General features: G+C 61.1%; 97 protein-coding genes (1 of these 97 running past the window's edge). 54 read left to right on the top strand and 43 right to left on the bottom strand.

Features of this window, described 5'->3' with window-relative positions:
* The 4 genes from WJU23_RS14990 to argC all read right to left on the bottom strand — a co-directional run.
* Positions 1-55 carry the 5' portion of a response regulator gene (locus tag WJU23_RS14990; protein ID WP_346333413.1) on the bottom strand. It extends 401 nt beyond the left edge of the window, so 55 of the gene's 456 nt are visible here — the first part of the coding sequence; its start codon is at positions 53-55; its stop codon lies off the left edge, out of view.
* Positions 52-2,397, bottom strand: a complete 2,346-nt coding sequence (locus WJU23_RS14985; RefSeq protein WP_346333412.1) for a PAS domain S-box protein — start codon at positions 2,395-2,397, stop codon at positions 52-54. The genes WJU23_RS14990 and WJU23_RS14985 overlap by 4 nt, the downstream gene beginning before the upstream one ends.
* 235 nt (positions 2,398-2,632) lie before the next feature.
* Entirely contained in the window at positions 2,633-3,922 is a 1,290-nt protein-coding gene (argJ, locus tag WJU23_RS14980) for a bifunctional glutamate N-acetyltransferase/amino-acid acetyltransferase ArgJ (protein ID WP_346333411.1), read from the bottom strand.
* Entirely contained in the window at positions 3,919-4,968 is a 1,050-nt protein-coding gene (gene argC, locus WJU23_RS14975; protein ID WP_346333410.1) for an N-acetyl-gamma-glutamyl-phosphate reductase, read from the bottom strand. Before argC ends, argJ begins: the two co-directional genes overlap by 4 nt.
* 431 nt (positions 4,969-5,399) lie before the next feature.
* On the opposite strand from argC, the gene WJU23_RS14970 reads away from it, so the two are divergent.
* Positions 5,400-5,792, top strand: coding sequence for a hypothetical protein (locus tag WJU23_RS14970; RefSeq protein ID WP_346333409.1), 393 nt, complete (start codon positions 5,400-5,402; stop codon positions 5,790-5,792).
* A gap of 9 nt (positions 5,793-5,801) precedes the next feature.
* Complete coding sequence (locus tag WJU23_RS14965; RefSeq protein ID WP_346333408.1) at positions 5,802-6,632, top strand: RNA methyltransferase; 831 nt, start codon at positions 5,802-5,804, stop codon at positions 6,630-6,632.
* Between the two features lie 11 nt (positions 6,633-6,643).
* On the opposite strand, the gene WJU23_RS14960 is transcribed toward WJU23_RS14965, so the two are convergent.
* From WJU23_RS14960 to tnpA, 8 genes are all read right to left on the bottom strand, one after another.
* Positions 6,644-7,063 carry a PIN domain-containing protein gene (locus WJU23_RS14960; protein WP_346333407.1) on the bottom strand — a complete coding sequence of 140 codons (420 nt, stop codon included), beginning with the start codon at positions 7,061-7,063 and terminating at the stop codon, positions 6,644-6,646.
* Positions 7,064-7,065: 2 nt separating this feature from the next.
* A complete protein-coding gene (locus tag WJU23_RS14955) occupies positions 7,066-7,335 on the bottom strand; it encodes an AbrB/MazE/SpoVT family DNA-binding domain-containing protein (protein ID WP_346333406.1) in 270 nt (89 codons plus the stop codon).
* A gap of 96 nt (positions 7,336-7,431) precedes the next feature.
* A complete protein-coding gene (locus WJU23_RS14950; protein WP_346333405.1) occupies positions 7,432-8,733 on the bottom strand; it encodes a DUF1501 domain-containing protein in 1,302 nt (433 codons plus the stop codon).
* A 43-nt stretch (positions 8,734-8,776) separates the two neighbouring features.
* Positions 8,777-9,130, bottom strand: a complete 354-nt coding sequence (locus WJU23_RS14945) for a four helix bundle protein (protein WP_346333404.1) — start codon at positions 9,128-9,130, stop codon at positions 8,777-8,779.
* Between the two features lie 90 nt (positions 9,131-9,220).
* Positions 9,221-11,380 (bottom strand): DUF1549 domain-containing protein, encoded by a 2,160-nt coding sequence (locus tag WJU23_RS14940; protein WP_346333403.1) that lies wholly within the window; start codon positions 11,378-11,380, stop codon positions 9,221-9,223.
* 263 nt (positions 11,381-11,643) lie between these two features.
* The gene (locus WJU23_RS14935; RefSeq protein ID WP_346333402.1) at positions 11,644-12,507 is read right to left on the bottom strand and encodes a LamG domain-containing protein; all 864 of its coding nucleotides are present in this window, start codon (positions 12,505-12,507) and stop codon (positions 11,644-11,646) included.
* Positions 12,508-12,569: 62 nt separating this feature from the next.
* Positions 12,570-12,758, bottom strand: coding sequence for a hypothetical protein (locus WJU23_RS14930; RefSeq protein WP_346333401.1), 189 nt, complete (start codon positions 12,756-12,758; stop codon positions 12,570-12,572).
* Between the two features lie 663 nt (positions 12,759-13,421).
* Positions 13,422-13,886 carry an IS200/IS605 family transposase gene (tnpA, locus tag WJU23_RS14925; protein ID WP_346333400.1) on the bottom strand — a complete coding sequence of 155 codons (465 nt, stop codon included), beginning with the start codon at positions 13,884-13,886 and terminating at the stop codon, positions 13,422-13,424.
* 1,096 nt (positions 13,887-14,982) lie between these two features.
* Between tnpA and WJU23_RS14920 the strand changes: the two genes are divergently transcribed.
* Positions 14,983-20,100: a DUF1549 domain-containing protein gene (locus WJU23_RS14920; RefSeq protein WP_346333399.1), complete on the top strand. Its 5,118-nt coding sequence runs from the start codon at positions 14,983-14,985 to the stop codon at positions 20,098-20,100.
* A 339-nt stretch (positions 20,101-20,439) separates the two neighbouring features.
* On the opposite strand, the gene WJU23_RS14915 is transcribed toward WJU23_RS14920, so the two are convergent.
* Together WJU23_RS14915 and pdxH are read right to left on the bottom strand one after the other, a co-directional pair.
* Positions 20,440-20,994 carry a hypothetical protein gene (locus WJU23_RS14915; protein ID WP_346333398.1) on the bottom strand — a complete coding sequence of 185 codons (555 nt, stop codon included), beginning with the start codon at positions 20,992-20,994 and terminating at the stop codon, positions 20,440-20,442.
* A 458-nt stretch (positions 20,995-21,452) separates the two neighbouring features.
* A complete protein-coding gene (pdxH, locus tag WJU23_RS14910) occupies positions 21,453-22,109 on the bottom strand; it encodes a pyridoxamine 5'-phosphate oxidase (protein WP_346333397.1) in 657 nt (218 codons plus the stop codon).
* Positions 22,110-22,200: 91 nt separating this feature from the next.
* Between pdxH and hpt the strand changes: the two genes are divergently transcribed.
* From hpt to WJU23_RS14895, 3 genes are read left to right on the top strand one after another with little or no spacing between them, the layout of a single operon-like run.
* Positions 22,201-22,743, top strand: coding sequence for a hypoxanthine phosphoribosyltransferase (gene hpt / locus WJU23_RS14905; protein WP_346333396.1), 543 nt, complete (start codon positions 22,201-22,203; stop codon positions 22,741-22,743).
* Positions 22,740-22,985, top strand: a complete 246-nt coding sequence (locus WJU23_RS14900; protein ID WP_346333395.1) for a MoaD/ThiS family protein — start codon at positions 22,740-22,742, stop codon at positions 22,983-22,985. The genes hpt and WJU23_RS14900 overlap by 4 nt, the downstream gene beginning before the upstream one ends.
* 49 nt (positions 22,986-23,034) lie before the next feature.
* Positions 23,035-23,859, top strand: a complete 825-nt coding sequence (locus tag WJU23_RS14895) for a class I SAM-dependent methyltransferase (RefSeq protein WP_346333394.1) — start codon at positions 23,035-23,037, stop codon at positions 23,857-23,859.
* Here the strand turns inward: WJU23_RS14895 and rsmA are convergent.
* Together rsmA and WJU23_RS14885 are read right to left on the bottom strand one after the other, a co-directional pair.
* Positions 23,838-25,193 (bottom strand): 16S rRNA (adenine(1518)-N(6)/adenine(1519)-N(6))-dimethyltransferase RsmA, encoded by a 1,356-nt coding sequence (rsmA, locus tag WJU23_RS14890; protein ID WP_346333393.1) that lies wholly within the window; start codon positions 25,191-25,193, stop codon positions 23,838-23,840. The two genes, WJU23_RS14895 and rsmA, sit on opposite strands and share 22 nt — an antisense overlap.
* Positions 25,194-25,566: 373 nt before the next feature.
* The gene (locus tag WJU23_RS14885) at positions 25,567-31,479 is read right to left on the bottom strand and encodes an alpha-2-macroglobulin family protein (RefSeq protein ID WP_346333392.1); all 5,913 of its coding nucleotides are present in this window, start codon (positions 31,477-31,479) and stop codon (positions 25,567-25,569) included.
* A 216-nt stretch (positions 31,480-31,695) separates the two neighbouring features.
* On the opposite strand from WJU23_RS14885, the gene WJU23_RS14880 reads away from it, so the two are divergent.
* Positions 31,696-31,911: an addiction module protein gene (locus tag WJU23_RS14880; RefSeq protein WP_346333391.1), complete on the top strand. Its 216-nt coding sequence runs from the start codon at positions 31,696-31,698 to the stop codon at positions 31,909-31,911.
* On the opposite strand, the gene WJU23_RS14875 is transcribed toward WJU23_RS14880, so the two are convergent.
* The 5 genes from WJU23_RS14875 to WJU23_RS14855 are packed head-to-tail and all read right to left on the bottom strand — an operon-like array spanning position 31,898 to position 36,818.
* Positions 31,898-32,218: a hypothetical protein gene (locus WJU23_RS14875; RefSeq protein WP_346333390.1), complete on the bottom strand. Its 321-nt coding sequence runs from the start codon at positions 32,216-32,218 to the stop codon at positions 31,898-31,900. The genes WJU23_RS14880 and WJU23_RS14875 overlap by 14 nt on opposite strands.
* 53 nt (positions 32,219-32,271) lie before the next feature.
* Entirely contained in the window at positions 32,272-32,439 is a 168-nt protein-coding gene (locus WJU23_RS14870) for a hypothetical protein (protein ID WP_346333389.1), read from the bottom strand.
* Positions 32,436-33,563 (bottom strand): PepSY-associated TM helix domain-containing protein, encoded by a 1,128-nt coding sequence (locus WJU23_RS14865; RefSeq protein ID WP_346333388.1) that lies wholly within the window; start codon positions 33,561-33,563, stop codon positions 32,436-32,438. Before WJU23_RS14865 ends, WJU23_RS14870 begins: the two co-directional genes overlap by 4 nt.
* Before the next feature lie 7 nt (positions 33,564-33,570).
* Positions 33,571-35,757 carry a TonB-dependent siderophore receptor gene (locus WJU23_RS14860; RefSeq protein ID WP_346333387.1) on the bottom strand — a complete coding sequence of 729 codons (2,187 nt, stop codon included), beginning with the start codon at positions 35,755-35,757 and terminating at the stop codon, positions 33,571-33,573.
* Positions 35,758-35,807: 50 nt separating this feature from the next.
* The gene (locus WJU23_RS14855) at positions 35,808-36,818 is read right to left on the bottom strand and encodes an AraC family transcriptional regulator (protein WP_346333386.1); all 1,011 of its coding nucleotides are present in this window, start codon (positions 36,816-36,818) and stop codon (positions 35,808-35,810) included.
* Between the two features lie 153 nt (positions 36,819-36,971).
* Here WJU23_RS14855 and WJU23_RS14850 point away from each other — a divergent pair, with 153 nt between their 5' ends.
* Both WJU23_RS14850 and WJU23_RS14845 read left to right on the top strand, forming a co-directional pair.
* Complete coding sequence (locus WJU23_RS14850; RefSeq protein WP_346333385.1) at positions 36,972-37,562, top strand: hypothetical protein; 591 nt, start codon at positions 36,972-36,974, stop codon at positions 37,560-37,562.
* A gap of 12 nt (positions 37,563-37,574) precedes the next feature.
* Positions 37,575-38,513, top strand: a complete 939-nt coding sequence (locus WJU23_RS14845) for a glycosyltransferase family 9 protein (protein ID WP_346333384.1) — start codon at positions 37,575-37,577, stop codon at positions 38,511-38,513.
* A 375-nt stretch (positions 38,514-38,888) separates the two neighbouring features.
* On the opposite strand, the gene WJU23_RS14840 is transcribed toward WJU23_RS14845, so the two are convergent.
* Positions 38,889-40,913, bottom strand: a complete 2,025-nt coding sequence (locus WJU23_RS14840) for an ATP-binding protein (protein ID WP_346333383.1) — start codon at positions 40,911-40,913, stop codon at positions 38,889-38,891.
* A gap of 312 nt (positions 40,914-41,225) precedes the next feature.
* Between WJU23_RS14840 and WJU23_RS14835 the strand changes: the two genes are divergently transcribed.
* The 7 genes from WJU23_RS14835 (at position 41,226) to WJU23_RS14805 (ending at position 47,151) form a co-directional block, all read left to right on the top strand.
* Positions 41,226-42,020 (top strand): DUF3450 family protein, encoded by a 795-nt coding sequence (locus WJU23_RS14835; protein ID WP_346333382.1) that lies wholly within the window; start codon positions 41,226-41,228, stop codon positions 42,018-42,020.
* Positions 42,021-42,036: 16 nt separating this feature from the next.
* Positions 42,037-43,560 carry a MotA/TolQ/ExbB proton channel family protein gene (locus WJU23_RS14830; RefSeq protein WP_346333381.1) on the top strand — a complete coding sequence of 508 codons (1,524 nt, stop codon included), beginning with the start codon at positions 42,037-42,039 and terminating at the stop codon, positions 43,558-43,560.
* A gap of 26 nt (positions 43,561-43,586) precedes the next feature.
* Entirely contained in the window at positions 43,587-44,294 is a 708-nt protein-coding gene (locus WJU23_RS14825; RefSeq protein WP_346333380.1) for a MotA/TolQ/ExbB proton channel family protein, read from the top strand.
* 10 nt (positions 44,295-44,304) lie between these two features.
* Positions 44,305-44,709 carry a biopolymer transporter ExbD gene (locus tag WJU23_RS14820; RefSeq protein ID WP_346333379.1) on the top strand — a complete coding sequence of 135 codons (405 nt, stop codon included), beginning with the start codon at positions 44,305-44,307 and terminating at the stop codon, positions 44,707-44,709.
* 7 nt (positions 44,710-44,716) lie between these two features.
* Positions 44,717-45,382 carry an energy transducer TonB gene (locus WJU23_RS14815; protein WP_346333378.1) on the top strand — a complete coding sequence of 222 codons (666 nt, stop codon included), beginning with the start codon at positions 44,717-44,719 and terminating at the stop codon, positions 45,380-45,382.
* 18 nt (positions 45,383-45,400) lie between these two features.
* Positions 45,401-46,741 carry a tetratricopeptide repeat protein gene (locus tag WJU23_RS14810; protein WP_346333377.1) on the top strand — a complete coding sequence of 447 codons (1,341 nt, stop codon included), beginning with the start codon at positions 45,401-45,403 and terminating at the stop codon, positions 46,739-46,741.
* Between the two features lie 206 nt (positions 46,742-46,947).
* Positions 46,948-47,151 (top strand): hypothetical protein, encoded by a 204-nt coding sequence (locus tag WJU23_RS14805; protein ID WP_346333376.1) that lies wholly within the window; start codon positions 46,948-46,950, stop codon positions 47,149-47,151.
* On the opposite strand, the gene WJU23_RS14800 is transcribed toward WJU23_RS14805, so the two are convergent.
* The 5 genes from WJU23_RS14800 to WJU23_RS14780 all read right to left on the bottom strand — a co-directional run bounded on the left by WJU23_RS14800 (position 47,137) and on the right by WJU23_RS14780 (position 50,983).
* The gene (locus WJU23_RS14800) at positions 47,137-47,697 is read right to left on the bottom strand and encodes a hypothetical protein (protein WP_346333375.1); all 561 of its coding nucleotides are present in this window, start codon (positions 47,695-47,697) and stop codon (positions 47,137-47,139) included. The two genes, WJU23_RS14805 and WJU23_RS14800, sit on opposite strands and share 15 nt — an antisense overlap.
* 45 nt (positions 47,698-47,742) lie before the next feature.
* Positions 47,743-48,909: a hypothetical protein gene (locus WJU23_RS14795; protein WP_346333374.1), complete on the bottom strand. Its 1,167-nt coding sequence runs from the start codon at positions 48,907-48,909 to the stop codon at positions 47,743-47,745.
* Between the two features lie 129 nt (positions 48,910-49,038).
* Entirely contained in the window at positions 49,039-49,749 is a 711-nt protein-coding gene (locus tag WJU23_RS14790; protein WP_346333373.1) for a hypothetical protein, read from the bottom strand.
* Between the two features lie 288 nt (positions 49,750-50,037).
* Entirely contained in the window at positions 50,038-50,403 is a 366-nt protein-coding gene (locus tag WJU23_RS14785) for a hypothetical protein (protein ID WP_346333372.1), read from the bottom strand.
* Positions 50,393-50,983: a hypothetical protein gene (locus WJU23_RS14780; protein WP_346333371.1), complete on the bottom strand. Its 591-nt coding sequence runs from the start codon at positions 50,981-50,983 to the stop codon at positions 50,393-50,395. Before WJU23_RS14780 ends, WJU23_RS14785 begins: the two co-directional genes overlap by 11 nt.
* Before the next feature lie 358 nt (positions 50,984-51,341).
* Between WJU23_RS14780 and WJU23_RS14775 the strand changes: the two genes are divergently transcribed.
* Positions 51,342-51,632, top strand: coding sequence for a type II toxin-antitoxin system prevent-host-death family antitoxin (locus WJU23_RS14775; RefSeq protein WP_346333370.1), 291 nt, complete (start codon positions 51,342-51,344; stop codon positions 51,630-51,632).
* Positions 51,629-52,006, top strand: coding sequence for a type II toxin-antitoxin system VapC family toxin (locus WJU23_RS14770; protein ID WP_346333369.1), 378 nt, complete (start codon positions 51,629-51,631; stop codon positions 52,004-52,006). Before WJU23_RS14775 ends, WJU23_RS14770 begins: the two co-directional genes overlap by 4 nt.
* Before the next feature lie 16 nt (positions 52,007-52,022).
* On the opposite strand, the gene WJU23_RS14765 is transcribed toward WJU23_RS14770, so the two are convergent.
* From WJU23_RS14765 to WJU23_RS14745, 5 genes are all read right to left on the bottom strand, one after another.
* Positions 52,023-52,514, bottom strand: coding sequence for a zinc-ribbon domain containing protein (locus tag WJU23_RS14765; protein WP_346333368.1), 492 nt, complete (start codon positions 52,512-52,514; stop codon positions 52,023-52,025).
* Between the two features lie 29 nt (positions 52,515-52,543).
* Positions 52,544-52,774 (bottom strand): hypothetical protein, encoded by a 231-nt coding sequence (locus WJU23_RS14760; protein WP_346333367.1) that lies wholly within the window; start codon positions 52,772-52,774, stop codon positions 52,544-52,546.
* Positions 52,775-52,790: 16 nt separating this feature from the next.
* On the bottom strand, positions 52,791-53,993 hold the full coding sequence (locus WJU23_RS14755; RefSeq protein WP_346333366.1) for a 3-dehydroquinate synthase: 1,203 nt from the start codon (positions 53,991-53,993) through the stop codon (positions 52,791-52,793).
* An 85-nt stretch (positions 53,994-54,078) separates the two neighbouring features.
* Positions 54,079-55,008: a UbiA family prenyltransferase gene (locus WJU23_RS14750; protein WP_346333365.1), complete on the bottom strand. Its 930-nt coding sequence runs from the start codon at positions 55,006-55,008 to the stop codon at positions 54,079-54,081.
* Positions 55,009-55,467: 459 nt separating this feature from the next.
* Positions 55,468-57,540, bottom strand: coding sequence for an FAD-dependent oxidoreductase (locus WJU23_RS14745; protein WP_346333364.1), 2,073 nt, complete (start codon positions 57,538-57,540; stop codon positions 55,468-55,470).
* A 329-nt stretch (positions 57,541-57,869) separates the two neighbouring features.
* Here WJU23_RS14745 and WJU23_RS14740 point away from each other — a divergent pair, with 329 nt between their 5' ends.
* The 10 genes from WJU23_RS14740 (at position 57,870) to WJU23_RS14695 (ending at position 69,842) form a co-directional block, all read left to right on the top strand.
* Positions 57,870-58,832, top strand: a complete 963-nt coding sequence (locus tag WJU23_RS14740; RefSeq protein WP_346333363.1) for a biotin/lipoyl-binding protein — start codon at positions 57,870-57,872, stop codon at positions 58,830-58,832.
* Entirely contained in the window at positions 58,829-59,389 is a 561-nt protein-coding gene (locus tag WJU23_RS14735; RefSeq protein WP_346333362.1) for a cupin domain-containing protein, read from the top strand. Before WJU23_RS14740 ends, WJU23_RS14735 begins: the two co-directional genes overlap by 4 nt.
* A 389-nt stretch (positions 59,390-59,778) precedes the next feature.
* Positions 59,779-61,110, top strand: a complete 1,332-nt coding sequence (locus WJU23_RS14730; RefSeq protein WP_346333361.1) for an alkaline phosphatase D family protein — start codon at positions 59,779-59,781, stop codon at positions 61,108-61,110.
* Between the two features lie 14 nt (positions 61,111-61,124).
* The gene (gene phnA / locus WJU23_RS14725) at positions 61,125-62,372 is read left to right on the top strand and encodes a phosphonoacetate hydrolase (protein WP_346333360.1); all 1,248 of its coding nucleotides are present in this window, start codon (positions 61,125-61,127) and stop codon (positions 62,370-62,372) included.
* Complete coding sequence (locus tag WJU23_RS14720) at positions 62,369-63,646, top strand: MFS transporter (RefSeq protein WP_346333359.1); 1,278 nt, start codon at positions 62,369-62,371, stop codon at positions 63,644-63,646. The genes phnA and WJU23_RS14720 overlap by 4 nt, the downstream gene beginning before the upstream one ends.
* Positions 63,643-64,692: a zinc-binding dehydrogenase gene (locus WJU23_RS14715; protein ID WP_346333358.1), complete on the top strand. Its 1,050-nt coding sequence runs from the start codon at positions 63,643-63,645 to the stop codon at positions 64,690-64,692. Before WJU23_RS14720 ends, WJU23_RS14715 begins: the two co-directional genes overlap by 4 nt.
* 13 nt (positions 64,693-64,705) lie before the next feature.
* Positions 64,706-66,124: an aldehyde dehydrogenase family protein gene (locus tag WJU23_RS14710; protein ID WP_346333357.1), complete on the top strand. Its 1,419-nt coding sequence runs from the start codon at positions 64,706-64,708 to the stop codon at positions 66,122-66,124.
* 63 nt (positions 66,125-66,187) lie between these two features.
* Positions 66,188-67,948, top strand: coding sequence for a phosphoenolpyruvate--protein phosphotransferase (gene ptsP / locus WJU23_RS14705; protein ID WP_346333356.1), 1,761 nt, complete (start codon positions 66,188-66,190; stop codon positions 67,946-67,948).
* A 192-nt stretch (positions 67,949-68,140) separates the two neighbouring features.
* Complete coding sequence (locus WJU23_RS14700; protein ID WP_346333355.1) at positions 68,141-69,193, top strand: Mrp/NBP35 family ATP-binding protein; 1,053 nt, start codon at positions 68,141-68,143, stop codon at positions 69,191-69,193.
* 232 nt (positions 69,194-69,425) lie between these two features.
* The gene (locus tag WJU23_RS14695; protein WP_346333354.1) at positions 69,426-69,842 is read left to right on the top strand and encodes a MauE/DoxX family redox-associated membrane protein; all 417 of its coding nucleotides are present in this window, start codon (positions 69,426-69,428) and stop codon (positions 69,840-69,842) included.
* Between the two features lie 48 nt (positions 69,843-69,890).
* Here the strand turns inward: WJU23_RS14695 and WJU23_RS14690 are convergent, their stop codons facing one another.
* From WJU23_RS14690 to WJU23_RS14670, 5 genes are all read right to left on the bottom strand, one after another.
* Positions 69,891-73,040, bottom strand: a complete 3,150-nt coding sequence (locus WJU23_RS14690; protein WP_346333353.1) for a glycosyltransferase — start codon at positions 73,038-73,040, stop codon at positions 69,891-69,893.
* Positions 73,041-73,171: 131 nt separating this feature from the next.
* Positions 73,172-74,371, bottom strand: a complete 1,200-nt coding sequence (locus WJU23_RS14685) for a serine hydrolase domain-containing protein (RefSeq protein ID WP_346333352.1) — start codon at positions 74,369-74,371, stop codon at positions 73,172-73,174.
* A gap of 46 nt (positions 74,372-74,417) precedes the next feature.
* Positions 74,418-75,236 carry a hypothetical protein gene (locus WJU23_RS14680; RefSeq protein ID WP_346333351.1) on the bottom strand — a complete coding sequence of 273 codons (819 nt, stop codon included), beginning with the start codon at positions 75,234-75,236 and terminating at the stop codon, positions 74,418-74,420.
* Positions 75,233-76,357, bottom strand: coding sequence for a hypothetical protein (locus WJU23_RS14675; protein WP_346333350.1), 1,125 nt, complete (start codon positions 76,355-76,357; stop codon positions 75,233-75,235). Before WJU23_RS14675 ends, WJU23_RS14680 begins: the two co-directional genes overlap by 4 nt.
* A gap of 37 nt (positions 76,358-76,394) precedes the next feature.
* On the bottom strand, positions 76,395-76,694 hold the full coding sequence (locus WJU23_RS14670; protein ID WP_346333349.1) for a hypothetical protein: 300 nt from the start codon (positions 76,692-76,694) through the stop codon (positions 76,395-76,397).
* A 35-nt stretch (positions 76,695-76,729) separates the two neighbouring features.
* On the opposite strand from WJU23_RS14670, the gene WJU23_RS14665 reads away from it, so the two are divergent.
* Positions 76,730-76,921: a hypothetical protein gene (locus WJU23_RS14665; protein ID WP_346333348.1), complete on the top strand. Its 192-nt coding sequence runs from the start codon at positions 76,730-76,732 to the stop codon at positions 76,919-76,921.
* A 347-nt stretch (positions 76,922-77,268) separates the two neighbouring features.
* On the opposite strand, the gene WJU23_RS14660 is transcribed toward WJU23_RS14665, so the two are convergent.
* From WJU23_RS14660 to WJU23_RS14650, 3 genes are all read right to left on the bottom strand, one after another.
* Positions 77,269-78,456: an aminotransferase class I/II-fold pyridoxal phosphate-dependent enzyme gene (locus tag WJU23_RS14660; protein ID WP_346333347.1), complete on the bottom strand. Its 1,188-nt coding sequence runs from the start codon at positions 78,454-78,456 to the stop codon at positions 77,269-77,271.
* Between the two features lie 24 nt (positions 78,457-78,480).
* Positions 78,481-78,960, bottom strand: coding sequence for an Lrp/AsnC family transcriptional regulator (locus tag WJU23_RS14655; protein ID WP_346333346.1), 480 nt, complete (start codon positions 78,958-78,960; stop codon positions 78,481-78,483).
* Positions 78,961-79,026: 66 nt separating this feature from the next.
* The gene (locus tag WJU23_RS14650) at positions 79,027-80,067 is read right to left on the bottom strand and encodes a hypothetical protein (protein ID WP_346333345.1); all 1,041 of its coding nucleotides are present in this window, start codon (positions 80,065-80,067) and stop codon (positions 79,027-79,029) included.
* 94 nt (positions 80,068-80,161) lie between these two features.
* Between WJU23_RS14650 and WJU23_RS14645 the strand changes: the two genes are divergently transcribed.
* The 5 genes from WJU23_RS14645 to WJU23_RS14625 all read left to right on the top strand — a co-directional run bounded on the left by WJU23_RS14645 (position 80,162) and on the right by WJU23_RS14625 (position 86,313).
* The gene (locus WJU23_RS14645) at positions 80,162-80,944 is read left to right on the top strand and encodes a glycosyltransferase family 2 protein (RefSeq protein WP_346333344.1); all 783 of its coding nucleotides are present in this window, start codon (positions 80,162-80,164) and stop codon (positions 80,942-80,944) included.
* A gap of 4 nt (positions 80,945-80,948) precedes the next feature.
* Positions 80,949-82,667 carry a hypothetical protein gene (locus tag WJU23_RS14640; RefSeq protein ID WP_346333343.1) on the top strand — a complete coding sequence of 573 codons (1,719 nt, stop codon included), beginning with the start codon at positions 80,949-80,951 and terminating at the stop codon, positions 82,665-82,667.
* Positions 82,668-82,767: 100 nt separating this feature from the next.
* Positions 82,768-83,133: a hypothetical protein gene (locus tag WJU23_RS14635; RefSeq protein ID WP_346333342.1), complete on the top strand. Its 366-nt coding sequence runs from the start codon at positions 82,768-82,770 to the stop codon at positions 83,131-83,133.
* A gap of 32 nt (positions 83,134-83,165) precedes the next feature.
* Positions 83,166-83,528: an arsenate reductase family protein gene (locus WJU23_RS14630; RefSeq protein WP_346333341.1), complete on the top strand. Its 363-nt coding sequence runs from the start codon at positions 83,166-83,168 to the stop codon at positions 83,526-83,528.
* 247 nt (positions 83,529-83,775) lie between these two features.
* Positions 83,776-86,313 carry a COR domain-containing protein gene (locus WJU23_RS14625; protein WP_346333340.1) on the top strand — a complete coding sequence of 846 codons (2,538 nt, stop codon included), beginning with the start codon at positions 83,776-83,778 and terminating at the stop codon, positions 86,311-86,313.
* Positions 86,314-86,431: 118 nt separating this feature from the next.
* On the opposite strand, the gene WJU23_RS14620 is transcribed toward WJU23_RS14625, so the two are convergent.
* Positions 86,432-87,493 carry an IS110 family transposase gene (locus WJU23_RS14620; RefSeq protein WP_346333339.1) on the bottom strand — a complete coding sequence of 354 codons (1,062 nt, stop codon included), beginning with the start codon at positions 87,491-87,493 and terminating at the stop codon, positions 86,432-86,434.
* 425 nt (positions 87,494-87,918) lie between these two features.
* The gene (locus WJU23_RS14615; protein WP_346333338.1) at positions 87,919-90,219 is read right to left on the bottom strand and encodes a P-loop NTPase fold protein; all 2,301 of its coding nucleotides are present in this window, start codon (positions 90,217-90,219) and stop codon (positions 87,919-87,921) included.
* 129 nt (positions 90,220-90,348) lie between these two features.
* Between WJU23_RS14615 and WJU23_RS14610 the strand changes: the two genes are divergently transcribed.
* From WJU23_RS14610 to WJU23_RS14530, 17 genes are all read left to right on the top strand, one after another.
* Positions 90,349-90,870, top strand: a complete 522-nt coding sequence (locus tag WJU23_RS14610; RefSeq protein ID WP_346333337.1) for an ImmA/IrrE family metallo-endopeptidase — start codon at positions 90,349-90,351, stop codon at positions 90,868-90,870.
* Entirely contained in the window at positions 90,867-91,994 is a 1,128-nt protein-coding gene (locus WJU23_RS14605) for a hypothetical protein (RefSeq protein WP_346333336.1), read from the top strand. Before WJU23_RS14610 ends, WJU23_RS14605 begins: the two co-directional genes overlap by 4 nt.
* A gap of 155 nt (positions 91,995-92,149) precedes the next feature.
* Positions 92,150-92,512, top strand: coding sequence for a hypothetical protein (locus tag WJU23_RS14600; protein ID WP_346333335.1), 363 nt, complete (start codon positions 92,150-92,152; stop codon positions 92,510-92,512).
* Positions 92,496-94,211, top strand: coding sequence for a portal protein (locus WJU23_RS14595; protein WP_346333334.1), 1,716 nt, complete (start codon positions 92,496-92,498; stop codon positions 94,209-94,211). The genes WJU23_RS14600 and WJU23_RS14595 overlap by 17 nt, the downstream gene beginning before the upstream one ends.
* A gap of 110 nt (positions 94,212-94,321) precedes the next feature.
* Positions 94,322-94,591 (top strand): hypothetical protein, encoded by a 270-nt coding sequence (locus WJU23_RS14590; protein WP_346333333.1) that lies wholly within the window; start codon positions 94,322-94,324, stop codon positions 94,589-94,591.
* Between the two features lie 43 nt (positions 94,592-94,634).
* Positions 94,635-94,934 carry a hypothetical protein gene (locus WJU23_RS14585; RefSeq protein WP_346333332.1) on the top strand — a complete coding sequence of 100 codons (300 nt, stop codon included), beginning with the start codon at positions 94,635-94,637 and terminating at the stop codon, positions 94,932-94,934.
* Between the two features lie 26 nt (positions 94,935-94,960).
* Positions 94,961-95,560: a hypothetical protein gene (locus tag WJU23_RS14580; RefSeq protein ID WP_346333331.1), complete on the top strand. Its 600-nt coding sequence runs from the start codon at positions 94,961-94,963 to the stop codon at positions 95,558-95,560.
* Between the two features lie 137 nt (positions 95,561-95,697).
* Complete coding sequence (locus WJU23_RS14575; protein WP_346333330.1) at positions 95,698-96,630, top strand: hypothetical protein; 933 nt, start codon at positions 95,698-95,700, stop codon at positions 96,628-96,630.
* A 402-nt stretch (positions 96,631-97,032) separates the two neighbouring features.
* A complete protein-coding gene (locus WJU23_RS14570) occupies positions 97,033-97,917 on the top strand; it encodes a phage capsid protein (protein WP_346333329.1) in 885 nt (294 codons plus the stop codon).
* A 119-nt stretch (positions 97,918-98,036) separates the two neighbouring features.
* The gene (locus WJU23_RS14565) at positions 98,037-98,510 is read left to right on the top strand and encodes a hypothetical protein (protein ID WP_346333328.1); all 474 of its coding nucleotides are present in this window, start codon (positions 98,037-98,039) and stop codon (positions 98,508-98,510) included.
* Positions 98,511-98,651: 141 nt separating this feature from the next.
* Positions 98,652-99,512, top strand: a complete 861-nt coding sequence (locus WJU23_RS14560; RefSeq protein WP_346333327.1) for a hypothetical protein — start codon at positions 98,652-98,654, stop codon at positions 99,510-99,512.
* 19 nt (positions 99,513-99,531) lie between these two features.
* Positions 99,532-102,882: a hypothetical protein gene (locus WJU23_RS14555; protein ID WP_346333326.1), complete on the top strand. Its 3,351-nt coding sequence runs from the start codon at positions 99,532-99,534 to the stop codon at positions 102,880-102,882.
* A gap of 32 nt (positions 102,883-102,914) precedes the next feature.
* The gene (locus WJU23_RS14550) at positions 102,915-103,325 is read left to right on the top strand and encodes a hypothetical protein (RefSeq protein ID WP_346333325.1); all 411 of its coding nucleotides are present in this window, start codon (positions 102,915-102,917) and stop codon (positions 103,323-103,325) included.
* Positions 103,315-103,920, top strand: a complete 606-nt coding sequence (locus WJU23_RS14545; protein ID WP_346333324.1) for a hypothetical protein — start codon at positions 103,315-103,317, stop codon at positions 103,918-103,920. Before WJU23_RS14550 ends, WJU23_RS14545 begins: the two co-directional genes overlap by 11 nt.
* A 109-nt stretch (positions 103,921-104,029) precedes the next feature.
* Positions 104,030-105,739 (top strand): hypothetical protein, encoded by a 1,710-nt coding sequence (locus tag WJU23_RS14540; RefSeq protein WP_346333323.1) that lies wholly within the window; start codon positions 104,030-104,032, stop codon positions 105,737-105,739.
* Positions 105,720-110,033 (top strand): hypothetical protein, encoded by a 4,314-nt coding sequence (locus tag WJU23_RS14535; protein WP_346333322.1) that lies wholly within the window; start codon positions 105,720-105,722, stop codon positions 110,031-110,033. The genes WJU23_RS14540 and WJU23_RS14535 overlap by 20 nt, the downstream gene beginning before the upstream one ends.
* A 15-nt stretch (positions 110,034-110,048) precedes the next feature.
* Positions 110,049-110,447, top strand: coding sequence for a hypothetical protein (locus tag WJU23_RS14530; RefSeq protein ID WP_346333321.1), 399 nt, complete (start codon positions 110,049-110,051; stop codon positions 110,445-110,447).
* A 784-nt stretch (positions 110,448-111,231) separates the two neighbouring features.
* Here the strand turns inward: WJU23_RS14530 and WJU23_RS14525 are convergent.
* Positions 111,232-111,900: a hypothetical protein gene (locus WJU23_RS14525; RefSeq protein ID WP_346333320.1), complete on the bottom strand. Its 669-nt coding sequence runs from the start codon at positions 111,898-111,900 to the stop codon at positions 111,232-111,234.
* Between WJU23_RS14525 and WJU23_RS14520 the strand changes: the two genes are divergently transcribed.
* From WJU23_RS14520 to WJU23_RS14510, 3 genes are all read left to right on the top strand, one after another.
* The gene (locus WJU23_RS14520; protein WP_346333319.1) at positions 111,887-112,660 is read left to right on the top strand and encodes a hypothetical protein; all 774 of its coding nucleotides are present in this window, start codon (positions 111,887-111,889) and stop codon (positions 112,658-112,660) included. The two genes, WJU23_RS14525 and WJU23_RS14520, sit on opposite strands and share 14 nt — an antisense overlap.
* Before the next feature lie 291 nt (positions 112,661-112,951).
* Complete coding sequence (locus WJU23_RS14515; protein ID WP_346333318.1) at positions 112,952-114,394, top strand: IS4 family transposase; 1,443 nt, start codon at positions 112,952-112,954, stop codon at positions 114,392-114,394.
* A 15-nt stretch (positions 114,395-114,409) separates the two neighbouring features.
* Positions 114,410-115,291, top strand: a complete 882-nt coding sequence (locus WJU23_RS14510) for a hypothetical protein (RefSeq protein WP_346333317.1) — start codon at positions 114,410-114,412, stop codon at positions 115,289-115,291.
* Positions 115,292-115,343: the final 52 nt, after the last annotated feature.

Genomic DNA, 115,343 nt, shown 5'->3' with positions numbered 1-115,343 from the left:
TGGCCAGATACGCATTTTGCTCATTGTCCTCGATCATCAAAATCGTGCGCTTCATGTCAGGCCTCCAGATTCAGGTTCAGGTTTCGATGGGGCATCCCTATCCAAAGGTAAAATCACTGTAAACGTGCTGCCCTTGCCCCACTCGCTCGCCGCAGAGATCTCTCCGCCCATGAGCCCGATGAGGCGGCGGCAGATGGCCAGGCCCAGGCCTGTGCCCTCATGCTGGCGGGACAGGCCGGTATCAATCTGCCGGAAGGGGAGGAACAGATTCCCCAGGTCCGCCGGCTTGATGCCCATGCCTGTATCCACCACCTGCAGCCGCACGGCCGGGCCCAGGCCTGCTGTGCCATCCGCAGGCTGATAATCCGCCAGGACATCCGCCTTTAACGTGACGCTTCCGGCCTCCGTAAACTTGATGCCATTGTTCACCAGGTTGATCAGCACCTGTTCCATCCGCCGGCGGTCTCCCCGCGCTTTCCCTGCCTCCTCCGTTCTCTCCACATCCAGCAGCAGGCCCTTCTTCTGCGCCATGGGCCGCAGGGTGCCTACCACCCGGTCCATCACCTCCCGCAGGTCAAAGGTTTCGTTCCTCACCTCCAGCTGTCCCGCCTCAATCTTGGACAGGTCCAGCACGTCGTTGATGAGCTCCAGCAGGTGCCGCGCGCTGCCCCGCACCATGCCCATCTGCTTGTGCTGCTCCTCATTCAGCGGCCCGGCCAGCCCTTGCAAAAGAATGCCCGTGAAGCCGATGATGGAGTTTAGCGGTGTGCGCAGCTCATGGGACATGGTGGCCAGGAAGGCGGACTTCAGCCGGTCCGCCGCCTCTGCCCGCACGAGCGCCTGCCGCAGCTCCTCGGTGCGCTCTGCCACCTTCAGCTCCAGGCTCTCGTTGAGTTCCACCAGCTTCTTTTCCGCCTCATGCCGCTCGGTGATGTCAATGGAAAGGACAAAGATCCCCTCCGGCACGGGCTGCACCCGCACGTCGAACCAGCCACTGGTTCCGTCCATGAAACGGAACTCGGTCTCCTCATGCAGGCCTATGCGTTCATCCTGGCAGCGCTTCAGCAGGGTAAAGACCGGTGCTGCCTCGATGCCTGGCCAGACCTCCAGCATCGTTTTTCCCAGCAGTTCCTCACGGGGGCGGCGGTTGTGGTCCGCCGCGGCCTGGTTCATGTAGAGATACGTCCAGTCCGGGGCCAGGATCTGGCAGCCTTCCAGGATGTTTTCCAGCGTGGTCCGGTAGCGCTGCTCACTCTTCGTCAGCGCCACCTCCGCCGCCTTCCGCTCAGAAATGTCAATGCCCACGCCGACGAGGCAGCGCATGCCGTCATAGTCCACGCGCCTGCCTGTAAAAAAGTACGGTGTCGTCTGCCCGTCCTTGGCCAGGAAGGGTGCCTCAATGTGGGATTCCCCCTGGGCAAACACCTCGGCAATCCGTTCTTCCAACGGCCTTTGATCCTCGCTGGCAAAGAAATCCAGCGGATGCATGCGGGCGATCTCCGCCCCGGTGTAGCCGGTGACGGTTTCAAAGTTCCGGTTCCAGCGCAGGAACTTGCCCTGCTCATTGTAAAAATACAGGATGCCGGGCATGCTCTCGATCATCGTCGCGGAGAAAACCATCTCCCGCTGTGCCACCGTCTCCGCCTGCCGCTTCTCTTCCTCCCCGGCCAGATTATCCAGTGCATAGGCGATGTCCGTGGCGGCCTCCGCGAGCAGATCACACTCCTGGTTTTGGAAAAACCCGGCTTCTTTGGCATACACATTCAGCGTGCCCCAAACCTCCCCCCGGAACAGGAGTGGGAATACGGCGGAGGCCATCCATCCGCGTCTGGATGCCTGCGCCCGCCATGGCTGTGCAGCCGGGTCATTGAGGAGATCATTGCAGACATACGGCTGCTTTTGCCGAAAGGCTGTACCGGAGGGTCCCTGTCCCTCCGGCCGGTCATCTGTATAAATCTGGATATCCTGCAAGTATCCGTTTTCATCCCCCGAAGCCGCCACCGGCAGCAGGCGGTGGGTGCCTTCATCATGCTGGCCGATCCATGCCATGTCGAATCCCCCATGCTGGGTGAGGCTCTGGCAGATCTTGGGCAGCAGTTCCTCCCGTGAGCGGGTCCAGACGATGGACTGGTTGATCTGGCTCAGCGCGGCATACAGGCGCTTTTGCCGCTCCAGCTCCTTCTCATGCGCCTTTAGCTCCTCGTAGCCTTTGCCGATGCGGCCAAAGGCCCTCCGCATCATCAGCAGGAGCATGACTGCCGTCACGGCGACGAAGGCCAGGCCTTTGTAAATGCTCCAGCGCACCAGCAGTTCAGGATCATTCAACAGCGCCAGCAGGGCGGCATCTGAGTAGTAGATCCATAGGGTGGCCACTGCGGCATAGATGCCGGCGATCATCCACGCGCGCCACATCAGGCTTATCTGGCCATAGCCTTTCCCCAGGCTGCCCACGGCAGCTTGGGTGACTGCTTGTCGCCCTGTTTTTCCTACGTCCACCCCTGCAAATAATCCTGTCTCCTAGCCTGTCAACCTTCATCCCCGCTATTACGGGGCTCAGACAGTCCTGCCTTTGTCTCAGGCAGACATGTGATGCGACACCCAGGAGACCGGCAAGCAGTCTGCTGCTCTGTTTTTAGGCGAGCCCTTTCTGACGTTTGGCATGCACGGCGGCGGAGTATTCGCTGCTGTTAAAGTCCACGTATTCTTCCGAAAGGTCGCTGGTATAGACGATGTGGTTGGCGCTGCCCTGGTTGAGGTCAATGGTCACGGAAAAGCGAGGCTCCTTCACCACCTTTTCCAGTTCTGACATTGGCGTGTTTGTGGTCAAGCCGCCTTTGCAGGCGATGAGGCCGCCGAAGTAAATGTCAATGAGCTCCTCACGGAGGCGTGCGCCGGAATAGCCGATGGCGTGGATCACGCGGCCCCAGTTCGGGTCGCTGCCATGCCAGGAGCATTTTACCAGCATTGACTTGGCCACGGCTTCCGCCGCTTTTTTTGCATCGGCATGGGTGCGGGCATTGCGGACGCGGATCTCGACAAATTTGGTGACGCGCTCGCCATCGCTGACGATCATTTTGGCGAGTTCCAGCATGACCTTGTGCAGAGCACAGCGGAAGATTTTGGCCTCCTCGCTGCCTTTCTTGATGGGCGGTGCCTCGGCCATGCCGTTGCTCATGACGATGACGGTGTCATTGGTGCTGGTATCGCCGTCAATGGTGATGCAGTTAAAGGACTGGTCCACCGCGCAGCGCATGGCGCGCTTCAGCTCATCGGGGGCGATCTTTGCATCCGTGGTGATGAAGCAGAGCATGGTGGCCATGTTGGGGCAGATCATGCCGGCGCCTTTGGCGATGCCGCCGACGCGGAAGCTGCCGCTGCCGCAGGGCACCTCAATGGCGAAGCTCTTGGGCTTGGTATCGCTGGTCATGATGGCGCGGGAGGCGTCATCGGAGCCTGCCGGAGAAAGGATGTCCGCCAGCTCCTTCACCCGTGGAGTGATGCGCTGGATGGGCATGTTCATGCCGATGATGCCGGTGGAGCAGACCTGCACCTGGCGCATGCGGATGCCGAGGGCCTCCGCCGTGGCCTTGCACATGGCTTTGGCATCCTGGATGCCCTGCGGGCCGGTGCAGGCATTGGCATTGCCGCTGTTGGCGATGATGGCGCGTACGTCGCTGTCCTTGATGTGCTGCTGGGAGACGCGCACACAGGCGGCACGGACCTTGTTCGTTGTGAACACTGCATCCGTCACGGTGGGCACGTCGGAGGTCAGCAGCATCAGGTCCAGCCGCTTCACATCCGGGTTTTTAATGCCGCAGGAGATGGCGCCCGCACGGAATCCGCGCGCGGCCGTCACACCGCCGTCAATGGTGGTAAAGGGCACCCGCGATTCGCGGAAGGGATCAAAAAAATCGTCGCTCATACACTCAGGAGTCCGGCAGCAGGATCAAAGCCGCAAACAAGGTTCATGTTCTGGATGGCCTGGCTGGAGGCCCCTTTGCCGATGTTGTCCTCGGCGCTCATCAAAATCAGACGTCCGGCGCGCTCATCCAGCGCCCAGCCGATGTCCACAAAGTTGGTGCCCATGACGTGTTTGGTGTCCGGGCTCTGGTTGCGCCCCAGCAGGCGGACGAAGGTCTGGTCCGCATAGGCTTCTTTCAGCGCCGCTTCCACCTGCTCCACGGTCACACCCGCCTTCGGCGTGGCAAACGTCGTGGTGCAGATGCCTGCATAGACTGGCACCAGGTGCGGCACAAAGGAAAGGCGCACCTCGCGGCCAGCGGCCAGGCTCAGCTCCTGGCCCACCTCGCTCAGATGCCGGTGCTGCGGCACGCTGTAGCTGCGCAGGCTGTTTTGCACCTCGCAGAAGAGCAGGGGAATGCTGGCATTCCGCCCCGCACCACTGGCGCCGCTCATGGCGGATACCGCCAGCGGATCTTCTGCCAGCAGACCCGCCTTCAGCAGCGGGATCAGCGGCAGCAGGATGCTCGTCGGATAGCAGCCGGGGCAGGCGATGAGGCGGGCCTTTTTGATCTCCTCCGCACGGATCTCCGGCAGCGCATAAACGGCCTCCGACAGCAGCTCGGGTGCCGGGTGTTCATGAGCATAAAATTCTTTGTAAACCGCCGCGCTGCGCAGGCGGAAGTCCGCGCTCAGGTCAATGACCTTGATGCCTGCCTCCAGCAGCGGCTTGGCGTACTCCACCGATACTCCATGCGGCAGTGCCAGGAAGGCGATCTCTGCGCCGCTGGCCTTCAGGGCTGCTACGTCCGGATTGGAAAACGTCAGCGTGTCCGCCACGCCCACTTTGCGGAAGCGCGGGAACTCGTCAGACAGGGTCTTGCCTGCCAGCGTGCGTGACGTCACCGCCACCAGCTCAGCATGCGGATGGCGCAGTAATAAACGCAGCAGTTCAATGCCGGAATATCCGCTCGCACCCAGGACAGCAACTTTGACTTTTTCAAACATCGGGAGGGCGAAGTATGCGCCCCCCGGCCTTTCCCGCAAGACCAGATTTGAGTGCGGGGATGGAAACTCTGGCAGGCGGGCGGCGTATGACCGACGCAACCCCGTTGGGGTTGCGTGTGAGGGTGGGCATCGTGGGGCGTGTGACCCAGGGTTGTGCCAACCCTGGGCTGATTGCCGTAAGCCCTTTGGGCTTGGGAGGGGGCATGCGTGGGCTGGGTGCCGCAAGCTCAAAGGGCTTCGGGTGGCGAGGTTTGGGTGCGGGCAGTGGCATCCTGGCTGTGGGCTTTAAACAGGCGGGACGGCTGTTCTCCATGCCTAGCTGCCATGCGGCCGGGTTATGCTCAGGCCAAACAGGCTGCATTGGAGAGGGTGGCGGCCGCCTGCGAGATAGGGAGTGTCAGTTCACACTGCCATTCACAAATCAAAACATCATGAAACTTGCCTCCAACATCGCCGGTGCCCTCCTTGGACTTCTGTTCCTCACCTTCGGGCTGAATTTTTTCTTTAACTTCATCCCCATGCCGGCGGATCCCTCTCCGGCGGATGCTCCGCACAAGCTCTTCATGGCCGCGCTCTTCCCCACGGGTTATCTGGCCTTTGTGAAAGTGCTGGAGATCACCGGCGGCCTGCTGGTGGCCGTGCCGAAGACGCGGAACGTCGGGCTTTTGCTCCTGGGTCCCATCGTCGTCAACATCCTGGCCTTTCACATCTTCCTGACCAAAGGTGCCGGCCTGTTTGAACCGCCGGTCCTGCTGATCACCGCCCTGTCCGCTTTCCTGCTGTGGTCCGGACGCCGCGCCTTTGCCGGGCTGGTGCAGCCCTGATCAAAGCTGGTGGACGGAGTGAACGGCGTGCGCTATGCGGACGCCATGCAGATCACCAGTGCCGCCAATGAAAAGGTCAAACACGCCCGCCGCGTCCGCGATGGCCGCGAAGACGGCCTGATCTTCATTGAGGGCCTGCGACTTGCCGAAGAGGCGGCTGCTTCCGGCCTAACCATTGAAGCATGTTTTTATCCGGCAGGCGGTCCAGGTGACGGGCGTGCGGAGGCTCTGCTGGAACGCCTTTCTGGCAAGGGTGCGCTGATGCTGGAAACCACGCCGGACATCCTCCGCAGTCTCAGCGATACCGTCCAGAGCCAGGGCCTCATCCTCATCGCCCGGCGGCCAGAGACGGCTGCCGGGCTGCTTTTGGAAACGCACGCTACTCTTTTGCTCGGCTGTGACCGCCTGCAGGATCCGGGCAATCTGGGCACGCTGATCCGCACGGCAGAAGCCGCCGGTGCTGGCGGCATCCTTTGCCTGAAAGGCAGCGCCGATGCCTTCTCCCCCAAAGCCCTGCGCAGCTCCATGGGCTCCGCCTTCCGCCTGCCCATTCATGCCGATGCCGACGCAGCCGATTTGCAGGCCCTGCAAACCGCCGGATGCCAAATCGTCGCCGCCGCCGGGGAAGGGGAGATGGACTATACGGACTACGACTGGAATCAGCGAACGCTTCTTTTGTTAGGCAACGAAGGCCGGGGTGTGGACCCGGACCTCATGCGCCAGTGCGACGTCCGCCTGCGCATCCCCATGCACCCCAGCGTGGAGTCTCTTAACGTCGCCGCCGCCGGGGCCGTTCTGCTCTTTGAGGCTGCGCGGCAGAGACGGCTGGCTGGGGGGTGAAAACTCGCTTCTTACGGATGGACAATTTCCGGATCTCCCGCCCGATGACAGGCACGGAAGTGAGCGACATTCAGCGTGTAAAACCGTGCCGCCTTGGCTTTGCGTGCGGCCACGAGATGCAGATAGTCAAAAATCCCTCCTCCCCTAACACCACGTGACTCCGCGTCCCGCATCGCCCGCAAGACCTCTGTGGGACTGAGGGCGGTGATGGTTAAAAACGGTATATAATCCGTTTCGATCACTTCAGCGACAATCTGGGCAGACATGCGAAATCCCTTCCGTCCACCTGTCAGTGTACTAAAAGTCTCTGCAATGCCGTGTGCATACATACCCAGGGCCGGACGTTCCAGCAGAGCATCACACTCACCATGAAAAGCCTCTGAGTCCACAGCGGCTGCCACCAAGACTGAGGTATCAATAAAGTCTGTCATCTCTATTTGTGAAAGGGAGCCTCAAGCCGCGCTACCTGGTCTTCCCGCATCTCGCGCACAGCCTTCGCTGCATCGAAACCAACCCAGCCAGTAATCACCCGGCGCTTGCCGCGCCTGACAAGCTTGACCGGAGCATCATCCTGTCTCATCTCCAGTTTGTCACCCACCATGTCCACTCTCAGCCGGGCACCGGCTTGCAGGTGCATCTTGTCCCGAAAGCATTTCGGCAGAACAAGGCGACCGGAGGAATCAAGAGTAAGGACAGCAGTCATTGCAGCATACTGCCATTAAATTTGCCATTTTCAATGGCATTCTGGCTGCCATTTAATTTGTAGGCACCAGGCCTTTTGTCCTCTGTGGCAATCCCCTCAACCAAACAGCGCCGTGATCGGCTGGCCTTTGTCAGCGATGGTGAAGGGGCGCTTGGTCGGTGAATAAAGGACCTGGTCCAGCGGCAGGCCGAGGGCGTAGGCGATGGTGGCGTTCAGGTCAGGCGGAGTGACTTTGTTCTCGGTCACTTCGATGCCTTTGTCGGTCTTGCCATAGGTCTGGCCGCCCTGGATGCCGCCACCCCAGAGGGCGGAGCTGAAGGCTTTCGGATAATGGTCGCGGCCGGCGTTCTGGTTGATGTCCGGGGTGCGGCCAAATTCGCTGGTGATGACGACGAGCGTTTCCTGCAGCAGGCCGCGCCTGTCCAGGTCGCCCAGCAGTGCGCCGAGGGCTTTGTCCAGCTCACTGATCTTTTCCGGCAGGCGGGCGTAGATGTCGTTATGCATGTCCCAGCCGCCGCTGGTGACTTCGATATACCGCACTCCATGCTCGATGAGGCGGCGTGCCAGCAGGCAGCCCTGGCCGAAGCTGCTCTCGCCGTATTCCTCGCGCAGTTCCTCAGGCTCTTTGTTGAGGTCAAAGGCCACCAGGTCCGCGCTTTTCATGACGTTCACGGCATCCTTGTAAACATCGCTATAAGCGCGCACGGCGCTGTGGGCATATTTTTGCTCAAAGCCGGCATTGAGGCGTGCGGAAAGGTTCAGCCGGTAGTCCAGATCGCTTTCGGCGAGACTGGCGGGGCGCTTGCTGTGTTGCAGGCCGGATTTGGGATCATTGATGAGCAGGGGCTGGAAGGAGGCTTCGAAAAATCCGCCACCCGGATGCTTGCTGTCGTTGGAGACGACCACTGTTCCCGGCAGGTCGGGATTGCCTTTGCCCTGGAATTTCTGCAACCATGCGCCCATCGTCGGATGGCGGGTGGCTCCGCGCATGGTGTAGCCGGTGTGCTGATAATAGTTCCCCTGCTCATGCGCGCCCTGGGTGCTGGAAAGGCTGTTGATGACGACGCCGTGGTGCATGTACTTGGCCACCGTGGGCAGCCCATGGCCCAGCATCACGCCATCTGCACTGGTGGGAATGCACTTGGTATCCCCCATCGTCTCGGCCCCAGGGCTCACGCCAAAGGTATCCAGATGTGTCATGCCGCCTGCCATGTAGAGATAAATGACATTCCGCGCCGTGGCCACCTGCCGCGCTTTGGAACTGCCCTCAAAAGCCACCGCCTGCGCCTGCCGCTGCATCAGCGGCTGCATGACCGAGACTCCAAGACAAGTCTTGGCGATGTTCATGACAAAGTCACGGCGGGTCGGCTCGTCGGCGCGGAGGAAAGATGAATTCATGGCGGGGGAATGGGGCTTGGGGCAAGGGGCAAGGGGCAGGGAGCTAAGGAAGCAGGGATTTGCGAAAGGATTCCATCATGCGGCAAAGGCTTTCGAGTTGAATCAGGAGTGGCTGGCCGATGGATGGACTAAGAAGCTTTTTACGCTCAAAAAAGATCAGCATATTGGCGGTCTCAAAGGCAGAGCGCTTGGCAATGTTAACGAAGTGGGCGAAGTCTTTTTTGGATGAGCTGCCAGACCCTTCGGCGATATTGTTGGAAATGCTCATCGCAGCGGATCTTAACTGCTCGGCCTGACGGAAGCGTTTTCTTGATTCCAGTTGATCTGACAGGTCATCCAGTTCGATTCCTATCTCCAGAGCTCGCTGCCACACGGTTAGTTCTTGAAATCGAAACATGCTCATAATAAATCAGGATTTTGGTTTCCAATTGGCGCCGCAGTTTGGTTTGGGTTTCACCCCATGCTCTTTGCCCCAAGCTCTTTGCCCTTATTGGATGAAGAGAAACTGCGAGCCCGTGAGCAGCGCGTGCGTGATGTCTTCCAGCGCATTGTCGCCGCGTTCCTGGATGACGCCGGTCAGCACGATGCGCTCGTCCTGGGTGGGGCGGCGGCTCAGCAGGGCTTCATAGAGCAGGCTGGCTTTCTGGTCCGGGCTGCCGGCTTGGGCGAGCTGCTGGCTGAGTTGGGAGCCTGGGTTGCTCAGGCTCTGAACCACAGGGCCGTTCAGCAAGGTCAGCGCCTGGGGCACGGAGGCGGCCTCGCTGGCATTATCTATCACCTCGCGGTCCGACTGGCCAAAGGTGCGCAGGAAGTGGCCGGGCTTGGCCGGGGAGGGCAGCTCAGAGGCGCGGGCGACCATGGTGCGGTCCACGCTGCTGCGGGCCATCTCTTTGCGCTGCTCCTTGGTCATGTTGCGCATCTCGCTGCGTTTCATCACCGGGCGGGCGGTTTTTTTGATCTGTTGGTTAGGTCTGTAGCCACGGATGAGCGCCTCGGCGCGCTCCTCGCCGATAAGGTTGGTCAGCAGGTCGTTACTGGCTTCGCGGCGGAGTTTGTTAGCGGCATTGGCCAGCGCTTTGGCGGAGGCGGGATCGGCGTTGCCACCTTTCTCAGCGGCCATTTTTTCCCGCATGAGGGTGAGCTGGCGGTCATTCTCCTGGCGGCGGGCGATGCCCTCTTTGGCCGCGGCGATGATGCCTTCCGGGCCCTTGTCCTTCATCGTGCCGATGAAGAGATTCAGGTCATCCAGATACTGGTGCAGGCGCTGGTTTTCCTCATCCACGGCGCTGTCAACATTGCCCTGGCTCAGGGTGATGAGGGAATCCCAGACCTGCTCGGCGCTCATGCGGCGCAGGGTGGGGCCGGTGAAGTGGTAGGTCTCCCCCAGGGCCACTTCCTGGGTGCTGGCCATGCGTTGGTAGGTGTCGGTGTTGTAAAGCACGCGCAGGAAGGATTTGATCGAGTATTTCTTCTCGATCATGAGCTGCGTGAGGTAATCCATGAGCGCGGGATTGCTGGCCACGGTGGAGTCCGTCATTTCATCCAGCGGCTCGATGAGACCCAGGCCGAAAACATGCTTCCACATGCGGTTGGCGATGACGGTGGTGAAGCGCGGATTTTCCGGGCTGGCCATCCAGTCGGCAAAGGCCTGCACCGTCGTCTGGCCCTCTTTGGGCTTGGCCTCATGGCCAAACATGGCGCGGGCCTCGATGGTCTGGCCGGGCTTGGCGTCATCATAAGCGTAGTCGGCAGGCAGCTTCGGCAGTTTGCCTTCCTGCCAGTTGATGGCGGTGTAGCGCAGCGGGCGCATGACATCGCCGAGCGCTTTTCTCACCTGGTTCATCTCCTCGTTGCTGACCTTGCCGGCGGCAGCGGCTTCCTTGCGCAGCCTGGCCACTTCTTCCGGGTGGTCTTTCATGTACTGGCGGCGTTCTTTGCCTGAGAGATTGGCCAGTTGCTCGGGTAGCTGCGGCTTGGTCATTGGGCGCTTCGACAGCTTGATGTTGGTCACATCGCCGCCACGGATGTCCATGCCATAGGTGAAGGCGGCCATGCCGTAGTAGTCCTTCTGGCTCCATTTGTCGAAGGGGTGGTTATGGCACTGGGCGCAGACGATGCTGGTGCCCAGAAAGACCTGCACGGTGTAGGCCAGGTGGTCCAGCTTGTTCTCATCCCGCTGGTAAAAGCCGATGCTGCCGCTGTCCCAGGCACCGCCATCGGTGGTCAGCAGTTTTTTGACAAACTGGTCATAGGGCGTGTTCGCCTTGAGCTCCTTTTTCAGCCATTCTTCATAGGCCTCCGCCGTGATGCGGCCCTTGGTGTTGTCCGTCAGGCGCAGCACATCTGCCCAAAAATTAAACAGGTGGCTGGTGTAGCCGTCGCTGGCCAGGAGCTTGTCAATCAGCCGCGCCCGCTTGTCCGGAGCCGGGCTGGCCAGGAACTCCCGCGTCTCCTCCACCGTGGGGATGCGCCCGGCGATGTCCAGGTAAAGGCGGCGCACGATGACCTCATCCGGTGCCGCCGGATTCGGCTGCAGATTCTGCTTCTGCCATCCGTCCGCCAGCAGGCTGTCAATTTTCGCAGCCTCCGGCAGGGCGGCACCGTGGCTGAGGCTGGCGGCCAGAAAGAGAAGGGCAAAGGTTTTCATGGGGGTCAAGGCGGGGAGCACAATTGGACGACGGCAGAAACGATAAGATTCGGATGATCTTGTTTTAATTCGCACCAAGTCCGAAAGTTGCGGTTCTTTTCGTTAGGTCCACGGTTCGGGCCAAATACACGTCCGCCTCCAGAACGATGTCTGGAGGCGGGCGCCTTGCATGTATCCCCAAGGCAACGGACCCACCTGGATTCAAATGGGTGGCCTTCACTCGAATTTCCGTCCTGACGGGCGGGCACCCGATTCACACCCGCTCAATCACGCTCCGGCAACGTCTTGCGGGCGAGAGCGGCGAGTTCATCCTCGGCCAGAGCACGATCAAAAACGGCCAATCCGGCGATCTTCCCGCCGAAAGGGTTGTTGTTCGCGACTTCCCTCACATGGTTTGCGCCCACGGTGAACTCGGAGCCTTTTTCACCGCCATCGAAGATGCCTTCATCATAGGGAAAAGGATTGAAGTGTTCCCAAGAGTCGAGTTGACCATCGAGATACAGGCGGATTTGTTTGGAGTCGTAAGTCATCGCGAGCATGTGCCAGCTGCCCAGCGGGACCTCGCTGGCTCCGCTAGCATATTGTTTCCAGACTTGATGTCCTGGTGTCTTGCTTCCAAGGGCGGAGATGTGGCCGTGAATCCGGTTTTTGCAGTCCACCCGATCCAGTGTTCTCGAATCCGTCGCGGCCCGCGCGTTGAGGAAGAGCATGTATTGGCGGCCCGAGTGGCTTTCGTTCCACACCCCGGCCACCGACTGCCAGTAGGTATCCGCCTCCCGCTTCACCCACGCGATCAAGGTCACTTGCGCTTCCGGCCCGTGGATGTCCAGCGGGCCCAGCTTCTCGCGTGGAATCCGCAGCCACTTTCCCTGCTGAACGGAGAGGGAAAATTCCCCAAAGAGTCCCTCGTTCGCTCGTGCGACGGGTTGATTATTCCCTTCCAGGAGGAGGGCCGGGAAGCTGCCCTCGGCGACCCGTGCGGTGCCGGGTTCTTCCTGGAACCGCCAGAAGCTCACGAGATCCTTGACCCCCAGCACCGCCGCTGCTGCCCCCTCGTCACGAGCTTCAAGAGGAGTGGAGAATAAAGCAAGGCCGAGTGAGAGGATGGAGAGGCTGTGGCGGATCATGTTTCTGAATCTTAGGATCAGACGCAGTCGCCGGGAAGTCCATTTTTTAGATTTACCATTGGTTACGCGATGTGCAGTGTAACAACCCTGAGCGAGGAAAGATTCCCACCACACCAGCGTGTGCCTTTCGGCCAGGACAACGTGGGAAAGTGGGCGCAGATCACCTCGTTGATCGGCGTTGGTTTGCTCACCCCCTTGATGACTCCAAGGTTCTCTCCGCTCATGTTCTTTCCGCCGATGCGCTGTTTCATTCTCACTCTTTGGACGACCTACTCCGCAGGAGTAGCGCCATCGGCCACGCGGGGTCTGGCGGGTTGTGGTATGATGGGGCAACCCTGGCGGGTTGATCTTCCGCATCGGTGCCTCTTTCGCCGAACCGGAGGTCCAGCTCGCCAAAGGCTCGCTGACGCTCCGGCTATTCACGGGTAGCCCTGCGGGCTGGGGGAACGGGATCCGAAGGCCGGTGCCGCACACTGCTCCACACTCCGTGACCCGCGACTGCGGCGATTTGAGTGAGGTTTCCGCCTCGAAGAACCCAGAAGATGAAGTTCTCGATGAAGAAAATGAGCCAGACCTTCCGGTATCTTCCAGCCCGCAGGGCTGCCCCATGAGTAGCCGGAGGTGAAGCGAGCCTCGGCGAGCTAACCTCCGGTCAAACGCCACGATAGGGCCGAACGACGACCTACTCCGCAGGAGTAGCCCTATCGGCCACGCGGGGTCTGTTCGTGCGGCGAGCTGATGGGGCAACCCTACGGGTTGATCTTCCGCATCGGTGCCTCTTTCGCCGAACCGGAGGTCTGGCTCGCCAAAGGCTCGCCGACGCTCCGGCTATTCATGGGGTTAGCCCTTCGGGCTACAATATAGGCGGTCACATGGCTGACTCAGTTACCAGCCTTGGTTACTTCACATCAGCTTTATCCTTCAGGGTCACGCCATTCTTTGTCGAGCTCATGGATGGCCAGACCTGCCTCGGAAAGCAGACGCTGGTATTCCTGCTGGAATGTTTCCTGGCGGTGGTGGACCTCCTGGTTCCGGATGTAATCAATCAGCGCGGGCTTCTGCTCCAATGAGCAGGTAAAGGCTCCATAACCTTCCTGCCAGTAGCTGAAGGCTGGGAACACATTCTGGCCTTTGATCCAGGCGGAGGAGGAGGTTTTGATTTCCTTCACAAGGTCGGCAAGGGCCACGCAAGGATGCAGCGTGACGAGCATGTGCAGATGATCTTCCACACCGCCGATCCGGTAGAGGTGGCATTGGCGGTTTTGCAGCACGCCCCAGATGAAGCGGAACAGGTCCTCCCGGTGGGCGGCATCAAGCACCCTTTCACGATGTTTTGTCGAGAAGACGATGTGATAAAGGATCTGGGTGTAAGTGGCCATGAACCGGAACGGTTTAGACTAATCCAACGAAGTCCATGAGACCATTCTTTGGAGCTTGTTCGTTCCAGGAGTTAAACCGGTTGGGTGCCTGAGTGCTCTGAGCTGAGCCCGCAGGGCTGCCCCATGAGTAGCCGGAGGTGAAGCGATCCCGCCCTGGCGGAAGAGCTAACCTCGGGTCAAAGGCCACGATAGGGCCCAGCGAAGACCTACTCCGCAGGAGTAGCCCCATCGGCCACGCGGGGTCTGTTCGGGCGGCGGCATGATGGGCCAACCCTGGCGGGTTGATCTTCCGCATCGGTGCCTCTTTCGCCGAACCGGAGGTCCAGCTCGCCAAAGGCTCGCCGACGCTCCGGCTACTCATGGGTTAGCCCTTCGGGCTAGGGGAATTCAGAGGATGAAGACAAGAAACAAGCTTTGGATGATGAGGGGAGCTTCGGGAATCTTCATCCCACAGCCCGCAGGGCTGCCTCATGAGTAGCCGGAGGTGAGGCGAGCCTCGGCGAGATAACCTCCGGACGCAGGCCACGAAACGACCGAACGACGATCTACTCCGCAGGAGTAGCCCTATCGGCCTCGCGGGGTCTATTCGTGCTGCGATAGGATGGGGCAACCCTGGCGGGTTGATCTTCCGCATCGGGGCGGCGTTTTCCCCAACCGGAGGTCCAGCTCGCCAAAGGCTCGCCGACGCTCCGGCTATTCACGGATAGCCCTGCGGGCTGGGGGAAGGGATCCGATGAACCCAGACGACGGAGGTCTGGCTCGCCAAGGGCTCGCCGACGCTCCGGCTATTCACGGGCAGCCCTGCGGGCTGGGGGGAGGGGATCCGAAGAGCCCAGAAGATGAAGGTCTTGAACAAGGTCTGGATGAAGAGAAAGGCCTTCTGAAATCTTGATCCTTGTCTTGTTCCAGACCTTCCTCTTGCCCCGTTCCGGGTTATGATATGCGGACGAGGGCGTCCGCGCTCCGTCAGCAACCCTGGCACTTCCCCCCACAGGCATGGATGATCCTGCCGGAGTGGGCGGGATAAAGCAAGAGACCCGTGACAGGAGGCGTTACGGTGCGTTACACTTTGTTAGAATCCCCCCTTCACCCATCCATGAAGACGTCCCTGCTTACTCTTTCCAGCCTGTTTTTCCTGACGCTGGCCGTTCATGCGGCTCCGCCGAAGAAGGAGGAGGGCATTGATCCGGACAAGCCGGTGTCCTTTTACAAACACATCCGGCCCATTTTGCAGGCGAATTGCACGGGCTGCCATCAGCCGGCGAAGGCGAAGGGTGACTATGTGATGACGGACTTTGCCAAGCTGCTCGCGGGCGGTGAGGAGGGCAATGCGATCGTGCCGGGCAAGCCGGAGGAATCCAACCTGCTGAAGGTGTCCACGCCGGATGCGGAAGGGAAGGTGGAGATGCCGCCGAAGGGCGATCCGCTGCATGAGACGCAGGTGGCGCTGATCAAGCGCTGGGTGAGCGAGGGGGCCAAGGATGATACGCCGGCCTCGGTGATGGCGCAGTATGACATGGACAATCCGCCGGTGTATGTGACGGCGCCTGCGGTGACCTTTTTGGAGTATTCGCCGGATGGCAGCATGATCGCGGTGGCGGGTTACCATGAGGTGCTCATTCACAAGGCGGACGGCAGCGGCATCGTGGCGCGGCTGGTGGGCCTGGCGGAGCGCATCCAGAAGCTGGCCTGGTCCCCGGATGGCAGCAAGATCCTGGTCACCGGCGGCAGCCCGGCGCGTGAGGGGGAGATCCAAATCTGGGACGTGGCGAAGAAGCGGCTGGAGCTGTCCAAGTCGCTGACGTTTGACACGTTGTATGGCGCGAGCTGGTCGCCGGACGGCAAGTACATCGCGGTGGGCTGTGGCGACAATGCGCTGCGCGCCTTTGAGGCGGCCACGGGCAAGGAAACGCTGTTCATGGGCGGCCACAGTGACTGGGTGCTGGACACGGCCTGGAGCACGGACGGCAAGTTCATCGCCTCCTGCGGCCGCGACATGAGTGTGAAGCTGACGGAGGTGGAGACGCAGCGGTTTGTGGACAACATCACGTCCATCACGCCCGGCGCGCTGAAGGGCGGCGTGCACGTCATCTCCCGGCATCCGACGCGGAATGAGATCCTCATCGGCGGCACGGACGGCATGCCGGCCATCTACCGCATGGAACGCATCACGAAGCGCGTCATCGGTGACAATGCGAATTTGATCCGCAAATTTCCCCTGATGCAGGGGCGCATCTTCGGCGTGGACTTTGCGCCGGATGGCAAGCGCATCGCCGCCGGGGCCTCGCACGAGGGCACGGGCCAGATCAATATTTATGCGTCGGATTATGACAGCACCATGCCGGAAGCGGTGAAGACCATCGTCGAAACACGCAGCGGTGCGGGCCAGGCGCTGGAAGACTGGATCACCAAGGATGTGAAGCTGATCGCCAGTGTGCCGGTGCCGACGGGCGGTGTGTTTACCGTGAGCTTCAGCCCGGACGGCCAGACGGTGGCGGCTTCCGGCCAGGACGGTCGCATCCGGCTCATCGAAGCGGCGACGGGCAAGGTGGCCAAGGAATTTCCGAGCGTGCCGCTGGTGAAGGACAAGGCGCTGGCGGCGAGCGAGGTCATCGCCGATGACAGCGTGCGCGCCACGGCGGTGAAGGATGAAAAGATCGAGACGCTGGTGCCTGGTCTGACGGTGGCGTCCATCGAGGTGCAGCCGACGACGGTGAAAATCGCCAAGGCGAATGAGTATGCGCAACTTTTGGTTACCGCCAAAATGAGCGACGGCAGCAAGGCGGACATCACCCGCATGGCCAGGCTGACTTTCAATGGTGGCGATGCGGCCAGCGTGAACGAGCGCGGCATGGTGCGCCCGAGCAAGAACGGCCAGGGCGAGGTCAAAATCGCCTTCATGGGCAAGAGCGCGACGGTGCCGGTGAGCGTGAGCGGCATGAACCTGGCGCTGAAGCCGGACTATGTGCGGGATGTGATGCCCATCACCTCCAAGCTGGGCTGCAACATGGGCACCTGCCACGGGGCCAAGGACGGCAAGGCGGGCTTCAAGCTGAGCCTGCGCGGTTACGATCCGATCTATGACGTGCTGGCTTTCACGGATGAACTGGCCAGCCGCCGCGCCAATGTGGCCTCGCCAGACCACTCGCTGATGCTGCTGAAGGCCAGCGGCTCCGTGCCGCATGAGGGCGGCCAGCTCACGGTGCCCGGAGAGCTGTATTATGAAACGCTGAAAGCCTGGATCAGCCAGGGTGCGAAGCTGGACCTGAAGACACCAAAGGTGACGAGCATCGAGGTGTTCCCGAAGAACCCGGTGCTGGAGCGCATCGGCCATCGCCAGCAGATGCGCGTCATCGCCCGCTATGCCGACGGCTACGTGCGCGACGTGACGGCGGAAGCCTTCATGGAAAGCGGCAATGGCGATGTCATCGAGGCGGACAGCAGCGGTCTCATGACCAGCCTGCGCCGTGGCGAGGCCGCCATCCTGGCCCGTTTTGAAGGATCTTACGCCGCGACGACGATCACCGTCATGGGCGACCGCACGGGCTTTGCCTGGAAGGAGCCGGAGAAGTGGAGCAAGATTGACGAGCTGGTGGCGAACAAATGGCAGCGCATGAAGATCGAGCCGAGCGGTGTGTGCAGTGATGAGGAATTCCTGCGCCGCCTGCACCTGGACCTGACCGGCCTGCCGCCGAAGCCGGAGGAAGTGCGCTCCTTTGTGGCCGACAAGCGCGACACCCAGACGAAGCGCAACGAGGTCATCGACCGCCTCATCGGCAACCCGGATTTCGTGGACCACTGGTCTAACAAATGGGCTGACATGCTGCAGGTGAACAGCAAGTTTCTCGGCGCGGAAGGCGTGAAGATTCTTCGCGACTGGATCAAGCAGCAGGTGGCGGATAACACGCCCTATGACCGCATGGCTTACCGCATCATCACGGCCACCGGCTCCACCAAGGACAATCCGGCCGCCGCGTATTTCAAGACGGTGCGCACGCCGGAGGAGCTGGTGGAAAACACCACGCACCTGTTCCTGGCCACGCGCTTTAACTGCAACAAGTGCCACGACCATCCTTTTGAAAAGTGGACCTGGGACCAGTATTATGAGACCGCCGCTTTCTTCGCCCAGGTGGACTTGAAGACGGACCCGGCCAGCGCCGGCAAGACCATCGGCGGCTCTGCGGTGGAAGGTGCCAAGCCGCTGTATGAGATCATCGGCGACAAGACCGAAGGTGAGATGAACCACCTGCGCACCAATGCGCCCGTGGCCCCGAAGGTGCCCTATGACATGGAGCTGGTCAGCAAGACCGCCAGCAGCCGCCGCGAGCAGTTTGCCACCTGGATGACCAGCCCGGACAATGATTACTTTGCCATGAGCTATGCCAACCGCATCTGGGGCTACCTGACCGGCACGGGCGTGATCGAGCCGCTGGATGACATCCGCGCGGGCAATCCGCCGAGCAATCCGGAGCTGCTGCAGCACCTGACCAATGAGTTTATCCAGAGCGGCTTCAACGTGCGCCACCTGATGAAGATCATCACCCAGAGCCGCACCTACCAGCTCAGCCTGGCCACCAACAAATGGAACGAAGATGACAAGGTGAACTACAGCCATGCCAAGGCCCGCCGCCTGCCGGCCGAGGTGCTGTTTGACTCCGTCTTCGCCGTCACCGGCTCCATGCCGAACATCCCCGGCGTGCCGAAGGGCACCCGCGCTGCGCAGCTCATTGACGGCCAGACGCAGCTGCCTGACGGGTTCCTAACCAACTTTGGTAAACCCGCCCGTGAAGGCGTGTGCGAGTGCGAGCGCAGCAACGAGATGAACCTCGGCCCCGTCATGGCCCTGATGTCCGGCCCGACCGTGGGCGATGCCATCAGCGACCCGAACAACGCCATCGCCAAACTGACCCAGGAGGTGCAGGACGATGCGAAGCTGGTGGAGGAAATCTTCATCCGCATCATCAACCGCAAGCCCACCGGCAAGGAGATCAATGCCGCGCTGGCCAGCATGGCGGGCATGGATGTGGAGCACAAAAAACTGGCCGCCGCGCACCAGGCCAAGGAGGCCGAGCAGAAGCCCATCATCGAGAAGGCCGAGGCGGAACGTGTGGCGCTCATCGCCGCCACGAAGGCGGAGCTGGAGGCCTACAAAGTCAAGATGGCCCCGGTGAACAAGAAGAAGGAGGAGGCCCGCCTGGCCGCCATCCAGAAGGCGGAGGAAGCCGTGAAAAAAGCCGCTGAAACCGCCGCCACGCAGCAGGCCCGCTGGGAGCAGTATGTGGACATGACCACCGAGTGGGTGCCGCTGGACCTCACCGTGAGCAAGGCCACCGGCGTGGAAAAACTGGAGGTGCAGCCCGACGGCTCCCTTTTCGCCACCGCCTTTTCCGATGGCCGCATGGCCGCCGGCAACTACCAGCTCAACGGCAAGACCACCCTGGAAAACATCACCGCCATCAAGCTGGAAGTGCTGCCGGATGACCGCCTGCCCAGCAATGGACCTGGCATCGCCAGAGATGGTAACTTTGTCCTCAGCGAGCTGAACGTCAGCGCCACGGCCCTGACAGCGGCGGGCGGCAAGCGCGTCAAAGGCGGCGTGCCGCAGGTGCTGCGCAATCCGATGGCCGACTTTGAGCAGGCTGGCTTCTCCGTGACGGAGGCCCTGAAAAAGGGCAACCGCGACAAAGGCTGGGCGGTCTCCCCGGAAGGCGGCTACCGCCATGAGGCCACCTTTGAATTCACCAAGCCCGTCAGCTTCAAAGGCGGCGCGCAGTTGGTCATCCAGATGCTGCAGCCCTTCCGCAACGGCCAGTATAATCTGGGGCGCTTCCGCTTCTGGGTGACCAGCAGCCCGGTCGTCCGCTTTGGCACCGCCCAGGAAGTGGCCGCCGCCATCAAGACTCCTGCCGCCAAGCGGACGAAGGAGCAGAAGGCCGCCCTGTCCGCCCATTACCTGGCCCAGTCCCGCGACTACCAGAGCAGCAAAAAAGCCCTGGCCAACGCCAAGACGCCCCTGCCCGTGGACCAGGACCTCGTCGCCCTGGAGGCGAAGCATCTCGCCGCGCAAAACCCCATCGTGCTGGATCCGAAACTCGTCCAGCTCCGCCGCGACACCGCCCTGAGCGCCCAGCAGCTCGGCAACAAGCGCCTGACAGCCGCGCAGGACCTGGCGTGGGCTTTGATTAACTCACCCGCGTTTTTGTTTAATTACTAGGGAGGCGGGAGGCGTCAAGGCTCGTCAAGGAGCGGGACTTGCAAAGTCCCGGCTTGGACGCTCCCATTCGCAGAGCGTCCTGGAATGCGGCGGAGAGAGGCAAGACGCAAGTCGCTTGCCTCGGCAGCGCCGCTTGCGCCGGAGCGCGGGAGGTGGTGTGACCGGCAATCGTGCCTGGAGGGCCGTGGCCGGGCGAGGTCATTTGGACGCACAACCCGTTAGGCTGTGAAGTGCCGCCAAAGAAAGAGCGGTGATGCGCTCTGCGCTTTCACCGCACTCCAGGACGCTGCCGCGCCTCAAGCAGGGCGGTACAGCAGCGGGTGTGTTTCAAGATCACGGTCACCATTCCGGGGAGGGGTCAAATTCATCGGCGATCTTCTCCGTCTTGAACCGGTAGATGCTTTTCACCAGCGGTCTTCCGGTGTTCTCCTCAAACCAGGAGGCTGAACACCATGGATAGTCGACGGCCACGGGCACCAGGCCATGCCTTTGGGCATTGCGATGCGTGTAGTTCAGTCGTGCAAAGTAGGAGGGCTGGTCTGTGAGCAAGGTTTCCCAATAGTTGAACCACACCTTGCGGCCGGGGGCCGCATCCAGGCGGTTCACCCACTGGGAGGTTTTCAGATGCAGCTCTGTCAGCATCCTGGGCAGGCTTTCTGCGCTTCCCGGAGATTCCGCCACGAAGTGATAATGGTTGGAAAATACGGCCCAGGCCTCCAGCCGCCAGCCATGGCGGAGGCATTGTTTCAGCAGCCCGCGCTGCAGCACCTCCAGCCTCGGTGCGCCACGGAAATGATGCTCCTTCTGGTAAGTGCCGGCGGTCACGAAGTAGTGCCCGTTTTCCGTCAGCCGGTGGGCCGGTGCATGGGGCCATGGAAACGCATCCTCGGTCATGCCGGAAGATTAACCCGATCCGCCGACATCCACGCAAGCCCGAAGTTCACGTCGTCGCGGAGCGTCCTGGAGTGCGGCGGAGAGAGGCAAGACGCAAGTCGCTTGCCTCGGCAGCGCCGCTTGCGCCGGAGCGCGGGAGGTGGTGTGACCGGCAATCGTGCCTGGAGGGTCCTGGCCGGGCGAGGCCGTTTGGACACACAATCTGTTAGGCCGTGAAGTGCCTTCAAAGAAGAGCGGTGATGCGCTCTGCGCTTTCACCGCACTCCAGGACGCTATCGCGCCTCAAGCAGGGCGGTACAGCAGCGGGTGTGTTTCAGGATCACGGTCACCATTCCGGGTCGGGGTCAAATTCATCGGCGATCTTCTCCGTCTTGAACCGGTAGATGCTTTGTTCACGGGGATGAGGACCTTTTGAAAACCGGGACTTGGCGAGGCTGGCTCCTTGAATGTGACGGGGGTCAGGGGCTGAGGCGTTCCATTTTCCAGGTGCTGTCTTCCTGGCGGGTGTAGCGGAGGCGGTCGTGGAGGCGGCTGACGCGGCCCTGCCAGAACTCGATCTCGGAGGCCAGCAGGGTGTAGCCGCCCCAGTTGGGAGGGCAGGGGATGGGGCCGCCGGCGAAGCGGGCGGTGACTTCGGCTTCGCGGGCTTCCAGCCATTCGCGCCCGGGAATGACGGTGCTCTGGTCGGAGACCCATGCGCCGATTTGATGGCCGGCAGGGCGGCTGGCGAAGTAGGTCTCGGCGTCTTCGCGGGGCAGTTTGGAGATGTGGCCGCGAATGGAGACCTGGTGATGCCTTTGCGCCCAGAGAAAGGTGAGGGCGGCCTGCGGATGGGCGGCAAGGTCGCGGCCTTTGCGGCTGTCGTAGTTGGTGAAGAAGTGGAAGCCGCGCAGGTCCAGGCCTTTGAGGAGGACGGTGCGGCTGTTGGGGCCGCCGTCACTGCCGAGGGTGGAGAGGGTCATGGCATTGGGCTCCGGGAGCTGGTGGGCCAGGGCATCGGCGAGCCAGAGGTTGAAGAGCTCATGCGGATCAGCGGGTGCGGTGTCTTCCGTGAGGCTGTCGAGGTCGTAGCTGACGCGGAGGTCACGCAGGCTGGTGGGAGATGGGTCGGGCATGGTGGTTGGAGAAAGAAACGTGCGGGAGGCCGTTGCGGCAATCCCATGTTTGCGCCTTGATGCAGTATTCTTGTCATTGCCCTGCCTCATCATGCCTGCCCCCTCTGGAGTTTTAAGCGATCTCGACCGTGTCCTGCTGGATGCGGAATCCATCCGTAACCGTGTCACTGAGATGGCGCGGCAGATTGAGACGGACTATGCGGGCAAGGTCATCACCGTCGTCGTGCTCATGGATGGTGCGCTGTTTTTTGTGGCGGACCTGCTGCGGCAGATCAACCTGCCGATGCGTATCGTGACGCTGGGTGCCAGCAGCTACCACGGCGGCACGGAATCCACCGGGGAGGTGAAGCTGAACTGGCCTGCCGGGGTGGAATTCACCGGGCTGGATGTGCTGCTGCTGGATGACATCCTGGACACGGGGCTGACGCTGCATGCGCTGCAGGAACGGCTGCTGTTTGAAAAGCCTGCTTCATTAAAAACGGGAGTGCTTTTGGACAAAAAGCGGCCCCGGGAGCATGCGGTGCCGCTGGAGTATTGCGGCTTCGAAATTGGCGATGATTTCGTCGTCGGTTATGGCATGGACTACCAGGGCCGTTTCCGCAACCTGCCCTGCATCGGCATCCTGAAGCTATGACCATCCGCCTGCTGTTTTTTTCCGTCCTGCAGGACATCACCGGCACCGGGGAGACGACCTGGAGCCTCCCCGCCGGTGCCACCGTGGCAGATTTGTTGCAGAGCCTTTATACCCAATGGCCCGCCCTGGGTGAATGGGACAGCAGCCTGCTGACTGCCGTGGACCAGACCTATGTCAAAAGAAGCGAGATTTTGCACGAAAACTGCGAGGTCGCCATCATGCCGCCGGTGCAAGGAGGTTAAGACACATTGACCCTGCACATGAATCGTGCGAAACACCGATCACCACGCAATGAAAGACATCGTTGACAACCGCCGCCACATTTCTCTCGGAAAAAAACTGAGCCTCGCCGGACTCATTGTGAAGGAAAACGGCATCGTCTGGTGCGCTGCCTTTGCTTCCTATTATGCGGCCAGTGCGGTGGGCTCCCGTGCCTTCAAGCTGATGGACCACATCCGCCGTCGCGACGGCGTGCCGGGGATGAACAGCCGGGCGCTGAACAAGGCCATCTGGGAGGCCTGGGACTGGCAGGCAGGCGGTGAGGAATGGACGCCGAGCGAGGCCTGGAAGACCGCCATCATCGAGCATGTGCTGCGCGGCTACCTGCCGCAGGGCGGGCAGTTTTTGGAGATCGGCCCGGGCGGCGGCCGCTGGACCGGGGAGCTCATCCAGCGGGCGGACGGGCTGCTGGGCGTGGACATCTCCGCCTCCTGCGTGGAGGTCTGTACGGAGAAATTTGCCAGCACGGGCAAGGCGAAGTTCATCGTCGGCTCCGGCAACGATCTGTCCGGCGTGCCGGACCGGAGCGTAGATGCGCTGTGGAGCTTTGACGTCTTCGTCCACATCAACCAGGCGGAAGTGGAGCGGTATGCGGATGAATTTCGCCGGGTCTTCAAACCGGGTGCCGTGGGCATCATCCATCACGGCAGCGTCGGCGGCGGCCTGGGCGGCTGGCGCAGCAACCTGACCCACGAAGCCATGCTGGAGCTGCTGAAGAAGCGCGGCTTTGAGATTGTGGCTTCCTTCAAGGAGTTTACCCACGATGGCGTGACGCATCAGACCGGGCTTTATGAAGACGTGGTCACCGTCTTCCGTCAGCCCGCTGCCGCCGTATAGGCCTTCCAGCAGGAGACAAACCCTTTGGCGAAGTCCTGCGGGCGGGCCGCCACCCAGGTGGTGATCTGCGCGGGAGTGAACCACTCCCCATAGGGCACCTCCTCCGGCAGGCAGCGCATGGGGCCGTTGTGACGGGCGATGTGGAGCTCCACAAACTCATGATCCGTATGCGTGCCGGCAGGCAGTTGCGCGGCCAGCTCGGTGGTGGTGATCTCCAGGCCCACTTCCTCCCGCACCTCGCGGATGGCGCAGGCGGCGTAGCTTTCCCCAACGTCGAGGTGCCCGGCGGCGCTGCTGTCCCATTTTAAAGGGGAGACATCCTTCAGGTGGGAGCGCATCTGCAGGAAGATGTCGCCCCGGGCATTGATGACAAAGACGTGGACGGCACGGTGGAGCAGGCCCTGGGCGTGCACCTCACCCCGGGTCTTCTGACCGATGACTTCATTGCGGTCATTGACGACGTCAAAGACCTCGCTGGCCTTCTGGCCGGCATCGGCGGTTTTGCGTTCTTCATACCAGCGGGAAAGGTTCACCCATTGCAGGACGGAGAGCTCCTCGGCCCGCATGGTGACGGGCATCTGGAGAGATTCCGCCAGGGCCTCCCAGCCGCCAGGGGCAGGCAGCAGGAGGTTCTTCATCTGCTTGCGGCGCTGACTGAAGCCCATGCGCACCAGCTTTTCAAACAGGCGGCGGTCATAGACCGGCAGGGTGGCGGGATCACGAGGCGTGAAGCGGACGATGGCGCTGTCCACCTTCGGTTTGGGGGAAAAGGCCTCTGGCGGAATGATGCGCAGGAGCTCCACATCCCAGTCGCGCTGCACGAGCACGGAGAGCGCGCCGTAACCGTCCTCCCCATGGCGGGCGGCCAGGCGCTGGCAGACCTCCTTTTGCAGCATGAAGACCGCACTCTTCACCGGCGTAGGTGGGGTGAGCATGTGCTTCATGATCTCACCGCCGACGGAGTAAGGCAGGTTGCCGATGACGCGGACATCGCCGTGCTGGTACCAGTCGCGTTTGTCCACCTGGGTGGCATCGCCATGCTGCACCTCCACGCCCTGGTGGCCGTAACGGGTCTGCAACTGCGGGGCAAGCTGGTTGTCTTTTTCGATGAGCAGCAGCTTCCGCGGGCGGCCCACCAGATACTGCGTCATCGCACCGAGACCCGGGCCAGGCTCAATGACAAAGGCGTCGTCATCCGGCAGGATCTGGTCGGCGATCCAGCGGGCCACTTCTTCATCCACCAGGAAGTTTTGCCCCATGCTTTTGCGCGGAGTGACTTCCTGGCCCCCGATGGTGCGGGTGGGACGGAACTTGGGACGACGGTTGAATTGCATGGCGTTTCATCGCATGGCTCGCGGCCCGGTGCGAATGGAAAGGCGGGGGGAAGTGAAGGCTCTATGGACGCTCGGGTTTGCCGCAGAGGGGCGGAGAGGCAGAGATGCTGAGGGATGAATATTAAATACTTTGCCCCTCTTCTCCTCTGCCCCTCTGCGGCCAAATCTATGACCCCTGGACGCCCTTCACTGCCCGGCCACCTGACCTGGCGGAAGGGATGGGGTGGAGGCGGTGGGGGATGAAGGCTCTATGGACGCTCGGGTTTGCCGCAGAGGGGCGGAGAGGCAGAGATGCTGAGGGATGAATATTAAATACTTTGCCCCTCTTCTCCTCTGCCCCTCTGCGGCCAAATCTATGACCCCTGGACGCCCTTCACTGCCCGGCCACCTGACCTGCTGCCGATGGCAGGGTGCGGAGGCGGTGGGTGGGGGAGAGGCCGTATTTGCTGGGCTCGTACATGGCCTCGATCCGGGCGGAGGGGGCGATGGAGTCGCCTTCGCCGATGACGCGGGCGAGGTAGCGGAGCTGGAATTTGCCTTTCTCCGGGGCGTAGTCGGTGAAGAAGAGGGCGCGGTCGGCGCGGACTTCGCGGTGGTCGCAGAACCAGGCACCGACGCCTTCGGGGAGCTGGTCGCCCTGGCGCTCGCTCTGGGTGTCGAACTCGGGGTTGATGGCCTCCAGGACACTGGGGAGCGGGTCATCAATGGCCAGGTAGCGGTCGCCACCGCCGATATCTATTTGAAGGGTGATGACCACCATGTCGCCGACGCGGAGGTTATCCGCAGGCTGCATGGAGCCGTCATCCAGCAGTTTTTGATAGGTGCGTTCGATGGCGTAGCCCTTGTTTTCCCCGCCGAAGTCGCGGTCAGGCGGATAGGCGCTGGCCTGGATGCGGGAGAAGGCGCTGCGGTCTTCTGGAAGCTCCACTTTCAGGGGAGCGGAGGAGAGCTTCTCATTGAGGGCAAAGGAGACCTGGGCGGTGCCGGGCGGGTTGGCGATGGTCAGCGGCTGCTCCTGGGCATCCCAGGTGACTTTGGCCAGGAGGGGCTCGGCTCCGTTCTTCAGGCTGCGGTCATAGGCGGCCAGGGAGGTCAGCGTCCAGGCATTGGTGAAGGTGTTTCCCCATTCGCCCTTGCCATTGCGGCTGGTGAGCATGGACTGGGCGATCTTTTCCGCATCCGTTGTTAGGCCAAGGTGGGTGTAAACGATGAGGCGCAGGGCTTTGTTGACGCCGTTGCCCGCCCAGTGGGACCAGACCGGTGCGGCAGGGCGGGCGGGAGCAGGGGCGGCTTTTTTGGCGGTCTTTTTTGCATCCGGTTTGGCTGGCGGTGGCGGCGGTGTCCAGCCGGCCATCTCCTTGATCTGCTGGGCGGGCGCGTCCGTCAGGCACATGGCCAGGGCGGTGTAAAGGCGGGCGGCTTCCGGCAGGCTGGTGCGCCTGGAATGAAGCAAAGTTTGGTAGGCGGGCTCGCCCTTCTTGCCTTTGGCCAGGGTGTAGAGGGAGAGGGCGGCATCGCTGAGATGGTAGAAGTCTTTTTCATCCTCCAGGCCGCGCAGCTTTTTGGAAAGGTAGGTGAGCAGCCTTTCGATGACCTCCGGTGGCACGCTGGCCCCGGCATCCCGGGCGCGAAGCAGCATGAGGCCGCCGTAGGCACTGGCCCAGTGGGAGGGCTCCTGGCCGCCGGGCCAGTAGGCCAGACCGCCTTCATCCGTGGTCATCTGCAGCAGGCGGTTCACGCCTTTCTGGATGGCGTCTTTGCTTTTTTCTGCGGAGAGGTGGTCCGGGAAGAGGTTGTGGTATCCGCCCAGGGCCAGCCAGGGCATGGTGGCGGAGGTGGTCTGCTCGGCGCAGCCGTAAGGATAGGTGAGGATATAGTCCAGCGCGTCCTTGGCCTCTGAAAGGCGGGAAGTGCTGAGGCTGACCTGCAGGCTGCCTTGGCCCTCCAGCAGGGCGGGGTTGATCTCCTGGGCCAGGTTTTCCACCGGAGTGGCGGCATCCAGCCGGGCATAACGGACCTCCCTCAGCTCCGGCAGCGGGTGGGTAACCTCGAAGGTGGAGACGGTGGCGTCATTGAGAGCGGGAGCGCCATCGCTCCAGGTGGCGGTCTGCGCGGACCATTTCCAGCTGGCAGTGCCCAGTTTGGCAAAGCGCACAGGAAAGGCCACAGCGGTGGTTTCACCGGCCTTGATGGCGACGGTTTGTTGCCACACTTTTGGTTCGGCGTGGGCGTCCGGCTTCAGGCTGGCGGGAATGAACAGGCGCTCTTCGCGGATGAAGTCGGCGGTGTCATCCAGTTCCAGGCGCACACGCACCTCGCCGGCATGCGGAGTGGTGTTGTGGATGACGGCTTTCAAAAGCGTCTCGTCATCCAGGCGGGCGAAGCGGGGAACGACGGGCTCCACCATGAGAGGCTTGTTGATCTTGAAGGCGGACTCGCCGCTGCCGAAGCGGTCCGCGCCGCTGGTGGCCACGGCCATGAGGCGGTAGCGGGTGAGATTGTCCGGAGCCTTCAGGGAGGTGCTGATGCGGCCTTTGGCATCCGTCATGACGGTGGCCAGCCACAGGGGCGTGGCGACGAAGTTTTTCCGCACCTGCATGGCGCTGTCATCCATGTCGCCGCCACCGCCGATGACGAATCCTTTGTTACCGCGCTCGCGGGCGGCGAAGTCTTCCGCCAGCAGGTCATCAAAGGAGGTGTAGTTGTCAATGGCCAGCGGCATCGGCTCATGGAAGTAGGCGGAGGGATCCGGCGTCTCATGTTTCATCAGGCTGAGCACGCCTTCATCCACGGCATAAAGGGTCACCTCGCTGTTGGCGACAGGATTGCCCTGCCAGTCCATGACGCTGCCGCCGACGGCCAAGGATTCGCCCGGTTTGACCTCGGTTTTTTCCGGAACGATGGCGACGGCCAGTTCCTTGACTTTGGACTCCACCTCGAGCTGGCAGTAGCCGACTTTGTACTCGGGCATTTTGTGCTGCTTGGGGCTGGCATCGCTGCCGCGCACCAGCACGACGGAGACGAAGACATTCGGCGCCTCCTCATCCTGGACTGGAACGCGGATGACGGGCTGCTCCGGTGAGATCTGCGTGACGAAATGGCGGTGCACTTTGTTGCGCTCCACACTGACCAGGGCGGTGCCGGCGATGGGGGTCTTGACCACAATGACGGCTTCCTCACCGGGCTTCAGCTTCTTCTTCTCCGGCTGGAGGTTGATGCGTGCGCCGTCTTCCATGGCCCATGGGAAGTCGCCGCCGCCGAGGACGTAAACCGGCAGGCGTGAGAGCATCTTTTTCCCCTGCGAATCGGTGGCCTCTGCGGTGACGAAATAGACGCCGCCACGGGCAGGCTTAAAGGTGACCTGCGAGGTGGGTGCGGAGCCTGCGGTGGGGCTTTGCAGATCTACCGACTGCTTCATCTCCTCGCGGAGAATGACCTGGTCTTTGGTGGTGGAGCCGCCGCCTGCGGTGGCGATTTTCAGCGTGTGGTATTCCTGGCGTTCCACCTTCATGTCCACGCGCACATTGCCAGTAGCGGGGCCGCCTTTGGAATCAATGGCCAGGACATCCACCCGCAGGTCCTGACCGGCGGTGCCGAAGAACTGCGGCCCTTTTAAACCGAGGATGAATTCTGCGCCGGGCACTTCAAACTCCGTGGCCGCGCTGATGGTCTGCTGGTTGATGTCGGTCACCTCGGCGGTGACGCGGACCTGCTGCGGCAGGGAGGCGCGGTCCGGCGGCGGCATGGGCATCTCCAGGGTGGCGGTGCCTTCCTCACTGAGGACGGTATCGCCGCTCACCCACCAGTCGCCTTCATCATCGGAATCGCTGTCATCGTAGTGGCCGTCGGCATCGCGGTCCTTGGCATAATTGGCCCAGCGGGGCGCATCGCCAAAATGGTAGTCGCTGTAGGCGGCGGGCGGGCTGAAGGAGCGGGAGGAGGAGGCGGTCCAGTTTGCTTTGGCGCGGCTGAGGGACTTGCCCATGTAATAGCTGGCGCTGAGCGGCAGCTTCAGGCGGTCGGCCAGGGTTTCCAGCTTCGCACCGTCCAGTTTGACCTCGAAGCTGTTGGGCCGGTAGTCATCAATGCGGAAGGAGTAATAGCCGCTGGCTCCCCGGTTTTCTTCGCCGGGTTCATTAAAATGAATCATGAGCTCATACCAGCCCAGCGGGCCTTCCGGGAGGGCGATGTCATCGTTCCAGGAGCCGTTGGGAGTGAAGGTGATTTCCTTCTCAAGGACGACGCGGTAGCGTGGATCGCGGATGACGAGGCGGGCCTTGGAGGACTCTGGATCCAGCGTCAGATCATCGGCGATGCGGGTGCGGGTGAGCGCCTTGAAGTGGGCGGTATCCCCCGGACGGAAGAGCGGGCGGTCGCCGAAGATGAAGGTGCGGCGCACCGGCTTCCACACGTCCTCCCAGGCGGTGGGAATGTCATACGGAATGGCATTGCCGATGTGGGAATTGTTGCAATCCAGCGCGGTGCAGTCACCGGCCTTTTCAGCGAGGAGGAGGGCGGGAGTGCCGCCGGTGAGGGTGGCCACACCATTGGCATCCGTATCGGCATAACCGATGAGCTTTTGCTCGCCATCCACCGCCGTGAGGCGCACACCCGCGACGGGCTGGCCGGTCTGCAGGGAGGTGACGAAGGCGAGGGTCTCGCGGCCATTGCTCTTCTGCATGAGGCCCAGGTCGGTGAACTGGACGAGGGTCTGGGTGATGACACCTTTTTCAGAGACACCTTCCGCAGCCCGGCCTTCGAACTCGATGAAAAGCGGCGCGGCGGTGTCCGCTCCGAGCACTTCATGCCAGTTGAGCTTGATCATCTCGCTCTGGTCAAGCGGCTTGTTCACCGGGAAGGTGCGGTCAAAAACAACGGTGCCGGGATAAGCGTCGATAGTCTCAGGTTTGAACGCCTTTTTCTTGTCCTCCCCCAGATAGAAGGAGCTGCGGTAGGCGGCGTATTTTTGCGTGGTCTGCAGCAGCTCCGGGCCGGTGAGGCGCCTGGCGCGGACGCGGACTTCGCGGACGTTGGCGGCGGTGATTTCAAATTCGCCGCTGCCTGTGGCAAGCTGCGTGCGCACAAAGGCCGGCGCGGCGACGTACGGCGGATTCGGGATGAAGGAGACTTCTTGTTCGCTGGCGTCGGCAAGCGGCAGGCCGTCGCCGGACTCAAGGCCGGGAGCAATGACGACGCGGTAGGGGGTCTTCAAGGCGAAGGGGCCGGTGAGGCGAAGGACGGAGCCGGTGATGGTGGCCTTGAGGCCTGCGACGTCCGGCGTGATGTGGACGGAGGCGGCCAGCTTGTCCGCCAGGCCCTGGATTTCCTCGGTTTTCCACGGCTCATCGCGGGAAGGGAGGAGCGGTTTGTTAAAGGCGATATCCAGGTAATAGGGCTGGTCGAATGGCGTGTGGCCGCTGGTCTGCCTAACCAAAAAGGGTTTCACGTCCCCGAGGAAGATTTCATCCCCCACGGCCAGGCCGGCATAACCGGAAGCATTCATCAAAGTGGGCTGGATGACGAGCTTCCACTTTTCCGCGACCGGCAGCGGCTCCGCTGGCTTGACGACGATGGCGCTCAGGCGCGTGGCTCCTTCGGCCAGGGTGGGTTTCACTTTGGCGATCTCCTCCGCCCAGGTGGCCTGCGGCTCGCTGTAGCGGGAGAAGTCGGCCGCCTTGGCATGGCGGACGGTGGCTGGAATGGTCAGCGGCGGATTGACGGAGACAAAGGCGATGTGCGGCGCAGTATCGGCAGCGTTGACGTTGTCATTGAACTCAAAGAGGAAGCGCGGTTCACGCCGGGCCTCGTTGTCATTGAACCACTTCGGCGACTGGTCAATGATGCGGAACTGCGCACTGCTGACGGAGGCCAGCGGCGCGGTGGAGAGGGCCTTGCCCGCCACATCCCGCAGGCCGGAGCGCAGGGAAAACTGGTAGCTGGCATTGAACTTGGGGGCCTGGCTGAGCTTGAACTGGCCGCTGCGGGTGCTGACCCACTGGAACTCCCCCGCCAGCGGTGGTGAGACGACGAGCGGCGGCTCCGGGTCCACACCGCCGATCCTGTCCTTCGGGATCATCGGTGTGGGGAAGACGACCTCGATGGTGGATACCGGCGACAGCTCCACTGGCTGTATGCTGAACTGCGCCTCCAGCGGTGCCGTTTCCTTTGGAGACTCAGCAGGGCCCGTTGTGGCGGGAGCGGCGGGGGCCGCCATCGAGACAGAAAGCGGCAGCAGAGCCGCCAGACACAGGGCTGTGGACAGCCCAAAACGCGTGATAAGTTTCATGACGTGCAGGGGAAAATTCGCTGAGTGAGAATAGCACACAGACGAAAGCGCACGGAAAAGAATTTAGTCTATTTTGACTTGAAGGCGGATTTTGGATGCAGGAAATGGGCGATGGCACAGAGAAGTCCGTAACCAGTTGCATCATACCAAAAGCTGATCCCGCGCCTGCTCAAAATAACTTTGTGTGACGCCATAAAAGGGATAGCCTGAATTGCCATGAGTACCATTGAAGTCTCACATCTCACCCTGCGGGAAAAATTCCAGGTCATGGAATCGCTGTGGGACGATTTGCGTCATCATGTGGAGCGGTTGGAGGTACCTCAAACCCATAAGGATGTCCTGGATTCACGACGGCAGAAGGTGGACTCCGGAGCTGGCAAGCTCCGCCTGTGGGACGAGGCAAAGCACGACATCGGTTTTAGAATCCCATAAAAGAGTAAACAGCTTTAAGGACGAGACTTGTGAAGAATCCGCCAACGATAAAGGCCGTTTGAATCACCCGCAGCAGACGCTGAAGTTCAAACCATCCCTCCTCCAAGGACCACAGCCAATCCCCAATCGAGGTGACAGCCCACGTGACCAATCCCAAAAGGGCCAAGAGAATTGCCACAAGCCATACCGGTGCTTGTTCAGAACCCGCGCAGATCCAGATCGCATGGATGGCTGTCACATAGGTCATTACCAGGTTAAGAGCTACCCCGAGGACTCTGGCCAGGACTGCTGTGTGCTCGATAAGCATGACGTTTGTGAATCCATGCTATCAAGGACAGATTTTTAACTCAAGCAGGTTTGCTATTTCTTCATCCAAAATCGCCCCACCAATAAAGGCGGCACGGCGAGGAGTGCCCAGGCGATGTAATCCCACAGGCCTTCGGCCACGAGGGCGAGGATGAGGGCGGCGAGGGAGGTGAAGGCGAGGAGGGCGGGAATGGCCCAGGTGGAGCGGCGGAGGGTGCTCATGAGGTGGCTTCCTGAAGCAGCGAGACCTCGCGACGGCGGCCGCGAAGCTTGGCGATGAAAAGATACAGTCCGCTGATGCAGAGGATGATGGTGAGGACGGTAAACACGGCCCAGATGATCCGCAGCGGGGTGCCGGCATAGTCACCAAAATGCAGCGGGCCGCTGACGAAGAGCGCCTGAATGTACCAGGGCGCATCACTGGCCACAGTGAGTTCGGCGGTGGCGGCATCCACCAGCGTCAGCTTGGGCACGCGCTTGGCCAGGCCGGACTCGGCAGCCATGAAGAGGGTAAAGTGATGCTGGCCGGTCAACTGCGTGCCGGGAAAGACGGCGAACTGCATGCGATGCCCCGGCCAGGCCTGGCGGGCGGTGGCGATGGCCTGGTCCAGCGGCACGATGCTCTCCGGCGCTGGGCGGTCCTTAAAGGGGGCCGTCATCGCGGCGAGGTCCTGGTGCTGGTAGATCATGAGGAGAGGCTTCCCAAGCTCCAGGACGATGCCGGTGAAGCAGACGACACAGCACCAGGCCAGCGTGGAAATGCCGACGAGGTTATGCAGGTCCAGTTGAAACAGGCGCGCCCCACGCTCCCGGCGGATCATGCCATAGAGAAAGCTACGCATAAAGGGCGCATAGATGACCACGCCGGAGATCAGGGCGACAAAGAAGGCAATGCCGACGAGGGCCAAGAACAGCTCACCGAAGAAACCGGCATAGAGATTGGCATGGAGATTCAGCACGATCATGCTGAATGTCTGGTCCAGCTTCACATCCGTGGCCTGGCCGGTGAAGCCATCCAGGATGACGGCCTTGCTCTCTGCCAGGTCCTGGACACCGGGAGGCAGCATGGTGATCAAGACCCGGCCCGGATGATCCTCATCCTCTGCATAAACGGCGGGGGACCAGCCGGGGCGGGATTGCCTGGCCGCCTCCACCAACTGGCTGGGGGGCTGCATCTCCCGTCCCTCCTGCCGGATCTCCGGCATGGAGCCGAGCATGGCATCGATCTCCGGGTGGAAGATGAGCAGGAGACCGGTGACACAGAGGAACAGCAGATTGGCGGTGCAAAACAGGCTGCTCCAACGGTGCAGAGTGGTCCAGCGGCGGATGGAGGCGGAGGATGCCATGATTGAATTAGAACTCGAATTTCACGGAGGCAATGAAGGTGCGGGCATTGCCTGCCTGGACCGAGGTGCTCTGGTCTGCGGAGTAGAAGATCTCGTTATCGAAGAGGTTCTTCACATTGAGCTGCACCTGCCAGTTGTTACGCCGGTAAAAGACCAGCGCATCGGTCTGTGCAAAACCGGCCAGATTGCCGCTGTTGACCGTATCCACGGCGACGCGGTCGCTCATGTAAACGCCACCGCCAAAGCCGAGGCCCTTCAGCCTGCCGGTCTGGATTTCATAGGTGGTGAAGATGCTGCCGCTGTTTTCCGGCACACCGGGGCGGCGGTTGCCCACATTGGCTCCGCCGGGGGCATCAATGATGCGGCTGTCCAGATAGGCGTAGTTCATGAGCAGCCGCCAGCCTGGGGCCAGCTCGCCCGCGAGGTCCAGTTCAAAACCGCGGCTGCGCTCCTCGCCGGCATTGATGGAGAACAACGGATTGTTGGGATCTGCGGCGGAGATGTCGGTCTTGTTGATCTGGAAGAAGGCTGCGCTGGCGATGAAGCGGCCGTCCAGCAACTCCGTCTTGGCCCCCAGCTCAAACTGGCGGCCACGCTCCGGGTCCAGGCTTTCGCCACTGGCGGTTCTCAGGGAGATGTTCCTGAATGAGTTGGTGCTTTCCGAATAGCTGCCGTAAAGGGCGAGCTGCTTGAGCGGCTTGAAGACGATGCCAGCAAAGGGGTTCACGCTGCCCTGGTCCAGCTCTCCAAAGGTATCCGGAAAGGGAACGCCAGGGTCTGCATAGGTGGATTCAAAGGTGGCATCAAACCACTCCAGGCGGGCACCAAAGTTCAGGAAGACAGATTCCCCAAAAGAAACCTTGTCCATGAGCAGAAGGGAATAAGCTTTGGCATCCGTGGTGGTGGCCTCAGCAAAGGCGGTGGGGAAGCCGGGAAACGGCAGCAGGGGACCTGGCTGGTAGCCGGTATAGACGGGGTTGTAAGGATTGATGCCAGGATGGCCGCTGAGTTTGCGGATGTTGTCATTATACTGGTAGTCAAACTCGGCGGAGATGAGCAGCTCGTTTTTCACATTGGGGGCCAGGTCCCAGGTGATGAGGTGATCCAGCCGTGCGGTCAGATATTGCTCGGAAAAGTCAGTGGCTGCGGAGGAACGGGCGATGTTACCTGTGACCGGATCCTGGAGAGGGCCGGCGAAGTTGAAGAGAATGAAGTAGCCGCCCTCACTGGTGGATGTGAGGCCGTGGAGGGAGAGGGTGGTTTTGTGATGCTCGTTCCACCGGTGCTCCAGGGTGAGAAGGGCACGGTAGGTGTCCGTGACATTGCGGGTGAAGCCGGGCTCGCCCAGATAGCGGTCATAGGGTATGCCGCCGATGACGCTGCCGTTCTGATAAGGCATGCCGGGGATGGTGGAGCGGTCATCGTGGCTGTATTCCGCACGGAAGTTCAGCAGGGTGTTCTCGCTGATCTGCCAGGCGAAGGCGGGGGCGATGAAGGTGCGCTCAGACTCGACGTAATCAATGTAGGAATCTCCGGTCTCAAAAGCGCCATCGAAACGAAGGGCAAATTTGTCTGGTACGGCGGCCCAGTTCGCATTGACCTGGGTGCGGTAGAAATCAAAGCTGCCGACCATCTGCTGGATGCTGTAGGCATCCTCAAAACTGGCCCTTTGGGTGACGTAGTTCACCACGCCCCCAGGCTCGCCACGGCCAAAGAGGATGGAGGCGGGGCCTTTGAGGACCTCAATCTGCTGGAGGTTGGCCACATCGGTGGGAGCGACGGCATTGTAAACGATGCCTCCGGGGACGGTGCCGGCGCGGAATCCGTCCTTGATGTAGGTCTGCTGGGCAAAGCCGCGCAGGCGGTAGCTCTCGCCCGTGCCGGTGAAGGTGCCGCCGCGCTGCACGCCGCTGACGTTTTGAACGGCCTCCTGCGGATCAATGATGGCGCGGTCCTGGATGACCTGTTGGGTGACGGTCTGCACGGAGCGGGGCACCTCCATGATGTTTTCCGGGATGCGTGAGGCGGAGTTGGTGACCGGCGCGGAGTAAGCCGTTTTGGGCTCCGCCTCAGCGGAGACGACGACTTCGGGCAGGGTTTCCATTTCACCAGTGGCCGGAGCCGTGGCTTCTTGCGCCAGGAGCGGAGGGAAGGAGAGGCAGAGGAGAAGGAGAGACAGCGGGAGTGGCTTCATGCAGACAGCTACTGAGACCCGTTATCATTTTAATTCTACCAACTGGCGTTTTATTTCTGCCTCGTGACGTTCAACTGAAACTGCTTGGGATTCATGCCGAACTGCTGCTTAAAAAGGGAGGCGAAGTGGCTGGGATTGCTGATGCCGACCATGTGGGAGGCATCCAGAATGCTGCAATCCCCGCGCTCCAGCAGCAGGCGCGCTTTTTCCAGGCGCTGCTGGCGGAGGTAGCCAAAGGTGGTGGTACCGAAGACCTGGTGGAAGCCGGACTTCAATTTTGATTCGCTCAAAGAAACCCGCGTGGCCAGTTCCACCAGTGTGGGCGGGGCCTCCAGGGATTGACGCAGGAACTCTGCGGCGGCATTGATACGCTCCTGGTCCTGGGAGGTGAGGCGGCGGCTGGCGGGCGCAGGAGCGGGGCTGAGGAAGGCGATCATCTCCACAATCAGGTCCAGACAGCGTGCCTCCATGGAGAGCGTGCGGCAGATTCCCTGGAACGGGCAGTTTTGGATCTGCTCCACCACCAGCCGTGCGCGCGGTGTGAGGGGGGCGACGATGCACGGCTCCCCTTCGCCATTGAGGAAGCGGCGCCACTGCGGATGCTCTGCCAGCTCCCGCTCCGTCATCCATTGGCGTAACTGGCTGCCTTCCACCGCCAGGGTGAGGTGCCTGGCCTTTCGCGCGTGGGCGGTGGGCATGGCCCGGTGCTCCTTGGACTGGCTGAAGCGGATGAGCGCCATGGTCCCGGCGTGGCGGTCATGGAGACGGCGGCGCGCGCCGGAGATCTCCTGCCAGTGCCCTTCCAGCGCAAAGGTAAGGACATAAAAGTCCTCCTCCTCATTGCAGCGGATGCGCACCTCCCGGTCGAAGACTTCCTCCGCCCAATGCATGTAAAAGCCGGGGCGGACGGTGCGGGCCGTGGTGGCACCCTGCACCCAGGGAACCAGGGGCTCATACTCCGACTCCACCACCTCCCCATGCTCCTGCACATTGGACTTTTCCGCATACACCTCATGCAGCTCAGTCGCGGTGAGCTGGTAGGAACTGGGTGCGCGAGCCATGACAGGGGGAGGGGACCAATGGTGAATCCGGCAAAAATTAACTTATTGAGTTATGATCTCAACAAGTTTTCCCCAAAGTGGAGAAATCATCTCAAAAACCATGCAGCGAATTGATTGATTCGGCGCGGAGACGGGACAGGTTGGCGGCCCAACATGCTGACTGACCTGCACAACTATCTGTACCACCTGGAACCCACGGGTGGCATTCCGCTGAAAGGCACGGGCATCGTGCTCGGGCTGGCGCTCCTGGCGGTGCACCTGCTGGCCTGGAAAAAGGGCGATGCGGCGAAGGCTTTTCTGAAGGGCTTTCCGCGCAGCTACGCCTGGGGCGTGGCGCTGCTGAGCTTCGGCTGGCTGTGGGGCATGATGTGCCTGGCCAACATTGACATGGGAGAGTTCTATTTCCTGCGGCAGTATTTCCTCATGGCCGTGCCAGCCGGCTTTGTGCTGGTGCTGGTGTATGTGAAGGAATTCCTGGCGGTGCGGGCGCTGGGCTCGCTGATGCTGCTGGCGGCCGGGCCGGTGCTGGCGGCGGCTTTCTTGCAACCGCCGGTGACGCGGCTGCTGCTGCCCATCCTGGCCTATGCGTGGATCATCGTGGGCATGTTTTTTGTGGGCATGCCCTTCCTCATGCGCGACTGGACCACCTGGCTGCTGGCCAAACCGGTGCGCTGGAATGTGGCGGTGTGGAGCGGCATCGCCTACGGCGCGCTGATGCTGGTGCTGGCGGTGACGACGTATTGATTTGATCCGCATATGGAGGCCAAGGGCAACAAGCCGCGCGTCCTGGTCATTCGCGGTGGCGCGATCGGAGATTTTATCCTCACCATGCCGGCGCTGCGGCTGATCCGCGAAACGCTGGCCGGCTGCGAGGTGGAGGTGCTGGGCTATCCGGGCATTGCGGAGCTGGCGGTAAAGGCGGGGCTGGCGGATACGGTGCGCAGCCTGGAGCACCGGTCCATGGCGCTGCTCTTTGCCAAAGGCGCGGCGCTGGACCCGGCGCTGGTGGAGTATCTGCTGAGCTTCAATGTGGTGGTGAGCTACCTGTTTGATCCGGACGGCATCCTGCGCGGGCAGCTGGAGGGCATCGGCGTGAAGACGCTGCTAGAGTGTCCGCACTCCGTACGTCCGGGGCAGGGCCACGCCGCGCAGCAACTGGCCCGGCCGCTGGAAAAGCTGGCCATGTATCTGGACGAGCCGAACTGGCGCGCCCCGCTGCTGGGGGAGGCGAAGCCGGAGGCGTCTGGCATTGGAGGCAGACGCATTGCCCTGCATGTGGGGAGCGGATCGGTGAAGAAGAACTGGCCGGTGGAGCACTGGCGGCAGGTGGTGGCCGCGCTGCGCGAGGAACATCCGGCAGCGGAGGTGATGCTTATCACCGGCGAGGCCGAAAAGGAGCGCGGAGTGGACGTGGCGGGCTTTGAAGCGGCGGAGCACTGGCAGGCGCTGCCGCTGCCGGAGCTGGCGGACCGCCTGCGCGGCTGCGATCTTTTCCTGGGCCATGACAGCGGCATCTCCCACCTGGCCGCGACCTGCGGGCTGCCCTGCCTGCTGCTCTTTGGCCCCACGGACCCGGCCCTGTGGGCTCCGCCGCAGACAGGCGTGCAGGTTTTGCAGGCAGAGGAGGGGGACTGGGAAATGCTGACGCCTGAAGAAGTCATCGCCGCCGTGATGAATGCCCTGAGCCAGGGCTGAGACTGCGGATGTTCCAACTTCCCAGGTCTTGAAAACGGACTTCTTGACTTCGCGCCGGACCGTAGGCCGGATGTGTTCGGCGCAAGTCCGGATCGCTGCCCCCCCCAGCTCCATTCGCCGAATTATCCGGCTTTCTTTGAAGGTACGGAGTCCTCCATGCCAACGAATGACATGGTCTGAGGAAAAGGGCGCCGGCAAAGAAGCCGGATAGTTCTGCGGGCGGCCTGGCCCAGGACCGCGAACTCACCTTACGCAGAACACATCCGGCCTACGGTCCGGCAAGACGACAATCTCTTTTGCTTTGCGTTCTGTGTCTTCTGCCTCTCCAGACCTGAGGCGATGATTGTTCCAACTTCCCAGGTTTTGAAAAATGCCTCAGTCCTTCTTGCTGCGGGTGACGGAGCGGAGGACGGCGGCGAGGAGCTCGCCCTGGTCCACGGGCTTGGAGATGAAGGTGTCAAATCCGGCGGTCATGGCCTTGCGGCGGTCCTCGCTGCGGGCAAAGGCGGTGAGGGCGATGGCGGGGATGCGGCCGCCCTGGTCGGCGGGGAGCTGGCGCAGGGTGGTGATGAAGGTGTAGCCGTCCATCTCCGGCATGCCGATGTCACTGACCAGCGCATGAAAGCGGCGGGTCTTTAAAAGCTCCAGCGCGGCGCTGCCGGAGGAGGCGCTGGTGACGGTGGCACCCTGCTTTTCCAGGATGAGGCGGAGGATGTCCAGGCAGTCCGGCTCATCATCCACGATGAGCACCTCGGCCCCGGTGAGGTCCGGGCGCTGGATTTCCTCCGGCGGCTGGATCTCGGAGGTGGCAGGGTGGGCGCGGCTTTCCTCCTCGTGATGGGCGGCGGGCAGGGGCAGGGCAATGCGGAAGGTGGCGCCTTTCCCCACACCGGCGCTTTTGGCCTGGACGGTGCCGCCGTGCATCTCGGTGAGGTTTTTGACAATGGCCAGGCCGAGGCCGAGGCCGCCATGCTTGCGGGTGATGGAGGCATCTCCCTGGCGGAAGCGGTCGAAGATGTAGGGCAGCAGCTCCGGCTCAATGCCCACCCCGGTGTCGCTGACGGAGATTTCTACGTGGGAGTTCACCCGCTCCAGGGCCACCTCCACCTTGCCGCCGGGGGAGGTGAATTTGATGGCATTGGTGAGGAGGTTCCAGATGATCTGCTGCAGGCGGGAAGGATCTCCACGGACCGGGCTGGTGAGGGGGTCCAGAACGCAGGTGAGGCGGATTTTGCGGGATTCGGCGGAAGGGCGCACGGATTCCAAAGCGGCCTGGATGGTGCGGGCGAGATCGGTGGGCTGGACATCCAGGCGGATCTTGCCGCTGATGATGCGGCTCATGTCCAGGAGGTCTTCGATGAGGCGGGCCTGGGCCTGGGTGTTGCGCTCGATGACCTCGAGGCCGGTTTTGAGCTCCTCCTCATCGGTGTGGTCGGTGCGCAGCATGTGGGACCAGCCGAGGATGGCATTCAGCGGGGTGCGCAGCTCATGGGAGAGGGTGGCCAGGAATTCATCCTTCATGCGGTTGGCGCGCTCGGCGATGTTGCGGGCCTCACTCTCGCGGGTGAGCAGGCTTTCCCGCTCAGTCTCCAGGTGCTTCTTGTCGCTGATGTTGGCCAGGGTGCCGATGACGCCGGTGACGCGGCCACGGTCATCGTATTCAGCGCGGCCTTTGAGGGAGATCCACACGGCGTTGCCTTCGGCATCCTGGATGCGGAATTCATCATCATAATCCGTGTGCTTCATGATGGCCTCGCGCATGGCCTCGCGGGCATCGTTACGGTCATCCGCATGGATGCGGGTCAGCATCTGCTCCCAGGTTTCCTGGGTCTGGGGCCAGAGGCCGCACATCTCAGCGGCCCGGCGGGAGAAGGTGCAGAGGTCCGTCTGGGCATCCCAGCTCCAGTCCGCCAGGCGGGAGTGCTCCATGGCCAGGGCCAGGCGGGTGGAGGAGTGGCGCAGCTCGTCCTCGGATTTTTTTCGTTCCTCCACTTCCTCCTTGAGCTGCTCGGCCAGGCGGGCGGTGCCGGGCAGGCGCATGGCTACGGGCAGCACACGGATGAGGGCGATGACGGTGGTCCAGGAGACTACGGCGGTGATGAACTTCATCAGCCCGGACAGGCGGTACCAGGGGTTCCAGAAAAGCGTGGCATCAATGAGATGCGTGAACCCGCAGGAGAGGATGAAGCCGGCGAAAAGCCAGTAAATGCCCCGGAAGGCGATCTCCTGCTTCTTCGCGATGATGTAGGAGGTGATGGAGATGGGGATGGCCGCATAGGCCCCGAAGATGGCAATGTCAGAGAGGATGTGCAGCCAGCCGTGACCTTCCGTCCATGTGCCGCAGGTCCAGCGCGGGGGGAAACCAGAGGTGTCCAGGAGTTTGAGGAAGAAATCAATCATGGGGCAGGCGGACGGACTGACAGATTGCTGCTGGAACGAACCTAAGAGGGCAGAGCCTAGCATCAGGGCAGCGCTCTGGTCAAACCGGATGATGAGGAGAAATGCCTGAATCTGCGGCAGCAGCCATCGTGGAGCGGGGCGCGGGAGCTGTCTGGCGAAATAGTAACACAATGCAGCGACGGCACGCGAGGAGGGCGTCAGGCCTTGCGCGGCCTTTGTGACCGTTTTGTCACCTTATTCGGCTTTGGATTTTGACGGTCTCCGGCACCTGTCCATGCCTCCCGGTCGGCATGTGCCAGCGGGGCCATTGTCATGAACCGTTGCCTTTTTCCCCTCGTCCTCTGCCTGGTGTCCGCTGTTTTGGCAGCGGGCCAGACGCCGTCAGACTCCGCCACGAAAGACTATCTGGCGCTTTCCCGCGAGCTGCTGAACAAATACTACGAAACCCAAAAGCTGCTGAGCAAGGAGGAGACGGACTGGAAGACGGGCAAGGAGATCGTGGGCAGCCGGCTGGCGCTGATGAAGGCGCAGATGAAGGAGCTGACGGAAAAGACCGCCGAGCAGCAAAAGACCATCACCACAAATGACACGGAGCGTGAAAAGCTGGACGCGCAGAACAAGGAGCTGCTGACGACCCAGGATCTGCAGGTGAGCGCCATCCAGAAGCTGGAGACCCGGGTGCACAGCCTGTGGCCCATGCTGCCGGCCTTTCTCCAGGACAAGATCAAGGGCCAGTATGAGCGCCTGCCCAAGCCGGAAATGAAACCGGAAGACATCAAGAGCAGCGTCGGGGAGCGGTTTGTGAACGTGCTCATCGTCATCAATGAGGTGAACAAATTCCACAGCGATGTGACGGTGATCAATGAGCGCCGCAAGCTGGCGGACGGCCGCGAGCTGGAGGTGCGGGTGCTGTACCTGGGACTGGCGGCGGGCTACTTCGCCGGCAGCGGTGAAACGGCCGATGTGGGCGGCATGCTGGTGCCGGGACCGAAGGGCTGGGAAACGGTGGAGGACCCGAAGGTGGCCGCGCTGGTGGATGAGGTGATCGCCATGAACAAGGGCGACAAGGTGGCCGGCTTTGTCTCCCTGCCGGTGAAGGTGCGCTGAGCGGAATTTTTTGACCATGATTTTACACTTTCTCCCGATGAAAGCCTCCTCCCTGACTCTCTTTTTGGCCCTGGTTTTCTCCCTGTCTGTGCAGGCACAAAACGGAGCGCCACTGGCCAAAGTGGCCGATGATTTCCAGGACAGACTGGATACGGCAACGAAGCAGCTGGCGGAGACGCGCAAGAAGATCGAGGCCGAAAAGGTGCCGATGACCAAGCAGCTCAACGAGCTGGATGACCAGATCATCGAGGCTCGCAAGGAGTATGACCGGGTGCTGCGCATCAGCGACAGCCGCACGCTGGACATCACCAACCTGAAGGCGCAGATCAAGGCCAAGGAGGACCAGACGAACTATGTGTCCAACATCCTGGACGAGTTCATCCGCAACTTTGAAACCCGCATCCACATCTCTGAGGCGCAGCGCTATGGGGACCTGATCACGGACAAAAAGAATGCGGCGGCCAATGGCAACCTGAGCGTGCAGGACAAGCTGCAGGCGCGGCTGGATGTGCTGAACCTGGCCATGGACCGGCTGGAGGAATCCGTGGGCGGCGTCATCTTTGACGGCAGCGCAGTGGAAGGCAAGAGCGGCGTCGTTTCCAAGGGCGAGTTCCTGGTGCTGGGGCCGCTGGCCTTCTTTGCCGGAGAGGATGGCAAGCACATGGGCCTGGCGGACCTGCGGCTGGGCTCCAATGAGCCGGCCATCCTGACGCTGCCGGAGGCGACGGAGCCGGAGAACATCCGCACGACCATTGCCGCCGGGGAAGGCAGGCTGCCCATTGATGCGACGCGCGGCTCCGCCTTCAAGGTGGAGGAGACGAAGATGACGATCAAGGATGAGTTCCTGAAGGGAGGACCGGTGATGTGGCCAATCGGCATCCTGGGTGCGGTTGCCATGCTCATCGGTCTGGTGAAGTGGATGCAGCTCATCCGGGTGAAACGCCCCAGCTACAAGCAGGTGACGGAATTGCTGGCGCATCTGGATGCCGGGCGCACTCAGCAGGCGGAGGCCATGGTGAAAAAAGTGGGCGGGCCGGTGGGCAAGATGCTGGCCGCCACGGTGAAACATTACACGGACCCGGCCTCGATGATGGAGGAGTCCATGTTTGAAAGGGTGCTGGATGCGCGGACGAAGCTGAACTCCTACATCCCGTTCATCAAGATCGCCGCTGCGGTGGAACCTTTGTTAGGCCTCCTCGGCACCGTGACCGGGATGATCAATACCTTCAAGCTGATCACGGTCTTTGGCACCTCGGATGCGTCCACATTCTCCTCCGGCATTTCGGAGGCGCTTCTCACCACGGAATGGGGCCTCATCACCGCCATTCCCTGCTTGCTCATGGCGGCTTACCTGGCGCGGCTGGCCCGTGCGGCCATGGATGACATGGAGAAGCTGGGCGTGCGCATCATGAACCACCGCAATGCCAAGGATGCAGGTGGCAGCCCGCCGTCGGCTTTTGCCTCTGTGAAGCCAGCCCCGCAGCCATCGCCTGAGCCTGAGCCGCTGGGTCTTCGCCCGATCACTGCTCCTGCTGTTTGATTTGATCCCCCCGAGATCGTAATCGCATGTCTGCCGTTTTACCGATGCTTGCCAGCCTCATGGACTCCCTGCCAAAAGGGGCGCAGGACTATGTGCAGAGCGGGTTTGATTTCTGGGATGCCGGGGGCTGGGGCATGTGGCCGCTGGCCATCACGGCCTTCGTTCTTTATGCCAAATGCGGCGACATGTTTTACACCTTCTTTCTGGTGAAGTTCCGCCAGAACCGCTACTTCGGCGGGCGCAAGACGGTGTCACGGCTGGGGGCTGACAGCGCGGCCTCCCTGTCCGCCTTCCAGGCAGCCCAGCGGTATCTGGACTTTCATGAGGTGAGGCTGCGGGACAATGCCAGTTATGATGATGTGATGGCAGCCTTTGAGGAGCTGCGGGTGCATGAGCTGCCGCCGCTGGACCGTGACCTGAAGTTTATCAATGTGGCTGTGGCTGCCGCTCCCTTGTGGGGCCTGCTGGGCACGGTGACGGGCATGCTGACCACCTTTGACGGCCTTTCCAAAGGCGGCGGTGGCGAAGGCACGATGAACGTGGTGGCTGGCGGCATCTCTGAGGCGCTCATCACCACGGAGACGGGCCTGATGATCGCACTGCCGGGTTATTTTTTGCATTATTTGTTAACCGGAAAACGCGGCCGCTTTGAGGGCTTCATCGAGCACCTGCAAAACGCCTGCGGCCAGCGTGTGCTGAAGCTGGCCAAACACGAAATCAACGTCAACGACTGAGCAAACTGAAATGGCAAAATTTGGACAAAACCAGGAGCCGGAAGATGAGGCCGCGATTGATATCTCGCCCCTCATTGACTGTATCTTCATCCTGCTGATCTTCTTCATCGTGACGACCACCTTTGTGGAAGAAACGGGCATCGAGGTGGACAAGCCGCAGGCGGCCTCCGCCAGCGATTTGGAAAAACAGAGCGTCATGATCGCCGTGACCTCCGAAGGGCAGATCGTCTATGGCGGCAAGGAGATCGGCATGACGGGTGTGCAGCCGACGGTGCGGCGCTTTGTGGAAAAGGACGAGGCCACACCGGTGATCATCCAGGTGGATGAGAAGGCGCCTTCCGGGCTGTTCGTGCGGGTTATTGATGAGGCCAAGCTGGGCGGTGCCGCCAAGGTTTCCGTGGCCACCCAGAAGTAATTTTTGCATGTCCACACCCGCCCATCCAGCGTCCAAAACGGACAAGCGCAAAGGCACCGGCAAATGGGTGCTGGTGCAGCTCCTGTTCATGGTGGGCTATGGGGCTGGCCTAACCATCTTTGTGCTGGGCGTGATTCCGTATTTGCAGATCGTCACGGGCGGTGGGGCGAAGGACTTGCTGGTGCGCACGGTGGCTGCTGTGGAGGCCCCGCCGCCGCCGGATTCCATGCTGGATGAGCCGCCGCCGCCGCCGGATACGCAGGAGGAGCCGCCACCGGACATGACGCCGCCGCCGGACCTGGGCTCCACCTCGCTGGACATCGGCATGGTGGGCGGCACGGGCGCGGCCATTCCCATGAACTTCGGCGGTGCGGCGATGCAAAACGCGATGGCGAATTTCAGCATGGGGGAAGCGGGCACAAAGCCGCGCGCGGTCTATCAGGTGCAGCCGAAAATTCCCGCCAACCTGCGCACCGCCAGCGGGCGGGTGGAGGTGGAGTTCACCGTGGATGTGCAGGGCCGGGTGCAGAATCCGCGCGTCACCAGTTCCTTCAGCCCTTTGATGAACGAGCCCGTCATCACCGCCATCAAGCAGTGGCGGTTTGAGCCCGGCCAGCGCGGCGGCAAACGCGTGCCCACCAAGACCAAGCAGCCCTTCAAATTTGGCAAGTAGCCTTTCTTTTTTAAAGCCATGAAAACGTCCGCTCTCACCCTCGCTCTCTTCGCCACGCTCAGCTCCCTGAGCGCTGCGCCCAGCCTGTGGGACAATCCTGTGTTCCAGAAAAAACTGCTCGGCAGTTTTGGTTATTCCAGCGAGGTGGAGCCGCCGATGAGCGACTCTGAAGCCAACGACTACGAGCAGATCCTGCCGCTCATCAAGGATGATCCGGACACGGCCATGAAGTACCTGGAGCAGCTCCGTGGACTGCCCAACAGCAGCGCGCGGTTTGACTTCCTGATTGGCAACCTGCACTTCCAGCAGGACCGCAAGCAGCAGGCGGCGGCGGAGTTCATCAAGGCCCTGGCCAAGTTTCCCGACTACCGCCAGGCGCATGCGAACCTGGCCATCCTGTATGCCCAGGCCGGAGCGCATCAGGAGGCCGTGCGCCATTTCACCGAGGCCATCCGCCTGGGTGCGGTGGACGGCACGAACTACGGCCTGCTGGGCATCTCCTACCTGACGCTGGAAAACTACACTTCTGCCGAGGAAGCCTTCCGCCTGGCCTCCGTGTTGAGCCCGGAGGTGAAGGACTGGGAGATGGGCCTGATGCGTGCGCTCTACATGCAGGAGCGGTTTCCGGATGTGATCTCCATGCTGGACAACATGCTGAAAAAGACCCCGGATGATGACAGCCTGTGGTCGCTCCAGGCCAATGCCTACCTGGGCAAAAAGGACATGCTGGCCGCTGCGGCCAACTTTGAAGTGCTGGACCGCATGGGCAAGCTGCAGCCCGCGCAGCTCGCCACCCTGGGGGACATTTATGTGAATGAAAACATGCTGGATGTGGCCGCCGGAGCCTACCTCCGCGCTTATGAAAAGGACGGCGGCAATGACGTGGCCGGCCCGCTGCGTGCCGCTGAGATCCTGCTGGCCAAAGAGGGCTTCAAATCCTCCCGGGACCTGCTGCAAAAGGTGCAGTCTGGCAAGGCCCAACTGGGGGCGGAAGACCGCCGCCGGGTGATGAAGCTGGAAGCGAAAATCAACATGGCCGAGGGCAAGGAAAGCGAAGCGGTGACCATCCTGACCCAGGTGGCCGAACTGGACCCTCTGGATGGCGAGACGCTGCTGCTGCTGGGCGGTCATTATCAAAAGGAAAGCAACCACGAAAAGGCCGCCTTCTATTACGAAACGGCTGCTGGCATTGAGGCTTTTGAAGCCGATGCCAAGGTGCGCCTGGCCCAGCTTTACGCCGGCATGGGCAAGTATGCCGATGCCATCCCGCTGCTGAAACGCGCCCAGGACATCAGCCCCCGCGACAGCGTGGGCAAATTCCTGGAGGACCTGGAGCGGTTCATGAAGAACCGGCGGTGAGGGCGGTTTCGGTGCTTGTTGTTATGGGGTGGTGAGGCCGCTGTTTTACCATTCAATCCATTTTGGGGAATGGCAAAAAGATGGCTGGTAAAAGATGGAGACTGGTTTTCATCAAACGATTTCTTGGTCTCACCTGGCTCTGCTCTGCATGGAAGCGGTTGAAAAACGAAACTATCAGGTTAAGCTGGCTTCGTGAAGCCAACGCCATGAAAATGATCTCTTTCCAGCCAGCCAACAATCAACTTTCCAGTCTCACTGATGGGGCCTTGAATGGTGAAAACAGGATGTTGGCGGAAGTAGGAAAACCGTTGATCATGCAGGATCCAGGCCGTGTTGGAGGGCAGTTTCGTGGGCAGATCTGGGAGGCACCGGACTGCTGGGCAGACGGTGAGGATTTACTTTTCTCCTGACTTGAAAGCCGTTTGCGTGGCGACAAATCTGTACTCGGCCTTCAGCGGAGAAGCGAAGACGTGGGCGAATTTCTTTTGGTATGCCTCGTCATTCCATTTGCCTTGAATATTATCTATCTGCATCAGCCCTTGGTTGGAGATCAAATAGGTGGTTATGGCTGAGTTGCCTCCTCCGCCATTCCATGAGCAATGCAGCAAAGTGGCACCGGTGGACAGGGCTTCCGTGGCAATCGCACCGTGGCCCAAAGTTCCGATTCGTGTGAACTGGCCATCTTTCCTGCCGAGATACACGGTGGCCGCCTGACCTCCTGTGCCCGAAGTGCTTGCATTTGCGAACAGATGATCTTTCAACCCATCTCCATTGAGATCCACGGAGCAGGTGGAATAACCGCCCCCGTCGGTATCAAATTCCCATCCGCAGATGGCGATGTAATCATCCGCAGGACTGGCGACGACAGCCGGTTCATGGCGGATATCATCGGCTGCGGCTCCTGCAATGAGGTGAAGCGAGATCGATAGGATCAGGAGCTGGAGGGAAGTCTTCATTTTAGGCCAAGGGAACCATCAGAAATACCTTTCACAAACTGGAGCTCAGTGACTCAGCCAATGGGCAGGCGGGGGAGGTGACATGGTGCGGCGAACAAGAATAAAACCTCCTGTGGCTGCTGCCTGCAAGGCTAACATCGCAACGGATGCCACCATCAAAAAACTAATGAACTCAACTGAAGTCACCAGCATGGCCAGGATGATGCCCATGACTGCTGCCAAAGCCATCCACATCCAGCGTGCCAGTTTGGAATGGCTTTGCAGCCATTGACGTGGCAGAAAACGGTTGTCGAAAGCAGGGTGGGTGAGGAGGAAATACCGGCTGAGCCAACCTGCCGGAGCAAGGAAAATCAATGTGCCAAGCCACCACATGAAAACCACGGTCCACAACTTGACTGCCAGCAAGTGGAACGGCAATACCCAAGGTTTGGATTGTGCGGTGGCATTAAAACTGGCCCGGAACGAGTGGAGCGAACGCCATGGAAATGAGAGGCAGCGGTAGAGAAATGACTTTCTCTCACAGGCTTCCTTCCAGTCGTTGATAACCATGGAGCAGGTGGGATCCATTGCCAGTGACCGGGAGAGCCAGACTTCAGCGGCGGTGTTTCTTTCGAGCTCCTGCAAAAGCGTTCCTACCTGCCATAACACCACGGGGTCTTCCGGATCATGGAGCAGCGCGTTTTCCAATGCTTTTATACGCTCTTTCCAATGCCCATGAATGGCTGAATTGGCGCGAAAGACAAATTCAGAGGTGCGCCAGGTCTCCACTGACCCGGCGTCCAGTTTCTTCGCCATAGCGATATGAGAGCTGGCCTGTTTCACCCTGCCTTCGACTGCCATAACGGTTGCCATCAGGCGATGAAGCACCGGAGATTCCGGTTCCAAGGCCAGTCCCCGGTCTAACAATCTTCGTGCCTGGTGAAAAGCGGACAGCTGAATGGCAACCTGAGCAGCGAGAACATAATGGTAACTATTTTCAGGATCCAATTGAAGCAGCAGGTCAACGTGCTTTTTTGCCTCCTTGCCTAACCGGAGCTGGATCAAGGCGATGGCTGCGCTCCGGTGTCCTGGCCCATCCTGAACGTTTTGGGCAATCCGCTCTTTTGCCATCGTCAGCAGACGCTCCCATTGCCGGGCTTCAATCAAGTGACTGAGGACAGCCGCTGACGGCTGGATATCTGGCTGAGATCCGTGATCAGGAGGAGGGGGCATCGGGCTTCAATGATCATCAAGGCCTGGAATTTGGCCTAGCCCTTATATTGAACCTTACAATCTAAGCCATTACCAGCATCTTCTCTTGCAGCTACTCCATGGGCGGAAGGTTTCGAAGCTGGGTTGGACTCATTTATTTACCTTCGCAGGAACATCCCTGCGGATATTGAGTTTGTCGAATAACTGATTGATCTGATCCCTCGTGGCAGGTGATAAAACGGGCTTGTGCTTGTTCTCAAGCATGGACCCAATAAGGGCGAGGTCGTTGCAATCGTAACACATTAAAATGTCTATATCACCATTGGCGGTGGACAGACGGAAGCCATGGCGAGGCTTAAAATCGCAGGCCGAGAAATCGCCAGGAATGATCTGGTCCCGGAAGAAATCGACCCACTGGTTGGCTTGGGCCGTATCGTCTATTTTCAACTGGCCAAGGACGGGAAATTCATGAAACCTGGGCAGTCTCTGAAACTCTTCGGCTTCAGGATTTTCATTTCGCTGGATGTCTGAGGCAGCGACGGGGAACAAAGAATACAAAGTGAGCGAGGTCACCTGCGGGAGCTTAGCGCCAAGTGCAGAGCGTGCGCCTGAGAGAGTGGACTGAAATTCGGACTTCAATCCCGGAGTTATCTTGTTCACGAGTTCCACCCAGCGATTGAAATGTTCGGAAACTTCCTCACCGCTCAGGTGTGGAGAGAGGTCGGGAATCTTCACCAGCAGTGACACATTTACCTTAGGGCTGGCGACGACAGCCGGTTCTTGGCGGATGTCATCGGCTGCGGCTTCTGCAATGAGGTGAAGCGAGATCGATAGGATCAGGAGCTGGAGGGAAGTCTTCATTTTTGCTTTGGACTTGGGGCCTGCTTGCCAGAATGGCCTAACCTGCGGCGGACAGCCATAACAGCGGTGTTAAGGATATCCAGAGCCGAAAGGGCAAAACTCCCGATGAGGAAGCCGATAAGGCTCGACACAATGATGCCAGCGTCTTCCCAAAAGTAGAAATACAGAAATCCAGGCAGGGTGGTCAGCGCGGTGCCACACACGATATATGTTAGGAAGATCCAAAGTGAGCACTCCTTTTGGCGCTTTCGTATCCTCTGGATCATCATCGTTTGGTTCGTAGTGGAGTTAAATCTCTGGGGGATGAAATGCTGGTGTGAGATTCATAAATACTATCTCTTCCTGCTTCTCAACTGTCTCTTTCAGGGACCGCAGCCACAGCCCTCCGGCAAGCATGAGCAGTGCACCGAGGATGATGTATAGAATGCGGTAGTTGACGGGTTCCATCGTCCCTGCCCAATGGTCGGTGAGGGAGGCTAATGAAGCTCCGGCGACATAAAGCAAAACACAGTAATACCATGCTTTTTGGACGCTGACAGAGTTGTGGAATGAGTTGGGAGAAGGTTGCGCCTTGGTGAAGCCGCCGAACAGGGCAAAGCCGCCCAGCAGTGCGGTCAGCAGGAGAAGGCGGCGAAAATCGAAATTAAATTCCATGGGGAGAAGATGCTTTGATGCGGAGGGGACCTTTGTGGCTGCTGGAATCAATCTTGCGCATCTGTGCCAGCATCAGGATCTCTTGTTTCAAGGCGGGATGCTCTTCGATGGACTGCCACTTGTTGGCTCTTTGAAGGGTGAGCAATGCTTCCTGCAAACGCAGCTCAATTCCCGGCGGGTTTGGCAGCCGCTCGCGCAGGTGTTTGATCGCGCGGAGGGTCATCAGCGGACCGCCCAGAAAGATCTGGCTTAGGACATAGGCCGGGCCGGTGACTTGCTTTGCATAATGATTGAGCATGAGAGATCCTCCCGATTCAAAATTCAGATCGTGGAAGAAAGGAGACTCCGCATAGTTTTTAAATCCAAGCCCTGCCTGCCACTGCCGCCATCCACTCCAGGTGATGCCGATCAGGGCTGCTCCACAGAGCCAGGGAACGGCAGTGTAAGACCACCTAAAAGTGTGAAAAACAAAGGTCAGACCAAAATGGAAAAATACGTCTGCCAAGACATAACACACGACTGCTGCGAGGAGGCAGAGGACGGCTTTGATGATTTGAAGCCGGTTGTAGGTAGTGATCATGAGGCCGGTGAAAAGGACATCTAGATCCTGAGCGTTCTGTCAAAAGATTGAAGGCAATGCCGATAGTGACTAAGCTAATTCATGTATCCATTCCACGTCCTCTGTCAAACTGGCGAGACCGTTTTGTGAAGCGAAAGTGGCCCGCACTGTCCCCAGTGCGGAAAGCTGCCTCGAAGCTCCCCAGATCCCCCAAAGTTCCAATCTGCAGTCGAAGCTCTTGTGATGGGCAAGTTCCTGCAGGACCTGGAGCTGTTCCTGAAGAACCGGCGGTGATCTGGGCGCTTCCTTTGAAATCAGCTGTAAAAAACAGTTGAAATACGGGCAGACCAGACCAGACTTGGTCTGGAGGATTATCGCCATGAAAATCATCAACATCCAGGCTGCCAAGACACACCTTTCCCGTCTCGTGGAAGACGTGGTGAACGGTGAAGAAATCATTTTGGGAAAAGCAGGCAAGCCGCTGGTCCGTCTGGTGCCTTATGTCGTGCCCAAAGGTGACCGTGTGGGAGGCCAGTTCCGGGGGCAGATCTGGGAGGCGGAGGATTGCTGGTCAGATGCCGGGGACCTGTTGGACGAATCGGTTTCCGGGGAGCTCTACCATCACATCCCTGAACCTGCACTCGTTGCGGAGGCTCCGGCACGCGCATGAGACTGCTGCTGGATTCCTGTGCCGTGGTGTGGTGGCTGAACGGGCCGGAACTGCTTTCGGATTCCGCCCGGACAGCCATCGCCAGCTCCTCCAACCAGGTCTTTGTCAGCGCCGCTTCCCTCTGGGAACTGGGGCTGAAGGTGGCCAAAGGAAAGCTCAAAATGCCGCCAGGCATGCTGCAGGTTTTGGAGGCGGACGGCATTCAACCGCTGAGCGTCACCTGCGCCCATGCCGAGGCATCTCTGACGCTGGCCCCCGTCCATGCCGATCCCTTTGACCGCCTTCTCATCGCCCAGGCCCTGTCTGAAAACATGATCCTGGTGACACGGGATGAAGTGATCCCTCGCTACCTGGTGCAGGTGATGCGGGCTTGATCTGATTCGGCCAAGGCTAACTGCTGGTGCCTTCACTATTGAGTTCTGATATGTTGGCGATTTGCCGCTGCAAAAGCTCCATTGTTTCATTCATGCCTTCAGGAAGGGATCCAAGGTTGATTTTCAATTCTCTCAGAATGTCCACCATACGGCGTTTCTGATCGAGCCGACCTCCAGTTTTCGCGGCAGCCACTGTAGAATCATACTCCTTCCGCAACCTCTGAAGATGACGCGTGACTGCCCGGCACTTTCTGCAGTGAACGGGAAAAGCGTCTATCCAGAAATGATATTCTTCGAACCAGGCTTTCTGCTCTCCTGCAGTCCAGGTAAATTCCTGATGACATGTGGCACACTTGAAGTCTGCATCGAGATACCAATGTCTGGGACAGACCGAAAAGTTTTGTTTGCTGATGTCAGCCGGGATGGCGGAATCGTGCTTTAGGTGAATGGCGCTCCAAAAAAAGTGGCCCGGCATCAACTTGGGATCTGTGTTTCCGAAGATGTCCATGCTTTGGATCGTGCGTGGTTCGCCGACATCTACCGCCAAACATTCATGGCAATGTGGTAGAGCGAGTATTGGCTTGTAGATGCCTGGATAGCATCGTGGATCTTTGATAGAGAAGCTTGATCAAGTTCAGTGATTCCAAGTCTATGACCAAAAGCTTCAACTAATAATTCAAGGGCAGATGTATCCGCAGGGTCGTACGATTTTCTATTGTTCCAAAGAGATGAAAACGCCCGAAAGTCAATGGAGTAGCCGCGATCCATGGGAGAATTTGGCAAATCACCCCACACCCGCCAGGCTGTCCACCGCACACTTCTCCCTGAGCTCTTCCATGGCCTCGAGGATGAGGTGGCGGTCCATTTCGTGGACTTCGAGTTTTTGGCCGATTTTGGGGACGAGGGTGACGGTGAGTTCGCCGCCGAGGTGCTCGCGGAATTCTTCGAGGCCTTCGAGGATGGTGGGCTCGCCGGATTTGCCTTCGGCGAGGAGATCAGGGTGGAAGGTCTCGAAGCCGATCTGCTGGATGAGGCGGATGACGCGGCGGGCGGTGGGGGCATCGAGGATGCCTTTTTTGACGGAATAGACGAGGTCCACGGCCATGCCGATGGCGACGGCTTCGCCATGGCTGACGGCAAAGTGGGTGATCTGCTCCAGCTTATGCGCGGCCCAGTGGCCGAAGTCCAGAGGACGGGCGCTGCCGAGTTCAAAAGGGTCGCCACCGCTGGCGATGTGCTCCACATGCAGCTCGGCGCTGCGCTGGACGATGCGCTCCAGCGCGGGCTGCTCCAGGCGGGCGAGGGGGCCGGCCATGCGCTCCATTTCCTCAAAGAAGGCGCGGTCGCGAATGAGGGAGACTTTAATGGCCTCGATGATGCCGTTGCGGCGTTCGCGCTCGGGGAGGGACTCGAGAAAGGCGAAGTCATTCACCACGGCGAAGGGGACGGAGAAGCTGCCGACCCAGTTCTTTTTCTCGAAGTAATTGACGCCGTTTTTCACGCCCACACCGCCATCGCCCTGGCTGAGGGTGGTGGTGGGAAAGCGCACGTGGCGGATGCCGCGATGCGCGGTGGCGGCGGCAAAACAGACGAGGTCCAGGGTGGCACCGCCGCCGATGACAAAGACGTAGCTGTGGCGGTCCAGCCCGGCATCATTGATGGCCTGCCAGCAGTGCTGGACGAGGGAGAAGTCGTTTTTGCAGGGCTCGCCCCCTGGCAGGATGACGGGCTCACCGGCCAGGTCCAGCACCTCGGCATGGGCGCGGGCATAGGTGCGCAGGCTGTCCAGGAGCTGGGGATTGGCGGTGGCCACATGGTCATCCACGAAGACGAGCACGCGGGGCACTTTGTTGGGGTGGTCCAGCAGGAGCAGGTCGCGGACCGTCGTGTTGGCAGGGGCAAACACATCGCGGGTAAAAAGGATGCGATGAGCGTATTCGAGCCTGATTTTCTTCTCCAGCATTGAGGGGGCGGTTTTTCTCTCCAAAGCTTACGCCAGGGGAGGCGAAAGGGAAAGACTAGAACGGGGGTCGGCCTGTTTTCATGCAGCGATAAATGGTTGAAATGCAGCCTCAGGTGGCGGCGATCCAGCGCTGCCAGAGGCGCAAAAGCGGGGCCATTAAGACAAAGCCGCAGGCGAGGGGCAGGGAAACCTGGATGACGGCCAGGGCATCCACGATGGCGATGCCCGCCAGCAGGATGCCCACTGCGCGGCCAATGGCCGGGCCGCCCTGGCGCATGAGGCGGGTGGCATAAAGAACCATGGCGATGAAGACGAGGAGGAAGGGCAGGGGGGCCAGCGGCGTGAGATCTCCCAGGAGAGGAATGAGCCGCCAGTTGGCCCGGCTGAGCCAGAAAACCAGGCCGACCACGGCAGGGGCGTAAAGGAGGGCTTTGGCGAAGAAGGCGCGCAGCGGCGTCACGACGGCACCTTTGGCCTCCATGCGGGCCACCATGGTGAGGCCGACGATGTAGGCCCCGAGGGTGAGGGCGAAAGGGAGGGCCAGGTCATCCAGCCACCAAGGAACCCCGCTACCTGCGGTGGGTAGGGAAGAGGCGGCCATGGAAAAAAGCAGCACGCGGCAGGCTCCCATGACCCAGACGGCGCCGGGCCAGGGCTTGTGATAGAGATCGTAAAAGAGGATGGCGGCGAGGAGGGCGGCGACGATGGGCACGCTGGCCCCGGCCTCGAACACCCCGATCCACGCGCCACCTGCCATCATGCCGAGGCCGACAACCCACGCGGCCAGGGGGCTGATTTTGCCGCTGGGGATGGGGCGGTCTTTTTTATGCTCGCGGTCATGCCGGACATCGGCGGCGTCATTGAGGATCATGCCGCCGGTGTAGAGCAGCGATCCGGCGAGCAGCAGCCAGGCAAGCTGGAGGCGCGGCGCAAGATCACCGTTCCAGCTGCCGCCTGCCAGCAGCCACGCGGCGGTGACGTTGGTCCAGACGGTGGGGAGATTGGAGATGCGGGCGAGTTCGAGCCAGGGTCGGAGCATGCGCAGGGAGGGTAGCGTGTTTTTTGTGGCTGGGAAGCACGACCGGGCGGGAAAGAACCGTGAGCCCGCAGGGCTGCCCCATGAGTAGCCGGAGGTCAGGCGAGCCTTGACGAGCCAGACCTCCGGTAGGGATCAAGAGGCATCCAAGGCGAAGATCAACCCGTCAGGGTTGCCCCATCATGTCGTGGCCTGAATGGGCGAGGCGTGGCCGATGGGGCTACTCCTGCGGAGTAGGACGCACTTTGGAAACAGCGTGCCCTGCTACCGGAGGTCTGGCTCGTCGAGACTCACCTGACCTCCGGCTATTGATGGACAGCCCTACGGGCTGAGGGAACCTGACAAGCTCAGCGGCATTGCGGACACTCTTTTTGGAAACCGGTGAGGTGAAGCTATTGGGAGAGATTGAGTTTTGTTTTTTCTGGCTCCCGCTGGGGCTTCGCATCAATTGGAAAGTGATGACTACTTTACAGGCAGCCACTGGACGGCGTCCACGATGACGAAGCCTTTGGTGCCTTCGTTGCTGATTTCCACCCAGGTGGATTTGCCGGCGGGGAAGGTGAAGGTGCCGACGTTGTGGAAGTTGTGGGCGCTGTCGGGGCCTTTTTTCTGGTTTACTTTGACGACGGTTTCGCCATCGGCGTGGAGGATTTTCACGGGCACGGCGTCGGAACGGTTGTTGTTGGCGCAGTAGGACACGAGGACCTGGTAGCGGCCGGCCTTGGGCAGGTCCGGCGTGTAGCGGGCGCGCTGGGGGCCTTTGTTCTGGCCGCCGTCATGACGATAGAAGGGCCGGACGAAGCCTGGCGTGGTGTGGCCTTGGGAATCAAAGCCGGTGAGGTCGGCGTCGGTATCATCCAGGACGATGCCGGGGAGGCTTTCTTTGGCATAGGAGGCCACTTCCGGGATGGGCGGGGTTTCGAAGTCCAGCATCTGGCCGTCCTGCAGGAGGCGGGCCTTCAGCTTTTCATAGTCAATGCCCTGGACGGTGGTGCCCTGCTCGATGGCGTGAATGGCGGCGGTGGCGGCACTCTGGCCCATGACCATGAAGACGGGCTCCATGCGGATGCTGCCATAGGAAATGTGGCTGGCGCTGAGGCAAAGGGGGACGAGGAGGTTGGTGCACTCCTCCGCCTTGGGCCGGATGCTGCGGTAGCTGATGGGATACGGGCGGCTGCGCACCTGCACATCGCCTTCATTGCGGACATAACCTTCTTTGGTGACGTAACGCTGGATGTTGTGGGAATCCATGTTGTAAGCGCCCATGCCGACGCTGTCTTCGATGACCTCGATGCGCTTGCAGTTCTTTTCGGTCATGACGTAATCACCAATCATGCGGCGGGCTTCGCGGACGTACATCTGGCGCGGGAAGTTGTCGTTGTCGGTGAATTCATCCTTGGCCAGGCCCAGCTTTTGGTATTCGGCCTGGATATGCTTGGGCACGCGCGGGTGGTGGGCGTAGGTCCACATGAGGCCTTTCTGCCAGTCTTCATGGGCTTTCCAGATCTTGGCGCGGGTTTCGTAATCGGCCTCCGGGTAGTCCCAGTTCTGGCCGATGAAGTCGGTGCTGATGGCGTGGTTGTTGTTCGTGTCCGTCTTGCGGTTAGGCATCCAGGCGGGGGCCCAGGAGATGCGGTGGTCACCGGCTTCGATGTTGCGGAGGGCCAGCTCAAACCAGCGCTCATCATAGTTGGCGGGCTTTTCCCAGTCGCGCTTGTTGGCGGCGTCATCGGTGGTGCACATGCGGAAGTTGTAGGCCTGCACCTTGCGGTCGCCGCTGAACTCCACGCCGGGGTCTTTTTCGATGCCGGGCAGCAGGCCGCTGGAGGGGTCGCCAGGAATCACATAAGGATCCACATTTTTGCTGAACTGGTGGCTGTGGCTGTGACCCACCTGCACACCGTTGAGCGTTTCGCCATAGACGCTGTTGGCCTCGCGCCCGACGTGGTATTTGACGCCGGCCTTGGCCATGAGGTCGCCCTCATAGGTGGCATCAATGAACATGGGGCCGGTGAATTCGCGGCCGCTTTCCATGATGATTTTGGTGATCTGCGGGCCGTCTTTGACGACGCCTTTTTTCAGGTCCAGACGCTCGCCTTTGACGACGGTGATGTTTGGCCCGGCCTCCTTCAGCATGGTGTCATAAATGGCGGAGGCGACATGCGGCTCAAAGGTCCACATGGTGTCCTCGCTGCCCGTGTTGCCATGCGGCTTGCGGGCGAAGTAGGCCTCGCGCGTCTCCTGCTTCCACTTCCCGGCGTCCGTATAGTATTTGAAGATGTTGGCGTAAAATTCGCGCGACATGCCGCCGATGGCCTTTTTGTTGCCGATGTCCGTCGCGCCCAGGCCGCCGGTGGTGAGGCCGCCGAGGAACTGGGTGGGCTCAATGAGGATGGCCTTCTTCCCCATGCGCGCCGTCTGGATGGCGGCGGTGATGCCGCCGGAGCTGCCGCCATAAATGATGACATCCGCCGAATCCGCAGCGGCCAGGAGGGAGGGTAAAAGAAGACAGGAGGCTATTAAAGAACGCGTCATGGTGAGCAGAGAAAGGCGCACCCGGATGGCAGGATCTTTCAGGGAAGTGAGGGGAAAGGCCATTTTGGGGAGGGCTTACGCATGAAAAACAGGGCACCCAATTCTACAGGATTAACAAGATGAACATGATTTACAGGATCTGAAAAAAATCCTGTTCATCCTGTTAATCATGTCAATCCTGTAACTTAAGACACCACTTAAAGCTGTGATCTCATTTCATGCGTAAGCCCTGTGATTCTTGAAGAATAACAAGGTCCACCTGCCAGCTTGCCGATTTTTGATCCTGGCGCAGGATGAGGCGTATCTTGAGGCAGTCTCGCTTCCCCTCCATGAACATCTTTCCCCTCGTCATTCGTTACGGCACCATTGCGGTGGCGCTTTTTGGCGTCTTTAGCATGACGCAGGTGCTGCAGCAGATCCGGGCGCAGGAGAATGTGATTCCGCCGCCGCCGGTGAAGCCGCCGGAAAAGCCGGTGGGCACGCGGCTGGCGGCAACGGGCATCATTGAGGCGCGGGAGGAGAATGTGGCCATCGGCACGCCCATCGCCGGGCTGGTGACGAAGGTGATGGTGAGGGTGAGCCAGCAGGTGGAAGTGGGAGATGCGCTGCTGCAACTGGATGACCGGGAGCTGCAGGCACAGCTCATCCAGGCGCAGGCGGCGGTGGCGGTGAACCAGGCGATGCTGGATGTGACCCTGGCGCAAAAATTGAAGGTGCAGGACAATCTGGACCGGCTGAAATCCATCACCGACCAGCGGGCGATCAGCCAGGATGATCTGCGCAACCGCACGAATGACCTGACGGTGGCGCTGGCACAGGTGGGCTCCGCCGAGGCACAACTGGCGGCGGCGCAGGCGGATGTGAAGCAGATTCAGATGCTCATCGAGCGGCTGACGATCCGGGCGCCGAGGCCGGGCACGATTTTACAAGTGAACATCCGCGAGGGGGAGTATGCGTCCATTCAAAACCGGCTGCCGGCGATGATCCTGGGGGATCTGGACAAGCTGCAGGTGCGGGCGGATGTGGATGAGCAGAATGCGATGCAGGTGCGCAAGGACGAGGATGCGGTGGCCTATGTGAAGGGGGATTCCCTGACGCCGTTTCCGCTGAAGTTTGTGCGCATTGAGCCGTTTGTGATTCCCAAGCAGTCGCTGACCGGGGCGAGCACGGAGCGCGTTGACACGCGGGTGCTTCAGGTCATTTATGAGCTGCCGGTCCCTGAAGGAAAGCAGCTCTATGTGGGGCAGCAGGTGGATGTGATGATCGGCGGCCAGAAGCCCCCTCAATCATGAACCTTGTCGAACTCGCCCAACGCCTCCGTCAAACCCGCCTGGACAAAGGCATGACCCTGGATGAGGTCGCGGCGGCTTCCGGCGTGGGAAAGGGCATCCTGTCCAAGGTGGAAAACTTCCGCGTGACGCCGACGCTGCCGACGCTGGCCAAGCTGAGCGAGGCGCTGGGCGTGAAGCTGTCTGTGCTGCTGGACGGGCTGGACGCCAGGCCCAGACTGAGCGTGGTGAGAAAGGATGAGCGCAAGATGATCGAGCGCGACCGCACGCAGTCGAACATTGACTATGAATCCCTGGCGCACCGGCGCGCGGACCGGGCCATGGACCCTTTTGAGCTGCGCATCCCGGCACGCGGCGGGCGCATGGAGGCATTGCCGCACGAGGGAGAGGAGTTTTTGATGGTGCTGGAAGGCAAGGTGACCTTTGAGTTTGACGAGGAGACCTATGAGCTCCAGGCCGGAGACAGCCTGTACTTTGATGCGGAGACGAAGCACAGGCTGTTTAATGAAACGGCGAAGGATGCGCGGGTGCTGTGTGTGTTTTTGGGGCGGCGGTATTGACGGGGACATGGAGTGGCACTTGCTAAGTGCCTGTGGAGTTGTGGGCGGGCTTTTGATACAGGATTAACAGGATTTTAAGCAGGGGGCAGGGGGCGTGGAGAGAATGGCGAATGACGAATGACGGAGGGGCGTGGGGCAGGGAGCAGGGAGCAGGGAGCAGGGAGCAGGGAGCAGGGAGCAGGGAGCAGGGAGCAGGGAGCAGGGAGCAGGGAGCAGGGAGCAGGGAGCTTGGGGCAAGGGAGCAGGGAGCAGGGAGCTTGGGGCAAGGGAGCGCTGGAAACTGGAAACTGGAAACTGAAGACTGAAGACTGAAGACTGAAGACTGTTTTTTTCTATGTGGCGGTTTTGTTTCTTGAAAGAAACTTTGTGGTGCTTTAGTTGTACGTCGAATGATGCCTTCCAACTGTCCGCCGCAGTCACCGCTGAGCCGCCGTGAGTTTGTTTCCAATGCTTTTGCGCTGGGCGCGGGGGCGGCTTTGCCGGTGAGGGGGGCGGAGACAAAGGAGGTGGGGCGGCTGGGGCCAATCGTGGGGCACACGGAGGAGACGATGAGCTTCCTGTGGATGCGGGCGCAGGCGGCGGGGGAGTATGTGCTGGAGGTGACGCCGGAGAATGGGGGCGCAGCGAAACGCATCGCGGCCCAGGCGGAAGCGGCGCAGGATCTCTGCCTGCACTGGCGGGTGGAAGGGCTGGAGGCGGGCAGCCGGTATCGCTACCGGGTGCTGAATGGGGAAATGGTCATCGCAGGAGATGCGGAGCAGGTTTTTGCCACGGCACCGAAGGCGGCCAGCGCTGGCAAGGTGCGCCTGGCGATCAGCTCCTGTGCGAAGGAGGATGCGGGCAGCCGGGCGGTGTGGAAGCGCATGGCGGCGGAGCAGGTGGATGCGGTGATGCTCATCGGCGACACGCCTTACATTGACAGCACGGAGCTGGAGGTGCAGACGCGGCGGCATCAGGAATTTGCGGCGGTGCCGGAGTATCAGGAGCTGCTGCGCAACCGGCCCTGCTGGTGGACGTGGGATGACCATGACTTTGCCGGCAATGACAGCTCCGGCCTGGCGGTGGGGAAGGAAAACAGCCGCCTGGTCTTTACGCGCTACCGCCCGCAGGCGGCCTATGGCGATGGCAAGGAGGGCATTTACACCAGCTTCCGTTATGGGCCGGTGGAGGTCTTCATGCTGGATGCGCGCTGGTTTGCCATGACGGAGGCCTCCTATGCATCACCCGTGAAACCCTCTTTGTTAGGCCGTGTGCAGTGGGAATGGCTGCAGGAAAAGCTGCTGGCCTCCACCGCACCCTTCAAGCTGCTGGCCTGCGGCATGATCTGGGATGACAAGGAGAACAAGGAGCTGGATGACTGGGGCAGCTACGCGCATGAGCGCAAGGCGCTGGAAAAGTTCATCGGCGACCACAAGATTCCCGGTGTGATCTATGTGGGCGGTGACATCCATGCCAGCCGTGTGCTGAAGTATCCGACCCAGAAGGCGGTGGGTTATGACCTGGTGCAGTTCATCGCGTCGCCCATTCATAACAGTACCATTCCTTCGCTGAATGTTTATCATCCGGACCTGGTGCGCAGCGCGGTGGAGCCGCATGTGTTCCTGGTGATGGACATTGACTCCACCGTCACTCCGGCCCGGCTGAGCGCGGAGCTGGTGAACAAGGACGGCGAACGTGTGTTTGCCTATCAGCTCGACCTTTCAGACCTCACTCCAGCCTAACCAACGATTCTTTTATGCCAAACGCAGCTACCTTTTCCGTCAACGGCCGCACCTACCATCCGCCTGCGCGCCCCATCGCCGTCATCTGCCTGGACGGATCTGCGGATGAATATCTGGATGTGGCGCTGGCCCGTGGCCGGATGCCGAACCTGGCCCGCCTCAGTGTGAACGGCTGGCGCGGGTTTGCGCGTGCGGCGATGCCGACGTTTACCAACGTGAACAATTCCAGCATCGTGACCGGTGTGCCGCCGAGTGTGCATGGCATCGGCGGGAACTTTTTTTATGACACGACGACGGGCCAGGAGGTGATGATGAACTCCGCGCAGTATCTGCGTGTGGAGACGCTGTTTCCGCATGCGCAGCGGGCCGGACGCAAGGTGGCGGTGGTGACAGCGAAGGAAAAGCTGCGGGACATTTTTGCCTCCGGCCTGATCTCGGAAGGCGGCATCGCCTTTTCCACGGAGAAGGCGCGGTCGGCGGTGCTGGAGACGCATGGCATCGAGGATGTGGAGGCGCTGTGTGGCCCGCAGCCGGAGATCTACAGCGGCGAGGCCAGTGTGTATGTGCTGCGGGCGGGCGCGGCGCTGCTGGCGGCCGGGCGGGCGGATTTTCTCTACCTGTCCACGACGGATTACATGCAGCACAAACATGCGCCGCATGAGGAGGAGGTGGTGGATTTTTATGCCGCGATTGATGCGGAGATCGGCAAGCTGCTGGAGCTGGGCGCGATCGTGGGTGTGACGGCGGACCATGGCATGAATGACAAGCAGACGGCGGAGGGTGTGCCGAATGTGATCTATCTGGAGACGGAGCTGGAGGCGGCCTTTGGTCCCGGTTTCCGCGTCATCCTGCCCATCACGGACCCGTATGTGGTGCATCATGGAGCGCTGGGTTCCTTTGCCCAGGTGCATGTGCCGGAGGGTGCGGATGTGGCGGCGATTCAACACTGGTTGTTAGGCCAGAAGGGCATCAGCGAGTGCCATGTGCGGGCCACGGGGGCGCGTCTGATGGAGCTGCCGGAAGACCGCATGGGCGACCTGGTGGTGGCCAGTGGCAAGGATGTGGTGCTGGGCCGCTCCACGGAATACCATGATCTGAAATCCATCGCCGGGCCGCTGCGCAGCCACGGGGGCCGGTATGAGGAGATGGTGCCGCTGCTGTTCAGCGAGCCGCTGAATGCGGCCTATGCTGCGCGTGGAAGGGCGGATGTGCGGAACTTTGACATCTTTGAAATCACCTGCAACGGCACCCACGGCGCATGAGCGGCATTCCTCACAGCGATCCCGGATTCAAGCGCGCGCAATGGCGGGTGCTGGGCGCTGTGATGTTTTGCTATCTTTTCTACTATACAGGCAGGCAGACCTTTGGCTTTGCCATTCCCGGCATTCAAAAGGAGCTGGGGCTGGACAAGGAGACGCTGGGCTGGATCAGCGCGGCCATGCTGTGGAGCTATGCGCTGGGCCAGGCGATCAATGGGAATCTGGGCGACCGGTTCGGTGGCCGGCGCATGATGGCGCTGGGGGCAGGAGCGTCGTTTTTGCTGAACTGGCTGACCAGCTTTGGCGTGGGTTTTAAGAGCCTGGCGGCGGCCTGGGGCATGAACGGGCTGGCGCAGAGCATGGGCTGGGCACCGGGCAGCCGCCTGGTGGCCAACTGGTTCGGCGCGCATGAGCGGGGGAAGGCTTTCGGTTTTTTTGTGCTGGCGGCGGGCCTGTCCTCAGTGCTTTCGTTTGTTACATCGTTGGTTATTCTGGATGTGCTGAAACTGGACTGGCGCTGGATCTTCCGCCTGCCGGTGGTGCTGATGCTGCTGGGCGGCCTGTTTGTCTGGATATTCGCGCGTGACCGGCCATCGCGGGCCGGTTTTGCGGACTTTGAAGATGATGCGGGCACGCCGCGCACGGTGGATTCGCCGGAGGAGGAGACGTCCTGGCAGCGGTATGTCATCGCGCTGACGAACGGGCGTCTGCTGCTGGCCGGGCTGGCCATCGGATTTCAAAACACGGTGCGTTACGGCCTGCTGATCTGGGTGCCGGTGCATTTTTTGGGCGAGGATTTTAAAAGCGATCCGGCGGGCAAGTGGATCAGCGTGGCGCTGCCGCTGGGCATGGCGCTGGGCGCGGTGGCCAGCGGGTGGATCTCGGACCGTTTCTGCCAGTCGCGGAGATCGGGCGTGATCACCTCCTTCATGCTGCTGGCGGCGGTGGCGGCGGGTGCCATGTATCTGCTGCCGCGCGGACATTTCCTGGGCATGCCGATGCTGTTTCTCTGCGGATTTTTTGCCTATGGTCCGCAGTCGGCCTTCTGGGCGTTGGCACCTGATTTGTTAGGCCGCGCGCGTGCCGGAACGGCGGTGGGCATCATGAACTGCTTTGCCTACACGATGGCCGGCCTGGGCGAGCCGCTGGTGGGCTGGTTTGTCCAGCACAATCCCTGGGCCGAGGTGCCGGGAGTGGAAAACACCGCGCTGGTCTTTCCCATTGTGGCCATTGCCGCCCTGTGCAGCGCCACCCTGGCCCTTTTTATCCGCCGATGAACTCCGCCCGCATCCAGCTTTTCCAAGGCCCTGGCCGCCCTTTTGAATCCCGCACCGTGCCGCTGCCGGACCGCCTGCATCCGGGTGAGATCCTGGTGGAAATTTCCCTGGCAACCGTCTGCGGATCGGACCTGCACACGGTCTCCGGGCGGCGTGGTGCGCCCACGCCCTGTGTGCTGGGGCACGAGGCCATCGGCCGGGTGGTGGCCAGTGAAAGGCCGGGTTTTACCGAAGGCCAGCGGGTGACGTGGACGCTGGCGGACAGCTGCGGCGAGTGCCCGGCCTGCACGGAGTGGGCGCTGCCGCAAAAATGCCTGCGGCTTTTTAAATATGGACACGCGGCGCTGAACGACGGCTCCGGATTGAACGGCTGTTATGCCAGCCACATCGTCCTTAGGCCCGGTACTTTTGTGCTGCCTGTGCCGGACGGGCTGAAGGATGCGCTGGTGGCTCCGGCGAACTGTGCGCTGGCGACCATCGTGAATGCGCTGGAGTCGCTGCCTGTACCGTGTGCCACTGCTTTGGTGCAAGGCGGTGGTTTGCTCGGACTGTATGCCTGTGCGTGGCTGCGTTTTCGCGGTGTGGAGCGGGTTTTTTGTACGGACCTGTCGGCGGAGCGGCTGTCCATGGTGGCGGAGTTTGGCGGCATCGCGATGCCTGCGGATGCGCAGATGAAAAAGCGCATCCTGGAGGAATCCGGCGGCGGTGTGGACCTGGCGCTGGAGGTGGCCGGTACGGCGGCGGTGATTCCGGACGGCATCGCGCTGCTGCGACCGGGCGGCACGTATGTCTGGGCGGGCATGGTGCATCCGCAGACGGCGCTGGACCTGACGGGCGAGGCGGTGCTGCGCAAGTGCCTGACCATCCGCGGCGTGCACAATTACGCCCCGCGCCACCTGGGCATCGGGCTGGATTTTCTGGCGGCGATGCAGGACCGGCTGCCTTTTGAAAAACTGGTCAGCCCGCCGCTGCCGCTGGCCGCGCTGGACGAGGCGCTGCGCCTGACGGAAAGCCGCCGGTGGCTGCGTGTCTCCATTACTCCTTGAAATGCTTTTTGTTATGCCTCTTGATCTCCCCAGTTACATCGCCGGTGTGCCTTTTGAAAGCCAGGACCGCCTGGAAGTCTTCAATCCCTGGAACCATGAATGCGTGGGCAGCGTGGTCCGCATCACGCCAGTGCAGCTTGAGGAGGCCATCCAGACTTCGTTAAAAGGCGGCACGGCGCTGACGCGGTATGAGCGCAGCCAGATCCTGCAAAAGACGGCGGCGGCGCTGCAGGAGCGGGCGGAGGAATTTGCCCGGCTGATCACGGCGGAGTCCGGCCTGTGCCTGCGGGAGACGCGGTATGAGGTGGGCCGTGCCTGCGATGTTTTCCGTTTTGCCGCTATGGAGGCGCTGCGCGATGACGGGGAGATTTTTTCCTGCGACATCGCGCCGGGGGGCAAGGCGCGGAAGATCTTTACCACGCGCGAGCCGCTGCGGCTCATCGCCGCCATCACGCCTTTTAATCATCCTTTGAACCAGGTGGCGCATAAGCTGGCCCCGGCGATTGCGGCAGGTGCGCCGATGATTTTGAAGCCTTCGGAAAAGACGCCGCTCACCGCCGTGCGGCTGGCGGAGGTGCTGTATGCCAGCGGCCTGCCGGGCTGGATGCTCAGCGTCATCCATGGCGGCCTGGACGACATCACGCGCCCGATGATCCGCGACGAGCGCATTGACCTCGTCACCTTCACCGGCAGTGCGGCGGTGGGGAAGGACATCGCCGCCACCGCCGGGTATAAAAAACTGTGCCTGGAGCTGGGCGGGCACTCCCCCATGCTGGTGCTGGAGGATGCGGACCTGGAGCTGGCGGCGCTGCTGGCCTGTGAGGGCAGTTTTCGCAACAGCGGCCAGCGCTGCACCTCCGCGCGGCGGCTGCTGGTGCATGAGGCCGTGCTGGAGGAATTTACCCGCCGGTTTGTGGAAAAGGCGGCAGAGTATGTCTGCGGTGACCCTGCGGATGAGGCCACCCGCGTGGGCACGGTGATTGACGAACGCTCCGCGCAAAATCTGGAAAAGGCGGTCCAGGAGGCCATCGCCACCGGGGCGCAGCTCCTGGCCGGCGGGGTGAGAAAAGGGGCGCAGCTCCAGCCGACCATCCTGGCCAATGTGCCGCGCACGGCCTACATCGCCCAAAACGAATGTTTCGGCCCCATCGCGCCCATTTTCCCCGTGAAGGACCTGGAGGACGCGCTGGAGCTGGCCAATGCCACGCCTTATGGGCTGAGCTCCTCCGTGGTGACGCGCAGCCTGGAATCCGCGCTGACGGCGGTGAAACGCATCCGGGCGGGCACGGTGAACATCAATGAAATTCCCGGCTACCGGCTGGAACTTTCCCCGTTTGGCGGCGTGAAGGACAGCGGCCTGGGCATCAAGGAGGGCGTGGTGGAGGCCATCAAATTCATGTCCACGGTGAAAACCTTCTCGCTTCCGTGGTAAGAATCTGGCCGAGGGCGGTTTCTCATTTGCGAAATGCCCCACTCCCCGCCAATCTGGAGGCCGATGATTCAGGAGACTCTAACACAGGAGAAAACTTGGCAGGGAACCGCGGTTTCCTCCGGTGTGGCGCATGCCGTGGTGCATGTGCTGAAAGAGGACTTCGACGAGCCCGATGCCGACCCGATCTCCGCCGATGAGGTGGAGGCGGAGCTGGCGCGCTGGCACCTGGCCATGGATGCCACGCATCGCGAGATCGAGGAGCTCAAGGAAATGGTCTCCACGGAGCAGCGCAGCGCCGAGGCGGACATCTTTGACACCCACCTCCTGATCCTGGAGGACATGTCCATCCGCAAGCAGGTGGAAAAGACGGTGCGTGAGCGGCTCATCTGCGTGGATGCCGTCTATTACCGGCTGATGTGCAAGCACATGAACGCCCTGCGCGGACTGGCGGATTCCTACCTGCGCGAGCGCTTCCTGGACATCAAGGACATCACCCAGCGGGTGATGAGGCACCTGCGCGGGGAGCTTTTGCAGCACCCGATGTTTGAGGACCCGGTCATCATCGTGGCGCATGACCTGACGCCCTCGGACACGGTGCAGCTGGACCGCAGCAAGGTGCTCGGCTTTGCCATTGAAACCGGCAGCGGCAATTCCCACGCGGCCATCATCGCCCGCTCCCTGGGCCTGCCGGCCGTGGTGCGCATGCACGGCATCACGGAGGAGCTGCATTCCGGTGATCCGGTGCTGCTGGACGGCGACGAGGGCCTGGTGATCCTGAATCCCACGCCGGCCACGCTGACGAAGTATCGCTCGCGGGAGCAGCAGGCGGAAAAGCGTGAGGACGCGCTGCATGAGACCCGCCACCAGCCCTCCGTGACCACGGACGGCCTGGCCGTGCTGGTTTCCGCCAATGCGGAGTTTGTGGAGGAGATGGGCGACATCCGCGACAGCGGCGCGGCGAATGTGGGCCTGTTTCGCACCGAGTTCCTCTACCTGGAAGACCCGGAGGGAACCGAAGACTGGCTGGCGGACAATTACACCCGTGCGGTGAAGGTCATCTCCCCAGGCATGGTGACCTTCCGCACCCTGGACATCGGCGGGGACAAGGTGGATGAGCAACTGGCCGCCGAGCAGGAGCCGAATCCCTTCCTGGGCTGGCGCGGCATCCGCGTCTCCCTGGGGAAAAAGGACATGTTCAAGCGGCAGCTGCGCGCGCTGCTGCGGGCGGCGGCCCATGGCCCCATCGGCATCATGTTCCCCATGATCTGCGATGTGGGTGAAGTGCGTGCTGCCAAAGAGCTGCTGGCGGAATGCGCCAATGAACTGAGCGCCGAAGGCTACCCGCCACCGCAGCAGGTGGAGATTGGCGCGATGATCGAGATTCCCAGCGCGGCGCTGACGGCGGACCTCATCGCCACGGAGGTGGATTTTTTCAGCCTGGGCACCAATGACCTGGTCCAGTACACGATGGCCGTGGACCGGCTGAACGAGCGCGTGGCGGACCTTTACAGCCCCACGCATCCGGCCGTGCTGCGCCTCATCGCCATGACGGTGGAGGCCGCCCGGCGGGCAGGCATCCGCGTGTGCATCTGCGGAGAAATGGCCGCCAATGTGGAGGTGCTGCCTTTGCTCATCGGCCTGGGCCTGGATGAGCTGAGCGTCTCCACCGGCCAGATCTCACGCGTGAAGCACGCCATCCGCAAGCTGAACGCCTCCGAGTGCCGCTCCATCATTGATGCCTGCCGCCACCTGGGCTGCCCGAAGGAAATCCTGGGCATGAGCAGCGCCATGGCCAATGAGCTGTATCCGGATTTGTTTGAGTGAAACGGACACCAAAGCGGGAAAGCGCAGACTGGTACCGGTCCACGCCTTCCCCTTGAGGGTTTTTTGGTTGTCTAATAAAAATACGGATGCGCATTCAAAGATGGATGCCGAAAACGTCTTTCCGGCGCGGCATGCAAACGCGCTTGAGTTTTCAGTCTGCGCCGTTAGCGAAAGCGTATCCCAACCCCCGATATGCCCACCGACCCCGAAATCCGCCAGGCGCTGGCCCAGGTACGCTACCCTGGCTTCAGCCGCGACATCATTTCCTTTGGCCTTGTCAAAGACATCACCATCGAAGGTGGCAAGGTCACCGTGGAGATCTCCGTGGCCACGCGGGACCCGAACATCCCGCGGCTGATCCATGAGCAGGCCATGGACGTCCTGCAAAAGCTGCCCGGCGTGACCGAGGCGAAGCTGAATTTTGACATCAAGGAGCCGCCGAATCCCGTGGCCGGCACGGCGGACAAGCTGCCGAAATCCTCCATTCCCGGCGTGAAGCGCGTCATCGCCGTCGGCTCCGGCAAAGGCGGCGTGGGCAAGAGCACCGTCGCCTCGAATCTGGCCGTGGCCCTGGCCAAAACCGGCGCCCGCGTGGGCCTGTGCGATTGCGACCTGTACGGCCCCAGCATCGCCCACATGTTCGGCACCAATGAGCGCCCGTATCAGAATGACGAGCAGCAGATCATTCCCATCGAAAAATACGGCCTGCAGCTCATGAGCATGGGTTTTCTGCTGGAAGATGACGCGCCTGTGATCGTTCGCGGGCCCATCGCCACCAAGTACACCCAGCAGTTCCTCCGCCAGTGCGCCTGGGACCATCTGGACTACCTGATCCTGGACCTGCCGCCGGGCACCGGCGACATCCAGCTCACCATCGTGCAGACGGTGGCCCTGGATGGCGCGGTCATCGTCACCACGCCGCAGGAAGTGGCCCTCATTGATGCCCGCAAGGCCGTCTCCATGTTCCAAAAGGTGAACGTGCCCATCCTCGGCATTGTGGAGAACATGAGCTACTTCCTCTGCCCGGACAACGGCAAGTCTTATCACATCTTTGGCAAAGGCGGCGGCGAGCACGAAGCCAAGCGCCTCAGCGTGCCGCTCCTGGGCCAGATCCCCATTGAAATGGCCATGCGCGAAGCCGGTGACGAAGGCCACCCGATCGCCCTGGAAGACGTGACCGAATCCGCCTCGTCGTATGCCTTCCTGGCGATTGCGAACCAGTTGCGCAGCGCGGTGCCGGCGTGAGGCGTTACAGGGGGGCAAGCGCATCAAGATTCAAGATTTGAAAACCACTAATGGTCACTAATAAACACTAATGATCCAAACAGTTTCTGAGGATTAGTGTCTATTAGTGATCATTAGTGGTTTAAGAAAATGCTTGCTCAGGAAGGCGGCGCATTTTGGCAGGATGCCGGACCCTTCCTGACTGTGGTGAAACCAGTGGCATCGCTTCGATAACCCGCTTCATTCCGCCCTCATGTCCCGCATCGTCCACGTCATTCTGCATCTCCTCTTCGGGGGCGTGTTTGTGTATGCGGGGGCGCTGAAGGCGGCGGACCCGGGCGTTTTTGTGATGGATGTGCGCAGCTTTGACCTGCTGCCGGATCCGTATGCCGCGTGGCTGGCCATGTTTCTGCCCTGGCTGGAAATCTTCTGCGGCCTGGCGGTCATCAGCGGCCTGTTTCGCAAAGGCGGCCTGCTGGTGCTGAATGCCACCCTCGTCGCCTTTCTCATCGCCATCGCCATTTCGTGGTACCGGGGCATTGACATCCAGTGCGGCTGCTTCGGCAGCAGCGAGGCCAGCAGCAATCACCTGGAGCTCATCGTGCGGGATGTGCTGCTGCTGGCGCTCGGGGTGTATTTGCAGGTGAGGGGCCGCAAGCTGGCGGTGTAAGCTTTTTGAGTTTGCCACCGCCGCCACGCTCCCCCGGGCTGCCGGCCGTCACACCCGTTTTCCTGGAACCGCTGGCGTGGCGGCAACGGCGGGAGCGTCTGGCTTATGAAAAAAGTCCCGCAGTTTGCCCAGTCGGGAGGTGCCTTCACGCTGGCTGAGGTCCGGACCTCCATATTCTTGGGCTGTCTTTCGGAGGGTGTTTTTGAGGCTGTTGTCATTCATGCCATCCACCTGGGCCTTGGTGGCGCTGAGCAGGTCACTGAGTTTCTTGTCATTGGCCACGTGCGGGCTCTGCATCATTTCATTGAGCGCTGCAGACCAGCCTTTCACCCGGTATCCGGCTCCGGTGCTGTCGTCACGAAGCCGGTCATGGCTGTAAACCAGGGCGGCCTGGGCCTTTTCTTTGATTTCCGCAGGCGTCATGGCGGCCACCTTGGCGGCATCCACGCCTTTGTAGTCGTTTTTAACGGCTTCGGAATTGGCCAGCTTGGCGTGGGCGATGGCGGTCTCCGCTTCCAGGTCAAAGGTCCCTGGATCAATGTTGTCAGGAAGGGCGCGCTCCCGGTTCAGGGAGGCGGTGATGATTTCGGAGTCTTCCCTGAGGGCGGCAGCTTTGAGCAGATCGTCCTCCACGCCCAGGCTTTGGGCCATCTCGACCGTTTGGAGCGGGCCTCCCAGTTCTGTTTTTGCATTGAGGAGCTGGTCGCAAAGTTTGGCCTTTTGATGAGCCGGGAGGTCCTGGCAGGGCACCTTCAGGGCGGCCAGCCTGGCTGCGTGATCCGCGATGTCATGGGACAGGGCGTCCACGGCGATCTGCGGGCCGAATTTTTGGGCTGCATCAGCCATGCCCGGCATCTTGGAGATCTGCTCCACCAGCTCCAGCCCGGCGGCCGCTTTGGCGATGGTGATTTTTTCGTTGCGCGTGGCCTGCAGGCCTGGGGCGGTGTTGACCAGGCGGGCGATCCCTTTTTGGAGATCGCCATCGCAGCCTTCCAGATTCTGAATTTTGGTGATGGAGGCGTCCTGGATGTGCTTGCCAAGCTCCGCGCGGAGGTCCTGGTCATTCAGCCCGTGCAGCGGCCCTGTTCCGTGGACGAGGTCGGCCAGGTCTTGCTGCACGGGCTCGGTGAACAGGTCCCATGATTTTTCCTCCGGGGATTCATAGGCATTCTTTTTGATGTTGGCGGCCGCTTCGCTCAGTCCGTTGACCAGGGCCTTGTCGAGGGCTTTCTGGAGGTCCTGCTGGTTGGCCTGGCCCTGAATCAGGTCGGTGAGATTGCGGGTGATGGCCACGGTGGCCTCCGGCTGCGTGAGGGTCATGGCCACCTTCAGGGCATCCAGCTTGGCATCAAAGGCGGCCTGGCTGAAAGTTTGTTCGGCAGGCTGCGAGAGGATGAAGCGGACGGCGGCGGTGGCGTTGCCGTTCACGGCGGCCTGCAGCGGTGTGGCGGTGGCAAAGCCTTTGACCGGGTTGCCGGTATCCACGCCGTAGTCCAGCCGCTCTCCGGCAGGGGCGCTGAGAGAGACGGGGGGATTGAGTTCAGCGGCGTATTTGAGAAAGGCCACATCGTTATGCAGCGCGGCCTGGTTGATGCAGTAGCCCTTGATGTCCAGGTTTTGAAAGCTGGGGTGGTTGGCCAGCAGGTCCATGGTCTCTTTGGCGATGCCCAGTTCCTTGGGCACGGCCAGGCTGGTGATGTTACTTGCCACGCCGGCAAATTCAGGCTGGGCGAGGGACTGGACGACGGCGTGGACCAGGACGCGTTTTTCCTCGGCATTCAGGCTGCCCAGGTGCGGTTCAATGTGCTTGAGATCCAGGCGGCCGTTTTCATTGGCGGAGGTGTAGCAGAGGGCGGTGAGGGCGGGCTGGAGGGCGGCTTTGATGTGGGCGGTGACGTCCACCTGGCGGCCGTTATCCAGGGTGCGGATATCCGGTATGTTGTCGGGCAGGCCGGGCAGAGAGGGGGCATCGGTGAGGATCTGGGTGCGGACGTTCGGCTGGGCCAGGTCCGGCAGACTGTCCAGTGAGTGGTCATTCTGGAGGCTGAGGTCGTTTTTTCCTTTGTAACTGAACTCCTGGCTCCAGCTGGTGGTGCCGGTAAAAGTCTGCAGGGCATCCGCGGGCATCAGAGCCTGGGTGCCGACCACGGCCTTGATGGCCGTGGGGCCGGTGCGGGTGATGACCTCCACCCGTTGCGGCCTGCCATCATCGGTGATGACGGGAATGCGGTCCCCAGTTTCAAGGCTCTTTGCCGCATCCACTTTGGAGAGGATGACGCCGTCCTTGGACAGCTGGTTTCTGGGCACGGCGTACTGTGTCTGGATGTGGTCCAGCAGCGCCTGGGTCACCGCCCCCCCTTTCACACTGCAGAGCGCGCAGTTTTGCGGGCTGTTTCTTTCGGAGGCGGAGACAAAGCCGTGAGCAGGATTGACCTGGCCGGGCAGGTTGATGGAGGCGTTTTGAGCCAGGTCGGCAATTTGATCCAGGGATTTTTTGAAGGGTTTGTCACCGTCCACATAGATGCCGCCAAACCGGTTCAGCACTTCCAGGCGGATGATGTCGCTGGCGGCGGCACGGCCGGTACCGCCTTTGTTCTGCTCCAGCTTGCATTCCATGTGCAGCTGCATCCGGTTGTCCTTCTGCCCGTAAATTTCATCAATGCTGGCCAGGATGATTTTGTTGTCTGCGGCCCATTTTTTCATCGGCTCAATGCTGGGATCCGGCGGCATCTGATGAAAGGCGGCGCGGGGCTGGTCCGTCCACAGCACCACATCCCAGGCAGGGTTGAGCCGCTTGTTTTCGACCAGCTGGGCCATGAAAGCCTTTTTCTTGTCGGAGTCACCATTGAGCGGCTGGCCCACCCAGATGGAGTGCTGGATCTGCGGGACATCGTGGGTGACGCCGTTTTGCTTGGGTTTCAGGGCCAGATTCGCCGGCGCCAGGTCTGCAGCCTTCGGTACGTCATCCTTGACCAGCAGGTCCATCTTCTTTAAAAAACTGGCCGTAGCATCAGGCGGAAGCGCGTCAAAGTCATACTTTCCCAGGACGTTTTGAGGCTCTCGGGAAAGCCGTCCAAAGGGGTCCAGATTCGCCCTTGTCCCAAGGTCGGGGGCCGACTGGGTTGCAAATGAGCCTTGGGTCTGGCCCGTGATCTGGGTTTGGACGGCTTCATCAATGAAGTTCTGGGTGGTAGGCATGGCTTTGGGAGCTGGGTATGACAATGGAGGCCTCGCCGGCAAAGAGACTGCCAGGAGTGACCGGTAATAAGATAGAAGATAGGCCAATCCGGCCCGGCTGTGACACATTCAGTGTCCCGGGCCGCCGGAACTCACTTCGCTTTTTTCTGCTTCCCCTTCGCTTTCTTCTTCGCCACCGCCGGAGGTGTGACCTCGATGCCGGCGGCGTCCATGACGAGGCGCTGGAAGGTCTCGCGGGCTTTGCCGCTGTCGGGGACGAGGACGTTCTGCACCAGGTACACGGTGACGATGCCGCTGGCAGGGTCCACCCAGCCATTCGTGGCAAAGGCGCCGCCGTGGCCAAAGCTGCCCACGGGCATGGCGGCGCAGACGCGCTGGTCGGGCCGGTTGGTCTGCCAGCCGCAGGCGTAGGTGAGCGGGCGGCCACCGGCAGTGACGGGCGTGGTCATGTCCTGGATGGCCTTGGCGGAAACGATGCGCACACCGTCCAGCTCGCCCCCGGCGGCGATCATGGCATAAAAACGCCCCATGTCCGCTGCGGTGGAAAAGAGACCGCCTGCGGGCTCCGGGGCGCGGCTGACGTCAGCATCGTCCGTGAGAAACGGGTTGTAGGCGCGGGCCAGTTCCTTCGTCTCCTCATCCATCGTGTAGGTGCTGGCCACGCGTGCGCGCTGCGCCTCCGTGGGGTTGAAGGTGGTGTCTTTCATGCCCAGCGGCTCAAAGATCCGCGTGCGCATGAAGTCTTCATATTTCATGCCGGAGACCCGCTCAATGATGTGCCCGGCGACGGTGGGGCCAAAGCCGTATTCATAATCGCTGCCGGGCTGAAAGGCCAGGGGCGCCTTCAGAAGCGTGGCCACGTAGGCCTTCAGGGAGATGGCTCCATCCGTCGCCTTGCGCGGCGGAAAGGCGATGCCCGCCGTGTGGCTCAGCAGCAGGCGCAGGGTGATCGGTTTGGCCGGTGCGCTGCCATCCGCCAGCTTCATCTCCCCCAGCTCCGGCAGCCATTGGGAGGCCGGTTCATCCAGCGCCAGCTTGCCCTCATCCACCAGGATCATCACTGCCGTCGCATTCACCGATTTCGTCATGGAGGCGATCCAAAACACCGCGTCCTTTGCCATCGGCCTGCCCTTGCCGATGTTGCTCAGCCCCGCCGCCTCATGATGCACCACCTTGCCCTTGTCCATCACCAGCGTGACGATGCCCGCCGCCTGTTTCGCCGCAATGGCCTCCTCCATGGCGGGTTTAATAGCGGCCAGTTTGGCGGTGTCCAGAGCCGGGAGCAGGCCGGGGAGCAGGGCGAGGGAAAGGAGGAGGAGGGAGCGGAGCATGGGGGTGGAAACGAACACGGTGAGGGTGCTGTTGCAGAGATGAAGGCTATTCCTCAAGCATGAACTTCGCTGCTGTGACGAGTTCTTCACGAATGCGCTGGCGTTCATCCGTGCTTCCGTTCAGGAAGGCTGCAGCTCTAACGGGGCCGTCAGCATGCGGGGAACTAAAATCCCTTTTCAGAGCCTCTTTGGCCGTGGCGAAACCTTGGTTATTCTTGAAGGCTTCGTCACGAAATGCCTGCACTGCTGCACGGGGGCCTGCTGTGTAAGAGGTCACTGCCAGAAGGATGTCATAAGCATCCTTGGGATGCCGTCGGCCGGTCGGTCCGCCGAAGGCATTCAATTTTAAGACCAGCAACGGCCCAATGCCGGCCACGGCGATTTCACAGTTTTGAAGTCCGCCATAAATGTCGCGACCGGCCAGTTTGACCATTTGCCGTGAGGCGAGTGCACGGTTAATGCCGGGAAAGACACTGGCCACCACATCATCCACGATACGTGTTCCCGTGATGGCGGATGGAGCCTCAGTGAGAAAGTCAATGTAGAGAGCCATGCCGTCCACCTGGCGCACAATCCGATTGGCCTGCAACTTGTCCGGTTTGAAACCCAGACCGTTCAGATCTGCCTGAAGGGTGCCATACTGTCCGCCATCCGTGGCCAGGGAGATGCCAAAATCAATGTCCATGGTCACTGCGCCGGGCCAGCCGTTTTTTTCCTGGCGTGTCAGGCAGTGGATGGCCAGCCCGCCTACCAGAACAAGGTCATCGTGGTAACGGGCGAGCGTGGGCCAGACCGTTAAAAGAGCCGCTTCCGCCGCAGCCAGACCACGGGCAGGATAATCGGCAAAAGTGTCGTGCTTGCTCATGACCAGCCTCCTGAAAAGTCTTTCCATTGGCGCAGTTCACGGGCGGCTTCTTCGCCGCGGAGGCCTGCGCCTGACAGGTCCAGATAAAGCTGGACATCGGACACCAGCGGCAGCCCACGCACGGTTTGCAGAGGATTCATGACGCCTTCATCTGAAGGCATGACCAGCCGCAGGCTGCCGCCGGTTTCCACGCGCCGTGCCAGCAACTGCGTCTGCAACGCCGCTTCATCTGGGAACTGTTTTACATACACGCTGGTGACGGGTGTGGAGCTGTGCGGGTGGCGCAGCCCGGCGGCCAGCCATTGGGTGAAGGCATGGGGCTGGCGGCCAAGCAGGCGGTGAACCTGGGTGGCGATTTTCAGCGGGTCCTTTTGCAGCAAGGAGTACTCCCGGGTTTCGGTGCGTTCTTTCCAGCGGTCCGATGCCGCCCAGGCATCCAGAACCGCATCGGGCCGTGTGATGCGAAGGCCAGGAGTTTCCTCCACCGCCCATTCCTGGTCCAGCAACTGCTGCCTGACGGAACTGACATGCCCGAGGCTGACTCCGGCAGCGGAGGCCAGGTCCTTCACTTTCCAGACTTGCAGCGGGCCTTGAAGAAGCTGGCGGAGGATGCGCGCGGCTTTGGGCGTGAAGATGGATTTGACCGCCCGCTTTTCATAAAAAGGATTTTCTGCCACACGCGTCTGGATGAAAACCTGGCCAAAAGACAGGAACGCATTGCCCGCCAGGTCCGCATACCCCATGCCGGCCTCCTCGCAAAGCCGAGCGGATTCTTCTGAAATGAACGGTGCCAGGATGATGCCGTAACCGGACCGGCCTGCTGGCAAAAGGGAAAGAGAATGCCTGAGCTGCAGGATCGCCGTCCGCACCTCACGTGGCTGGCCCAGTTTTTTTGCCTCAGCGATGAGGGTCCAGGACTGGCTGCTGGCTTTGACCTTCAGCAGCCAGTCTGCGTGCGGTGGGTGGTGAGGAACAGGGCCTCGGGTTCTTGGATGCAAGGAGACCTCGCTCCGCAAAGACTCCAGCTTTAAGAAGGGAATGCGTGCGATGAGGCGGCGCAGAACCGCCTCGAATTGCGGAACCCATTCGTCTTCGGAGAACTTTTCGGCAATCTTGACCACAGGCTTATTCTACCACCTTCCAAATGGAAAAACAAGCCTATTTCAGTAAAGGAAAGTTTTCACCATTTGCTGAAATAGCTGTTTTTAGTGAAAAACGTTTTTCGAGCGCATTTAAAATGTTCTGTGTCAGGCTGTCGAATTCTATTGCAATGTGGAGAAGAAATTGAAATGCCTCCCATGATTGAGCGAAGCACAAGCCCTTTGGCTTGGAAGACCTGGCAGGTGGCCCGTTTGGACTTGGAGTGTGCAGATCCATGACTGCCCACACCTCCCTGTTGCGGGTCAAAATGAACCGAACAGAGAGCCTCCCAATCGAGCCTGCTTGATTTCTCAGCATGGGTGGGAAAGAGTACCTCTGACAATGATCAAACGATGAAACACACCGTCACCGATGCTGCGGTCCAGGAATATGCTGAACGTCTTCAAAAAGGCGTGCCGCTGGGAACTTTATTTCCAGGGAAGATGTCCGATTGTGAATTCACACCGGCGCAACGGGAGGTCATTCGAAAGGCCAGGGTCGAAAGAAAAGCCCTGACCAAGATCATTCAGGGGAGGCTAATATAGACACGCCTCCAGCAGCGGTCGCCCCGGTCAAGGTGGAGTCGAAAGAGAAGCCGCTCAACAAGCTGCGCAAGATGCTTTACTTGCAAGGAGGGCGCTGCTTTTTCTGCAGCCAGGTGTTGCCAGAGGAGGAGGCCAGCATTGAGCATCTGCTTCCGCTCTCCCATGGTGGCAAGCGAATTGAAAGCAATGAAGTCGTTTGCCACAGATCACTGAATGCAACGTTTGGGCATCTGGACTTGAAACGGAAACTGGAATTTATCATCCGCTCGTCGGGCTCTATGAGATGCCCTCAAAAATAAAACCCCTGGCCCACGAATGAGCCAGGGGTCTTGAATTATAACCATCGGTTAGGCGGCCTGCTTCCCGGCGCGCACTTCGTTCACGAACTCTTCCATGAGGTCCATGGCTTTATCAATGAGGTCGGGGGCGGTGGCGTAGCAGCAGCGGACGAAACCTTCGCCGGCGGCGCCGAAGGCGGTGCCGGGGACGACGGCGACGCTCTTTTTCTCGAGCAGGCCGATGGCGAATTCCTTGCTGGTGAGGCCGGTGCTGCGGATCTCGGGGAAGACGTAAAAGGCGCCGCCGGGGTTGAAGCAGTGCAGGCCCATGCCGTTGAGGCGGCTGACGATGGTATTGCGCCGCTGCTCGTAGCTGAGGCGCATGTCCTCATACGCGCTGGAGCCCATTTTCAGCGCTTCGATCCCGGCCATCTGGCTGAGGATGGGGGCGCAGAGCATGCAGTACTGGTGCACTTTCATCATGGCCTCGATGAGCGGGGCGGGGGCGCAGGCGTAGCCGAGCCGCCAGCCGGTCATGGCGAAGGCTTTGCTGAAGCCGTGCAGCAGGACGGTGCGCTCGCGCATGCCCGGATATTCGGCGATACTTTTGTGCTGCTGGTTGTCATAGAGCAGCTCGCAGTAGATCTCGTCGGTGAAGACTAACAAATCATGCTTCACGGCCAGCGCGGCGATCTTTTCCAGCTCCTCCGGTGGCATGACGCCGCCGGTGGGGTTGGTGGGGAAGTTCAGGGCGATGACCTTGGTCTTGGGCGTGATGGCTTTCTCCACGTCTGCGGCCATGAGGGCGAAGAGGTTTTCCTCCCGCGTCTCGACGACGACGGGCACGCCGTAGGCCATCTTGATGCTGGGGGAGTAGGAGACGTAGCAGGGCTCGTGATAGATGACTTCGTCGCCCGGATTCAGCATGGCGCGGAAGGCGATGTCCAGCGCCTCGGAGACGCCGACGGTGACGAGGATCTCTTTTTTGGGATCGTAATTCACGCGGAACTGGTTCTCCACGTAGCCGCTGATGGCGACGCGCAGAGATTCCAGGCCGAGGTTGGAGGTGTAGCTGGTCTGGCCTTTTTCCAGCGAGCGGATGGCGGCTTCGCGGATGGGCCAGGGCGTGGGCTTGTCCGGCTCACCGACGCCGAGCGAAATCACGTCGCTGCGGCCGATGACCAGTTCAAAAAAGTCCCGGATGCCAGAGCGCGGGAGGTCGCGGATCTGGGTCGAAATTTTGCTGTTGTAATCCATGTGGTTAGGCCTCTCAAACGAAGATCATGGACTGACGGGCAGACGTTCTTCGTCATCGCCGCCGTTGGCGAGGAAGCCGGACTGCTTGTAGGCCTTCAACTGGAAGTGGGTGGCCGTGGACAGGACACCGCCGAGGGTGCTGAGCTTTTCGGCGACGAAGTTGGCCACGTCGAGGAGGTCCTTTCCCTCCACAAGCACGGCCAGGTCATAGCCGCCGCTCATGAGGAAGCATTCGCGCACCTGGTCAAATTTGGCAATGCGCCGGGCCAGGCGGTCGAAGCCGCCCTCGCGCTCCGGCGTGATGCGCACCTCGATGAGGGCGGTGACGCCGCGATGGCCGGCCTTGTGCTTGTCCACGACGGCGTTGTAACCCAGGATCGTCCTGTCCGCCTCCGCCGCTCGCATCCGGCGCACGACTTCGTCTTCAGAAAGGCCCAAGATTTGGGCCAGCTCGCTGGTGGAGCGGTTGGAATTGATTTGGAGGAGTTGAATCAGGGGATCCATGGGACGTGCAATTTAGCGCACCTGAGAAAAGGTGCACAAAGTTTGTTTGAGACTTCATCAAGTCTCTCACAGGCAGCAGGCGGCGGCGTCTGTGGCGGAGGAGGAAGCCTCCGGCATGAGAAGCAGCACGGCGGCGGGAATGGCCACGATGACATCCGCCCACACGCGGAAGGCCTCCGGGGAGAGATGGCGGCGCTTCTGCCAGAGGATCTCCAGGCCGACGAGCCCGGCGAGAACGGCCCAGGTGAGGGGGACCAGGGTGGCGGGAAGGTAGGCAAACTGGATGGCCGCCAGCGCGCCCACGCACAGGGCGATGGCACCGCGCACGGAGCCTGGGCCGCTGCCGGGTGCGCCTGCCGGTGCTTCCTCGCGGGCGGTGATGACGGTCAGATTGCTGACGAAGAGCAGGCCCAGGAGGACCAGCTCCGCCCAGATGTCCGGCCCCTCGCTGCCCAGGGCGTGAAAGCGCGTCCAGGTGGTGCAGCCGAAGGCGAAGAGCAGCCCGGCGGCCACCTCCTTGCGGAAAAAACGGCCCACCTGCTCATCCCAGTTCAGGCGAAAGACGAGGATGGTGGCCCCGGCGATGAGCAGGGAAACCGGGACCATGACCGTGGCGGGCAGCGGCAGGGTATTGAGCAGAAACAGCAGCACCAAAACGCCCGCCTGGATGAGCCAGCGCCGCGTGCGCCGGCCGGTGATGGAATACAGCACCAGGTAAAGGCCGATGGGCAGCACCTGTGCCAGGGAATGCGCCAGCAGGCCCACCGGCACCACCCACAGCGCCAGCCAGGCGACGGTGGCCGCCACGGCGGGTATGACCGCCAGGACCAGCGGCCAGCGGAAGCGGCGGTAAAATAAATGCCGCGCGCTGAGCTGCTGCGGCGGCACGCCGATGGTGTCCAGCACCCGGTCCGCCAGGTAAATGAGCCACACGGCCAGCCCCAGACCGGGCAGCACACCCGGCATGAGGCGGAAATCATTGATGCGGGCCAGCGCGGCCAGCCAGAGCATGGCCACGGCGGGCGCCTCCAGGCTCAGGACATGGGGCCACAGCCACGGCGGTGTGCCAGGCGCAGCAGAGGAGGGGTTGGCAAGTTCAGCAGGCAAGGGGGGGACATGAAGGCGGCTGCGGACGGATTGCAAACAGAGAGACTTTTCCATTTCCAATTCGTCATTCTTCCTCTTCCATCATGCCAAGCCCATGCCGCATCCGATTTCCATCGCCATCATCTCCAAAAACGAGGAGGCCAATCTGCGCCGCTGCCTGGCCAGCGCCGCCGGGCTGGTGGAGGAAATCGTCATCGTGGACAGCGGCAGCACCGATGGTACCGCAGCGGTGGCGGCGGAATTCGGCGCGCGGTTTGTGCAGCAGGACTGGCTGGGCTTTGCGGCGCAAAAGAACCTCTGCAACAGCTTCTGCACCCAGCCCTGGATCCTGGCCCTGGACTGCGATGAGGAGCTCTCCCCGGAGCTGAAGGCGGCCATCGCGGCCTTCTTTGAAAAGGGAGATGCGGCCACCCATGACGCCGCCTGGATGGCCCGCTGCGTGTGGTTTCTGGGCCGGTGGATCCGCCATGGCGACTGGTACCCGGATAAAAAGGTGCGCCTCTTCCGCCGGGAAAAAGGCCAGTGGGAAGGCCACGCCAACAGCCAGGTGCATGAGCGCCTGGTGGTGGACGGCCCGCACACCACCCTGCGCGGAGACTTGTATCATTATTCGTTTTCGGATATGAAACATTATTTGGACAAGCACCTGACCTACACGGACGTGTTTGCCGACCATGAAAAGGCGCAGGGCCGCGGCTGGTCCGTGCTGGATGCCGTCTTCCGGCCCTGGTGGCGGTTTTTCCGCGCGTATTTCATCCGGCTGGGCTTCCTGGATGGATTTCCCGGCTTCTGGATCGCCATCGCCACCGCTTTTTTTACCTTCATGCGCTACAGCCGGGCGTATGAAGCACGGGTAGCGGACAAGCAGCCCCATTGACCTGATGCCATTCTTCACCCGGCCCTCCCACTCCTCCTGCTCCACACCCAGCCGCCTGCGCCGTCTGGCCCCGGCTTTTTTTCATGGCGGCCTGGGCCTGTGCCTGCTCCTGCTGGCCGGCTGCATCGGCCCGCCGAAGGCGCCCACCGTGCGCGAGCCCTTCTGGCCGTGGCAGGGCCTGACGCAAAAGCTCATCGCCGCGCATGTGGACGAGGCCGCCGCCGCCTGGGACCTGCTGAAAGATCCGGACGCCTCCGCCCAGGAAAAGCGGCGGGCCGAGGCCGTCTATGAGTCCGCCCTGGCCCGCCTGCTGAAGGACTGGAACCGCAGCCAGCTCCCGCGCGAGTGGGAAAGCGGCAGCTATTTTGAGGCGAAGGAACGCCGCTACCTGGTGAACCTGCAGCCCGCACCCGGGAACCCGGAGGAAGTCTCCCCCCTCATGCTGGACCGTATCCGCCTGGCGGATGAGGTGCGCCTGGCACCGGACTGCCCGCCGGTCATCGAAGACGGCCTGGGCGTGCCCGTGGTGGGCCAGCTGGTGCATTCAGAAAAGCTCGCGGCCCAGCACCCGATGATGCCGCTGAACGGCGCGTATTTAACCCTCACCGCCGTGCTGGAATTTGACCCGCCCGGGGAGGCAGGAAAAGCCCGCACCTGCCACCTGCGCCTGTTTAATCCGCTGCGCAAACCGCAGGCGGACATCGCCGGCCGCACCCGCACCCTGGCCGCCAACTACACCGCGCCGAAGGAGCTGGCCATGAACAACCGCTTTCTCAAAGACTTCTCCCTCCTGGGCCTGCTCTTCCCGGACAAGGTGCTGGATGACAGCGAGATCTACCGCCTGGAGATGTATGACCCGAAGCGCATCCCGGTGGTCTTTGTCCACGGGCTGAAGTCAGACCCGCATATCTGGTACAACACCATCAACGCCATCTATGCGGACCCGGAGCTGCGCGCCCACTACCAGCCCTGGTACTTTTTATACCCCACCGGCATGGCCGTGCCCGCCACCTCCTGGCGGCTGCGCACCTCCCTGGAGCAGGCCCGCGCGCGGCTGGACCCGGAGGGCGATGACCCGGGAATGAACCACATGGTCCTCGTCAGCCACAGCATGGGCGGCCTGCTGAGCCGCATGCAGACCATCGACAGCGGCGATGCCATCTGGAACGCCTACTTCAACTGCGAGGCCGAAAAGCTCACCGTCTCCAATGGCACCCTGGCGCGGCTGCAGGACACCCTGCGCTTCAAAAAGCAGCCCTACATCAAGCGCCTCATCTTCATCACCGTACCGCATCGCGGCAGTGGCATGGCGGACAAAGGCATCGTCCAGCGCCTCACCGGCCTCATCCGCCTGCCGGCGGATTCCATGGTCCTGGCCAAGGAGATCATGACAGGAAACATTGACACCCTGACCCCGCAGATGCGCGACTGGGGCATGTTCGGCTTTCTCAGTATCGGCACCCTCTCCCCCCGGCACCCGTATCTGAAGGCGCTGAACTCCCAGCCCATCCCCGTGCCGCATCACAGCATCATCGGCCAGCTCGGCAAAGGTCCGCTGGAAAAAAGCAGCGACGGCGTCGTGCCCTACACCAGCGCGCATCTGGACACCGGCACCGAGGTCGTCGTGCCCTACCACCACGGCTGCGTGGAAAAGCCCGAAGTCATCGCCGAAGTGACCCGCCGTTTAAAACAGCACCTGCGGGAAAGCGGCATCGCCCGGTGAAAAACCGCCGTGTGAAAATGGCCCTCCATCCGTACTGAACCCATTGCCAACGAGCGCAAACGGCTGCAAACAATCGTCAGCCCCATTCCCCCCTTTCCCCATGTTTACCACCGGCCAAAAAGTTGTCTGCATCAATGACCAGTTCGAGCCCTGGGTCTATGATCTCTACACCGCCCTGCCCAAAAAAGGCCGCACCTACACTATCCGCGCCATCTCCGTGGGCCGGTCCAACCCCAAATTCTCCGTCAATGACGACGCCGAGATCCAGCTCACCGACGCCCAGTTCGACATCCTCGTACTGCTGAAAGAGCTGCAAAACACCGAGGACCCGCACTCCTCCGTGAAGCAGGAGCTCGGCTTCCGGTCCGAGCGCTTCGCCCCCCTGGAAGAGGACGAGGAGGAGATCGAGGACGAAGCCGAAGCCGGCGAGCTCATCGGCGCCGGAGCCTCCACCAAAGGCTGGTAATATAAAACATCCACCGTTCAACCTCCGCCGCCATGCTGAAAGTCTATGCCTACCAGGGCTGCTCCACCTGCAAGAGCGCCCTCAAGTGGCTCAAAGCCCGGTCCATTCCCCATCAAGAAATCCCCATCCGCGAGACCCCGCCCACCCTGCCCGAACTGCGCGCCATGCTGGCCGCCAAAACCGGCGACCTCCGCCCCCTCTTCAACACCTCCGGCCAGGACTACCGCGCCCTCGGCCTGAAGGACCAGCTGCCCACGATGTCCACCGACGAAGCCCTGGAGATGCTCGTCGCGAATGGCAACCTCGTGAAACGGCCCTTCGCGATTGATGAGTCCGCCGGTGTGCATCTCGTGGGTTTTAAGGAAGCGGAATGGGAGAAGGCGTTGAAGGCCTAACCTTCCCCCTAGCCCGCAGGGCTAACCCATGAGTAGCCGGAGTGTCAGGCGAGCCTTCGCGAGCCAGACCTCCGGTCACTGGTCGAGACGCTTTCAGAGGCCGTCTACTCCGAAGGAGTAGCCCCATCGCCCCACCACACACCCTGCGCCAACCGCCTACCCGCAGGCCTGGGAATTGCGTGGGAAAAGGACGGTGGCGGCGGAAAGCGCCTCGACATTTCCCTGACGGCCAAGCATTTTAGGTGGCATGTCTAACAAGCACAAGTTTTCCAATGCCCAGGCGGCTTATGATGAAGCGCTGAGAAGGATTGAGAAATGTCGTCAGCAAGGAAAAAATGGAACAGTTTTGAATTTAGGAGGACTCGGGTTGACCGCATTGCCGCCGGAGATTGGCCAGCTCACCTCGCTGACGGAGCTTGAACTCTCCCACAACCAGCTCACGAGCCTGCCACCGGAGATCGGACTGCTAAACTCGCTCAGGCAACTTGATCTCGATAACAACCAGCTATCAAGCCTGCCACCGGAGATCGGCCTGCTCACCTCGCTCACATGGCTTTTTCTCTCTTATAACCCGCTCACCCGCCTACCACCAGAACTGTGTCGTTTGCGCTCATTAGTAAGTTTTTTCCTAGAGTGTACTGAGCTACAGGAACTGCCGCTTTTTTTGCATGATCTGAAAAATCTGGAGATGCTTATATTGCATGGGAACGCTCAATTGGACCTTCCCGATGAGGTGCTTGGAGCAGATTACTTTGAGTTTGTTCAGGGCGAAAAACCCGCCTCCCCCCAAGAAATCCTCGCTTATTACTTCGCGCAGCGTGGCGGAGTTAAACGCCCGCTCAACGAAGTCAAAGTCCTCGTCGTGGGGGAGAGCGAGGTGGGCAAGACCTCGATCATCCGCCAGCTTCGTGGGGAGAAACATAACCCGAAGGAGGACAAGACGCATGGCATCGAAAGGCATCGTTTATCCATGGACTGCGGGCGGCTGGGCAGGGTGCGGCTGAATGTGTGGGATTTTGGCGGGCAGGACATCATGCATGCCACGCATCAATTTTTCCTGACGCATCGCAGCGTGTATGTGCTAGTGCTGGACAGCCGCCAAAACGAAAGGCAGACGCGCATGGACTACTGGCTGAAATTGATCGCCTCCTATGGAGGTGATTCGCCGGTCATCATCGTCTGCAACAAGGCAGACCAGCAGGTGATGCAGCTCAACTGGACCGGCCTGCAAAAGGACCACCCGCAGATCAAGGGCTTCGTCAAAGAAGTCTGCTGTTACCACTGTGAAAAAGAGGACCGCCGCAAGGGCCTGGACGAGCTGCGCCAGCTCATCGCCCAGACGGTGGAGCAGCATGTGGAGGGCGTGGACCAACCTCTGCTGAAGACCTGGCTGGACCTGAAGGACGCGCTGGAGACCGATGGCCGCCCCTACCTGACGCTGGATGAGTATCATTTGTTAGCCAAGAAGAGCGGCATCGCCGACCGCCAGCACCGCGACATCCTGCTCAGCCTCATGCACCAGCTCGGTAGCGTGCTGCATTTCAGCGAGCACGCCATCTTTGAAAAAGACCGCGCCCGCAATGCCACTACCGCCCAGGTGGAGGAGCTGAACGTACTGGACCCCGGCTGGGTCACGGGCGCCATTTACAAGCTGCTCAATGATGCGGAGCTGATCCGCGCCGGCGGCCGCATGGACCGGGCCAGCATGGCGCGATCGCTCGCTGAACTGGAAGGCCGCCAATATCCAGGCACCAAGCAAGACTTCATCATCGCCATGATGCGCCGGTTTGAGATCTGCTTCCCCTTTGACGGGGAGACGGACCGGTGGTTCCTGCCAGACCTGCTGAACAAGGACGAGGTGGACACCGGGAACTGGGCCGGAGCCATGGCCTTTCGTTATCAATACCAGGTACTGCCCGGCAGCATCATCAGCCGGCTCATGGTGCGGCTGCACTCTCACATCGCCCGCCACTGCCTGTGGCGCACCGGGGCCAAGTTTAAAAAGGCTCCGTGTGAGGCCCTGGTGCGCAGCGACGAGGAAAAAGCCCAGGTGGACATCTGCGTGCGCGGCGGCAGCAAGAGCCAGCGGCAGGCCTTTCTGGCGCTCATCTGCGGCACCCTGGAAGACATCCACCGCTCCTGGTCCGGCCATCTGCCCGTGGAGGCCCAGCTGCCCCTGCCGAAGCACCCGGACGTCTATGTGGGCTACGAGAAGTACTTGCAGTTAGAAGGCAAGGAGATTGGTCGTCATCAAGAAATGGTGAACGGCCTGCTGGAAGAAATCGAAGTGACCACCGTGCTCAACCAGGTCAGCCAGCGCCCGCAGCGCAACAAGGAGCGCGAGAAGCGTCGGCCCAAGGATGAAATGCGGCAGGGGCGCGCTAGTAAAGTTGAGAACCATTTCCATGCCCCCGTCCAATTTGGAGACAAGATCATTCACGATAACAGCATCCACGCCCGTGACATCCTCCACAGCCAGGTGGCCCAGACGATGGAAAACTGCAACAACCTGATCCAGCAGCATCCCGATGACGAGGTGAAAACCCTGCTGGAAAGCCTAACCAAAGATGTGGAAATCCTGCTCGCCTGCCTGGAGCAGGAGCCGCAGGAAGAGGCCGCCACCCACCTGGAATTGCTGACGGAGGCCGTGACCTGCCCGACGCCCAACCGCGGGAGGTTCACCCTGGCTGCAAAGGGCCTGCGAAAGTGCGTCACTTTCGTCAAAGACTTCACCGGCGACATCGCCACCACCCTCGAAAACCTCCGCCAGATCCTCTGGCCCTAGCGGCACCTGGAGCAGGCCAAGGAGCCGGACCTGCCAGGTCCGGGCTTCCAGGACACCGCAAGGCGCGAAGCGTCCTGGAGATGGTGAGGTTTTGGCAAATGGTTTTTGCGGTGTTTTTTCAGGCGGCGGTTTCTTTGGGTGCAGGCCGGTATTGCGGATCAAAAGGCTTGCCGGAGCGCAGGATGGCAAACACCAGCGCCATGAGCTTGCGCATTAGCGCTCCGGCCACGCATTTGGGGGCTTTGCCAGCTTTGAGCAGCCGGTCGGCAAACTCCCGCAGCGGTCCTCGCTTGCTGCTCAACAGCCTCACCGAGGGCATGAACATCAGGGTGCGCAGGCTGCTGCGGCCCTGCTTGCACATGCGCGTGCGGCCCCTCGCGCTGCTGCCGCTCTGGTGCTGGCGCGGGCTCAGCCCGGCGTAGGCGCACAGCTGCCGGGCGCTCTCGAAGCTGTCGAGCCACGGCAGCTCGGCCAGCAGCATGACGGCGGTCACCGGGCCGATGCCGGGGATGCTGCGCAGCAGTTCTTCCTGGTGTTTCATGGCCGCATCGGCCTCCACCAGGGCGAGCATCTGCTGCCAGAGCCCATCGAGCTCGGTTTGCAGCAGCGCGGTCATCTTGCCGATGTGCTTGATGACCGACTCGTCGCGTGCGGCTTCCAGGTGGTTTTTTTCCTGGATGATCATGGCCTGGATCTGGTGGCGGCGGCGCGCCAGGTCGCGCAGCTTCTGGTGGGAGCCCGCCAGGGGCCGCCAGCGGGGCGGCACGCGTTCCAGCGTGTAGGTGGCGATCATCCAGGCGTCCAGGGGATCGTTCTTGTTGCGCAGGTTGAGGCTGCGGGCGTGGTTTTTAATGAGGGCCGCATTGACGAGGCTGACGTGGTGGCCGGCCTGGTGGAGGAAGGCGGCCAGGGCCAGGCCGTAGCTGCCGGTTTCCTCCAGGCAGATGTGGACGCTGCGGCCCTGGCTGGTGCGCTGGAGCCAGGTGATGAAGGCGGCGTGGCCCTCGGGGCTGGAGACGAACTTCCCATGCTGAGGCTTGGCGTCCTTGTAGGCCAGGAGGCAGACGTTGAAGCTGTGCTTGGAGACGTCAATGCCGAGGGCGGCGGCGACGCCTGGCAGCGAGGGCTCGGGCGGAGCAGCAGGCGGAGGCTGGGGACGGTGGGCGGAGGCAGTTTTCATGGTGGCATCGTTGGTTAGGTTTAGTCTGGCACGGAGCGGGCGGGGAAAAGGGCGGCCTGGAACTTCTGCGGGTCATTCTTGTTAGCGGCTTGACTGGAGGAGGCCGGTCAGCCAGGATGGTGATCGAACTTGCAAAAGTTCGGCTGCCCGCCGGGGACCTGTCTCCAGGACGGTCTTGCTGGACCCCAGTGCGGCGTCGGTGTTCCCCGGCGGACGGCCAAATTTTTCCCGCTTTACAGCGGCTACCCAATTCAACGGGCTGGATGGGCAAAGCTAACAAGTGCGGTGGAAGCGATCGAGCGCAGCACCGCTCTTCTTTGAAGTTACAGATGGCCTAACAGGAAGGGGGATCAGTTAATGAGGACTGAAGTTCACCGGGTTCCCAAGGAGTAGGACTTGACAAGTCCTGGCAGGTCAGGGCCGTTTCAAGCCGGGCCTCTTCCATCCTCCGGCGGCGTGCCATCTTGCGCCCCTTCCAGATACTCCACTCCTTCAGCCTCCCCGGAATCAGCATCACGCGCTCTCTGTGAGTGGACAGGGAAAGGGCCAATTGCTCCCGCTGCCTCCAGCTTTTCCGCTTCCGCAATCGTGTCCAGGCACAGCCAGCCCACTTCTTGAAGGGTGTGAATTTCGCTGTCTGGCGCGTTCCGCCCTAGGTTTGCAGGGCGAGGCTCTGGCAAAGCCTCTTGCAACTTTATCTTCAATATCGCGCGCGGGATTACATGTTCCACTTTTGTAAGCTCTTTCATCCCTTCCCATTGCCAGCCAGTCCCCTGTACACTTCTGGAAAAAGTGCAAGGTCCCGTCACCAAGTGCAAAGCCACAATAGGCTCCTGTTTCGCCAATTCCTCCAAACGTTTTTTGACTGCCGAAAGGTGTCTGTAGAGACACCACACGCGGAAACAAATCATCACATTGCTCTCCGGAATTTTTCCGTTTTCATAGGCAGCCAGACTTTGCTCAGCCATTTCTTCGTCCAGTTTTCCCGGTGACTGGCCTAACTGTTTAAAATTATAAATGCTATCATCATTTCGCAGATAATCTCCCAAGGTCATGTTCCAATCCACATCCTCCGTTCTTTTCACTAGTTCTAGAGCTGCCATCACACGGTCTTCTTTGGTCAAGGTGCGAACCCATTCAGCAGCTAATTCTGCACTTGTTCTCCAAAAACTCGGTCTCCAATCTTCGGACTGTTGAAACGCAGGCTTTTGGCTCGTCACCCTGACCAGGGACAGAATGACCGCCTGGCGTGCTGTCCAGTCTGTCTCACAAAAGTTTTTCACCTTCTTTAGAAACACGCGGGCGTAGGGTTTGCTAAGATGCTCCGTCAAGGATGCATCCGCCTTGGCTGGCTCCCGCTCTGCCAGCGCACACCAGCCGCGCACTCGCGCATCATGGACATCCTTTTTCTGGATACCCATGGAAAAGTAACGCCAGAAGTAATCGGGTGAGCAGATGAACTGGCGACGACGAATGTATTCTGCATCATAGGTTATGATTGAACCCAGTTGGGGAAACCATACTTCCAGCGCATCTTGGATGCTCGTTTTGTACGCCCTCACTTCCTCAGTCAGGCATCCTGCCAAAATTTCCCAGGCCTGGTGCCTTGGCTCATGGCGATCCTCAAGTGTATCGAAAATTTCAAAACCATCGCTTGTCGGCAGGGTTGGAATCACTTCTGGAATTTTCTCGTATAACTGAGGATGCAACAGCCGCGTGGCCTCCAGCAGCAACACATCTCCTGGATGCAGCTCATCAACCAGCATGCCAAGAGCAAACTGAAACGCATTGGCGATGGCTTTGACCGTGCGTGGTGTGCGTACAAAGGGCGCGTGCAATCGGCTGAAAATAGACCGCACGCGGCTGCTGTCTTCTGGAAGAATCGCCGATGACGAGTCCTTCCAAACTTTGAATAACTTCTCTAGCGCATATTCCTCCAGCACCTCGGGCGGAATGATTGGCAGTTTCAGGCGTACGTTGATGATTTTTTCCAGGTATTTCCGCCCCGTCTCCGGGCGGCCATCCAACTGGCGGCAGATGATCTGACTGACGTGGTCCTCATCCATGGCGATGACAAACGTTGTGTTAGGCAGGTCTGCCACCAGCTTCAGGCTGCGGAAGAGCAGCAGGATCTCCTCCGCCTCCAGCCGGTCCACATCATCCAGCAGGACCACCATTCGCAGATTGCTGCCTTTGAGATGATCGGCGGTTTGCACCTTGAGTTCATCCACATGTGCTTTGAACTCTTCCGGGAGGATGGCATTTAACAAACCGCTAGTCACTCCCCCGCTGCCAGGCATGTAGGCATGAGACATTGCTCCGCCACCTGCGCTCAGCCACTTCCTGGCCTTGGAGGCGTTGCGTTTCATGTTTTGCCACGTCGTCAGCACCTTCAGGTCCGGATCAATCCGCTTCACCATGGCCTCAAACAGGTGATACAGAAGCGTGTCCTGGCCTGAGTATTTCCAGGGATTGAAATTCACCAAAAGGCACGTGCCCTCGTCCGCCGTGCGGGTGTCCAGTTCCTCGGTCATCATGTCCAGCACTGTGCTCTTGCCGCTGCCCCAGGAGCCAACGATGGACACGGTCAGGCATTCCTCCTGACGGCGTTTCACGATCGTATCCGCCAGCCTGCGGGCAAAGTCGCGCCGCTCAAAGTGATCCACCTTGGCGGCCTGATCCGGCAGGTACTCTTGAGAAGGCTGGGCAGCAGGGGCGGAACTCATGGGAACTGCCAGAATGGACGAGAGAAGGCCGCCGTCAACGGCACAACCGCCTCCGCACCGCGGGGGCAGGCGTCCGAAAATTCCTCTTGCCGGAACCCGCAGCCAGGCTCATGTTCATCAGCACACCGTATGCCAGCCACCGTCCCAGCTGCATCTTCTGAACCAATACCGGCCAATGCCACCAAGGCCGCCGTGGACACCTATGCCGGACAGGTAGCCGATGCGCTTGGGTATAAGCCTGGCATCAATCTGGATGATCTGGTGGCCCGGCTGGGAGGCAGGGTGGAGCATGATGCCTGGGAACTGAGTGAAGGCAGCGGCAGCCTGGAGGTCTTTCCCGATGGCAAGCCCGCTTTCATCATCAGGCTGCCTTACTTTGCCGGCCGTTTGCGCAACCGCTTCACCATCGCCCATGAGCTAGGGCATTATTTCCTCCATTCCAATGGCGGAAAAAATCCCATCCGCATCTTCCGGGAAGGCAGTGACCGTTGCGAATGGGAGGCCAACTGGTTTGCCGCAGGCTTTCTCCTGCCCGCCGGGCGTTTCCGGGAGGACTGGACCCGGCTTCGCAGCATCTCAGGGCTGGCGGACCTTTATCAAGTGTCCCAGGCGGTCATCGAAATCCGCCTGAAAACGCTTGCCTTGGGATGAAGATCAAAAACCGTCTGCAAGAGGCTGAATTCCAGGAGCTGGTCAGGCCCAAGCTCAAGCTCTTCATGAGCGTGGACATCGTCGGCTCCACCCATTACAAGCAGAGCAACCCCAAGCAGCAGACACCGGAGTGGGTGGGACTCTTCATCGGCTTCTTTGCCGATTTCCCTGAACGTCTCGTTCAGGCCATCCGCAGCCACCATCCCAAGCTGCGCCTGCCGCGTCTCTGGAAAGCTCTGGGCGATGAACTCATTTTCACCGTGGAGCTGGAGAAGCGAGCCGATGCCGCCGCCTATGTCAAAGCGCACGCTAGCGCCCTGCGCAGCGCCGCCTGCAACTGGCACAGCGACAGCACGGACACCACCCGCCATGAGCTGCATCTCAAAGGGGCCGCCTGGCTCGTCGGCTTTCCAGTCGGCAATGTGGAGATTCCCTGCTCACCTCTCCATGCCCAGGAGGGAGAAGGTTGTGACGAGACCATCCTCAGCGATGATCAGGACTACATCGGCCCGCTGGTGGACATGGGCTTTAGGCTCAAAGAGCACGCCTCACCGCGGAAGCTCGTCATCGCCGCTGACCTGGCTTACCTCATGATCTGCGCCAGCATGCCCTCGGACATGCGTCTTTTCTTTGAAATCGACGTCCAGCTCAAAGGTGTCATGCGGGGCAAGGCCTACCCTGTCATCTGGCTGGACAACGACGGCTATCCTGCCCATGAGCACAATAGCAGCTCCGCCAATGTCAACCGGCTGAAGGACACTCTCATGGGCCGCCATGAGACGAAGATAGAAGACCTGCGCAACTATCTCAAAGCCTGGCTGGCCAGTGCCAAGGGCTGCCCATGCATTCCTTTTCTTGAACAGGACCCCGATGCGGATTTTATCCCTGGGGAAGGCTACGAGGAAAGGCGCCAGGAAACCATCAGTGTACTGCAGCGCACCTTCTTCCCAGACTCCCCATCCACCGCAGAGCAGACCGGAGAGGACCAGCTTCCCCCCGGCTCCCAGGAACTCCTCGCTGGCCTGGGCCGCATGCGTCGCCAGACGAGTAAAAAGACCGCTCCTCGCTTGACGGCTAAAAAGAGTGCCGCAGCCAAAAAGACCTCTCGGAAGCGGCCCAAGTAACTGCAAGCGCGGCACCGCTTTTAGAACCAGAAGAAGAACAAGGTCTGGAGGAGGAGTTTTGAAGACTGCCTTGAATGCCGACGGATCGTCGGCGCTCCATGGTTTTACCTGAAATTCCGCTTGCATGATTTCGAGTTGATCCGCCTACCTTGGCGATGCGGAGCGAATATTTTGATCTGATTCCGGGGGGCGGGCCTGCGCTGGCGGGCTGCGATGTGCATTTGGGCAGGTGCCTTTTCAAGGGTGGGGCGAAGGAGCCGGATCCGCCGCCGCGGACGGTGGCGCCGGTGCGGGCGGAGGGGCCGGTGGAGGATGAGGTGGCGCGACGTGCTGCCCGGCGCCGGGGGCTGCAGGATACGATCTTTGGCGATGGCTTCGGCACGGGGGCGGGTCGCCTGGCGCTGGGGCAGGGGAGCCTGCTGGGGCCGGCGGGGAGCGGGCCGGTGAATGGGAAAACGAAGGCGAACGGGAATGCAAACTCGAACCTGGGAGGCTTGACTTATGGAGGCGAACCCTGATCAAAACATGGCGCTGCGGGCGCGGAAGATCTGCCGCCGGTGGCAGGAGATGAGCGGGGCGCTGTCCGTGTGGAGGGCGCAGTGGCAGGAGATCGCGGATCTGATGATGCCGCGCAAGGCGGGCATGACGGCGCAGGTGATGACGCCGGGCGCGGGGAAGGAGGCGCGGCTGTTTGACACGACGGCGGGGGATGCGCTGATGACGATGGCGGGCGGCCTGATGAGCTGGACGACGCCGGCGAATGAGGCGTGGTTTAACTTTCAGCCGGTGGCGGGTCTGCGGGACCGGGACCCGGTGAAGCTGTGGCTGGCGGACTGCTCGCAGAGGCAGCTGGAGCTGCTGGCGAATTCGTCTTTTTACACGGAGCGGCATGAGGATCTGCTGAACCACTGCTGCTTTGGCCTGTCGGCAATGTATGTGGGGCTGGAGGGAGGACGGCTGCGGTTTGAATCGCTGCCGGTGGGGAGTTTTGCGATCGAGGAGAATGCGTTTGGGGAGGTGGACACGCTGTTCCGGGAGATGGACCTGACGGCGCGGCAGGCGGTGGAGATGTTTGGCGAGGAGCGGCTGCCGCCGAAGATCCTGGCGTGCTGGCGGCAGGAGGAGAAGGCGGGGCAGATGTTTAAATTCATCCATGCGGTGTATCCGCGGGAGGAGGGGGAGCGGCCGCAGGGGGCGGGGCGGCTGGCGGACTGGGGGAAGGCGTGGGCGTCCTGCTATGTGGAGTGCGGGGAGAAGGTGCTGGTGAAGGAGAGCGGGTATGACAGCTTCCCCTTCAGCGTGGGGCGGTATTTGAAGTGGTCGGCCCTGGGCTGCAAGTCGCCCTATGGCTATGGGCCGGGCTTTGCGGCGCTGCCGGATGTGCGGCAGGTGAACTTCCTGCAGATGATGATGGATGTGGCGGCGGAGAAGATGGTGCGTCCGGCGATGATCGCGCCGGAGGAGATGGAGGGGGATCTGATTTTGTCCGCAGGGGGCATCACGTACATGCCGTCCAGCCTGGGCGTGGAGCGGTGGCCGCGGCCGGTGCAGCAGGTGGGGGATTATGGCATTGGCCATGACCGCATCCGCATGCGGCAGGAGGCGATCCGGACGAAGTTTCACTACGATCTTTTCAATCTGTTTGCGAAGCTGGACCGGCCGCAGATGACGGCGCGGGAGGTGGCGGAGCGGGCGGCGGAGAAGATCACGCTGATCACGCCGGCCTTCTCCCGGCTGGTGGCGGAAAAGGATACGCCGATGCTGCAGCGGCTGTTTACGCTGTCGGCGGAGGCGGGCCTCTTTGCCCCGCCGCCGGCGGAGGCGGTGGAGGGGATGGAGGGCTACATGATGCGGGTGCCGACGCCGTCCGTGGACTATACCTCGCGCCTGGCGCTGGCGGTGCAGCAACTGCATCACGGGGCGTTTGAGCGGCAGCTGGAGGGGGACATGGCGGTGGCGCGCTTTGACCCTTCGGTGATGGACAACTACAACTGGGACGCGATCTCCCGCGACCGGGCGCGCAGCAACGGGATGCCGGTGGGCTGGCTGCGGGAGGAGAAGGCGGTGGCGCAGATGCGGCAGGCACGCGCGGACGCGGCTGCTGCTGCCCAGGGCCTGGAGATGGCGCAGCGGGCCTCCCAGGCGGTGAAGAACGTGGGCGGCCCGGAGCAGGCCGGGAAGATGCTGGAAGGCCTGGCGGGAGGCGGCCTAACGTGATGTGTGGCAAGGTGTGCGCGGCCGGCGGCAGGTGAAATGACGGACGGATAATAATCCGGACACTCTTTAACGATGTTTGACACTCTTGACAAAATTTGACCTTTTTTCCTATGGCCGCTTATTCGAAAGACCTGTGCATCATTGAGCTGGATGAAGCCTCTCGCCTGCCGGGGGTGCGGGGGCGGGTGGTGGCGGCTTTTCTGGAGGGCATCCTGTGCTTTCAGTTTCGCTTTCGCTGCAAGGCGCGGTCGGGGCGGGTGCGGCGGTTTGAGGATCGTGTGGCGCTGCCGCGGGATGCGGATGAGGCGGTGGCGAGGGAGATGGCGGAGGCGCAGTTTCAGCGCTTTTTAAACACGGTGGGAAAACTCATGAGGGACTGACGGACGGCGGATGGCCTAATCAATGAAGTGACAGGAAAAATTTATGACAGCAGACGATAAAAAACAACGGGAGGAGCGGCTGCGCGCGGCTTGGCGGCGGCTGGCGGCGGAGCGGGCTTTCCAGGAGGTCTTTAACCTGGACCTGCAGGTGGCTTTCAGCCCTGTGGGGGCGTGCTTCCGGGCGGAGGACGGGTGGAATGAGCGGGCGGCGGCCTACCGGGACGGGCAGCGGTCCGTCATCGCCCACATGGCGCGGCGGCTGGGCCTGGCAGCGGCGGCGCTGGATGCGGACGACGATGAGGATGAGGCCGCTGCGGCGGCGAAACCGGTGGAGTCTTTATAACGCTGAACCTGATCTTGACGATGACTATGAATCTGAAAATCCTGAAAGACGGCACGGTGATGAAGGACGGGGCGGTGCTGGGCACGATCCTGAAAGGGGTGATGACGCCGCGTGTGCCGCTATCCAATGCGGTGAAGGGGGCGGTGCGGCGCACGGCGCGGAATGCGCGGCTGCGCTTTGCGGTGCCGGAGGCGGTGGCGGCGGAGGATGCGACAGGTGGAGATGATACGCATGCTGTTAGGCCGGATGTACCGGGCTGGGAGGCGGCACTTTCGGATGCGCAACTGCTGGACCTGGTGCGGCGGCGGGGGCTGGCGGCGCAGGCGGCGGAAGCAGGGGCGAGGGCGGTGAACGTGCCGGACCGCAAGGCGGCTGCGCGTCCGGCGCTGCCGGGCCGGAGGTCGCTGCCGGTGATGCTGGAGCGGGTGGCGCGTGGGGAGATTCCGCCACCGCCACCCACGGGTCCGGAGGGGGACCGCACACCGGCGTTTGTGGAGTGGTTCCGCCATTATGGGACGGCGGAGCAGTTTGAGGCGCAGTATGGCGGCCGGCAGATCGGCGAGACGGGCGCACCGGCGGGCACACGGACGTGGCTGCGCAATGAGCTGGCGGATGACGGGGAGTGAGACGGACGGGGAGGGGGGGCTTGACGGGGCTTGACGGGGAGGAGTCAGACGGGTCAGACATGTCTGACCCGTCTGACCGGAGGGGATTTAGGATATCGGAACACAATGGGTAACATCACATTAGAAACGAAACGGATATGAAAAAACACATCACACTTTGGAATGAGGACGACGGGGATGCGCCAGGCTACGGAGGTGGCGGTGGCGCTACGGAGGCGGTGGCGGTTTCTACGGCAGCGGATGGGGGCGCCGGTCAAGACTCGCGTCAAGGCGGGGAGGGGTTTGATTTTCGGGCGGCGCTGGATGAGCGGGGAAATTTCCGGGCGGGCTGGGACCAGGGTTTGCCGGCGGATCTGCGGGACCAGGCGGCGGGGGCGCTGGCGAAGTACCAGTCGCCCCTGGAGCTGGTGCGGGGCCTGGCGAATGCGCAGCGGCTCATCGGCCAGCGGCCGCAGGTGCGCCCACCGGGCGCGGATGCGCGACCGGAGGAGGTGAGCGCGTGGCGCCGGTCCCTGGGCGTGCCGGAGACGCCGGAGGGCTACGGCATCCAGCGGCCGGAGAGCCTGCCGGACGGGGTGGAATGGAGCGATGAAGCGGTGGTGCAGTTTTCCGGCCTGGCCCATGAGCTGAACCTGACCCCGGCGCAGGTGCAGAAGCTGGTGGACTATGATGCGGGCCGCCAGGCGCAGGCCGCACAGACGGCGCAGGCGCGGCTGGGGGATTACCTGGCGCGGGGTCGCGCGGAGCTGGAGCAGGAGTGGGGGGAGCGGCTGCAGACGAATGTGGGCCGCGCGGTGCAGACGGCGCAGGCGCTGGGCCTGGACCCGAATGATCCGGAGATCTCCAACAGCCCGAAGATCCTGAAGGCGCTCTTTGCTGCGTCGCGCCTCATGCAGGAGGACCGTCTGTCCGCCGCTGGCCGAAGTGGTGCCGGCATGACGGGCGCGCAGCAGGCGGAGGACATCCGCCTGAATCCCAACAACCCCTGGCACGCGGCCTACATGGGCCGGGAAGGGAAGGACCGGCAGTCGCAAGCGCAGGCGTGGATGGACGGGCTGAGGAGGCAGTAGGGGGCAGTATTCAGTATTCAGTATTCAGTATTCAGTATTCAGAGGGCGTGGGGCTTGGGGGGACCGTTTTTTGGGACAGGATTGACAGGATTTTGAAGGGGGCTGGTTTTATGGAGCCTTGTTGCATCCATTGTTAGGCTTTGCTGGATGGGTCGGACAGGTCGGACTTGTCTTGGGGGCTGCGTGGGATCTGTTTTTTTCTTCGTTTTCCGGTTGACTTGATTCGGGTTGATCCGCCCGGTGGGGGGAGAGTCAGAGCGGCCTTGGCGATGCTGAGATACCCGCGACGCACCCGTTGGAGCGGCCTGCTTTTTTTGGCAGACACCCGCGAGAAGGGACCTTTTACAAACCCGGCCTATGCACTGCGACTCGGTTCAGATGCCTTTTTTCTCGCTCACGATTATGCCATTCCAAGTACCGCAATTTTTCACCACTGATTTCTCCCGCAACTGGGAGATGCTGGCGCAGCAGAAGGACTCGCGCCTGGGGCCGACGGTGACGGCCGATTCCTTCTTCGGCAAACGCAAGAAGTATAACCAGCTCGATGTGGGCGAAATGACGGAGGTGACGGACCGCAAGGGCGTGACGCCGGACCATGACACGACGGGCCGGGCCTACTGGATCTACCGCCGGAAGTTCCACTTCACCCGCACGTGGGATGAGGATGACAGCCTGAACCTGGGCCAGGTGGCGCTGCCGGACTCGGATGAAATGCAGAGCGCGGTGGCGGCGGGGAACCGGACGAAGGACAAGGTGATCATCCAGGCCTTTGACGGCAGCCGCAAGGTGGAGGACTGCGGCACGGAGGAGGAGGCCTTTAACCTGGCGGGGACGCAGCAGGTGGCAGCCAATTACGGCGGCTCCAACTCGGGCCTGACGGTGGAAAAGATCATCCGGGCGAAGAAGATCCTGGATGAGAATGAGGTGGATGACGGGGACCGCTTTTTTGTGGTGGCCTCCCACCAGCTCAATGAGGACATGCTGACCTCGGAGAAGATCACCAGCGGGGATTACATGCAGGTGAAGGCGCTCATTGACGGGCAGGTGGACAGGTTCGCCGGGTTCACGTTTGTGCGCTCGGAGCAGCTGCCGAAGAGCGGGCAGATCCGCTCGGCCTTTGCCTACCACAAGTCCGGCATCAAGTGGGCGGACAACGGGCGCTCCACGCATGTGGACATCCGTGCGGACAAGAACCATGCGGTGCAGATGCGGGCGGTGTACCGCATGGGGGCGGTGCGCACGGAGGACAAACGAATCGTCCGCGTGCTGTGCGACGAGGCTCCGTGAGCTCGTGCCTGGCTGAACTGAAACGGCTAACCAAAGGGATGACCGGGGGCGGTGTGAGAGCCGCCCCTGGGAGTCCGGTCAAAATTTAACGAAACACTGCAAAATAACAGATTACGATTATGGCTAATGTTTACACAGACTACGCGGAGGCGCAAAAGGCGGCGCTGAAGGACTTTTCGGCAGCTCCGAACCTTCGCCAGCATGGCGGGGATTTGAAGTTCATGGATGTGGAGGTCACGGCTGTCATGGATACGGACGATCCTCTCCACCTGCTGCGCCTGCCAAAGGGGGCACGGCTGGTGCCGGAGCTTTGCTCGGTGACTTTTGGCAACCCTGGCGCGGCGCTGACGGGCAAGATCGGGCTCTTCACGGATGAGGGGGTGCAAGTGGGCGTGGATGCCATCCTGACCACGCTGGCCACGGGGGGTGCGGCGGGCCACAAACGCTTCGATGAAGCCACGACCAAGGGGCCTTACTGGCTGGCTCCGGTGCCGATGGCGGATGATGCCTGGGTGGTGGTGACCTGGACCGAGGCCAGTACGACGCAGCTGTCCCACAAGCAGACCTGGCACCTGGCCTATGTGATGGGCTGATCCCCGCCGCAGACGGCTGGCGGTGAGGACGGGCGCGTGCAATGGCCCGCAGGGGGTGATGACCCTGCGGGCCCTCTTTCAAGGATGATGCAATGCGATGCCAAGCGATATTAACTGATGCACAAGGAAAGGTAACGGACGATGACTGAAACTGAAATCGCCAATCTGGCCCTGTCCTTTCTGGGCTCCAGGCTGCAGACGGCGGATGTGGCCACGGAGACGACGAAGGAGGCGGTGACCTGCCGCAAGTGGCTCGCGGCGGCGCGGGATGAGTGCCTGATCTCGCACCCGTGGAATTTTGCGATGGTGAGGAAGCGCCTGGCGGTCGCGTTCCAGGCCATTGAAACCATTGAGGACTCCGCACCGCCGCCTCCGCCTGAGGAAGGCCTCCTGCATGTGCCGGGGGCGATTTTGGTGGAGGTGACGGATCATGGACTGGTGACGGGGGACCGTGTCTGCATCCGGGATGCGGGGAGGGCGGACGGGCGGTATTTCATCACCCGGGTGGACGATGATTACTTCACGCTGGATGGCACTGTCCATAGCGGCACGTATGCGGCGGGCGGCAGGGCGGCCCGGGTGCCGCCGTTCGGCTGGGCGTGGCGGTTTGACCTGCCGGCGGACTGCCTGGCGGTGCGCACGGTGAATGGTGGTGAGGGCAATGAGGAGGACTCCGTGCCGTATGAAATCGAGGGCCGGGTGCTGCTGATGGACGCTGAAATCCTGGAGCTGAAATACACGGCGCAGATCACCGATACTGCCCTGTGGAGCCAGAACTTCACCAATGCCTTTGCGCTGCTGCTGGCGTCCTGCATCGCGCAGGATCTGACGGGGCCTGCGGGCCGGGCGATGGAGCTGCGGCAGCAGTATGAGCGGGTGGTCGCGCCGCTGGCCAAGTCGAAGGATTCCAAGCAGGGGAAGGGCCGGGTGCGTGACCCGGATTACAACTCCCGCGTGCTGGCGGCGCGGCGCGGGGCGGGATTCCTGGGCGGTGCGGACTGATCTTTTTTTTCTCTATTTTATGGCCTACGTTCACTTACTGAAAGAGTCCTTCAACGGCGGTGAGATCTCGCCCCTGCTGACGGCGCGTGTTTCCTCACCGGCGCACGCCAATGGCTGCGCGAAGCTGGAAAATTTCATTCCGCGCGTGCAGGGCGGGGTGTTTAAGCGGCCGGGTCTGGAGTACATCGGCCGGCCCAAGGGTGGCGATGGCGCAGCAACGCGCCTGTTCGGCTTCAAGCGCAGCACGGACATCAATTACATGCTGGAGATCGGGACAGAATACATCCGCATCTGGAGCGGCGGGGCCTCTCCGGCCATTGTGCCCGTGACAATCAATACCACGCCAGGGACCACGGTGCCTGACAATGCGAATCCTTGGTTAGGCAGTGCCAGCAGCGGGGCCTGGGCAAACAGTACGTCCTATGCCGTGGATGACCAGGTGACCAGCAGCGGCACGGTCTTCCGGTGCCGTCGTGCGCATGGCTCCGACCCAACCACAAGGCCTGGTACTGCTGCGGAGCATCGCTGGGGGAGATACTGGCAGGAGATTCCCTTTTATAAGGTGGGGGACATGGTGAGCAGCGGCGGCAACGCGTACTACTGCACCACCCGGCATTATCCTTCCGCCGTGTTTGCCACGGATGCGGCCTTCTGGCGGGTGATGGTGGACATTCCGGCCACGACCACGGCGGTGTATGAAATCCCGACGCCCTATCAGATGGATGAGCTTGACGACCTGAAGTTCTGCCAGCTCAATGACGTGCTTTTCATCGCGCATCCAAACCACCCGCCCGCCCGGCTGACGCGGCGCGGTGAGAATAACTGGGAGTTTGTGCCCGTGCCGTTTTCATACGCCCCGGCTCTGGATGTGAATGAGACGTCCACCAGCCTGCAGGTGCAGTTTGACGGCATCCCCAACTTTGGCCTGCCCTGGGTGGCAGGAACGGTCTATGTGGAGGGCGACCGCGTGCATGGAAGGGAAGGCTCAAGCGTTGCAAACTCAGTCTATGAATGCATTGACGGCCATACGGCATCCGCTGCGGGCACGGTTGGCAATGAGCCCGGAGTCGGCGTTTCCGGCACCGGCTCGCCCTGGACGGACAAATGGACGCTCATCTCCGCCTCCGGTTATGACCCGGGCGACCGGGTGATCGCTGTGGACACCACGGTATCCAATCCTTTCAACGGCCAGGTCTTCACCTGCCACACAGGCTACAATCCCGGCAGCACGGCCAATGATGAACCGGGGATCGGCTCCGCGTGGCAGAACTATTGGAACGAGGGCACCAGCAAGGTGGCGTATGCAGTCTGGAAGACCAATGTGGACTACGAGGTGGGAGACTTCGCCCGCGATGGCAAAGTGGTCTATGAGTGCATCCGTGATCATAAGTCACGGGCGGCTTCCGCCATCACGGGCAGCGGCGGGCGCGTGGGCACCCAGACCGTGCCAGGAAACCGCCCAGGTAAAGGCAAGGGCTGGGTGCGCTTCTGGCGTGTGGCACGGTCAGACACCGACCTCGAGGGCTTGAAATTTGCCCTCTTTGCCACGGAGGAGGTGTTCACCGCTGAAGATGTGGGGACGATCTGGCAGCTGGAGCTGGGCACGGGCGGCATCTATGAGAGCCTGACCGTTCCGGACTCAGACAGGGCCGATACGGGTAACCACCCGCTTTTCATTCAGGGCGGCTTCACCCTGGAGACTGCATGGGCAACGTCGGATTCCATGGAGGGGGCCCTGACTCTTGAAGAGTCTGTGGACGGCGTGAACTGGAACGTGGTGAAGCAGTGGACCATCGCCAGCAAGACGGAACTGAACATCTCCTACGCCGGGGAAAGCCCGTCTGTGGGCGCATGGTACCGGGTGGCGGCGAATGCGCTCACGCCGAATGCGCAGACCAAGATCAAGCTCCAGGCAGCGGAAAGCGTTTACAAGCTGCCTTTCCGCATCACTGGTTATGTAGAGGGGACGAAGGTGACCGGAGATCTGATCATGCCGAATGACCGCCTGCCGCCCGGCATGGCCATCGGCGTGTCCACCACCCTGTGGCGCAAGCCCGCGTTCAGTGCAGAGAACGGCTATCCTTCCACCGTGGCCTTTCATGAATCCCGCCTGTGGTGGGGCGGCACGGCCGGGCATCCCACACGCATCTGGGGCAGCCATGTGGATGACTTTTATATCTATTTGTTAGGCGGGCTGGATACGGACGGCATTGATATCAGCCTCGCCGCCGTGGAGGCCAATCAGATCCTGTGGATGACCAGCTTTAACCGCGCCCTGGTCATCGGCACCAGCGGGGATGAATGGACGGTGGACGGCGGGGAAACAGACGAGGCCTTGAAGCCGTCCAACATCCGCGCCCGCCGCCGCACGCGCTATGGATCGTCTGGACTGGCACCCATCCTGACCGGGGATGCGCTGCTGTGGGTGCAGCGGGGAGGGACAAGGCTGCGGGAGTTTACGTATGTTTTTCAGAAAGATGGCTATGAGGCACCGGATCTCACGGCGCTGGCGGAGCACATCAGTGCAGAGGGCGCATTTTCAGTCATCGCTCTACAGTCTGCGCCAGAACCTATTGTTTGGGCAACAAACGGGCTATATCTTTTCAGTTTTTCATACAACCGAGAACAGCAGGTAACCGCTTGGGCGCGACACATCGTTACAGGAGGCGTTCAGGGGCTGGGCGTTATGTATAGCAACGACATAGCCTGTGATGAAGTCTGGGTGGCTACCGAAAATCAGGGGTTATTGAGATTTAATCGCCGCACAATGCTGACGTTTTTCGGACCTTCGAAAGACCTGTTAAACAACGATCCAACCGAATCTTGCTTCGTGGACTTAGGTAGCCTGGTTGAAGGGGATGGAATATCATTCCCTCTCCCTGAGAATTTAACCGCTTATGACGCGCAGTCGCTTAGATTTTGGGATGGCATCACAGCCGCCGTGCCAACCTCTATTGATTATGAGGAAGGGACATTCACTGTGGATAATTTCGGCGTCTCGCCAGGATGGATTGGACTGCCGATAATATCTTTGATGGAAACTTCCGAAATCGCATTCCCGCTTAAGAATGGGACATCTTACGGGCGCCCTATGCGCCTTATCTCTGTGGACCTTGGGCTATTTAAGTCGTTGGGAGGCAGCGTTGCGGTGCCTGTTTATGACCCGCTGACGTATGACGTAACGCAGTACCAGCCCATTCTTTACGATGCCAACAACAATCAGACATTTGGCAATTTCTCAGGAAAGACGGGCAGTCAGGCTTTAGGAGCGAACTACACCAGAACCCTTAAAGTCAGAGTGAGGTCCGATGACGGCGCCCCCTTCAACCTCCTCTCCATGGTCGTCAAAACCGAAGTGGAGGAGACTTGACAAGCCGTAAGTTGATCCGCCTGATGCCTCTCATGATCCACGTACGCCAGGTCACACCGCAGGACATGCCCATGCTGCGCGGCTGGGCAGCGCAGCGCGGGCTGGAGCTGCATGACCCGCTGCTTTCCCCTTACGGCTTCCTGGCCACGGGTGCGGATGATGCGCCCGTCATGGCCGTCTGGGCTTACATGATTCTGGACGTACCCATCATTCAGTTAGACCACCTGCTCTCCGCCCCCGGCTCCAACATGGCCGGCATCCGCGAGGCCTGGTCCGCCATCGCAGACGCCGTGGCCGCGTGGATGCGGGAGCTCAATGCCAGGTCCGCCCTCGGTTACTGCCTCATCCGCGCCTTCACCGCCCCCCGCATCGCTGCGGAGGCCGCCCGCCACGGCTGGCACCACGCAGATTCACCCCTTCACTGCATCCATTATGTCCTTTGACCTCCTCTTCCACTTCACGCCCCTGCTGGGCACCTTTGGCATCACCGAGATCCCCGCCCTCATCGCCCTGTATTCAGGCATCGCCAGCGCCGCCGCGGGCGGCTACAGCGCCTATGCCTCCAGCCAGGCGCAAAAGACCCAGGCGGAGCAGACGCAGATGAATGCCGAGGCGCAGCGGGATGCCCTGGTCACCGAGCGCGCCCGCAAGGCGCAGGAGGCCGCCGAAAACTCCCGCCGCCTGGCCCTCCAGGAGCGCCGGGAGCGCGCCTCCGTGCTGGCAGAGCAGGGGGCCAGCGGCGTCATGACCACCACCGGCACGCCCCTGGCCATCATGGCGGATACGCTCGCCTTCCAGCAGGAGCGGCGTGCGGACATCGTCAACCGCGCCCGGCTGGACCAGTGGCAGCTCGGGGCGGAGGGGCAGGCGCTCATGCAGGAGGCCGGCAGCCACGCCCGCTCCCTGCGCAGCCAGGCCGGGGCCTCCCTCGTCAGCGGCATCCTCGGCGCAGCCCAGTCCGGCCTCAGCACCTATGACCGCCTGGCCCCGGCCAGAAAGACCACCCTCCCCGCCACCACCCCAGGCACCGTCGGCTGACCCGCCTGCCACCGCCATACCGCACCTCCCGTTAGGCCAGCCTTGAAAAAAGCACCCAGGACCAGGGCAGGAGTCATCATCATAAAATCACACTTTCCAATAGAATCCTATGGCAAACATCCCCCTCTTTCATCCCGGCTCCCGGCTGGTGGACAGCGGCCAGCGCACCGCCCGCGTCGCCCAGCTCACCGCAGACACCTCCGGTGCCGCCTGGGGCCAGGTGGCCGCGCAGGCCGGGCGCATGGTCACGGACCATGCCATGGAGCGGCGGCGGGAAAAGGACGCCGTGGTCATGATCGGCCTGGAGGGAAAGATGCAGGAGATGGCCCTGCAGCAGCGGCAGTTCCAGCAGCAGGAGCCGGACCCCGACCAGTGGGAGACGCACTGGCAGAAGCTGAAGACCGACTTTGAAAGCCAGGCGCTGGGCCAGGCGGACCTCTCCCGCGCCGCCAGCCGCGCCATGGCCCACACCCTGGCCCGCTACTCCCAGGGCCACGCCCTGCGCATCCGCGAAGCCGCCGGCCACCAGTCCCGGCAGCGCCTGGCCGCCGCCGTCACCGCCCGCATCCAGGCCGCCCGGACGCCGGAGGAAGTCGCCCAAGTCCGCCCCCTGGCCCACCTTGGCGGCATGGCCGATGAGGACTTTGACGCCCTCGCCATCCCTGCCCAAAAGGAAAAGGGGCTGCAGCAGGTGCGGGCAGGATCCCTGGCTCTGGTCAGGAAAAACGGCATGGCCGGGCTGGCGCAGGCCCAGAGCCTCGTGGACGGCAGCCCTTACCTTTCACCGGGAGAAAAGGAGGCGATGAATAACGAGATCGGTCATGAGGCCAGGAAGTCTGACATCCTGGCCACGGTGCGTGAAAATCCGCATGCAGCCCTCCAGCAGGCAAAAGCGCTCGGCGGCGCTGCGGAAAAGGAGATCCAAAATCTGGCTGCGGGGCGCATCCAGGAGCTGCGCGCCGAGACGCTGGGCCGCTACAAGGAAAGCATCTACCAGGGCGGGCTGCCAGACAGGAAGGAACTGGAGTCAGACCCCAACCTCACGCCCTATGACCGGGCGGTCATCATGGACTTTGCCAGCTCCGGGCCCGCCAATGACCCGGTGGGATACGCCAGCCTTTATGCAGAGGCGGCCGGTTTCCAGGGCAGTGAAGGCTCGCCCGGCTATGCCGTCCTGGACCAGCGCATCCACATGGCCCTGGACGGGGAGCCGAAGACCATGCTCCAGACCCGGCTCCGGGAGAGTGTGAACGGGAAAAAGCATCCTGCGATGAAGAACTCCAGAAGGGAGATCTATGCCATGATGAAAGCCGACATGAAGGCCGGCCGGTTCGGCACCTGGGAAAGGCCGCTGCTGCAGGCCCGGGGCCTGTCCCAGACCATGCGCAGCAAGGTGGATGCAATGAAAGCCACGCTGGAAAAGGAGAAAGGCGCCCTGTGGTGGACGGAAAAGAAAGACCCTGATGAACTGGAGCGGGAGGCACGCAGCGCTGTCTATCAGCAGGAGGTGGCCGGGCGGCCCGGGCCGCCGCCGGTGGAGACCTTCATGGTCATTGACGAAGACCTGAAATCCCAGGCTCTGCACCGCTACCAGGACCTGGTGATGGCCATGGAACAGTGGGAGGCGGACCATCCCAAAGCCATGCCCCAGGACCTGCGCGCGGCCTATGGCCGGCTCACGGTCAGGTATCGCTCCTTCGCCCCCCTGGCACCCCCGGAGACGCCGCCTTTGCCCCATTTAAGCGCATCGGGAGCCATCCCGGCCAATGATCTGAAGCAAGCCTACAAAGCCCTCAATTATGCCCCACCTGGAAACTGACGCCCTCGCCATCAGCCGGTCCTTTGACAGCATGCCGGAGGACGCAAAGCTCCTGGCATCCCGCTGGATGAAAGGCTACCGCGACCAGCAGTTTGAGCTGGGAGAGCCATTGTTTCCATCCCAGGAAAGAGCCCTCATGGAGCGCCGCGACACCCTTCGCAGCCTTTATACCGGCGGCCTTGAGGCCGTGCCCGTTGAGGTCTCCCCTTGGAGCCAGGACCCGGACTTCGAGCGCGCCACCACCGCCAACGTTCAGTTCCTCCAGTCCCGATACCCGGATTACCATCCCGACCGGCATGAATACTTTCTGGCCGATTATGGGCTGCAAAAATTCCAGGACCCGGATCTGGATGACAAAGCCTTTTACGGCGCGGTGCAGGGTGTGATGAAGCAGGAGGTGAAGGTGGAGGGGATGCAGATCGGCGCGGCCCAGGCTGCTTATGATGCCGTCACCATCGGCAAGCCCATGCTCACGGCCTTGAACGAATGGCAGGGCGTGGACCAGGGCCCGCAGACGCAGGACAAGCTGGACATGACACCGCTGTTCATGCAGGCTTATACCAGTTTCGCCAGTGACCTGGGCAAGCTCAAGGGCACCGTGGACTGGCTGGAGAAGGAGCTGAAGCTGGTGTCCAAACAGGAGGATTACACCCCGGAATACGTCCGTTATCTCCAGTATGGCGGAGACATTGCGCCAGACAAGCTGCCTAACAACAGGCACTTCGATTTTAAGCCGTCCATCCAGGCGTTGCTGGCCGTCCCCAGAGAACACCGGGAGAAGGTTCTGGATGCTCTCGCACGCAGGCAGCCGGATGCGGCCAAGGATGACAATGCGGCTGCACGCCTGGCGCAGTTCTTTGAGCGCGGCGTGGAATCACTGCTTGTGGAGGGCGGGACGGGTTTGAAAAACATGGCGCTTGATCTGATCACGTTTCCTGGGCTGGCACCAGAGGACATGCCTGATTATGATGAAGAGGACGCGGCGGAAGATGCCCGCCAAAGGGACTACGAGACCCTCCGTGTCCAGTTGCGGGAGATCGGCCAGCGCCTGGCACCGATCAAAGACGTGCGTGCGCTGAGCCTGAACTTTGGCGGGGCGGCGCAGTCCGCGCCCACCACCCTGGCCGCCTTTGTCCCCTATGCCGGTCCTGCCATGATCATCGGCCAGTTCCGCCAGGAGGGCATCGCCAAACTGCTGCAGGACAATCCGGGCATGGATTACGAGACGGCGGCGGGCATTTCCAATATCGCAGCTCCCATCCAGGGGCTGTCTTCGGTCTTTGTCAGCAAGCTGACCTTTGGCAGGACACCCGCCTTTGGCGCGTTTTTGAACTCGCCCATGCTGACCGCTCGCGGGCTGGCCACGCGTTTTGGCAGCCGCGTCGTGGTGGGAACAGGTGGGGAATATGTGGATGAAAACCTCCAGTTTGTGACCCCACTTTTTTTGCAGGAAGCGGCCGCCGCCCTGTCCCAGGACATTCCGCATGTGAACTGGCCTGCCCGGCTTGCCGAGCTGAAGGGCATGCAATGGGAGATCATCTCCACCGCGCTGCCGCTGGTGCTCATCGGCTCCGGAGCAGGCTCCATCCGGGACCTCAACAACGGCCGTTCCCTCGTGCGTGACCGGGAGGCCCTCATCGCCGCCGGGTACGCGCCGGAGGTGGCTGCCACCATCCGCAGAACGGTGGAGGGGGGCGACCTGCGCGCTGCCGAAGCGATGATGCGCGAGCAGATGGATACCGCCACCCCAGAGCAGCGGCAGGCAGCGGCGAATGAGTACATGCGCCGGCTGAATGTGCAAACACGGGCCGTGGGGCAACTGGAGCTCAACGGCACCCTGGCCACCGTGCGGCCCACCGCCAACGGCTGGCAGGTGCGCCGTGAGCAGCGCGCCGTCGCCGAGTTTCCCACCTTCGAGGCAGCCGATGCCGCCCGCTGGGCAGACGCTCGCGAGCGCAACCTGCATGTCCATGACCTCTACCGGGAGACCATTTCCCGCATCGAGCGCCAACTCAAGGAAGGCCAGGAAAACATCATCATCTTTTCGGATGAAAGGATGACGCCGGAGACCGCCGTGGAGCGCGGCCTGGCCAAGCCGGAGCAGCTCACCAGACGCCAGGCCCAAAGCCGGGCGCTGGATGAAGGCCGGCTGGAAAACGACACCTACCGCCAAGCCACCGCCGAGGCCGCTGCTGAAGGCGACCCCACCCCCGCCTACGTCATCCTCGGGGCCAACTCCATCGAGCATGCCGACGGCGTCTCCCGCGCCATCATCCGGCTTTTCAAAGGAGCCACCCCGCATGACCTCATCGAGGAGTTTGCCGAAGTCGGTGTCAAACGCGCCACCACTCCAGAAGCACGGCGGGACCTGCTGGCTGACCTGCGCGATGCCGAGGCCAAAATCCAGGCCGCCGAGACCGCCGCCGGAGAGACCGCCACGCCGCTCTTCCGCACGCAGAACGATGCAGAGATTGAAGACTCCGACCTCATCGAGGCCTTCAGCCACCTGGCCAAAAGCTACTACAGCAACGAGGCATCGGGCAAACACACTCAACGTTATGTCCAGGCCCTGCGCCAGGCCGTGACCGGCTCCGGAGCCTTCAAATGGATAAGCGCCCTGGGGTCCAAGCTGGGCAACGTACTGAAGCGCGCCGAGATGATCCGCCAGGTGCAAAACGGCCCCGGCTTCACCCCCGAGCTAGAGACCCTCATCCGCCAGTCCGTGGGCCTGAAGGACCGGGTGGTCTCCCCGTCGGCTGTGACGCCTAACCAAAAGCAGTCGCACCTGGAGGCGGTTGCGCAGGTAGTGGAGGGGATTAGCGGCGTGACGTTTAGCCTGCGTCCAAGGCTTGAGCAGACGGAGTTTAACCAGCCAGCCAAAGCGCCTCCTGTTCAGGGTATCCAGCCCATCGGTATTGAGGATCTCAGGGGTAAAGCAGCGATGGATGCTGGGCGGGTATGGCTCAAACAAGAGGGAAAGAGGCTTGCGGCATCCATGCCATCCCCCTTTGTGCTTTCGGGCCAGGGTTTGGGTAAACTGGCACGCGTAAAATTGGAGGGGGGGGAGCTGGTGAACGCACACTTTCAAGCCATCGGTGCGCTGCCTGAATTGCTTGCGAATTCTGAAGTGATGGCCCGCACTCCCGACCGAGAGGGAGGTGATAGTGTGGCCTTTTATGAGCGTCGTTATGCCTGGGCCCTTTTTCCTGATGGCCAGCGGCGGCATGTTTTGATGACGGTGCGATATCTGCTGGAAACAGCAGAGCCCCCAAGGATGTATTCCCTGGAGGCCCTGGAGGTCCGCGACGCATCGGAAGCTTTCCGCGATGGGATGTCGCGCGGACAAACGACCCCGCCATCGGCTGCAACCGAGCTTGATGTTAATTTGGCAGATTTCATGGCAGGAGTCAAGCCGGAGCATAAAGAAGCCACCGCAAGCGAAACCACTTTTTCCCTGTCCCGCGCCGACGACCTGGGAGCCGTCTCCGCCGCCCTGGATGAGCGCAGCGCCGCCGACCCACAGATGCGGCCCACCCTGCTTCAGCGTGGGGCGGAGCACCTGGCCGCCGCCCGCAGCGCCTGGACCGCGCACCTGGAAAAACCCGCCACCGGGCCTAACCAACAGTCTGCCCAGGAGCAGGCCCTGCGCAGCCTGGATGCCATCCACACCCTGCTGCCGCCGGAAGCCCGCGCCCGCCTCGGCGGCTTCATCCAGACCGATGCCCTGGCCACCCCCGAAGCCCGCCACACCGAGATCGAAAAACGCTTCACCCAGCTCGCCAGTCTGCTACCGCAGGCCGCACATCAGTCGTTTGACACAGCCGATGTGGCACCCATAAGACCCGCAGGCGAAAACAGCCCCCTGCTTGGTGCAAACAAAAAAATCATCGAGGTCTTTGGCGGGAAGTCCAGCAAGATCCCAGGTGCAACAAACGTGGACATCATCGCCGAAAACGGGATTAGAGATTCCGCAGCCAATTTAGCCAGTCATTTTCCGCCGGAAAGCCAGGATGTCATCGTGGCCAGCAATCCGCGAGGCATCATGCTAAATGACTGGCTCAAGAATGCGGCGAGTGTACTGAAACCAGACGGGCGCATTGTAATTAATGGGACAAAGTCAAATAAGTGCATTCGTCTGCCATCGGATGCTGAACTTAGTGCGATGGGCCTGGAAATCGTTGAGAAGTGGATACCTCTTTCCGAAGAGTTTAAAGGACAAACGTTCCACAGAATTGAAGGTGGAAGCATTCCTTCAGCCTCCATTCGGACTTGTATTTTGCGCAGGAAAAAGTAACTGTAGAAAAACTCTATGAAGATATTTGCGAACCACTTTGATGATCTGGATTTCATGGATTGCACCTACGCTGGAATCACCGTCGGACGTGATCTCACACGCATTGAAGTTGTCGGGGGACTGCTGATCGAGCCAGGCCATCCAGCGTTTGCAAGTAAGGGAGCCAATGCGGCATCGGCCGTGCTTGTCTTTCGCGGTGTGTCCAGATGGCACAAGGTATCTCATCCCTATTTGAAGACGCTGAACGAAGCGGAATTTGGCGATCAGGTGACTGAGGTTTTTGAATGGCCGCCTAATCCGGCGGCACCCGCCGGACAACAATATTCCATCGAAGGTATTCACAATGGGAAACCAGCTTCCTGGGTGGACATTGACATCACCGCAGAAGGTTTCGAATTGCACCTGCATGAATAGTCGGAACGCTGTCGAATCTTGACAGAATTGATATTCCGATGCTTGCCTTTTGATAGGGGGAAACGTTGTTCTAAGCTGACCCCATTTCATTTGAAAGTGGTGGCCGTTCCCTGCTGGGCTGCCTCAGCGCTTAATCATCTCCAGTTGCGCCACTGTGATGACTTGGTCCGTGATGGCGGTCATAAATATGAAAGGAGGCAAAAGGGGTTCAGAGAACCGATATTTGTAAGCCCGAGCAGTACCTGCCCTTTCAAGGACATGGCCTCGCCCTGGTTCACAAAACTCATTTATGTGTTTTTGAAAAGTCGCAATAGATACGTTCGGCCGACTCAGAATTGCAGCTAATGGCTTGATCACATCAGTAGGATGAAAGTATCCTAAAGCATCAGTGGCCGAGCCAGAAGCACTTGCGCATGCCAATATGACCTTTTCATAAAGGGCGTCCTTGTGCGCACTATAAAAATGGTTATTCCGACTTTTCCGTGTGATCGATCTGGGCCAAAAACGCCTGGAAACAGCCTGGGGCCGTCATCCTGGAGCAATCTCAGTGCCTTTCATCTGACGCTCCGCACCCCGGCTGCATTCCCCTCGAAACCCCAGCGGCAAGCCTGTACTTATGGGGTTTCGAGGAGAATACAGCCCCTCCAAAGCCACCGATCAATCACACGCTAATCTCGGAAGAACCATAAAAATTGTCCAAGTATGCTTCGTGAAAGGGAAAGAAAACGGGTTCAGGCGACACGAAACCTGACCAGAATAGCACTGCATTAAAGTCGCTTTGGGATCAGGTGGAACCGCTGGTGCGCATGTTCAGGGAGGCGATTAGGCAAATGAGTGTTACGATAATAATCATGATGGAGTAACCCCGCGACAGCAGGTCCCCGAATTTTGCGCCTGATGGCAGATATAAGCCCAGTAGAAAGAAGACAACCATGAAGGATAAAAAGGCCAATCCCAAGAACGCACCACCTGCCTGGACAATGGTCTCCTCGAAAGCGCTGCGAGTAAGCCCCAAACGATCTATCGGCGAGTTAGACCCTGAGAGCACAGAAGCGAGAAACAGTGCGGCACTCAAAAGCGTGGCATTCACGGGACGCGTCAACCAGAAACCCCTTTGTTTCTGTGGTGGCTCGTCCTGCGGCCCATCTAATGAATGCGGTGATTCGGCATCTGGTGCAATTGCCCTGGCCGTGACCTCCCATTCACAGGCCGGGCAGGTGACCTTAATGCCTGCCATGTGATCTGGAACCTCAATGGGTCTGGCGCAGTGAATGCAACAAAACTTCAGCATAGCGGTGAACAAAAGTGGAATTTGATCTATGGAACTGCGATCAATAAGGCGTCTATAAGGCGGAAAGTCAAAAAAATGGTTACTCAGACCTTTTGTGGGGCAAATGGGGTCATGAATACGGATCATGGCCAGCGGCACGGCATCCACCTTGACCACGGCCATTCCGCTGGCCACCGGCATCGGCGTGCCATCCGTGGCGCTGGGTTATGTGAACATGGAAGCCAATGAGCTGCTCACGGAGTATCCGGACCTGGACCCGGCGGATGCCCTGAAAGTGGCGGTTCCCAGCGGGCTCATCCAGGCGGGCATGGACAAGGCGCAACTGTTCGGCGCATTCCAATATGCCCCGAATGTGAGGCAGCTCTTCACAGGTCATGCCACCAAAGAAATGATGAAGCGGATGGCGCTCCAAGGGGGTGCCCTGGCGGCGGGTGAAAACATCGTCGAGGGCGCGCAGGACCTCACCACCCCGGTGATCCACCAGCTTGTGGCGGACCTCACCCAGTCCCTGCCGGACAGGGACTGGGTGCTTGAAAACGAGAGGTTCTGGAAGAGCCGGCCTGATGTCGCCCTCGGGATGCTGCCGCTCTTATTGTTAGGCGTCGGAGGCAATACGATGGCTAACCGGGCGGACATCAACGCCCTCCTCAGCAACAACCTGGAACTGGCCTCCGCCGGATTCATTGAGTCCGACCGCATCCCCATCATGGAGCTGGCCGCAGAGGGGCGGACGGAAGAGGCGCAGGCGCTTTTGCAGGATGCCTACAGCCGCCGCTCACCCGAGTTAGCGGCGCAGATGGGGAATGAGCAGGCGGCCAATGTGATCTCTGCGCAGAAGGCCGTGGCTGCCGCTGAGGCCGCCGGAAAACGGGGTCAGTGTGCGGCAATTGACAGAATTAATATTTCGATGCCTTGCCATTAGATTGAGGCATTCGTCGGGCTCACAGCGGTCTGCCTTTTCTGTCAAAAGTCGCACACTGGAAACGGGGTCAGTGGAAACGGGGTCAGTGGAAACGCCCATTCCCCACGGTGTCAGGGTGCGACAATTGACAGATTTAATATTTTGATGCCTTGCCATTAGATTGGCATTGGTCGGTCTCACAGCAGTCTGCCATTTTGTCAAAAGTCGCACACTGACCCGAATGGCACTGAATTAAGGCCGCTTTGGGATAAAATCGAGCATGGTTTTTCCGTGTCGATTCGTTGAGGATCAATGGCTGCGCATACGAAGTTCTTTCCCTCGTTTCACCGGCATCTTTTCGGGCGGCCACCGCTCAGTGGCAGACAGCAGATTGAGCGCAAAGCACGCGAGGCTGACCAGCTCTGTCTGACTCAGTTGCTCACGCTCTTTGAAGAGGTCCTGCCTCCGTCTCTGGCAGGCTACAAGACGAGCCATGGCTGCAACAGTCGCAACCGCATCTACACGCCGCTGGTCACTTTCTGGGCCTTCCTCTCGCAGACTCTGGATGCCGATGGCAGTTGCCGCCGTGCGGTCACGCGCGTGCAGACCTTGTGCTCCGCACTCGGAATGAAGCTTCCCGACCAGGACACGGGCGCTTACTGCACGGCACGGGCACGGCTGCCCATTCGCCTGCTCATCAAGGTTCACACGCACATTGTTGAGAAGCTCGGAGCAATGCCGCGTGAAGGCCGTCGTGTGCTGGTGATGGATGGCACCAGCATCCGCATGCCTGACACCAAGGAGAACGCCGCTGTCTACGCGCAGGCCCCGCAGCAAAAGCCCGGCTGCGGGTTCCCGCTGATGCCAGTTCTGGGACTCTTCGATCTCCATGGCGGCACCTGGATCGCTGCGGTCAAAAGCAAGCCGAGAGCGCACGATGCATTGCTGGCCTGGCGCATGCTCAAGCATCTGCGCAGTGGCGACATCCTGCTGGCTGATCGTGCCTTTGGCTCTTACGCCTTCATCGCCGCGTGCAAGGCGCGTGGCGTCGATGTGGTCATGCGGCTGCATCAGGCGCGGGACCCGCAGCTGGAAAAGGGCAAACGCATGGGCGACAACGACTGGCACGTCACCTGGAATCGCCCGCTGCAAGCGCCCAAGGGACAGCACAAAGCACGTCATGCCGCACTGCCCGCCACGCTGGAGCTGCGCCTGGTCAAGGTGCAAAGCACCAGCCCCGGCTTCCGCACGCAGGAACTGCAGGTCGTCACCACGCTGCGCGACACCACGGCGATCTGCGGCGTGCAGATCGCCGCGTGGTATCGGCAGCGCTGGCAGGTGGAACTCTACTTTGATGACATCAAGACCAGCCTGCACATGCACGCGCTGCGCTGCAAGACACCGCACATGGTCGTGCGCGAACTGCTCATGCACATGATCGCCTACAACCTCGTGCGGCATCTCATGGTCAGCGCCGAACCGATGCGTGAACTCAAGGCCAAAGGTGTTCTGTCGTTTAAAGGCACCCTGGACCGGCTCGACCAATGGCAGTGGGCCATCTGGAGTGCACCGAGCGCCAAACAAGCCCGTCAACGGCGTGACGTGCTGCTGCAAACCATCGCCGATGACGCGGTGCCACTAAGACCCGGAAGAAAGGAACCACGCGTATGCAAAGACCGGCAAAACAAATACACCTTCATGACCAAACCACGTCACCTTTACGACCTCCAAGATGACCTTGCCCATGCGTCCTAATCCGGCCTTAATTCAGTGCCATTCCACACTGACCCCATTCCCCATGCTGAAGCAGCCGGGTTTGACAGGAAAAACTTCGGCGGGCAGATGATCTCCCATCTGGACAAGGAAATCCTGGCCATGGCCAACCGTGTGGGCACATCGGCCGGAGCGGCCAAAGATTTTTTCCAATACATCTGGGAGGCACCTGGCAACATCATGGGGCAGCTTTCCTCCCCGTTCCATGGCAAGCCGGAAAACCCGGACTACACGGAAAAGCGATACCGGCTGAGCGAGGCCCGCGATGAATTGTGGAACCTGGTCAATTCAGACATTGATCCGCTGAGACCCACCGTCGGCTGGCTGAATGATACCGTGGAGATGGGGCTGGTGCAGGCGCCCGGGGCCGTGCTGCCATCCGTCGCGGTTTCTTTGACAGGGCCCTATGCCGCCATCCCCCTGTTTGCGCTTGATTTTACCGAGGCAAACCGCCTGGAGGCTTTGCGGCGCGGCGTGGACCGTGAGCATGCGCCCGTCATCGGCGCGGTCGCCGCCCCGTTGCAGGCTGCCACAGAATATCTTTCCATGATATTCAGTCTCGGCAGGTTCAAGCCTTTGGCAAAAGCCCTGTCTCGCTTCAGCGCTCCCACCAGCTGGTCGGTGGGCCGTTATTTGCAGAATGCCGGGGCCTCCCTGGCGGTCGAGTTTCCGACAGAGCAGTTGCAGGGCAATGCCATCCTGCCCGCCGTCCAGGAGGGGGGGAACGGGGTCAGGGTGCGACAATTGACAGATTTAATATTTCGATGCTTTGCCATTAGATTGAGACATTCGTCATTCTCACAGCAGTCTGCCATTTTGTCAAAAGTCGCACCCTTCTCTGAAAAAAAGGCGTCAAGCGGAAAATGGCTGGATCCTTGATTTTATGCGGCTTCGAGCGTCGTGAACCGTGCGCGTCGTGAATACTCTCCAT

The sequence above is a fragment of the Prosthecobacter sp. SYSU 5D2 genome, from assembly GCF_039655865.1.
Classification (GTDB): domain Bacteria; phylum Verrucomicrobiota; class Verrucomicrobiia; order Verrucomicrobiales; family Verrucomicrobiaceae; genus Prosthecobacter.
This window is presented reverse-complemented; position numbering and strand designations above follow the sequence as displayed.

Excerpts from the sequence above, each read along its gene's own strand:
- WJU23_RS14795 (WP_346333374.1), bottom strand. The coding sequence starts at position 48,909 with ATGCCCCCTCCTCCTGATCACGGATCTCAGCCAGATATCCAGCCGTCA.
- WJU23_RS14680 (WP_346333351.1), bottom strand. The coding sequence starts at position 75,236 with ATGAGCAAGCACGACACTTTTGCCGATTATCCTGCCCGTGGTCTGGCT.
- WJU23_RS14855 (WP_346333386.1), bottom strand. The coding sequence starts at position 36,818 with ATGGCTCGCGCACCCAGTTCCTACCAGCTCACCGCGACTGAGCTGCAT.
- WJU23_RS14615 (WP_346333338.1), bottom strand. The coding sequence starts at position 90,219 with ATGAGTTCCGCCCCTGCTGCCCAGCCTTCTCAAGAGTACCTGCCGGAT.
- WJU23_RS14765 (WP_346333368.1), bottom strand. The coding sequence starts at position 52,514 with ATGGACATCTTCGGAAACACAGATCCCAAGTTGATGCCGGGCCACTTT.
- WJU23_RS14935 (WP_346333402.1), bottom strand. The coding sequence starts at position 12,507 with ATGATCCGCCACAGCCTCTCCATCCTCTCACTCGGCCTTGCTTTATTC.
- WJU23_RS14780 (WP_346333371.1), bottom strand. The coding sequence starts at position 50,983 with ATGATCACTACCTACAACCGGCTTCAAATCATCAAAGCCGTCCTCTGC.
- WJU23_RS14685 (WP_346333352.1), bottom strand. The coding sequence starts at position 74,371 with ATGCTCCGCTCCCTCCTCCTCCTTTCCCTCGCCCTGCTCCCCGGCCTG.
- WJU23_RS14550 (WP_346333325.1), top strand. The coding sequence starts at position 102,915 with ATGATCCACGTACGCCAGGTCACACCGCAGGACATGCCCATGCTGCGC.
- WJU23_RS14570 (WP_346333329.1), top strand. The coding sequence starts at position 97,033 with ATGCCATTCCAAGTACCGCAATTTTTCACCACTGATTTCTCCCGCAAC.
- WJU23_RS14630 (WP_346333341.1), top strand. The coding sequence starts at position 83,166 with ATGCTGAAAGTCTATGCCTACCAGGGCTGCTCCACCTGCAAGAGCGCC.
- WJU23_RS14860 (WP_346333387.1), bottom strand. The coding sequence starts at position 35,757 with ATGAAGCCACTCCCGCTGTCTCTCCTTCTCCTCTGCCTCTCCTTCCCT.
- WJU23_RS14895 (WP_346333394.1), top strand. The coding sequence starts at position 23,035 with ATGAAAGACATCGTTGACAACCGCCGCCACATTTCTCTCGGAAAAAAA.
- WJU23_RS14575 (WP_346333330.1), top strand. The coding sequence starts at position 95,698 with ATGAAAAAACACATCACACTTTGGAATGAGGACGACGGGGATGCGCCA.
- WJU23_RS14690 (WP_346333353.1), bottom strand. The coding sequence starts at position 73,040 with ATGCCTACCACCCAGAACTTCATTGATGAAGCCGTCCAAACCCAGATC.
- WJU23_RS14610 (WP_346333337.1), top strand. The coding sequence starts at position 90,349 with ATGCCAGCCACCGTCCCAGCTGCATCTTCTGAACCAATACCGGCCAAT.
- WJU23_RS14645 (WP_346333344.1), top strand. The coding sequence starts at position 80,162 with ATGCCGCATCCGATTTCCATCGCCATCATCTCCAAAAACGAGGAGGCC.
- WJU23_RS14960 (WP_346333407.1), bottom strand. The coding sequence starts at position 7,063 with ATGACAGACTTTATTGATACCTCAGTCTTGGTGGCAGCCGCTGTGGAC.
- WJU23_RS14845 (WP_346333384.1), top strand. The coding sequence starts at position 37,575 with ATGGAGGCCAAGGGCAACAAGCCGCGCGTCCTGGTCATTCGCGGTGGC.
- WJU23_RS14850 (WP_346333385.1), top strand. The coding sequence starts at position 36,972 with ATGCTGACTGACCTGCACAACTATCTGTACCACCTGGAACCCACGGGT.
- rsmA (WP_346333393.1), bottom strand. The coding sequence starts at position 25,193 with ATGCAATTCAACCGTCGTCCCAAGTTCCGTCCCACCCGCACCATCGGG.
- WJU23_RS14710 (WP_346333357.1), top strand. The coding sequence starts at position 64,706 with ATGCCTCTTGATCTCCCCAGTTACATCGCCGGTGTGCCTTTTGAAAGC.
- WJU23_RS14600 (WP_346333335.1), top strand. The coding sequence starts at position 92,150 with ATGCGGAGCGAATATTTTGATCTGATTCCGGGGGGCGGGCCTGCGCTG.
- WJU23_RS14730 (WP_346333361.1), top strand. The coding sequence starts at position 59,779 with ATGATGCCTTCCAACTGTCCGCCGCAGTCACCGCTGAGCCGCCGTGAG.
- ptsP (WP_346333356.1), top strand. The coding sequence starts at position 66,188 with ATGATTCAGGAGACTCTAACACAGGAGAAAACTTGGCAGGGAACCGCG.
- WJU23_RS14740 (WP_346333363.1), top strand. The coding sequence starts at position 57,870 with ATGAACATCTTTCCCCTCGTCATTCGTTACGGCACCATTGCGGTGGCG.
- WJU23_RS14700 (WP_346333355.1), top strand. The coding sequence starts at position 68,141 with ATGCCCACCGACCCCGAAATCCGCCAGGCGCTGGCCCAGGTACGCTAC.
- WJU23_RS14545 (WP_346333324.1), top strand. The coding sequence starts at position 103,315 with ATGTCCTTTGACCTCCTCTTCCACTTCACGCCCCTGCTGGGCACCTTT.
- WJU23_RS14920 (WP_346333399.1), top strand. The coding sequence starts at position 14,983 with ATGAAGACGTCCCTGCTTACTCTTTCCAGCCTGTTTTTCCTGACGCTG.
- WJU23_RS14590 (WP_346333333.1), top strand. The coding sequence starts at position 94,322 with ATGGCCGCTTATTCGAAAGACCTGTGCATCATTGAGCTGGATGAAGCC.
- WJU23_RS14885 (WP_346333392.1), bottom strand. The coding sequence starts at position 31,479 with ATGAAACTTATCACGCGTTTTGGGCTGTCCACAGCCCTGTGTCTGGCG.
- WJU23_RS14930 (WP_346333401.1), bottom strand. The coding sequence starts at position 12,758 with ATGAAACAGCGCATCGGCGGAAAGAACATGAGCGGAGAGAACCTTGGA.
- WJU23_RS14790 (WP_346333373.1), bottom strand. The coding sequence starts at position 49,749 with ATGAAGACTTCCCTCCAGCTCCTGATCCTATCGATCTCGCTTCACCTC.
- WJU23_RS14640 (WP_346333343.1), top strand. The coding sequence starts at position 80,949 with ATGCCATTCTTCACCCGGCCCTCCCACTCCTCCTGCTCCACACCCAGC.
- WJU23_RS14620 (WP_346333339.1), bottom strand. The coding sequence starts at position 87,493 with ATGAAAACTGCCTCCGCCCACCGTCCCCAGCCTCCGCCTGCTGCTCCG.
- WJU23_RS14945 (WP_346333404.1), bottom strand. The coding sequence starts at position 9,130 with ATGTTTCGATTTCAAGAACTAACCGTGTGGCAGCGAGCTCTGGAGATA.
- WJU23_RS14955 (WP_346333406.1), bottom strand. The coding sequence starts at position 7,335 with ATGACTGCTGTCCTTACTCTTGATTCCTCCGGTCGCCTTGTTCTGCCG.
- WJU23_RS14555 (WP_346333326.1), top strand. The coding sequence starts at position 99,532 with ATGGCCTACGTTCACTTACTGAAAGAGTCCTTCAACGGCGGTGAGATC.
- WJU23_RS14805 (WP_346333376.1), top strand. The coding sequence starts at position 46,948 with ATGAAAATGATCTCTTTCCAGCCAGCCAACAATCAACTTTCCAGTCTC.
- WJU23_RS14880 (WP_346333391.1), top strand. The coding sequence starts at position 31,696 with ATGAGTACCATTGAAGTCTCACATCTCACCCTGCGGGAAAAATTCCAG.
- WJU23_RS14695 (WP_346333354.1), top strand. The coding sequence starts at position 69,426 with ATGTCCCGCATCGTCCACGTCATTCTGCATCTCCTCTTCGGGGGCGTG.
- WJU23_RS14655 (WP_346333346.1), bottom strand. The coding sequence starts at position 78,960 with ATGGATCCCCTGATTCAACTCCTCCAAATCAATTCCAACCGCTCCACC.
- WJU23_RS14750 (WP_346333365.1), bottom strand. The coding sequence starts at position 55,008 with ATGCTCCGACCCTGGCTCGAACTCGCCCGCATCTCCAATCTCCCCACC.
- WJU23_RS14970 (WP_346333409.1), top strand. The coding sequence starts at position 5,400 with ATGAAACTTGCCTCCAACATCGCCGGTGCCCTCCTTGGACTTCTGTTC.
- hpt (WP_346333396.1), top strand. The coding sequence starts at position 22,201 with ATGCCTGCCCCCTCTGGAGTTTTAAGCGATCTCGACCGTGTCCTGCTG.
- WJU23_RS14835 (WP_346333382.1), top strand. The coding sequence starts at position 41,226 with ATGAACCGTTGCCTTTTTCCCCTCGTCCTCTGCCTGGTGTCCGCTGTT.
- WJU23_RS14950 (WP_346333405.1), bottom strand. The coding sequence starts at position 8,733 with ATGAATTCATCTTTCCTCCGCGCCGACGAGCCGACCCGCCGTGACTTT.
- WJU23_RS14530 (WP_346333321.1), top strand. The coding sequence starts at position 110,049 with ATGAAGATATTTGCGAACCACTTTGATGATCTGGATTTCATGGATTGC.
- WJU23_RS14625 (WP_346333340.1), top strand. The coding sequence starts at position 83,776 with ATGTCTAACAAGCACAAGTTTTCCAATGCCCAGGCGGCTTATGATGAA.
- WJU23_RS14840 (WP_346333383.1), bottom strand. The coding sequence starts at position 40,913 with ATGATTGATTTCTTCCTCAAACTCCTGGACACCTCTGGTTTCCCCCCG.
- WJU23_RS14720 (WP_346333359.1), top strand. The coding sequence starts at position 62,369 with ATGAGCGGCATTCCTCACAGCGATCCCGGATTCAAGCGCGCGCAATGG.
- WJU23_RS14915 (WP_346333398.1), bottom strand. The coding sequence starts at position 20,994 with ATGACCGAGGATGCGTTTCCATGGCCCCATGCACCGGCCCACCGGCTG.
- WJU23_RS14760 (WP_346333367.1), bottom strand. The coding sequence starts at position 52,774 with ATGGATCGCGGCTACTCCATTGACTTTCGGGCGTTTTCATCTCTTTGG.
- WJU23_RS14900 (WP_346333395.1), top strand. The coding sequence starts at position 22,740 with ATGACCATCCGCCTGCTGTTTTTTTCCGTCCTGCAGGACATCACCGGC.
- WJU23_RS14810 (WP_346333377.1), top strand. The coding sequence starts at position 45,401 with ATGAAAACGTCCGCTCTCACCCTCGCTCTCTTCGCCACGCTCAGCTCC.
- WJU23_RS14535 (WP_346333322.1), top strand. The coding sequence starts at position 105,720 with ATGCCCCACCTGGAAACTGACGCCCTCGCCATCAGCCGGTCCTTTGAC.
- WJU23_RS14585 (WP_346333332.1), top strand. The coding sequence starts at position 94,635 with ATGACAGCAGACGATAAAAAACAACGGGAGGAGCGGCTGCGCGCGGCT.
- WJU23_RS14775 (WP_346333370.1), top strand. The coding sequence starts at position 51,342 with ATGAAAATCATCAACATCCAGGCTGCCAAGACACACCTTTCCCGTCTC.
- argC (WP_346333410.1), bottom strand. The coding sequence starts at position 4,968 with ATGTTTGAAAAAGTCAAAGTTGCTGTCCTGGGTGCGAGCGGATATTCC.
- WJU23_RS14825 (WP_346333380.1), top strand. The coding sequence starts at position 43,587 with ATGTCTGCCGTTTTACCGATGCTTGCCAGCCTCATGGACTCCCTGCCA.
- WJU23_RS14670 (WP_346333349.1), bottom strand. The coding sequence starts at position 76,694 with ATGCTGAGAAATCAAGCAGGCTCGATTGGGAGGCTCTCTGTTCGGTTC.
- WJU23_RS14635 (WP_346333342.1), top strand. The coding sequence starts at position 82,768 with ATGTTTACCACCGGCCAAAAAGTTGTCTGCATCAATGACCAGTTCGAG.
- WJU23_RS14865 (WP_346333388.1), bottom strand. The coding sequence starts at position 33,563 with ATGGCATCCTCCGCCTCCATCCGCCGCTGGACCACTCTGCACCGTTGG.
- WJU23_RS14515 (WP_346333318.1), top strand. The coding sequence starts at position 112,952 with ATGGCTGCGCATACGAAGTTCTTTCCCTCGTTTCACCGGCATCTTTTC.
- WJU23_RS14595 (WP_346333334.1), top strand. The coding sequence starts at position 92,496 with ATGGAGGCGAACCCTGATCAAAACATGGCGCTGCGGGCGCGGAAGATC.
- phnA (WP_346333360.1), top strand. The coding sequence starts at position 61,125 with ATGCCAAACGCAGCTACCTTTTCCGTCAACGGCCGCACCTACCATCCG.
- WJU23_RS14605 (WP_346333336.1), top strand. The coding sequence starts at position 90,867 with ATGAAGATCAAAAACCGTCTGCAAGAGGCTGAATTCCAGGAGCTGGTC.
- WJU23_RS14820 (WP_346333379.1), top strand. The coding sequence starts at position 44,305 with ATGGCAAAATTTGGACAAAACCAGGAGCCGGAAGATGAGGCCGCGATT.
- WJU23_RS14735 (WP_346333362.1), top strand. The coding sequence starts at position 58,829 with ATGAACCTTGTCGAACTCGCCCAACGCCTCCGTCAAACCCGCCTGGAC.
- WJU23_RS14830 (WP_346333381.1), top strand. The coding sequence starts at position 42,037 with ATGATTTTACACTTTCTCCCGATGAAAGCCTCCTCCCTGACTCTCTTT.
- WJU23_RS14815 (WP_346333378.1), top strand. The coding sequence starts at position 44,717 with ATGTCCACACCCGCCCATCCAGCGTCCAAAACGGACAAGCGCAAAGGC.
- WJU23_RS14565 (WP_346333328.1), top strand. The coding sequence starts at position 98,037 with ATGGCTAATGTTTACACAGACTACGCGGAGGCGCAAAAGGCGGCGCTG.
- tnpA (WP_346333400.1), bottom strand. The coding sequence starts at position 13,886 with ATGGCCACTTACACCCAGATCCTTTATCACATCGTCTTCTCGACAAAA.
- WJU23_RS14785 (WP_346333372.1), bottom strand. The coding sequence starts at position 50,403 with ATGGAATTTAATTTCGATTTTCGCCGCCTTCTCCTGCTGACCGCACTG.
- argJ (WP_346333411.1), bottom strand. The coding sequence starts at position 3,922 with ATGAGCGACGATTTTTTTGATCCCTTCCGCGAATCGCGGGTGCCCTTT.
- WJU23_RS14875 (WP_346333390.1), bottom strand. The coding sequence starts at position 32,218 with ATGCTTATCGAGCACACAGCAGTCCTGGCCAGAGTCCTCGGGGTAGCT.
- WJU23_RS14665 (WP_346333348.1), top strand. The coding sequence starts at position 76,730 with ATGAAACACACCGTCACCGATGCTGCGGTCCAGGAATATGCTGAACGT.
- WJU23_RS14940 (WP_346333403.1), bottom strand. The coding sequence starts at position 11,380 with ATGAAAACCTTTGCCCTTCTCTTTCTGGCCGCCAGCCTCAGCCACGGT.
- WJU23_RS14745 (WP_346333364.1), bottom strand. The coding sequence starts at position 57,540 with ATGACGCGTTCTTTAATAGCCTCCTGTCTTCTTTTACCCTCCCTCCTG.
- pdxH (WP_346333397.1), bottom strand. The coding sequence starts at position 22,109 with ATGCCCGACCCATCTCCCACCAGCCTGCGTGACCTCCGCGTCAGCTAC.
- WJU23_RS14580 (WP_346333331.1), top strand. The coding sequence starts at position 94,961 with ATGAATCTGAAAATCCTGAAAGACGGCACGGTGATGAAGGACGGGGCG.
- WJU23_RS14715 (WP_346333358.1), top strand. The coding sequence starts at position 63,643 with ATGAACTCCGCCCGCATCCAGCTTTTCCAAGGCCCTGGCCGCCCTTTT.
- WJU23_RS14870 (WP_346333389.1), bottom strand. The coding sequence starts at position 32,439 with ATGAGCACCCTCCGCCGCTCCACCTGGGCCATTCCCGCCCTCCTCGCC.
- WJU23_RS14770 (WP_346333369.1), top strand. The coding sequence starts at position 51,629 with ATGAGACTGCTGCTGGATTCCTGTGCCGTGGTGTGGTGGCTGAACGGG.
- WJU23_RS14525 (WP_346333320.1), bottom strand. The coding sequence starts at position 111,900 with ATGGCCGTGGTCAAGGTGGATGCCGTGCCGCTGGCCATGATCCGTATT.
- WJU23_RS14560 (WP_346333327.1), top strand. The coding sequence starts at position 98,652 with ATGACTGAAACTGAAATCGCCAATCTGGCCCTGTCCTTTCTGGGCTCC.
- WJU23_RS14660 (WP_346333347.1), bottom strand. The coding sequence starts at position 78,456 with ATGGATTACAACAGCAAAATTTCGACCCAGATCCGCGACCTCCCGCGC.
- WJU23_RS14985 (WP_346333412.1), bottom strand. The coding sequence starts at position 2,397 with ATGATCGCCGGCATCTATGCCGCAGTGGCCACCCTATGGATCTACTAC.
- WJU23_RS14800 (WP_346333375.1), bottom strand. The coding sequence starts at position 47,697 with ATGAAGACTTCCCTCCAGCTCCTGATCCTATCGATCTCGCTTCACCTC.
- WJU23_RS14540 (WP_346333323.1), top strand. The coding sequence starts at position 104,030 with ATGGCAAACATCCCCCTCTTTCATCCCGGCTCCCGGCTGGTGGACAGC.